We start from the raw sequence: 99,000 nt of genomic DNA on the forward strand, positions 1-99,000 counted from the left end.
TCCGCCCGAGCCGGCGGTGATCAGCGTGGTGTTCCTGCCCGACGCCGCCCCGGTGCTGCCGGTCGAGGAGCGGATCGCCCCCGAGGTCTCGCCCGAGGCCGCCGAGGCGCCGCGCCAGGCCGAGCCGGCGCCGCCGCTGGAACGCCGACCGCCGCCCGAGCCGCTGCCGCCGCAGCCCGAGCCGGAGCCGCCGCCGCCGGTGCCCGGCGACGCACCCGCGCTGCCCGCCGCCTCGCCGGCACCGCCGCGCGAGGCCGCGGACGCGCCCGGCCCGCCGTCGCAGGCGGCCGCGCCGCCGAGCCAGTCCGGGCCGCCGGCGCCGACCCTGGCCGGTCGCCCCGACCCGGCGTGGGAGGCGCGGGTGATGGCGCGCCTGGCCGAGTTCCGCCACTACCCCACCGCGTCGCGCGCGCGCGGCGAGGAAGGGATCGCCGTGGTGCGCGCGCGGCTCGACCGCAGCGGCCGCGTGCTGTCGGCAGAACTGGAGCGCTCGTCGGGCTCGCGGCGCCTGGATGCCGCCGCGGTGGAGACCTTCCACCGCGCCTCGCCGCTGCCGCCGGTGCCCGCGCACCTGCCCGACGAGGTGGTGCTGTCGATCCCGGTGGAGTTCTTCGTGCGCTGATAGGCCCTACCGGGTCGCGCCGCCGCCGTGCAGCGCGTCGTGGCCCTCGATGCGGTAGCGCTGCCAGAAGCGATCGGCGATCTGCGCGGCGCGGGCGTCGGCCTCGGCCTTGAGCGCGGGGTTGCCCAGCTCGGCGGTGGTCTCGCCGAACAGTGCCAGCCAGCGCTCGAAGCGCGCCGCGGTCAGCCCCGGCAGCGCCATGTGTCGCGGCATCGGCGCGCCGCTGAAGCGGCGCGTGCCCAGCAGCATCGTCGACCAGAAATCGACCAGCTGCGCCAGGTGCGCGTCCCAGTCGTCGACGTGGCGCTCGAACATCGGGCCGAGGTCCGGGTCGCGGCGCACGCGCGCATAGAAGCGGTGCACCAGCGCGACGATCTCCTCCTCGCTGCAGCAGGGCTCGGGAACGGACGGGGGCGTGGCGGACATGGGCGGACCTCGTGGCGTGGGGCGGGCGATGGGGTCACCAGCCCAGGTGGAACATCGCCTTGGCCAGCAGTACGATGCCGGCCATGTGGCAGAACAGGCTGAGATGGATGCGGCGGAACGTGCCGGCCACCAGCCGGCCCCGCCCGCGCAGCCGCATCGCGAACAGGAAATGGCCGAGCACGCTCAGCGCCAGCGCGATCTTGATCGTCAGCAGCAGCCCGAAGCTGCCGGCCAGCGGGTGCGCCAGCGCGTCGCGGTAGCGCCAGGCCATGCCGGCGCCGCTGGCATAGAGTACCGCCACCACCCAGGGCATCAGCTGCCGCGCGCGCCGGCCGATGCCGATCTCGACCGCGCGCATGGCACGCGCGGGGACGTGGCGGCGCACGCGCTCCAGCACCAGGACCTCGAAGAACACCGTGCCCACGAACACGAAGGCCGCGAATAGGTGGGCGATCAGCAGCAGCGCGTAGGCGCTCATGGCCGGTGCGTGCCGGCGGCGGCGCGGGGGAGCGGGGGCGCGGCGGGGCTCATGCGGCGATGATCGCCGCGCGCCGCCGCGGCACCCATGACCTGGATCAAGCCCCGCGCGCGGTGAACCGTGCCTGGGCCGCCGCCCGGCGGCCTGCCGGCGCGGCGGCGCGCGCCGTTAGAATGCGTCGTTTCCCCCCAGGAGCGGATGGTATGTGCGGAATCGTGGGCGCGATCGCCGGTCGCGACGTGGTGCCGGTCCTCGTCGAGGGCCTGAAGCGGCTGGAGTACCGCGGCTACGATTCGGCCGGGCTGGCCGTCATCGACGACGGCGGCCAGGTGCGCCGCGTGCGCCGCACCGGCCGGGTAGCCGAGATGGAGGCCGCGGCGCGGGCCGAGGGCCTGGCCGCCACGCTGGGCATCGGCCACACCCGCTGGGCCACCCACGGCGGCGTGACCGAGCCCAACGCGCACCCGCACATCAGCCACGGCGTGGCGCTGGTGCACAACGGCATCATCGAGAACCACGAGGCGCAGCGCGAGCGGTTGACGGCGCTGGGCTACGCGTTCGAGTCGCAGACCGACACCGAGGTCATCGCCCACCTGATCCACCATCACCTCGGCCGCGGCCTGGACCTGCTGGGCGCGCTGCAGGCGACCACCCGCGAGCTGGAGGGCGCCTACGCGCTGGCGGCGATCAGCCGCGACGCGCCCGACCGCATGGTCTGCGCGCGCATGGGCTGCCCGCTGCTGATCGGCCTGGGCGAGGGCGAGAACTTCATCGCCTCCGACGTCTCGGCCATCGTGCAGGCCACGCGCCGGGTGATCTTCCTGGAGGAGGGCGACACCGCCGAGGTGACCCGCGAGGCGGTGCGGGTGTTCGACGCCGAGGGCACGCAGACCGTCCGCCGCGAGCACCTGTCCGACGTCTCCCTGGCCTCGCTCGAGCTGGGCCCGCACCGGCACTTCATGCAGAAGGAGATCCACGAGCAGCCGCGCGCGCTGGGCGACACGCTGGAGGCGATCATCGACGCCGCCGGCTTCGGGCCCGCGCTGTTCGGCGCCGAGGCCGCCGAGGTCTTCGACGGCGTGACCGGCGTGCAGATCCTGGCCTGCGGCACCAGCTACTACGCCGGCCTGGTCGCGCGCTACTGGATCGAGGCGATCGCCGACCTGCCGTGCAGCGTGGAGATCGCCAGCGAGTACCGCTACCGCCGCGCGGTGGCGAACCCGGATCACCTGGTGGTCACCATCTCCCAGTCGGGCGAGACGCTCGACACCATGGAGGCGCTGAAGTACGCCAAGTCGCTCGGCCACGCGCGCACCCTGTCGATCTGCAACGTGCCCGAGAGCGCGATCCCGCGCGCCAGCCGGCTGGTGTTCTACACCCGTGCCGGCGCCGAGATCGGGGTCGCCTCGACCAAGGCCTTCACCACCCAGCTGGTCGGCCTGTTCGCGCTGGCCGCGACCCTGGCCAAGGGCCGCGGGCGGCTGACGGCGGAGGACGAGGCGGCCTACGTCGAATCGCTGCGCCACCTGCCCGGCAGCGTGCAGCACGCGCTGAACCTGGAGCCGCAGATCGCCGGCTGGGCCGAGCGCTTCGCCTCCAGGCAGCACGCGCTGTTCCTCGGCCGCGGCGTGCACTACCCGATCGCCCTGGAAGGCGCGCTCAAGCTCAAGGAGATCTCCTACGTCCACGCCGAGGCCTACCCGGCCGGCGAGCTCAAGCACGGCCCGCTGGCCCTGGTGGACGCGGACATGCCGGTGGTGGTGATCGCGCCGAAGGACTCGCTGCTGGAGAAGGTCAAGTCCAACATGCAGGAGGTGCGCGCGCGCGGCGGCGAGCTGTTCGTGTTCACCGACGCCGACAGCCGCTTCGGCCCCTCCGAGGGCGTGCACGTGATCCGCACCCCGCGCCACGTCGGCGTGCTGAGCCCGATCGTGCACACCATCCCGGTGCAGCTGCTGGCCTACCACACCGCCCTGGCCCGCGGCACCGACGTGGACAAGCCGCGCAACCTGGCCAAGTCGGTGACGGTGGAGTAGGCGCGCGGTCACGCCCGTGTCGCAGACGGCGATACCGCGATCTGGGAAAATGCCGCGGTGAAGGACGACGCACGACATCGACGGCCGGCGGGGGCGGCGGAGGCCGCGCCGCCGTCGCTGTTCGCGGTCGTGCCGGCCGGGGTGTTCGGCCCGCTGGCCTCGGCCAACCGCGAGCACTACTGGCTGCTGCTGTACCGGCTGTTCGACGAGTTCTTCGGCCCGGACGCGCCGCTGCCGCCCAGCCACGGCCTGCCGCGCCGCGAGATCACCGCCGCGATCGAGCGCTACCTGCTGGCCGACGATCCCTGGGAGGACGAGGACGGCCAGGCGCCGGACGCCCCGCTGGGCGTGCGCGCGAACGCGATCTACGAGCGTTTCCGCAACGCCGGCTGGCTGCGCCAGGAGCGCATCGGCGCGCGCGAGATGGTGTCGATGCCGCACGCGGTCTCGCAGCTGCTGTCGACGCTGGTCGAGTTCGCCGAGCACGGGCCGACCTTCGTTTCGGCCAAGGTGCGCTCGATCGAGATGCAGCTGCGCCAGGTGGTGGACGGCGCCGCCGCCGGCGACGCCCTGGACGAGGCCGCCGACCAGGCGCGCCGGCTGCTGGTGTCGCTGGCCTCGATGAGCCTGCAGGTGCGCGACCTGATGCCGGAGCTCAGCCGCGCCGAGACCACCGCGCAGTTCGCGCGGCAATGGTTCGAGCGCTACGTCGGCCAGTTCTTCATCGGCGACTACGCCGAGCTGCACCGCGCCGACCACCCGCTGGCGCGGCGCAGCGAGATCCTGGCGATGGCCCAGCAGGTCGAGAGCGGCGACCGGCGCGAGGCGCTGCTGGCCTGGTACCGCGAGCATGCCTGCGGCGGCGACGCCGAGCGCGCCGGGCAGCGCTTCGCGCGCAGCCTGCGCCGGCTGCGCGAGCTCGACCGCATCGACGAATACCTGGGGCGGCTGGACGACGACATCCGCCAGGCCAACCGCCGCGCGCTGGCCTTCCTCGACTACCGCCTGCGCGCGCCCGACCGCCTCGACACCTTGCTGCGCCGCGCCTGCCGCGGCGTGCTGAGCGCGCCGGAGGCCGACCTGCGGCTGCCGGTGGCGCCGGGCGGGCTGATGGACGAGGCGCGGCTGCGGCCGCCGCGGCGCAAGCCGCCGCCGATCCCGCGCAGCGCCAACGCCGCGCAGGCGCCCACGCCGGAGCAGCTCGCGCGGCTGAGCCTGCTGCGGCGGATGAAGCGCGCGCGGCTGGTCACCGCCGAGGACATGGCCCGCTACGTCGGCCGCCACCTGCCCGGGGCCGGCCAGGTGGCCTCGGAGGCGCTGGCGATCGCTTCGATCGAGGACCTGCGCGCCTACCAGACCCTGCTGACCCTGGCGCTGCGCAGCCACCGCCGCGGCGGCCTGCGCCGCGAGGACCCGCTGGCGCGGCTCTTGCGCGGCTACCGCGTGGAGCTGCTCGACGCCGGCGCCCGCGACGACAACGGCTACCTGCGCGCGCCGCGCTTCGTCGTGCGCCGCCTCGCCGGAACGACCCGGAACCCCGCATGAAACGCAGCTGGAATCTCCTCAGCCAACAGTCCAACGGCCTCTACGCCGTGCAGGACTTCGAGCGCGCCGCCTACCGCCTGGTCACCGAGCAGGTGCTCTACGCCGGCGACCGCGGCAGCCGCCTGGCCTACCACCTGATCGAGGACCACTTCGACGATTTCGTCGCCGCGCTCGCGCCGCTGGGCCTGCGCCTGGAGCGCAACGCCCACTACCGCTACGTGGCGGCGCTGCCGGTGCACGGCGAGGGCACGCCGGTCACGCTGGCCGAGACGCTGCTGCTGCTGGTGCTGCGGCAGCGCTACGACGAGGCGATGCGCCAGGGGCTGGTGGAGGACGAGGGCGTGGTGACGGTCGAGTTGCCCGAGCTGCAGGAGGCCTACCAAGCGCTGGCCGGGCGTGCGATGCCGGAGGTGGGCGCGCTGCGCGAGCTGGCGCGCACGCTGCGCCGCTGGGGCGTGTGCCGGCTGGTCGAGTCCGAGCCCGACGATCCGCAGCCGTTCCACCTGCAGGTGCGCCCGGCGATCGTGGACATCGTCGGCGAGCAGTGGCTGCAGCGCCTGGACCAGCACAACCGCGACGATGCGGACCCCGATGCCGAGACCGAGACCGCGGAGGACGACCATGCAGCGGCTTGAGCGCGTGCACCTGGTGCAGTTCTTCCTGTTCGAGGCGCAGACGCTCGAGCTCGACCCCACCACCGCGATCATCGCCCCCAACGGCGCCGGCAAGAGCGCGCTGCTCGACGCGCTGCAGATCGTGCTGCTCGGCGGCGACCGCAGCCGCATCCGCTTCAACGCCCAGGCCGGCGGCAGCGCCCGCGCGCGCACCATCCGCGACTACTGCCTGGGCGTGTACCGCAGCGGCGAGGACGGCCGCAAGCGCCGCACCGCCACCACCTACATCAGCCTGGTGTTCCGCGACGAGGACAGCGGCGAGGCGCTGACCGCCGGCATCGCCCTGGGCGCCTCGGCCGACGAGCCCGAGCACCGCCAGCACGGCCTGTACCTGCTGCCGGGCGTGGCGCTCGAACTCGACGATCACCTCGAGCGCGTCGGCGGCAAGGAGCTGCCGCTGGCCTGGGCCTCGTTCCGCGAACTGGCCGCGCGCCGCTGCAAGGCGGCCGGGCAGGCGTCCGCCCTGCACACCGTGGCCGAGCGCTTCGTCAAGGATCTGCTGTTCCGGCTGCGCGCCTCGCCGTCGGCGGGCCCGGACGTCAACGCCTACCGCAAGGCCTTCCTCAACGCGCTGAACCTGCAGCGGGTCGAGGACGTGGACCTGTTCGTGCGCACGCTGGTGGCCGAGGACCGGCCCACCGACATCGCCCGCTTCCGTGCCCTGCTGGAGAGCTTCCGCCAGATCCGCGAACGCATCGAGCAGGTGCGGCAGCGGATCGAGGCGGCCGAAGGCGTGGAGCGGCAGTACGCGAAGATCTCCGCGCAGGCGGTGCGCGCGGCGTCCTACCGCGCGCTGGCGGCCGAATACGCGCGCGACCTGTACGGCGAACAGGTGGAGCGGGCCGAGGCCGGCGTGGACGCGGCGCAGGACGCGCTGGCCGCCACCCAGCGCGCGCTGGCCGAGGCGCGCGGCGAGCGCGACCTGGCCGGCGAGGCGCACCAGCGCGCGCAGGCGCAGCTGCAGGGCAGCCAGGGCTACGGCGAGCAGGCCCGCTTCGACGAACTGGCCGAGCGCGACCGCGAGCGGCTGGCGCAGTTGCGCGACGAGCTGCTGCGCGAGGTCGGCTTCGTCCGCGACCGGCTCGGCGCGATCGCCGCGCTCGGCCTGGCGACGGTGGACGCCGACGCGCTGGCCGCCGCGCGCGCGGCCTGGTCGGGCTGGCACGAGGCGCTGTCGTCGCTGGCCGGCGACGCCGAGCTGCCGTGGGCGCCGGACCGGTTCTTCGCCGAGGCGCGGGCCGCGCTGCTGGCCGCCGCGCCGCTGATCGCCGCGGTCGATGCGCACGCCCGCGAGCGCCATGCCGCCCACGAGGTCGCGCGCGACCGCCTGGAGAGCGCGCGGCGCAACCAGAAGCGGCTGGCGGCGGGGCAGGCGGAGCTCAATCCCGACGCCGTGCGGCTGATGAACTACCTGCGCGAGGAAGGCATCGACGCGCGCCCGGTCTGCGACCTGGTACGGGTGCGCGACAAGGACTGGCAGTTCGCGATCGAGGGCTACCTGCGCGGCAACGTCGAGGCGCTGCTGATCCCGGAGGCCGACGAAGAGCGCGCGGTCAAGCTGTACCGCGGGCTGGGCGGCGCGCGCGCGGTGTACGGGGTCAAGCTGGCGCTGTCCAGCCATGCCCGCGGCGGGCGCGGCGCCGAGCGCCCGGCGGCCGGCAGCGTGGCCGCGCTGCTGGAAGGCGAGGTGCCCGAGGCGCTGGCGTTCCTGCGCCGCCAGCTCGGCGAGCTGCGCTGCGTGGAGACCGAGGCCGAACTGGTCGCCAGCCGCCAGGGCCTGACCCGCGACGGCCTGCTCGCGCGCGGCGGCGGCATCGAGCGGCTGCGGCTGCCGGCGGCCGGCGACCTGAAGATCGGCGCGACCGACAACCGCGCGCGGTCGCGGGTGCTGCGCGAGGACATCGAGCTGGCCGAGCGCGCGCTGCGCGCGATCGAGCCCGAACTGCGCCGCGCCGAGGAATGCCGGCGCGGGCTGGCGCGGCTGGCGGACGCCGACGGCGTGGCGCAGGCGCTGCATGCGCGGGTGCTGGAGCACCGGCAGACCGCGCAGCGCCATCGCGCCGCGCAGGACGGCCGCGCCGCCGCGCTGGATCCGGACCTGCTGCGCCTGACCGAGCAGGTGCGCGAACTCAAGCAGCGGGCCGAGGCCTGCGGCGCGCGCGTGGAAACCCTGATCGGCGACGAGCGCGAGGCCGCCAACGCGCTGGCCGCCGCGCGCACGCTGCTGCAGGGGCTGGCCGCCCAGGAGGAGATCGTCGCCCGCCGCGCGGTGGAGGCCTTCGCCGATCCCGACGTCGATCCCAACCTGGTCGAGCGCCACCGCGAGGAACTCGACGACAAGGTCGAAGCGCTGGAGGCGCGCGCGGCGGCCTGCGAGCGCCGCGCGCAGGACGGCGACGCGCAACTGGCGCGCCTGCTGCCCGAGGCCTGGAGCGCGCTGTCGCAGTACGCGCGCGACCACGGCCTGGGCCTGGACTTCGAGCCCAGCGCCTGGCGCCCCGCGCTGGCGCTGCTGCGGCGCGAGATCGGCCAGCTGCGCGACACCGACCTGGTCCGCTACGAGGGCGAGGCCGCGGCCGCCTACGACACCGCCGTGGAGACCTTCCGCGCCGGCGTGGCCGCCGCGCTCAACGACAACTTCAACCGCCTGCGCCAGCAGATCGCCACCCTCAACCGCACCCTGCGCAGCAGCCCGCCGTTCTCCAACGACGAGCGCTACCAGTTCCACTACGAGGTGCTGCCGGAGTTCCGCGAGCTGGAGCGCTTCATCCGCCGCGCCGCCGACGCCGGCGGCGAGGATGGCCTGTTCGGCAGTGCCGGCGAGGTGCCGGCGGCGTTCCGCGAGCTGATCGAGGACGGCGCCGCCGCGCGCATCGCGGCTTCGCCGCTGGACGACTACCGGCGCTTCTTCCGCTTCGAGGTGCAGATCCGCCAGGGCGAGCGGGTGATCGGCTCGCTCAGCGAGCGCATGCGCTCGGGCTCGGGCGGCGAGCATCGCGCGCCGCTGTACGTGATCGCCGGCGCCGCGCTGGCCGCGGCCTACGGCAAGAGCGAGGCGCATCCCGGCGGCCTGGGGCTGATCCTGCTCGACGAGTTCGGCGACAAGATCGACGCCCAGAACGCGCGCGCGACCGTCGATTACCTGCGCTCGCTCGGCCTGCAACTGGTGCTGGCCGCGCCCGACACCGCGCAGGGCACGCTCAGCGGCGTGCTCGACAGCTACATCGAGCTGTTCCGCGACGGCGACCTGCTGCAGGCCGAGCGCATCGAGGTCTCGCAGGCCGCGCGCGACCTGCTGCTGAGCGACCAGTTCGACCTGCATCCGGAACTGCTGCGCGAGGAGACCGCGCGCATCGAGCGGGAGCGGGCGCCGACGTGAGCGCGGCGCGCCGCGTGCTGGAGCGGCTGCTGCGCAAGGGCGAGCGCGCCCGCGCCGCCGGCCGCGAGGCGCCGGTGTCGCTGCCGATGACGACCGCCGCCAGCGCCGGCGAGTACCTCGCCCTGCGCACGCTGGAGGAGCAGGAGACCTTCCATGCCCAGATCGCGCTGGCCGAGCGCGACGGCGCCATCGCCGTGCGCCGCGACCGCCACCGCGGCGACGGCGCGCGCCTGCTGCGCATCGCCGTGCGCGACCTCGCCGCGCTCGCGCGGCACCTGGGCGTGGAGCCGGCCCATGCGCGCGCGGACGCCGCGGCGGCCGCGCTGTCGCCGTGGATCGGACGCTTCCCGGTGCTGGCGCAGGTACTGGACGCCTGGCGGCAGGGCCGCAAGGTGCGCGGCCGCGGCCCCGAGGCGGCGCCCGAGCTGGCCGACGCCGCGCGCGCGGCCGCGGCGCTGGCGCCGGCGGCCGCCGAGCGCATCCTGCGCATGGAGAGCGCGCGCCTGTTCGGCGACAGCAAGCGCCTGGAGCGGCTGACGCCGTGGCTGGACCTGCTGCTGGCCGGCGAGCTGGCGCCGAGCGGGCTGCAGAAGGAGGCCGTCTGGGCGCAGCTCGGCCTGCGCCGCGTTCCGCTGCCGCTGCTGCTGTCGGGCTGCGGCACGGTGCGCCTGGACGACGGGTCGGAGCTGCCGCTGCCGCGCCCCTTCCTGGGCGTGCCGGTCGAGGCGGTGCGGTCGGTGCGGACGCCGGCGGCCGCCGTACTGAGCATCGAGAACCTCGCCAGCTTCCACCAGGCCGCGGCGGAACCGGACGCGCCGCGCCTGCTGCTGCTCTACACCGGCGGCATGCCTTCGCCGGCCTGGCGGGCGGTGTATGCGCGCATCCTGCGCGGGTTGGCGCCGGACGTCGCGGTGTACCACTGGGGCGACATCGATGCGGGCGGCTTCCGCATCGCCGCGCTGCTCGCGCGCACGGCGGGCGAAGCCGGCGCGGTCCTGCGCCCCTGGCGGATGTCGCCCGGCGACCTGCCCGCCGATGCGCTCGCCGCGACCGCGGCGCCGTCCGCGGCCACGCTGTCGTCCATGCTGCGCGCGGCGGAGGCCGCGGGCTGGAACGACGTGGCGCAGGCGCTGCGCCGCACGCCCCGGGTGCTGGAGCAGGAGCGGCTCGATCCCGGGCTGCCGGCGTTGCTCCGGGACCTGCCGGCGCCGGGTCGCGTCGCCGGCGCACGGCCGTGACGGAACGCGACGGCGGCCATCGCACGCGCGCTCCGTTTTTCCATTCCCCCCGCAAGCGGGGGGCATTCTGTTTTTTCCTTCCCCCGCAAGCGGGGGAAGGTGCCGAAGGCGGATGGGGGCACGCCGCAGGCGCGCAAAGCCGCCCTCATCCGGCGCTGCGCGGGAGAAGGAACGACATGGCCCCGCTCGCGGGAGAAGGAACGATGTGGTCCCGATCGCGGGAGAAGGGACCCGCACCGGGACCGGGGTCGCATCGCCGGCGTCGCGCGCGCGGCTTTCGCGGCCCGCGCGGCCTGCGCGGTGTATCGTCGCGGCAGGCTTCCTCGCGAGACATCCGCGTCCTGGCATGAGCACCTACGCCCTGGGGTCGGTCTTCCACCCGAAATCGGTCGCCGTGATCGGCGCCAGCCCGCGCGAGCGCTCGGTCGGGCGGATCGTGCTGCGCAACCTGCGCGCCGGCGGCTTCGCCGGCCGGCTGGCGGTGGTCAACCCGCGCTATCGGCAGATCGACGGCATGGTGACCGCGCCCAGCCTGAAGGCGCTGGACTGGACCCCGGAGCTGGCGGTGATCACCACGCCGGCCGCGATGGTGCCGCGGGTAGCGGCGGAGGCCGCGGCGGCCGGGGTGGCGGCCGCGATCGTGGTCACCGCCGGGCTGGGGCAGGGCGAGGGCTCGCTGTCGGTGGCGCTGGCCGCGGCGGCGCGCCCGGCCGGCCTGCGCGTGGTCGGGCCCAACTGCCTGGGGGTGATGTCGCCGCATGCGCGGCTCAACGCCAGCTTCGCCGCCCACGCCGCGCTGCCGGGGGATCTGGCCCTGGTCTCGCAGTCGGGCGCGATCGCCGTCGGCATGGTGGAGTGGGGCCTGGCGCGCTCGGTGGGCTTCTCCGCGGTGGTGTCGATGGGCGACGCGCTCGATGTCGATTTCGGCGACCTGCTCGACTACTTCGCGCTCGACCACCGCACCCGCGCGATCCTGCTCTACGTCGAATCGATCCGCGACGCGCGCAAGTTCATGTCCGCCGCGCGCGCGGCCGCGCGCGCCAAGCCGGTGGTGGTGGTGAAGTCGGGCCGGCACGCCGTGGGCGCGCGCGCCGCGGCCACCCATACCGGCGCGCTGGCCGGCGCCGATGCGGTCTACGACGCCGCCTTCCGCCGCGCCGGGCTCTTGCGGGTGGGCTCGCTGGACGAGCTGTTCGCCGCCGCCGAGACCCTGCGCCACGTGCGCGGCGCGCCCGGCCGCCGGCTCGGCGTGCTGACCAACGGCGGCGGCGTCGGCGTGCTGGCGGTCGATGCGCTGGCCGATCTCGGCGGCACCGTCGCCGCGTTGTCGCCGGAGACCGTCGCGCGCCTGGACCGCGTGCTGCCGGGCACCTGGTCGCGCGCCAACCCGGTGGACATCGTCGGCGACGCCGACGGCGCGCGCTATGCCGAGGCGTTGCAGGCGCTGCTGGAAGACCCGGGCACCGACGCGGTGCTGACCATGAACGTGCCGACCGCGCTGTCCTCGGCCTCCGAGGCCGCGCGCGCGGTGGTCGGCGTGCTGGAGAAGCGGCGGCCGCCGGCCAGCGAGAAGCCGGTGTTCGCGGTCTGGCTGGGCAAGGAGCAGGAGGCCATCGCCACGCTCGACGCCGCCGACGTGCCCACCTACGCCACCGAGTCGGAAGCCGTGCGCGGCTTCAGCTACCTGGTGCGGCATCGCGAGGCGCAGGACGCGCTGATGGAGACGCCGCCCAGCCTGCCGGAGGATTTCGCGCCCGACGTGGCCGCCGCGCAGGCGGTGATCGCCGAGGCCGTGGCGCAGGGCCAGGAATGGCTGGGCCCGCTGCAGGTCCCGCGGCTGTTCGCCGCCTACGGCATTCCGGTCACGCCGGTGGTGCATGCGCCCGATCCGGACGCCGCCGCCGAGGCCGCGCGCGGGCTGCTGGCCGACGGGCGCGCGGTGGTGGTGAAGGTGCTCTCGCCCGACATCCAGCACAAGTCCGACGTCGACGGCGTGCGCCTGAACCTGGTCAGCCAGGAATCCGTGCGCGAGGCCGCGGCCGACATCCTGAAGCGCGCGCGCGAACTGCGGCCGCAGGCGCGCCTCGACGGCGTCACCGTGCAACCGATGATCGTCAAGCCGAAGGCGCGCGAGCTGATCTGCGGCATCGCCGACGACGCCACCTTCGGCCCGGTGATCGTGTTCGGCCGCGGCGGCACCGCGGTCGAGGTCATCGACGACAAGGCGCTGGCGCTGCCGCCGCTGGACCTGCGGCTGGCCCACGAACTGATCGGGCGCACCCGCGTCTCGCGCATCCTGCGCGCCTATCGCGACGTGCCCGCGGCCGACCTCGACGCGGTGGCGCTGGTGCTGGTCAAGCTGGCGCAGCTGGCCGCCGATCTGCCGCAGGTGCGCGAGCTCGACATCAACCCGCTGCTGGCCGACCGCGACGGCGTGGTGGCGGTGGACGCGCGCGTGCGCATCGCGCCCTCGGTGCCGCTGCACAAGGGCCCCGGCCACCCGCGCTTCGCGGTGCGGCCGTATCCCAAGGAATGGGAGCGCATGGTGACGCTGGCCGACGGCAAGCGCGCCTTCGTACGCCCGGTGCGGCCCGAGGACGAGGCGATGTTCCGCGCCTTCTTCGAACGCGTCACCGCCGAGGACCTGCGCCTGCGCTTCTTCAGCGCGGTGCGCCACTTCACCCACGAGTTCATCGCACGGCTGACCCAGCTCGACTACGCGCGCGCGATCGCGCTGGTGATGATCGACCCGGACAGCGGCGAGATGCTGGGCGCGGTGCGCCTGCTCGCCGACGCCGACTACGACCGCGGCGAGTACGGCATCCTGGTGCGCTCCGACCTCAAGGGCCAGGGCATCGGCTGGCTGCTGATGCGGATCATGATCGAGTACGCGCACTGGCTGGAGCTGCGCGTGGTGGAAGGCCAGGTACTGCGCGAGAACCGCACCATGATCGGCATGTGCCGGCAGCTCGGCTTCCAGGTCGAGCCCGACCCGGACGACGCCACGCTGGTGCGGGTCACGCTGCCGGTGCAGTAGGGCTGGGGGCCAGAGGCCAGAGGCCAGAGGCCAGGGGTCGGAGGCGAGGCCAGGGGGCTGGGCTGTCTCTACGTTCCTGGTGCGAAAAGCCGCTTTCCTCCGTCTGCGGGGACCGTGCTTGTTTTTCCTTCCCCCGCAAGCGGGGACATGCTTTCTTTCCCTTCCCCCGCAAGCGGGGCCGCGCTGTTTTTCCCTTCCCCCGCTTGCGGGGGAAGGTGCCGAAGGCGGATGGGGGCGCTTTTGGACCTCCGCGGCGTACCCCACCCGCCTCAGGAATCGGCGGTGTTCTTACCTGACCCCTGGTCCCCGGCCCCTGGCCTCTGCTCCCGGGCCTCCGGCCGCTTCGCCGGCACGAACGGCGAGACCGGGTCGCTGGCCGGGAAGGTCTCCTCCAGCGCCTCGTCCTGGTTCTCGTTCTCGTGGCGCTTGCGCTGCCGTTCGTCGTGGGTCTCGCGACCGCCGCCCGGCGTGCCGTGGGCCTGCAGACCCGCATCCTCGCCGCCGGTCGCGGCGCCTGCGCCGTGCCCGGTGCGGGCCGAAACGTCGTCGCGTGGCATGAGCGTCTCCTGCGATGGGGGAGCCGGCATCCTCACGCGCGCGACGTCAGCGGCGGGTCAAGGGGCGCGGGGCGTCACCGATGAACGTCGCGCGGCCGTCGCGACGGGGGCGACGACCGCGGCGGATAATGCGGGCCGTGCGCAAGATCCTCCACATCGACATGGATGCCTTCTACGCCTCGGTTGAGCAGCGCGACGACCCGTCGCTGCGCGGGCGTCCGGTGGTGGTGGCCTGGCGCGGCCAGCGCTCGGTGGTCTGCGCGGCCTCCTACGAGGCGCGGTGCTTCGGCGTACGCTCGGCGATGCCGGCGCTGCGCGCCGAGCGGCTGTGCCCGGACGCGGTGTTCGTGCCGCCGGACTTCCCGCGCTACAAGGCGGTGTCGCGGCAGGTGCGCGCGATCTTCCACGACTACACCGACTTGGTGGAGCCGCTGTCGCTCGACGAGGCCTACCTGGACGTCACCGCGCCCAGGATCGCCTCGCCCAGCGCGACCGAGACCGCGCAGCGCATCCGCGCGCGGATCCGCGAGGAGACCGGGCTGACCGCCTCGGCCGGGGTGGCGCCCAACAAGTTCCTGGCCAAGATCGCCTCCGACTGGAACAAGCCCGACGGCCTGTTCGTGGTCAAGCCGGCCCGGGTCGATGCCTTCCTCGCCACGTTGCCGGTGGCGCGCATCCCCGGGGTGGGGCGGGTGATGCAGGCGCGGCTGCGCGAGCTTGGCGTGGAGACCGTGGCCGAGCTGCGCGCGTTGCCGCTGGAGGAACTGACGCGCCGCTTCGGCAGTTTCGGCCGGCGTCTTCACGAACGCGCCCGCGGCATCGACGAGCGGCCGGTGGAACCGGACCAGCCGGTGCAGTCGATCTCCTCCGAGGACACCTTCGCCGAGGATCTGCCGCTGGAGGCGCTGGAGCCGGCGATCCGCGCGCTGGCGGCCAAGACCTGGGCGGCGACCGCGCGCACCGAGCGCGTCGGCCGCACCGTGGTGCTGAAGCTCAAGACCGCGCAGTTCCGCATTCTCACCCGCAGCCTGACCCCGGAAACGCCGCCGCGCTCGGCCGAGGAACTGGCCGCGATCGCCTGCGCCCTGCGCGCGCGGGTGGACCTGCCGGCGTCCACCCGCTACCGGCTGGCCGGGGTCGGCCTGTCGGGTTTCCGCGACCGCGACGAACTGGCCGCGCAGCACGACCTGTTCGCGGCGCCGGCGCCGTAGGGGGTATTGGCACCCAGCGTGCGAAAGACCGTGCTTCCCCCGCAAGCGGGGAGCATCCTGATTTTCCTTCCCCCGCAAGCGGGGGAGAAGGGACGGCATGCACCCGCTTGCGGGAGAAGGAACAACGAGCACCCGCTTGCGGGAGATGGGACGAAATGCTGCCGCGTGCGCATGAGGGGGAAAGCTTCGGCGCCGCAGGCCGAATGTCGCGACACGCCCTGCGGCGTGCTCGCGCGCGGCGGCTATGCGCCGTGCGCGGTCCAGTCGAAGGCCAGGGTCTCGTTGCGGGCGAAGCGCTGCAGGTGGTTCTCGATGACCTGCTGCAGGCGCTCGCGCTGGGCGGGGTCGGCATGGCGCACCTCGATGCGCAGGCGCTCGCCCTCGACGCGGAAATCCGCGCCGCCGTCCTCGGCGAAGGGCACGTAGGCGTGGGTCTCGTCGTCGCGGCGGATCTCGAACTTGTGGCGCCAGTGGTTGACCAGGGTGCGCAGCAGGCGCGGCGCGTCGTTGGAGGCGACGAGGGCGTGGGAGGCGGTCATGGGGGGGGCTCGGCGTTGTGGACCCGCCGACCATAGCGCGTCCGGCGCGGCGCGCCACCCCCCGCGTCCGCGAAGCTGCGTTGCGGATGCGGCGCTTGCCGCGCTGGCAGCCTTGCGCGCCGAGTGCCAAGGATTTTCGCCGCGATTGCGCTAGTTTCGGGCCGTCGATCATGCCTTTCGAGAGGAGCGACGATGGAACCGATCCTGCAGGGTGCGCCGGCGGAACTGTGGCAGGCGCTGGTGCGCGACGGCTCGGCGCGCGGCGGCTGCCGCCTGGACGAGGCCAGCGAGAGCTACCTGGTGTTCGTATTGCTGCGCCACCAGCGCGACGGCCAGTTGCTGGCGCGCACCCAGGCGCTGGAATGGCTGCACGCGCAGGCGCAGACCGGCAGCGTGCGCACCGACGCCCTGCGCGACGTCGGCGACCGCTGCCTGCTGATCGCCGGGCTCTACCCGGCGCTGGCCGAGCGGCGCCGGGTGACGCTCGACTACTTCGTGGACCTGGGACGCGGCGCGTACCGTGAGGTCGCCGAAGCCAGCCGCAACGCCTACGGCGACCTGTTCGCGCAGCTCGCCGGTCGCTACCGCGAACTGGTGCAGGCCCTGCGCGCGCTGCGCGAGGCGGCCGCGGCGCGCCCGTAGCGTCGCCGCTGCGCTTCGCGCGGACGCGGGGCGGGTGCGATCATGCGCGCCCCATCGCCGTCCGGAGCGTTCCGTGTCCTTCCCCTATCCCGCGGTGCTGTTCGACCTGGACGGCACGCTCGTCGACAGCGCCTCCGATATCGCCGAGGCGGTGAACCGCCTGTTCGACGACCTGGGCGTGCCGCGCGTGCCGGAAGCCACCGTGCGCGGCTGGATCGGCGACGGCGCGCGCCAGTTGCTGGCCACCGCGCTGGCGCATGCCGGCAGCGACACGCCGGTGGACGCGGCGATGGACCGCTTCATGGTCCATTACGAGGCCTGCCTGTTGCGCGACGCGCGGCTGTATCCCGGCGTGGCCGAAACCCTCGCGGCGCTGCGCGCGCGCAGCGCGCGGCTGGGCGTGTGCACCAACAAGCCGGAGCGCTTCGTGCGACCGCTGCTGGCGGCGCTGGGGGTGTCCGACGCCATCGAGGCCTGCGTCGGCGGCGACAGCCTGCCCGAGCGCAAACCGAGCCCGCTGCCGCTGCTGCATCTGGCCGCCCGGCTCGGTCATCGGCCGGGCGAGTGCCTGATGGTCGGCGACTCGCGCACCGATTTCCTGGCCGCGCAGGCCGCCGGCATGCCGGTGGTGCTGGTCGCCTACGGCTATCCGCGCGACTTCGACCTGCGCCGGGCCGGCGCGCTGGCGGTGCTGGAGCGCTTCGACGCGCTGCTGGAACTCGGGGCCGCGCCCGTCGCCGCAGGGACCGGCGCGGGCGCCGGCCGGTAGCGCCCCGCGCGACGCCGCGCGGGGCGGGTGCCCGTCAGCGCGGCGCGTAGCGCACGGTCAGCGCGAACTCGCGGCCGGGCTGGTTGTACCAGTGCACGGTCTCGTACTCGCGATCGAACACGTTGCTCACGCGCCCCTGCAGCGTCCACGCCGGCGCCAGCGCGTACTCCAGGCGCAGGTCGGCGGTGGCATGGCCGCCCAGGCGGACGAGGTTGGCGGCGTCGTCGTAGCGGTGGCCGGCGCCGTTGACGGTCACGCCGAAGCGGAACGCGCCGAAGCCGCGGTCGAGGTCGATGCGGCCGGTGTTGCGCGCGCGGCGCGCCAGCAGCCTGTCGCGGTTGGGGCCGTCGCTGCGGTTGCGCGGGTCGACGTGGCTGAGCTGCGCCGACAGGTCCCAGCCGGCCAGCGCGATGCCGGCGGTGAGCTCGGCGCCGCGCAGGCGCGCCTCGTCCACGTTCTCCGGCCGCCAGGTCAGCGAGTCGAAGTTGATCAGATCGTCGACGTCGTTCTGGTACAGGTCCAGCGACCAGTGCCAGCCCGCGCGGGCCTGGGCGATGCCGAGGTTGAGGTTCTTGGACTCCTCGGGATCCAGAGCCGGGTTGCCGGAGAAGGGGTAGTAGAGGTCGTTGAAGCTCGGCGCGCGGAAGCCGGTGGCGTAGCTCGCGGTCAAGCGCAGGTCGTGGGCCAGGTCCATGCCCCAGCCGACGCTGCCGGTGGCGTGGCTGCCGAACTGCGCGTTGTCGTCGTTGCGCGCGCTGGCCTCGAAGCGGTGCGCGCCGAATTCGCCGCGCCAGCCGGCGAAGACGCCGAGGTTGCGGCGCGAGGTCAGGTCGTACTCGGTGCTGCCGTCGATGCGATCGTCGAGCCAGTCCACGCCCGCCACCAGCGTCTGCGCCGGGGTGAGCGCCATGTCGCCCTGCACGCTGGCCTGATCGCGGCGGGTGCGCAGGCGGGCGACGAAGTCGCCGTCGAGGAAGTCGTCGGTCTCGTCGGTGCTGCGGCCGATGCTGGCCTGCAGGCCGAAGCCCGCGGCCAGGGCGTAGGCCAGCCGGGCGCCGGCGACCTGCTGCACGGTCTCGGAATAATTGGCCCAGCTGCCGTCGTATTCGTTCTCGCCCTCAGCGCGCAGCAGGTGCGCGTCCAGGGTCCAGTCCTGGCCCAGGCGCAGGCCGCCGCGCACGCTGGCGGAGCGGTTGCGGTAGCCGTCGCGGTCGGGTTCCTCGGTGCCGCAGCCGCCGAAGGGCACGCTGGAGCCCCGGCAGGCGTCGATGCCGTCGGTGCGCTGGTAGGCGACGTCGGCGCCGAACCAGCCGCGGTCGCCGCCGCCGCCCAGGCCCGCCCCGGCCTCGCGCAGGCCGCGACTGCCGCCGCCGGCGTGCAAGCGCGGCCGCACGGGGCCGGCGTCGCGGCGGGTGAAGATCTGGATCACGCCGCCGATGGCGTCGGCGCCGTACAGGCTGGAGTGCGGCCCGCGCACGATCTCGATGCGCTCGATCTGCGCCACCGGGATGTCCTGCAGCGCCGGCAGGCCGGCGGTGGCCGAGCCGATGCGGATGCCGTCGATCAGCACCAGCACCTGGTTGGAGCCGGCGCCGCGCATGAACAGCGAGGTCTGCTTGCCGGCGCCGCCGGTGTTGGTCAGGTTGATGCCGGCGCGGCCGCGCAGCAGCTCGGGCAGGCTGGGCGCCTGGCTGCGCTCGATCTCGGCGCGGTCGATGACCTGGGCCGGCGAGATGCTGTCGGCCAGCGCGATGGGGGTGCGGGTACCGGTGACGACGATCTCGTCCAGATCGACCGCGGCGCCGGCGGCGCGCGCGGACCACGGGGCGGACAGGGGAAGCGCGGCCGCGAGGGCCAGGACCAGGGGGCGGAACTGCATCGGAGCTCTCCATCCCGCGCGCCCACGCACGCGGTGTCGGTGGACGCCCGCGCGGGCGCGGGCTTGCGAGGGATTCGCAGCGGCGATCGGGCGCGGAAAGGAGGACCAAGGCGCACGGGCGGCCGGCCGGCATCGCCCACGCAGCCTCGACGCCCACCGCGTCGCAACCGCCCGGGCACGAGGCCCGGCTCCAGGCCGGTCTCCGGACTCGCGGGCGGGCCGGTCGGGACGACCGGCCCCGGCGCCGCGCCTTCCCATGGCCCGCTCGCGCGGAGACCACAGTGGCGGAGGCGGCGCCTCGGCTCGCTTACCGTTGCGGGGGCAGTGCCGGGCTGGCGGCGGGGTGTCCCCGCGGCGTCACCGGCTTCCCGTTTCAACCCGGGCTGGCCGGGTCACCTGAAGCGCGGCGATTGTACGCGCTGGCGGGCGGCGGGGCGATTGACCCGGCCCGACGCCGCCTCGATACTCGCCGCGTCGCCCGGCACGGGCGCGTTGCGCGCGGCGCAGGGGGGGCGGGCATGAGCCGGGAGGACATCGTCGCGATCGCCTCGCGACTGTTCGCGGTCTTCCTGGCGCTCGGCGTGGTCCGCCATCTCGGCACCCTGATCATGACGGCGCGCACCCACGACATGTTCGGCTACTGGGCCGCGGTGCTGGCGCTGCCGCCGCTGCTGGCCGCGGTGCTGCTGTGGCGCTACCCGCTCGCGGTGGCCCGGAAGCTGCTGCCGGTCATGAAGGCGCCCGCCGCGCCGCTGGATGCGCGCTCGCAGACGGCGCTGGAGCTGGCGCTGACCGCGATCGGCGTCTGGCTGCTGGCGCAGGGGCTGGTCGCGGCCAGCTACTGGGCGACCTTCCTGCTGCATCCGGGCGAAGCCCTGCGGGCGCATCCGCCGCTCGGGCCCTCGCAGCGCGCCGACATCGTGGCCACGCTCGTGGAGCTAGCGCTGGGCGCGTGGCTGGTGGCCGGCAGCCGCGGGCTGGGACGCGCGCTGCGGAGGTTGCGGGGGCGGCCGGAGGCGCCCGCGAGCGAGCCGTAGGCGCGCCGCGCTTCGCGCGCGGCTCCGCGGCCGGCGCTACTCGCGCCCGGGGGCGTCGGAATCCGGTTCGCCGGACGCGGGCGCGTCGTCGTCCTCGCGCATGTGGTGGGTCGTGGTCACCGGCGCGGCGGCGGGACGGCGCGGATCGGGCAGCAGCGCGATCGCGGCCTCGGCCTCGGCCACCAGTTGCTGGCGGCGCGCTTCCGGCACGTCCTGCCAGTGGCAGTCGAGCAGCGCGCCTTCCAGCGCGTAAAGCAGGTTGAAGCTGGGCCGGAAGCCGGCCCGGCGCACGCGCATGTAGGCATCGACCGGCCCCGCGCGCCGCAGGTCGTCCAGGGTGCGCAGGCCGACCTGGCGCAGCCAGGCGGCGGACTTGGGGCCGACGTTGCGCAGCTTGGCCGCGCTCACCGCAGCGACGCCACGTAGATCCCGGCGAGCGCTTCCAGGCCGGCCTGGTCCTCGGCGTCGAAGCGCGCCGGGCGCGGACTGTCCAGGTCGAATACGCCGATCAGCCGCTCGCCGTCCAGCAGCGGCACCACCAGTTCGGAGTGCGACGCGGCATCGCAGGCGATGTGATCGGCGACGGCGTGCACGTCGTCCACGCGCTGGGTGCTGCGGGTGCGCGCCGCGGCGCCGCAGACGCCGCGGTCGAGCGGGATGCGCACGCACGCCGGCAGGCCCTGGAACGGCCCGACCACCAGCTCGCGGCCGTCGTAGAAATAGAAGCCCACCCAGTTGAGGTCGGGCAGCGCATGGGTGACCAGCGCGCAGAGGTTGGCGGCGTTGGCCACGCGGTCGCGCTCGCCGGCCAGCAGCGCGCGCGCCTGCCCGGCCAGCTGCGCGTACTGCTCGGGCTTGCTGCCGTTCAATGGTTGGGAAGCGAACATGGCCGGGAGTGTAGCAATCGTGCCGCGCGCCCGTGCGCGGCATCCCGCGATCGCGGAGAATCGCGCCATGAGCGCCCGCAGCCTGTTCGTGACCGGCACCGATACCGGCGTCGGCAAGACCCATGCCTCGACCGCGCTGCTGCACGCGCTGCGCGCGCGCGGCCTGCGCGCGACCGGGATGAAGCCGGTGGCCAGCGGCTGCGCGCGCGGCGCCGGTGGTTGGCGCAACGACGACGCCCTGGCGCTGCGGGCGGCGAGCGATCCGGTGCCGCCCTACGAGGACGTCAATCCCTATCCGCTGCCGGAGCCGACCGCGCCGCAGCTCGCCGCCCGCGCGGCGGGCGTGGCGGTGGCGCTGGAGGCGCTGACGGCCGCCCATGCGCGCCTGGCCGCGCAGTGCGACGTGGTGGTGGTGGAGGGCGCCGGCGGCTGGCTGGCCCCGCTGGCCGACGGGCTGGAGCATGCCGACCTGGCGCGGGCGCTGGATGCCGAGGTGCTGCTGGTCGTGGGCCTGCGGCTGGGCTGCCTGAACCATGCGCGGCTCAGCGCCCGCGCCATCGTCGCCGACGGGGCCCGGCTGGCCGGCTGGATCGGCAATACCGTGGACCCCGGTTTCGCCGGCCAGGCCGGCTACCTGGATCTCGTCGCCGACGCCTTGCCGGCCCCTTGCTGGGGCGTGCTGCCGCACCGGCCGGGGCCGGATGCGCGCGAGGCGGCCGCGGCCCTGCGCCTGCCGGCGGCCTGGGCGCGGCGGTAGCCGTTGCCCGGGCGCACCGGTGCCGATCGGCAGTCGTCCCGTCCGGCGTCCTGAGATAGCCTGCGCGGACAGTGGCGATTTTCGTCTCGCGGCTGCTAGAATGCCTTCCTGTACTGATTGGTATAGCAATTAGAAGGCGCCGCCAAGGCGCCCCGTCCCCACGCCCTCCACGGAGCCGTCCCCCATGTCGATGCGCCCGCGCCTGATCGCGCTTGCCGCCTGTGTTCTCGTGCTCTCCGCCTGCGGCGGCGGCGAGGAGCCGCCGGCCCCTCCGCCGCCCGAAGTCGGCGTGGTCGCCGTGCAACCGTCCGTGGTGCCGCTGGAGAAGGACCTGGTGGGCCGGCTGGCGCCGTACCGCAGCTCCGACGTGCGCGCGCGCGTGCCGGGGGTGCTGCAGAAGCGCATGTACCAGGAGGGCAGCGACGTCAACGAAGGCGACGTCCTGTTCCTGATCGACCCGGCGCCGCTGCAGGCGGAGCTGGGCGCCGCGCAGGCCGCGCTGGCGCAGGCGCAGGCCAACGCCGCCAACGCCCGCGCCGCCGCCGAGCGCGCCCGCCGCCTGGCCCCTGACAACTTCATCTCGCGCTCCGACCTGGACGACGCGCTGGCCGCCGAGCGCAGCGCCAACGCGGCGGTGCAGTCGGCGGAGTCGGCGGTGCAGTCGGCGCGGATCAACCTCGGCTATGCCACCGTGCGCTCGCCGATCTCCGGCCGCGCCGGCAAGCAGCAGGTGACCGAGGGCGCGCTGGTCGGGCAGGGCGACGTGACCCTGCTGACCACGGTCGACCAGATCGATCCGCTGTACGTGAACTTCTCGCTGAGCCTGCGCGAGCTCGAGGACCTGCGCGGGCGCCACCTGGAGACCGCCGGCCCCACCAAGGTCGAGGTGATCCTGCAGGATGGCACGATCTACGAGCACGCCGGCGAGATCGATTTCTCCGGCGACGTGGTCGATCCGCAGACCGGTGCGGTGTCGCTGCGCGCCACGGTGCCCAATCCCGACAGGCGCCTGCTGCCCGGCGCCTACGTCACCCTCAAGGCGACGATGGGCCGCCAGGAAGGCTTGTACCTGGTGCCGCAGCCGGCGCTGCTGCGCGATGCCGCCGGCGCCTACGTGCTGGTGGTCGGCCAGGACGGCATGGTCGCGCGCAAGAACGTCACCGTCGACCGCGCCCAGGGCGGCGAGTGGGTGATCAGCGCCGGCCTCGCCGCCGGCGACCAGGTGATCGTGTCCGGCCTGCAGAAGGCGGCGCCGGAGGCCCCCGCCAAGGCGGTGCCGTGGAATCCGAACGCCCCCGCGCAGGGGCAGGCGCCCGAGGCCGGGGCGGGGCAGGGCGCGGCCGCGCCCGCCGCCGGGGCCGAGGGCGCGCCAAGCGAGGGCGCCGCCGCGCCGGCGGCGCCCGCCGCCGAAGCTCCCGCCGCGCCGCAGGGGGCCGCCCCGCAGCAGGGCGAGGTGCCCGCGAATCCGCAGGACTGATCCCCCATGCCCAAGTTCTTCATCAACCACCCGGTCTTCGCCTGGGTCGTCTCGATCCTGATCTCGCTCTCGGGCGTGATCGCGCTGCTCAACATGGGCGTCGAGTCGTATCCCTCGGTCGCGCCGCCGCAGGTCACCGTGTCCGCGACCTACCCGGGCGCCGATGCGCAGACCACCGAGCAGGCGGTCACCCAGATCATCGAGCAGCAGCTGACCGGCATCGACAACCTGCTCTACTTCAACTCGACCTCCAGCGCCAACGGCCGGGCCAGCATCACCCTGACCTTCGAGACCGGCACCGATGCCGACATCGCGCAGGTGCAGGTGCAGAACAAGGTGTCGCTGGCCACCCCGCGCCTGCCCAGCGAGGTGGTGCAGCAGGGCGTGGTGGTCGAGAAGGCGGCCGCGGGCTTCCTGATGGTCGTCGCGCTGCGTTCCAACAACCCGGCCATCGACCGCGATGCGCTCAACAACTACATCGGCGCCAACCTGATCGAGCAGATCTCGCGCCTGCCGGGCGTGGGCAGCACCCAGCAGTTCGGCAGCGAGTACGCCATGAACATCTGGCTCGATGCCGACCGGCTGCAGGGCTACGGCCTGTCGGCGACCGAGGCGCTGGCCGCGGTGCGGGGCCAGAACGTGCAGTTCGCCGCCGGCGCGCTCGGCGCCGATCCCGCGCCGGAGGGCCAGGGGTTCACCGCCTCGGTCTCGGCCGAGGGGCGCTTCAGCACGCCCGAGGAATTCGAGAACATCATCCTGCGCGCCGACAGCGACGGCACCGTGGTGCGCCTGGGCGACGTCGCCCGGGTGGAGGCCGGTGCCGGCGGCTTCGGCTTCGACGCCCGCTTCGACGGCCAGCCCACCGGCGCCTTCGCGGTGCAGCTGCAGCCGGGCGCCAACGCGCTGACGGTGGCCGAGGCGATCAGCTCGCGCATGGACGAGCTGTCGGCCAGCTTCCCCGAGGGCGTGGAGTGGTTCTCGCCCTACGACAGCACCACCTTCGTGACCATCTCGATCCAGGAGGTCGTCAAGACCCTGATCGAGGCGGTGCTGCTGGTGTTCCTGGTGATGCTGCTGTTCCTGCAGAACCTGCGCGCCACGGTCATCCCCACCCTGGTCATCCCGGTGGCGCTGCTGGGCACCTTCCTCGGCCTGTGGATGCTGGGCTTCACCATCAACCAGCTGACGCTGTTCGCGATGGTGCTGTCGATCGGCATCGTGGTCGACGACGCGATCGTGGTGATCGAGAACGTCGAGCGCATCATGGCGGAGGAACACCTGCCGCCGCGCGAGGCCACGATCAAGGCCATGGGCCAGATCACCGGCGCGGTGGTCGCGATCACGGTCGTGCTGGCGGCGGTGTTCATCCCCAGCGCGCTGCAGGGCGGCGCCTCGGGCGAGATCTACAAGCAGTTCGCGCTGACCATCGCCATCTCGATGGGCTTCTCGGCGTTCCTCGCGCTGGGCTTCACCCCGGCGCTGTGCGCCACCTTCCTCAAGCAGCACGCGCCGCCTGGGGAAAAGAAGGAGAACGTGGTCTTCCGCGTCTTCAACAAGTACTACGAGAAGACCAACGGCGTGTACGTCGGCCACATCCGTTCGGCCATCCGCCACACGCCGATCTGGATGGTGGTGTTCCTGGTGGCGGTGGTGCTGACGGCGTTCCTGTACATGCGCCTGCCGAGCAGCTTCGTGCCCGAGGAGGACCAGGGCTACGCGCTGGCGATCGTGCAGTTGCCGCCGGGGGCGTCGCTGCAGCGCACGCAGTCGGTGTTCGAGGAGGTCCGCGGCGCGCTCAGCCAGATCGAGGGCTACGAGAGCATGCTGCAGGTGGCCGGCTTCAGCTTCGTCGGCCAGGGCGAGAACGTCGGCATGGCCTTCATCAAGCTCAAGGACTGGGGCGACCGCGAAGGCACCGTGACCGACTTCATCGCCGCGGCCAACGGCGCGGTGTACGGCATCCGCGACGCGCAGATCTTCGTGGTCAACCTGCCGACCATCCAGGGCCTGGGCGAGTTCGGCGGCTTCGACATGTACCTGCAGGACCGCTCCGGCGCGGGCCGCGAGGCGCTGCAGCAGGCGCGCAACCAGCTGCTGGGCGTGGCCGCGCAGCGGCAGGACATCGTGCAGGGCGTGCGCCCGAACACGCTGGAGGACGCGCCGCAGGTGAAGCTGGAAGTCGACCGCGTGCAGGCGCAGGCGATGGGGCTGTCGGTGTCGGACATCTACGGCGCCATCCAGCTGATGCTGGCGCCGGTGTACGTCAACGACTACTTCGCCGACGGCCGCATCCGCCGCGTCAACATGCGCGCCGACGCGCCGTTCCGCACCGATCCGACCTCGCTCGAGCGCTTCTACACGCCCTCCAGCCAGCTCGACGCCGATGGCGGCCGGCTGATGATCCCGCTGTCGAACGTGGTGCGTTCGGAGTGGACGACCGCGCCGCCGGCGCTGACCCGCTACAACGGCTACGCCGCGGTCAACATCGTCGGACAGGCGGCGCCGGGCCGCGCCTCGGGCGAGGCGATGAGCGCGATGGAGGACATCGTCGTCAACGAACTGCCCGACGGCTTCGGCTACGACTGGTCGGGCCTGTCCTACCAGGAGATCATCGCCGGCAACACCGCCACGCTGCTGCTGGTGCTGTCGGTGGTGGTGGTGTTCCTCTGCCTGGCGGCGCTGTACGAGAGCTGGTCGATCCCGGTGGCGGTGCTGCTGATCGTGCCGCTGGGCATCCTGGGCGCGGTGGCGTTCACCATGCTGCGCGGCGGGCTGTCGAACGACATCTTCTTCAAGATCGGCATGGTGACGGTGATCGGCCTGGCGGCGAAGAACGCGATCCTGATCGTGGAGTTCGCGGTGCTGCAGCTGGTCGAGGGCAAGAAGCTGGCCGAGGCGGTGGTGGAGGGCGCCAGGCTGCGCTTCCGCCCGATCCTGATGACGTCCTTCGCCTTCATCATGGGCGTCACCCCGATGGCGCTGTCCTCGGGTGCGGGCGCCAACGCCCGCCACGCGCTGGCCACCGGCGTGATCGGCGGCATGCTGTTCGCGACCTTCCTCGGCTTGCTGTTCATCCCGGTGTTCTTCGTCGCGGTGCGCCGGGTGCTCGGCGACAAGCTCGACGAGCCGTCGCGCGCGGTGCAGGAGCAGCACCACGTCGATCCGGCCAGCCCGGCCTGATCGCGGGGCCGTCGCGCGCTCCTGCGGGAGCGCGCGGCCGGCGTCGCGGAAACCGGCACGAAAAAGCCCGGCCTTTCGGCCGGGCTTTTTCGTGTGCGCGCCGCAACGCCGCAGCGGCGTTGCGGGGCCGGCGCCGCGATCAGGCCTTGCCGGCGCGGGCCGCCTGCTTGACGGTCCGCTCGGCGGCGGCGGTGGCCTGCGCGGTGGCGGACTCGAACTGGCCCTTGGCGATCTGGCCGATGGCCTCGTGGGTCTTCAGGGTGCGGGCCAGGGTCTCCTGGCTGGCGCCGATGGCGCGCTCGACGTTCTCGCGCGCGACCTGCACGCCCTTGGGCCACAGGGTCTTGAGGCCTTCCGGGTCGCGCACGGCGGTCAGCTCGCCCAGGTAGGCGAAGGTAGCGCTGGCGTTCTGCTCCAGCGTGCTGAGGCCCAGGCCGAAGATCTTCTCGAAGTTCTCCAGCGCCAGCTGGTTCACCTGCGCCGCGGTCTCCGCGAACTGGCGGGTGGTGGCGTTGAACTGCTCGTTGATGGACATGACGACATCCTGCTAGGTCCGGCAGGGATTGCCGGTTTGTGCAGTGCAGCATAGAGGGGGCGATGTTGCATTGCAACAAAGCCCGGGCCCGCCGATGGCCGGCGTTAATCCTTGAGAATCAATCGTTTGCCCGCGGGTCTCCCTGAATGGGAGGCCCGGGCGCCCGGCGAACGCGCCGCGGCTCAGCCGCGATAGCGGCAGCCGGAGGTGCAGGTCTCGTGCACGACCACCTCGCTCAGCGCCGGCAGGGCGGGCTTGAGGCGCTCCCAGATCCAGATCGCCAGGCGCTCGCTGGTCGGGTTCTCCAGCCCCTCGATCTCGTTGAGGTAGTGGTGGTCCAGCCGTTCGTAGAGCGGCCGGAACGCGGCCTTGAGATCGGCGAAGTCCATCACCCAGCCGGTCTCCGGCCCGGGTTCGCCGCTGACGTGCAGCTCGATGCGGAACGAGTGGCCGTGCAGCCGCGCGCACTTGTGGCCCTCCGGCACGTTGGGCAGGCGGTGCGCCGCCTCGAGGGTGAAGACCTTGAAGATGTCCATGCGTCGGCCGGAGGAACGCGAGGGGGAAGCGCGGGGGCGCAAGGATAGCGCAGGCGCCGGCCGCGCCCGCCGGGCGCGGGACCCCGGCGCGGTAGAATCGCGGGTTTCCAGCGGTCCGCCCGTGCCCGCGCGTCGGCGGCGCCTCCGCCGGCCGACCTCCAGCCATCGCCAGAGCCCATGAACGCAGACCACCGCAAGCCGCTGCCCGGAACCCCGCTCCACTACTACGACGCCCGCGAGGCGGTCGAGGCGATCGCGCCGGGGGCCTGGGCGGGCCTGCCCTACACCGCGCGCGTGCACGCGGAGAACCTGGTGCGCTGCGCCGAGCCGGCGCGCCTGCGCGACTACCTCGGCCAGCTGATCGAGCGCCGGCGCGACCTGGACTTCCCCTGGTTCCCGGTGCGCGTGGTCTGCCACGACATCCTCGGCCAGACCGCGCTGGTCGACCTGGCCGGGCTGCGCGATGCGATCGCCGAGCAGGGCGGCGACCCGGCGCAGGTCAACCCGGTGGTGCCGGTACAGCTGATCGTGGACCACTCGCTGGCGGTGGAGTGCGGCGGGTACGACCCGCAGGCATTCGAGAAGAACCGCGCCATCGAGGACCGCCGCAACGCCGACCGCTTCCACTTCATCGATTGGTGCCGCAAGGCGTTCCGCAACGTGGAAGTGATCCCGCCGGGCAACGGGATCATGCACCAGATCAACCTGGAGAAGATGTCGCCGGTGGTCTACGTGCGCGACGGCGTCGCCTTCCCGGACACCTGCGTGGGCACCGACAGCCACACCCCGCACGTGGACGCGCTGGGCGTGATCGCCATCGGCGTCGGCGGGCTGGAGGCGGAGAACGTCATGCTCGGCCGCGCCTCGTGGATGCGGCTGCCCGACATCGTCGGCGTGGAGCTGACCGGCCGGCCCGGGCCCGGCATCACAGCCACCGACGTGGTGCTGGCGCTGACCGAGTTCCTGCGCGCCCAGCGCGTGGTGGGGGCCTACCTCGAGTTCTTCGGCGAGGGCGCCGCGGCGCTGACCATTGGCGACCGCGCCACCATCTCCAACATGTGCCCCGAGTACGGCGCCACCGCGGCGCTGTTCTACATCGACGGCCAGACCCTGGACTACCTGCGCCTGACCGGCCGCGAGGAACAGCAGGTGCGGCTGGTGGAGACCTACGCGAGGACCGCCGGCCTGTGGGCCGACGACCTCGCCGGCGCGCGCTACGAGCGCGTGCTCGCCTTCGACCTGTCCTCGGTCGAGCGCAACATGGCCGGGCCCTCCAACCCGCATCGGCGCCTGCCCACCTCGGCGCTGGCCGAGCGCGGCATCGCCACCGGCCTGGACCGGGCGCGGGCGCAGGAGGCCGAGGGCCTGCTGCCCGACGGCGCGGTGATCATCGCCGCGATCACCAGCTGCACCAACACCTCCAACCCGCGCAACGTGATCGCCGCCGGCCTGCTGGCACGCAACGCCAACGCGCGCGGGCTGGTCCGCAAGCCCTGGGTGAAGACCTCGCTGGCGCCGGGCTCCAAGGCCGTGCAGCTGTACCTGGAAGCCTCCGGCCTGCTGCCGGAGCTGGAGCGGCTGGGCTTCGGCATCGTCGCCTTCGCCTGCACCACCTGCAACGGCATGAGCGGCGCGCTGGACCCGGCGATCCAGCAGGAGATCGTCGAGCGCGACCTGTACGCCACCGCCGTGCTGTCGGGCAACCGCAACTTCGATGGCCGCATCCACCCTTACGCGAAGCAGGCGTTCCTGGCCTCGCCGCCGCTGGTGATCGCCTACGCCATCGCCGGCACGATCCGCTTCGACATCGAGAAGGACGCGCTGGGCACCGACGCCGACGGCCGGCCGGTCAACCTCAGGGATCTCTGGCCGACGGACGAGGAAATCGACGCCGTGGTCCGCGCCAGCGTGAAGCCGGAGCAGTTCCGCCAGGTCTACGGCCCGATGTTCGCGCTGCAGCCCGACGACGGCGCGCGCGTCGGCCCGCTGTACGACTGGCGGCCGCAGAGCACCTACATCCGCCGCCCGCCGTACTGGGAGGGCGCGCTGGCCGGCGCGCGCACGCTGACCGGCATGCGCCCGCTGGCGGTGCTGGGCGACAACATCACCACCGACCACCTCTCGCCCTCCAACGCGATCCTGCCCGACAGCGCCGCCGGCGAGTACCTGGCGAGGATGGGCGTGCCGGAGGAGGACTTCAATTCCTACGCCACCCACCGCGGCGACCACCTGACCGCGCAGCGCGCCACCTTCGCCAACCCGAAGCTGGTCAACGAGATGGCGGTGATCGACGGGGAAGTGAAGCAGGGCTCGCTGGCGCGGCTGGAACCGGAAGGGCGGGTGATGCGCATGTGGGAGGTCATCGAGACCTACATGGCCCGCCGCCAGCCGCTGATCGTCGTGGCCGGCGCCGACTACGGCCAGGGCTCCTCGCGCGACTGGGCGGCCAAGGGCGTGCGCCTGGCGGGCGTGGAGGCCATCGTGGCCGAGGGCTTCGAGCGCATCCACCGCACCAACCTGATCGGCATGGGCGTGCTGCCGCTGGAGTTCCAGCCCGGCACCGACCGCAAGACGCTGGGCATCGACGGCACCGAGACCTTCGACGTCCTCGGCGAGCGCACCCCGCGCGCCACCCTGACCCTGGCGATCCATCGCCGCGACGGCACCACGGTGGAGGTGCCGGTGACCTGCCGGCTCGACACCGCCGAGGAGGTCTCGATCTACGAGGCCGGCGGCGTGCTGCAGCGCTTCGCGCAGGACTTCCTCGAAGCCGGGAACCGGCAGCCGGAGCCCGGCATCCGCAGCGGCGCCGGGGGCTGATCCGCCGCCGGCAACCACGCACAAGGTCGAACATCCATGTCGTCATCTCCCCAGCCCCACGCGCCGCAACTGCGGATCCCCGCGACCTACATGCGCGGCGGCACCTCCAAGGGCGTGTTCTTCCGGCTCGACGACCTGCCCGAGCGCGCCCGCGCGCCCGGACAGGCGCGCGACGCGCTGCTGATGCGGGTGATCGGCAGCCCCGATCCCTACGGCAAGCAGATCGACGGCATGGGCGGCGCCACCTCCTCGACCAGCAAGGCGGTGATCGTGGCCCGCAGCGACCGCCCGGACCACGACATCGACTACCTGTTCGGGCAGGTCGCCATCGGCGAGCCCTTCGTCGACTGGAGCGGCAACTGCGGCAACCTCTCCGCCGCGGTCGGCCCGTTCGCGATCTCCGCCGGCCTGATCGACCCGGCGAGGGTGCCGCGCGACGGCGTCTGCACGGTGCGCATCTGGCAGGCCAACATCGGCAAGACCATCGTCGCCCACGTGCCGATGGCCGGCGGCCAGGTGCAGGAGACCGGCGACTTCGAGCTCGACGGCGTGACCTTCGCCGCCGCCGAGATCCGGCTGGAATTCCTCGATCCCGCCGAGGCCGGGGAGGGCGGGGCGATGTTCCCCACCGGTCGGGTGGTGGACGCGCTGGAGGTGCCGGGCGTGGGCACCCTGCGCGCGACGCTGATCGACGCCGGCATCCCGACGATCTTCCTCGACGCCGCCGAACTCGGCTACACCGGCAGCGAGCTGCAGGAGGCGATCAACGCCGATCCGCAGGCGCTGGCGCGCTTCGAGTCGATCCGCGCGCACGGCGCGGTGCGCATGGGCCTGATCGCCGACGTCGCCGAGGCCGCCGCCCGCCAGCACACCCCCAAGGTCGCCTTCGTCGCCCCGCCGGCAGCCTACGTCGCCTCCAGCGGCAAGCGCATCGAGGCCGCCGACATCGACCTGCGCGTGCGCGCGCTGTCGATGGGCAAGCTGCACCACGCGATGATGGGCACCGCCGCGGTCGCCATCGCCGCCGCCGCCGCCGTGCCCGGCACCGTGGTCAACCAGGCCGCCGGCGGCGGCGCCCGCACCGAGGTGCGCTTCGGCCACCCCTCCGGCACCCTGCGCGTCGGCGCCGAGGCGGTGCAGGCGGACGGGCGCTGGAGCGTGGCCCGCGCGATCATGAGCCGCAGCGCGCGGGTGCTGATGGACGGCGCGGTGCGGGTACCGGCCGACGCGTTCTGAGCGCCGCGCCTAAGCCTGTCGATCTCACAACGGGAATCGGGTCGGGCATGTTGCGCCCGACGTTGTCTGGGGCGCCCTCATGCGACAGCGATCCGGCGGCAAGCGCGCAATAGCGACCACGTTGCGCTGTTCGTCGCAGACGACGAAGCAGCGGGAGGCGCCTTCCTGATGGTTCTTGCGGGTGCGCTCAATCAGCCAGCGCGTGAGTTCGGGCGACGTGCAGCGGAAGTCCTCCAGCCGGAGCGTGTCGTCAAGCCGGCCGGGAGGCCTGATCGCCAGCGGTCAACGCTCCCACGGCGCCGGCGGGCTCAGCAGCCGGCGCAGCGCCTCGGGCTCGGCCAGGGGCTTCGACCCGTGCGTTGAATCGTTGCATCGCCGCGCGGCTGACCGCGAAGTGGGTCTGGTCGGCCAGCACCTCGCGCGCCTTCTCGCAGGAGGCGTCGAGGATGAACTCGGTACGGTTCTTGCCCGACACCTTCGCCGCACGGTCGATCAACGCCTGCTTGTCGGCAGGCGCCCGGAAGTTGATGGTCTTGGCGGCGGCGGTGGGCATGGCGCGTTCCTGTGGCTGTGCACACAACGTATATACGGCCGGCGGGGCAGGCAGGGCCGCGTCACGGCACATCGGGCTCTGGTTCATCGTGAGGCCCTCGAGGCCTGCCGGCCGGCGAGCGGGCGTCGCCGTGAGCTGGATCGGGACAGCGACGGCCAAAGGCAACGTCGCGCTCAGGTCAGTCGCCGGATCGCGAGTCGCGTCTCGGCGGCGATGGCGTACTCGAAGACCCGGCTCGACTGGAGCCGCAGCCGTGCGCCTGCTCCAGATGGCCGCGCTTGGCGACCCGCTGCAGCAGCGGATGCTCCGAAACGCCTGATTCCTTAGGGGTTTCCCGGACCTACCCGGGCTGCGCCGGATGTCCTCGGATTCCCGATTCTGGTGGCTATGGGTGGACTCGAACCACCGACCCCAGCATTATGAGTGCTGTGCTCTAACCGGCTGAGCTACATAGCCATCGGTCGTCCGGCCGCGAAGCGGCGCGGAGAACCCGGAATTCTCCACGCCAGGACCGCCGCCGTCAATCGCCGGTCATGCGCTTGTCGCCTCGCGCAGGGCGTGGCAGAGTCGGACGCAGTGCAATCTGGAGTCCGCATCGTGATCGATCCGGACGGCTATCGACCGAACGTCGGCATCGTGCTGATGCATCCCGACGGCCGGGTCTTCTGGGCCCGGCGCGTGCGCCGCGACGGCTGGCAGTTCCCGCAAGGGGGCATGAACACCGACGAGACGCCGCTGGAGGCCATGTACCGCGAGCTGCGCGAGGAGACCGGGCTGCTGCCCGGCCACGTGTCGGTGCTGGGGGCGACCCCGGGCTGGCTGCGCTATCGCCTGCCGCAACGCGCGGTGCGCCGCAACGAACGCCTGGTCTGCATCGGCCAGAAGCAGGTCTGGTTCCTGCTGCAGTTCACCGGGCGGGAGAGCGACCTGCGCCTGGATGCCAGCGACAAGCCCGAGTTCGACCACTGGCGCTGGGTGGACTTCTGGTATCCGCTCGAGCACGTGGTGACCTTCAAGCGCGGCGTGTACGTCAGCGCGCTGCGCCATCTGGCGCCCTTCGCCCGGCAGGTCGCCGGGGTGCAGGCGGTGCCGCACCTGCAGTTCCCCGCCCGCCATGCGCCGCGGCGCAGCCCGCGGCCGCGCGCGCGCGCCGGGCAGGGCGCCGGGGCGGTGCGCGAAGCCGCGGGCGCCGCGGAAGGCGCGGATGGATGTCGTTCTCGGCAGGAAATTGACAATCATTCTCGACTGTGGCGCAATGGCGGCCGGACCCGTCCCTAGAGTTTCGCGCCCGTGTACGTCTGCATCTGCAACGGGGTCACCGACCGCGACATCGCCGCCGCCGCCGCCGCGGGCTGCGCCGGCGTCCACGAACTGACGATGCGCACCGGCTGCGGCGCCACCTGCGGCAGTTGCGTGGACATGGCCGCCGACCTGCTCGCCCAGGCCCACGGCCGTCGCGAGTCCGAGGTCGTCGCGCTGTCCGACATCGCCTGCGCCGCCTGAGGCCGTTGCCGCCCGACGCTGGTGCCGGGCGCGCCGATGCGTACGATTCGCGTTCCGTCATGCCGCGTCGCGGCTCGCTAGAGTAGGCGCCGTTTCCGCTACACGGAGCCGGCCATGCAAGGCGACGCCCAGGTCATCCAGTACCTCAACAAGGCGCTCTACAACGAGCTGACCGCGATCAACCAGTACTTCCTGCACGCCAAGATGCTCAAGCATTGGGGCCTGCACGAGCTGGCCAAGCACGAGTACGAGGAATCGATCGACGAGATGAAGCACGCGGACAAGCTGTCCGAGCGCATCCTGTTCCTCGAGGGCCTGCCGAACTTCCAGCACCTGGGCAAGCTGCGCATCGGCGAGACCCCGCGCGAGATGCTGGAGTGCGACCTGGCGCTGGAGCTGGAGGGCATCCCGCTGCTGCGCGAGGCGATCGACCACTGCGAGCGCGTGCAGGACTACGTCAGCCGCAAACTGCTGGCCGACATCCTCGAGAACGAGGAGGAGCACGTGGACTGGCTGGAGACCCAGCTCGACCTGATCGAGCGGGTGGGCGAGCAGAACTACCTGCAGGACAAGATGGACGACTGATCGTCCGCGCCCGCCGCAAGACCTGCGCCGGCGCTACGCCGGCGTGGGGCTGCCCGAGCGCAGCTGCGCTCGGGCGCGCTCGAATTCGTTGGCGATCATCGCCACCGCGACCGTCGGCCGCTCCAGATGCCCCTGGCGCGCCCCGGCTTCCACCCGCCGCGCGGCGGCCGACAGCCGCAGCGCGCCCAGGTTGGCGCTGGAGGATTTCAGCGAGTGCGCGGTGTCGCGCAGCGCCTGGTAATCGGGTTCCGCGGCCGCGGCTTGCAGCCGCGCGATCAGCCGCGGCGTGTCCTCGAGGAACAGGTCCACCAGGCGGTCGACCTCGTCGCCCAGCATGGCGCGCAGCTCGCCGATGATCTCGGGGTCGATGACCGGCGGCAGGTCGGCGGCCTGCGGCGGAACGGGCTCGGGCTCGGGCATGGGCGGGGTCTCGTCGGCGGGCGTGGAGGCGGCCCCGGCGGCGGGCGCCGATGCGATCGCCTCCTCCGGGGGATCGGCAGGAGCGCAATCGCCGGCGGCGGGCGCAGCCGGCCCGGCGGCGGGCGGCGCCGCGGTCTCGAGCGCGGCGAACTCGCCGAGCCCGGCGCCCGGGTCCACCTGCGCGTCCTCCGGCGCCGGGCTCCACCAGCGCTGCAGGCAGCGCTCCAGCTGGCTGCGGGTGACCGGCTTGGGCAGGTAGTCGTCCATGCCGGCGTCGAGGCAGCGCTGGCGATCGCCGGCCATCGCGTTGGCGGTCATGGCGACGATCGGCAGACGGCGGCCGTCGCCGCGTGCGGCCTCGTCCTCGCGCCAGCGGCGCGTGGCGGTGTAGCCGTCCATGACCGGCATCTGGCAGTCCATCAGCACCACGTCGTAGCGCGCGGCGGCCATGCGCTCCAGCGCGGATTCGCCGTTGCCGGCGGTGTCGCAGGTGATGCCGAGCATGGCGAGCAGGCGCTGGCCGACCATCAGGTTGACCGGGTTGTCTTCGACCAGCAGCACGTGCGGCGTGCGCGCCGGCACCGGTGGCGGCGCCGGCGCGTCCGCGGCGGCCGCCGGCGCGGGGGCGGGCGGCAGGACGGCCGGCGCGGGCGGCGGATCGGCCGCACCCTGGTCGAGGGCGTCCTCCACGTAGGGCGCGTCGGGCTCGGCGGTGCCGATCAGGGCCGCGCGCAGGTCGGCCTCGGGCGCCTGCCGGCTCAGCAGGGCGACGCTGCTGCGGATTTCCTCCGGCACCGGCTCGTCGCCGTACAGCCCGACCAGCTTCAGCTCGCCGTAGACGGCGGTGCGCGCGAGGTTGCGCGACAGGGCGAGGGCGGTGTGGCGCATGCCGGCCAGGTCCGCCAGCACCAGCGAATAGGCCCAGGGCGCGCCCTGGGCGGCCGCCGCGCGCAGCCGGTTCAGGGCTTCCTGGGTGGTCTCCACCGAGGTCACCCGCAGCCCCCAGTTGGGCAGCAGCGTGGACAGCCGCAGGCGCAGCCGCGGGTCGGCGCTGAGCAGCAGCAGGCGCTGGCCGTCGCCGTCGGGCTCGTGCGCGGGCAGGTCGCCCCGCACCTTGAGCAGCGGCAGCTCGAACCAGAAGGTGGAGCCCTGCCCGGGCGCGCTCTCCACGCCGATGCGCCCGTCCATCAGCTCGACGATGCGCTTGGAGATGGCCAGGCCGAGTCCGGTGCCGCCGTAGAGCCGGGTGGTGGAGGCGTCGGCCTGGCTGAAGGCCTGGAACAGGCGGGCCTGGCCGGCCGGCGAGATGCCGATGCCGGTATCGCGCACCTCGAAGCGCAACTGGTGCTGCGCGGTGCTCTCGCCGATGCGGCGCACGCTCACCGTCACGCCGCCGCGCTCGGTGAACTTGACCGCGTTGCTGATCAGATTGCCCAGCACCTGGCGCAGGCGCACCGGATCGCCGCGCACCGGCAGGCGCACGCCGGGGTCGATCTGCAGCTGCATGCGCAGGCCCTTGCCCTGCGCAAGGCGGTCCATCAGCTGGATCACCCCCTCAAGCAGCTCGCGCAGGTTGAAGCTGGTGATCTCCAGCTCCAGGCGGTCGGCCTCCAGCTTGGAGTAGTCGAGGATGTCGTCGACGATGCGCAGCATCTGCTGCGAGGAGTCGTAGGCGGTGCGCACCAGGTCGGCGTGCGCGGGGGCCAGGCCGGCGTGCATCAGCAGGTCGAGCATCGGCACGATGCCGTTGAGCGGCGTGCGGATCTCGTGGCTCATGGTGGCCAGGAACTCGCCCTTGGCCATCACCGCCGATTCAGCCGCCTGCTTGGCCTGGCGCAGTTCCGCCTCCAGCTGGGCGTGGCGGGCCAGCTGCGCCTCGAGCTCGGCGCGCTCGGCGTCGCGATCGCGGGCCAGCGCCTCGGCCTCGGTCAAGGCGCGCTCGCGCTGCCGCACCAGGTACAGCACCGCGGCGATCGCGAACACCGCCAGCAGCGCCAGCACCAGCGCGATGCCCTGCCAGGGCCCGGCCAGACCGAGCAGGTCGAGCAACTGCATCGCCGCCGCTCCCGACGCCGCGCCCAGCGCCAGCCAGCGCAGCATGGGCAGGGCGGAGCGGGCGGGGGCGGACATGCTCACAGCACCGCGTTCTGGAAATCGAACTCCAGGCCGCTGCCGGCCTGGTGCACCAGGTTGCCCTGGATGAAGTCGATCCCGCTCATCCACAGCGTCGCCGCGGCCTGCGGATTCTCGACCTGCTGGCCGATCACCAGCAGGCCCTGGCGATGCGCGCGGTCGATCGCCTCGCGCATCTCGTCGCGCACGGCCTGCTCGGCGACGCCGGCGGAGTAGTACGCCGCCAGCCGCACGTAGCTCAGCGGCAACTGGGCGAGCAGCGAGTCGGCTTCCCCGTTGGTCCGGTAGCCCGACAGGCACAGCTGGACGCCGGCCGGCTGCACGGCGGCGCCGAACTCCTGCAGCGATACGGCGTGCACCAGCGCATCGTCCTGGCGCACGTCGACGACCAGGTCGGCGCCGTCGAGGCCGTACGCGCCGAGCCCGTCGAGCAGGCGCGCGGCGTGGCCGTCGCGGCCCAGGCTGCGCGGCGACTGCGAGACGAACAGCCGCACCCGCCGGCCGAGGCGGCGCTGCCGGTCGAGCATGTCCAGCGCGAGGTCGAGCACGCGGCGGTCGATCTCGTGCAGCAGGCCTGCGTCCTCGGCCACCGGCAGCACTTCGCCGGCCGGCAGCAGCTGGCCCTGGTCGTCGCGCAAGCGCAGCAGGGTCTGGAACTGCGCGTCCTGGCCGCCGGAGACCGCCACGATCGGCTGGTAGGCCAGCTCCAGCCGGTCCTCGGCGACGGCGCGCGCGACCAGGTCGGCGAGGCCGGCGTCGGCCGCGTCCGCGGCCGGCGGCGGGGTGTAGACCGCGATGCCCAGCGGGTCGAGCCGGGCATCGCGCAACGCGCGTTCGGCGGCCGCCAGCGCGCTGCCGGCATCGTCGAAGGCGCCGGGCAGCGGCAGCGCGCCCACCCGCGCGCGCACGCGCAGCGTCTCGTTGCCGGCCTGGACGGGATCGCGGGCCAGTCCGTCGCGCAGCGCGCGGGCGTCGTCGAGCGGATCGGCCGGCGCCTCCTGGGCCAGGACCAGGAAGGTGATGTCGTTGAGGCGGGCGCAGGCGCGCGCGCCGCACAGCTCGGCGACCCGCCTGGAGGCTGCGCGCAGCAGCACGTCCAGTCCCGCGTAGCCGATGCGGTCGCGCAGCGCGACCACGCCTTCGATCTCGAGCAGGAACAGCGCGCCCGGGCGGCGCGCGGACACCGTCTCGGCCAGGCGCAGCAGCATGGGCTCGCGGGCGAGCAGGCCGGCCGCCGGCGCCGCGGCGGCGGGGGCGGGGGCCTGGCGATGCGCGGCGCGGGCGCGGCGGATGCGGTTGTCCACCGCGGCCAGCAGGTGCCGCGGGCGCACCGGCTTGCTGAGGAAGTCGTCGGCACCGATCTCCAGCACCTCGAACTGCCGCTCCGGGTCCGGGTCGCCGGTCAGGAACACGATCGGGACCTGCGAGAACGCGCCGTGGCGGCGGATCATCATGGTCAGCTCGACGCCGTCCAGCGACGGCATGTGCAGGTCCATCAGCACCAGATCGGGGCGGAAGCCCTCCAGGGTCTGCATCGCGAGGTCCGGGTCGGCCACCACCTGGGTCTGCATCCCGGCGCCGGCGAGGATGCTCTCGGCGAACAGCGCCTGGCTGGGATCGTCCTCGACGATCATCACCCGGAACGGCGGCTCGGCGGCGTCGTCGGCGGGCGCCCGCGACGAGGCCGCGGCGGCGATCTCGGCGCGGGCGCGGCCGGCCTCGTCGTCGTCGGTGGCGGCCACCGGCGGCGGCGCGTCGGCGGCCCAGCGGCGCCAGTAATGCGCCGGCGGAAACTCCGCGCGCAGGATGTCGTCTGCGGTCCCCATCGTTCGACTCTGCCCCGATCCCGTACTGCAGGCAACTCGCCCGCCCGACCGGCACCGCGGATTCGGCGCCGCGGCGGAGTATGCCGGAGCCGGCGCCGAGGGTCCGTGCGCGGGCGCCCGTTCGCGCCCCTGGCTCAGCCCGAGGCGTCGGGCCGCGCCCGGCGGCCGCGCCCGGACAGCTTGCGCCACAGCCACCACAGCGCCCCGGCGCCCAGCGCGGCCAGGCTTAGCACCACGGCCAGCGCCAGCCAGGGGTGGGTGAAGGCCAGCGCTAGCGCGCCGACCGCGACTGCGTCCTCGCCGACCGACGCGGTCCAGTTGCTCAGCGGCTCCGGCGACAGGTTGAGCAGGGCCCGCGACCCGCTCTTGAGGACGTGGCTGGTCAAGGCCACGCCGGCGCCGGTGGCGAGCATGCCGGCGCCCAGTTCGCCGTCCGGCGACAGCGCGGCGGCGGCGAGGAACGCGCCGGCCGGCACCCGCGCCAGCGTCTGCAGCAGGTCCCAGCCCGAATCGACCCCGGGGATCTTGTCGGCGAAGAACTCCACCGCCGCCAGCACGGCGGACACGCCCAGCACCCAGGGCGACTGCGTCGCCTCCAGCGCCGGCGGCAGATCGACCCAGCCCATCGCGCCGGCCAGGCCCAGGCCGAACACGGTCAGGTAGGCGCGGATGCCGGCCAGCCAGGCCAGTAGGACCCCGATCGCGAACAGGTGTGCCTCGGACATGGCGCTCTCCGGCCAGGGCGTGCGCGCCGGAGTATACGCAGGCGCCGTCGGAGCCCGCCTGCACGCTTCACCGGCTTGAACGTCGCCCGACCCGCCGTCGCCGGGGTTTCTTGACCCGTTCACGGACGCTCGCTATACCGGACCGATGAACGACAGCCTCCCTCCGCGGCAGGAGCCCGCCGTTCCCCCCGTCGCCGCCGATCCCGCCCGAGCCGCCGCGGCCGGGGCGGAGCCGCCGCCCGCGGACGCGGCCGCGCGCACGCCGTGGCCGCTGGTGCTGATCGCGGTCGTGGCGCTCAGCCTGCTGTTCGGCGCCTGGGGCCTGTGGACGGTGCTCTCGTCCGCCGGCGCCGGCGCGGACCCGGGCGAGCGCCTGGCCCAGCTCGAGCAGGAAGTCACCACCCTGGCCCGCTCCGACCAGATCAGCCGCGAGGCGAACCTGCAGTTGCAGGGTGCGCTGGCCGAGCGCGACGAGGAGATCGCCGGCCTGCGCGCGGACCTGGCCTTCTACGAACGCTTCGTCGGCGCCACCGCGCAGCGGCGCGGGCTGACCGTGCACGAGCTGAAGCTCGCGCCCGGCGGTGGCCAGGTCTGGCACGCGACCGCCACCCTCACCCAGAACCTCAACCGCGGCGAGCCCAGCGAAGGCGAACTGCGCCTGCTGGTGGAGGGCACCCTGGACGGGCGGCTGCAGCAACTGGACTGGAACGCCCTGCGCCAGCGCGAGGACGCGCCGCCGCTGCCGTACTCCTTCAAGTACTTCCAGCAGGTGGAGGGCGACATCGTGCTGCCGGCCGGGTTCACCCCCACGCGCATCACCGCCCGCCTGCAGCCGCGCGGCGGATCGCCGGTAGAACAGTCGTTCGCCTGGAGCGATGCGACAGGGCGTTCCGCGCCGGATGCTTGAAGCGGCGCGGCGCGCCCCCCATCCTGTGCGCCATGGAACCGATGCCGCTCCCGCAAGCGCCCGACTATCAGCAGCTTTCGCGCCCGCTCGACTTCACCGCCGCGGCCGCGGCCAAGGTGCGCGAGCTGATCCACGGCGAGGGCAATCCGGCGCTCAAGCTGCGCGTGTACATCCAGGGCGGCGGCTGCTCGGGCTTCCAGTACGGCTTCGAGTTCGACGAGGACCGGGCCGAGGACGACCTGGCGATCGAGACCGACGGGGTCACCCTGCTGGTGGACCCGCTGAGCCTGCAGTACCTGATGGGCGCCTCGGTGGACTACGTGGAGAGCCTGCACGGCGCCCAGTTCACCATCCGCAACCCGAACGCCAAGACCACCTGCGGCTGCGGCAGCAGCTTCGCGGTCTGAGCGGCGCCGCCCGGCGCGGGCGACACGCCGCCGAACGCTTCAGCGCCTACACTCCGGTTCCCGCGCTTCGCGCGCGCGCCGATCCGGACCGATGACTGGCACCGCGCCCTCCGCCGATTCCGCTCCCCCGTACGCCTTCGTGGCGGCCCCCCTCGACCGTGCCGAGCACCTGCGATCGCGGCCCGAGGCGCTGGCGCGCCTGTGGCGCGATGCCCGCTGCATCGTCGTGGATGCCGAGGGGCAGGCGCTGACGGATGCGCGCGGCGAGGCCTGGGCGCCCGCGTCCGGCGAGCGGCCCGCGCTCGACGCGGCCGATCCGGTGTTCCTGGGCGTGGACGCGGCGGCGCGCGGCTGGTTCGCGCTGGCGGCCGAGGTCCTGCCGGTCGGCGCCGACGCGCCGCGCATCGACCTGCGCACCGCCGCCGCGCAGTGGCCGGCGCTGGAGGCCACCGCCTTCGCCCAGGCCCGCGCGGTGCTGCACTGGCGCCGCCGCCACCGCCACTGCGGCGCCTGCGGCGCGCCGCTGCGCTACGCCCGCGCCGGCTGGCTGGGCCAATGCCCGGCCTGCGGGGTGGAGCACTACCCGCGCACCGATCCTGCGGTGATCGTGGCGGTCTCCGACGGCGAGCGCTTGCTGCTGGGGCGGCAGGCCGGCTGGCCGCCGCGGCGCTGGTCGGTGCTGGCCGGCTTCGTCGAGCCGGGCGAGACGCTGGAGCAGACCATCGCCCGCGAGGTCTGGGAGGAATCGGGGGTGCGGGTGCGCCACGCGCGCTACCTGGGCTCGCAGCCGTGGCCGTTTCCGTCCTCGCTGATGCTGGGCTTCGAGGCCCTGGCCGAGCCGGACCCGCCGCAGGTCAACGACGACGAACTCGAGGACGCGCGCTGGTTCGACCGCGACGAGATCGGCCACGCACTGGCCGGCACCGGCGGCGACGACGGCATCCTGCTGTCGCCGCGGATCTCGATCTCGCGCTGGCTGATCGCGCACTGGTACCGCCACGGCGCGTTCTCGCCATAGGCGGGCGTCGAGCGGAGGCGCTGGGCTGCATCGACATTCAGCGCGCGAAAGAGGCCTTCCCTTCCCCCGCAAGCGGGGGAAGGTGCCGAAGGCGGATGGGGGCACGCCGCAGGCCCCGCTTGTGGGAGAAGGGACGGCTTCGGCGCTGTCGATACGCCCTAGGCCGCGTCGCCGCGCAGCGCGCGTACCTGCGCCTCCAGCGAGGCCGCGGTGGCTTCGGTGCCGGGCACCGGCGCGGCGGCGAGCACCTCGACCGGGGCGCGGAAGCGGCGCGGCATGCGCATGCGGCGCAGGCGCGAGTCGTGGCGGCTCCACATGCTGGTCCACATGTTGCGCAGCGCCATCGGCACCACCGGCACCGGGCGGCGGGCGAGGATGCGCTCCACGCCGCTGCGGAACGGCGCGATCTCGCCGTCGGCGGTGAGCCGGCCCTCGGGGAAGATGCAGACCAGCTCGCCCTCGGCCAGCGCTGCGTCGATGGCGTCGAACGCGCGCCGCATCAGCTCCGGGTCTTCCTTCTCCGGCGCGATCGGGATCGCCTTGGCGGTGCGGAAGATCCAGCGCAGCACCGGGATGTCGAAGATGCGGTGGTACATCACGAAGCGCACCGGCCGCGGGATGCTGGCCGACAGGATCAGCGCGTCCATGTAGCTGACGTGGTTGCACACCAGCAGCGCCGGTCCCTCGTCGGGCACGTGCGCCTCGATGCCGTGCAGCCGCAGCCGGTACAGCGCGCGCACCAGCAGCCAGCTGAGGAAGCGCATCAGGAACTCGGGCACGATGGCGAAGATCCAGATCGCGACCAGCGTGTTGGCGATGGCCAGGGCCAGGAACAGCTCGGGGATGCTCCAGCCCAGCAGGCGCTGGGTGGCGATGCCCACCAGCGCGGCGGTGACGATGAACACCGAGTTCTGGATGTTCATGCCGGCGATGACGCGCGCCAGTTCGTGCTTGGGCGTGCGGCTCTGGATCAGCGCGAACAGCGGCACCACGAAGAAGCCGGTGAACAGGCCGATGCCGGTGAGGTCGAACATGATCCGCGCGCTGCCGGGCTGGCGCACGAACTCCAGGACGCCCAGGCCCGCGGCCAGCGCGTCGCCGGGGCGGGCGAAGTAGAGGTCCAGCAGGAAGGCGCTGACGCCGAACGCGCCGAACGGCACCAGGCCGATCTCCACCGTGCGCGCGGACAGCTTCTCGCACAGCAGCGAGCCCACGCCCACGCCGACCGAGAACAGCGCCAGGGCGAAGATGTAGAGCGCCTGCGCGCCGCCCAGGTGCAGCTCGGCGTAGGTCGGCAGCTGCGCGGTGAGCACGGTGCCGATGAACCAGAACCACGACACGCCCAGGATGGCGTTGCGCACCGCGAGCTGGCGGCGCGCGAGCCGGAACACCGCCACCGATTCCGGGAACGGGTTCCAGCGCACCTTCAGCTCGGGCGCGCCGGCGCCGACCTTCGGGATCATGCGCGCGGCGACATTGCCGGCCACCGCCAGCGCGATGACCGAGAACGCCGCAGCCTCCGGCCCGTGCTCGCCTGCGACCTGGAAGATCAGGCCGCCGTAGATCATGCCGACCAGGATCGACAGCGAGGTGCCCATCTCGACCAGGCCGTTGCCGCCGGTCAGTTCCTCGGGCTTGAGCACCGAGGGCAGGATGGAGTACTTGACCGGCCCGAACAGGGTCGCCTGCACGCCCATCGCGAACAGCGCCACCAGCAGCACCGGCAGGTTCTCGGTCGCGAAGCCGACCGCAGCCACCAGCATGATGCCGATCTCCATCGCGGTGGTGACCACGATCAGGCGCTGCTTTTCCATCCGCTCGGCGATCTGCCCGGCCAGGCCCGAGAACAGGAAGTAGGGCAGGATGAACAGCGCCGGCGCGAGGTTGGTGTAGAGCGTGCGCTGCGCGCTGTCGATGCCGAGGAAGAACAGCAGGCCGATGATGGCCTGGCGGTAGACGTTGTCGTTGAAGGCGCCCAGCGCCTGCACGGCGAAATAGGGCAGGAAGCGCCGCTGGCGCAACAGGGCGAACTGGGTGTGGCCGGCCATGCGGGCTCCTGTGCGGATGCGCGGAGCCTAGCAGGCGGGCCCGCCAGCGCTCAAAGGCCGCTGGGGTTCAGGCTTCGCGCAGGCGCATGTCGGCGCGGGAGAACGCGAAGACGCGGCTGCGCAGCAGCGGCGCGACCGCCTCCGGCCGCTCGTACAGGCGCTGCCGGCAGGTCTCCTCCGGCAGTTCGAGCAAGCGCGCCTCGGCGTGGTCGCCGTCCAGCCGGACCAGGCCCACGCCGTGGCGGCGGGTCTGCGCGTAGCGCACCGCCGGGTTGCCGCCGGCGATCAGCGCGTCGAGCGCGGCGGCCAGGCGCCGCGTGGCGTCCTGCTGCGGGCCGTCGCCCTGGGCGCTGTGCGCGATGATGGCGCCGAGCGTCTGCGAGGACACCGCCGGCACGGTGAACTCCACCGTGGCGTCGCTGTGCTGGGTGGCGAAGCCGGCGTGGATGTCGCCCGACAGCAGGATCGTGCCGCCGGCGGGATCGAAGGCCTCGGCGAGCAGGCGCCGGCGCTCGGCGGGGAAGCCGTCCCAGTGGTCGAGATTGAGATAGACGCGGTGCCGCATCGGCTCCGGCGCCCGCACCTCGGGATGCGCGAGGTCGAGCACCAGCGAGGTGAACGAGACCGAGCTGGCGACGACCTTGAAGCGCGCGTCGCTGTCGCGCAGGCGGCCGGCCAGCCAGTCGCGCTGGGCGGGATCGTAGGGCGATTCGGGGCCGTCGAGCGCGCGCAGGGCAGCGAACAGGTCGAAGCTCTCCTGCACCACGATGTAGCGCGCGCCGAGATCGGCGAAGGAGCGGGTCTTGCCCAGCGCCAGCCAGGGCAGGCCGAGCGGCAGCCCGTCGGGCGCGGGCGCCTCCAGCCTGGCCCCGGCCGGCGCGGCCGCGTTCCAGGCGTCCAGCAGCCGCGCCAGTACCGGCAGCGCGATCGGGCCGGCGGCGAGCGCGTCGGCGCGCGCCGCGGCCCGCGCCGGGTCGAGGCCGGCCTCGGCGCCCTCGCGCAGCAGCGCGGCCCGCACCGCCGGGCGCAGCGGCGCCCGCGCCGGCTCGGCGAGGTCCACGTAGGGCATCAGCGCGGGCCGGACCTGCGCCGGGTCCAGGCCCAGGCGCGGCAGCCGCGCCTGCAGCGCGTTCGCGTCGTAGGCCAGCGCGCCCGGGAACGCGTCCTCGGGAATGGCGTGGTCGGGGCGCGCGCTGCGGTAGTCGGTCAGCAGCAGGTCCAGCGCCTTGCCGAAGCGCAGCCCGCGCCACAGTTGCACGTGCGGGAACAGGCGCTCGCGTCCGACCGGCAGCAGGCCCTGGCCGCCGGCGCCGGCGGCGTCGGCCAGTTCGAGATCGACCGGCATGTACTCGAAGTAGGCCTGCTCGGCGTTGCGGCGGCGCTCGCGGTCGCGCTCGTCGCGCAGGCCGTCGCGGTAGGTGGCCACGTCCTGCCAGCAGTCGTCGGAGAACTCGTGGTCGTCCCAGATCGCCACCAGCGGCGCGCGTTCCAGCAGCGCCTGCAGCACCGGGTCGCCGCGGACGCTGCGGTGCAGCTGGCGATAGTTGTCCAGGCTGTGCGCGGCGTAGTAGCGCTGGCCGCCGCGCTCCAGCGCGATCGCGCCCTCGAGGTCGTCGAAGGCGATCGCGCGCTCGCCGCCCTGCTCCTGGAACTGCGGGTCGCCGGCGGTCTCGTAGATGAAGTCGCCCAGGTGCAGGACGAAGTCCAGGTCCTCGTCGAGCAGCGGCAGCAGGGTGTTGTACCAGCGGCCGCCGTAGTCCTGGCAGCTCATGAAGGCGAAGCGCACCGGTACGTCGGCGTCGGGCGCCGGCGCGGTGCGGGTGCGCCCCACCGGCGAGGACACCGTGCCGTCGCGCGGGTCGTCGAGCAGGAAGCGGTAGCGGTAGCCGGTGCCCGGCGCCAGGCCCTCCACGCGCACCTTCAGGCAGCCGTCGCTGCCTTCGGGCACCGGCAATTCGCGGTCCACGCGCAGGCGGGCGAAGCCGGCGTCCTCGGCGACCTGCAGGCGCACGCGGCGCGCCGGCGCCGCCAGCCGCGTCCATAGCAGCACGCGGTCCGGGCGCGGATCGCCGGAGGCCACCGATTGCGGGAAGTGCGCGCGCGAGACCGTGGGCGCCGCGCCTGCGCGCAGCGGCGGCAGCAGCGGTGCGGCGGCCGCGACGACCAGGGCCTGGAGGAAGCGGCGGCGATCGGGCGAGTGCATCGTGTCCGGCTCCTGGCGTGCGGCGAAGCAGGCACGCTAGGCCGCCCAGATGACCGTTTCTTGTCCGCCGCGCGCGTCCGCGTCACGGTCATCGCGCTGTCACCGCGGCATCACCCGCGCGCAATCGCCGCCGCCGAGGCTGTTCCTTTCGCTCCCGGAGGGAACCCTCGCCATGCCTTGCCGCGTCCATCCGCTCGTGCCGGCGCTGCTCGCCGGTCTCGCCGTCCTGGCGGCCGCGCCGCGCGCCGCGGCCCAGGTGACGGCCTCGCCGCAGCAGCTGGACACCATCGTGGTGACCGCGCAGAAGCGCGAGCAGCAGGTGCACGACGTGCCGATCGCGATCAGCGCGTACTCGGGCGAGTTCCTCGACGACCTCGGCATCGACGGCTTCGAGCAGCTCGGCCATTACGTGCCGGGCCTGCAGACCCAGGTGCAGAGCCCGAACAATCCCGGCTTCGTGATCCGCGGCATCACCTCCGACAGCGGCGACGCCACCAGCGAGCCGCGCGTGTCGGTGTTCCAGGACGGCGTGTCGATCAGCCGCTCGCGCGGCTCGGTGGTGGAGCTGTTCGACATGGAGCGCGTGGAGGTGCTGCGCGGCCCGCAGGGCACGCTGTTCGGCCGCGGCGCGCAGATCGGCGCGATCCACCTGATCCAGAACAAGGCGCGCAACGCCTCCGAGGGCGGATTCCGCTTCGGCTTCGGCAACCAAGACGAGACCTACCTCACCGGCCACGCCAACGCGCCGCTGGTCGACGATCGCCTGTACGGCCGCTTCGCGGTGTTCCACCAGCGCCGCGACGGCAGCGTGGACAACCTCTCCGGCGGCGCGCTCAACGGCCGCGATACCCAGGCCTTCCGCGGCGCGCTGCGGCTGGACCTGGGCGAGACCGGCGGCCTCGACCTGATCCTCAACCACCAGCAGGACACGCCGCCGGGCACCGCCTTCCGCAGCGGCGTGATCCCCACCCGGCAGGGCCGCACCGACTTCTGGGACGCGCCGGCCGATCTCAACCGCGGCCGCGCGCTGGGCCTGGACCGCACCGTCGACAGCGCGACCCTGCTGGGCGAATTCCGCCTCAACGACGACTGGAGCCTGTCCACCATCACCGGCTGGCGCCGCTTCGATTCCACCGAGGAGTTCGACGCCGACGGCTCCCAGGCCGACCTGCTGGAGTTCGCCGAGATCGCGCGCGGGCGGCAGTTCAGCCAGGAAGTGCGCTTCCAGTACGACGCCGGCGGCCGTTTCCGCGGCTTCGCCGGCGCCAGCCTGTTCGACGAATCCGGCGCGCAGCGGGTGCCCTTCGCCACCGACGAGCGCAGCCTCTACGCGCTGCTGTCGCCGCGGTTGTCGGCCGCGGTCGGCGGGCTGCTGCCGGTGGTGCCGCTGCTCAATCCCGACGGCACGCCCAACACCGGCCTGGCGGCGGTGCCGATCCATCCGGCGCTGCAGCAGATGCTCGGGCTGCCGGCGCTGCTGCCGCTCAAGCCGGTCCACACCGAGGAATACGCCAACCACGGCGACGTGCAGGCGCTGGAGGTGTTCGCCGACGGCACCTGGTCGATGACCGACCGCTTCGACCTCACCCTCGGCCTGCGCTACACCCGCGAGAAGGTCGAGTCCGGCTACGAGGCGCTCCACCACGGCACCCCGAGCGTGCTGGGCCTGTTCCTGCCGTCGTTCCCGGACAGCGTGGCGTTCCCCAACGCGCTGTTCCCGGTCACCGACGGCCGCCTGACCGCCTCGGACACCTTCTCGTCCGCGGTCGGGCGCGCGGTGGCCAACTACCGCTTCACCCCGGATCTCAACGGCTACGCCAGCGTCTCGCGCGGGCGCCGCCCGGACCTGCTGCAGTACAACGACGGCGCGATGGAGCAGGTGCCCGCCGAGATCGTGTGGAGCTACGAGCTGGGCCTGAAGGGCACGGCCGCCGGCGGCCGCTTCGTCTACGACCTGGCGGCCTACTACTACGACTACAGCAACTTCCAGGCCCAGGTCGCCAATCCGCCGGGGACGCTTCCGCTGTTCGTGACCACCAACGGCGGCAACGCCCACGCGACCGGCTTCGAGGCCTCGCTGATGCAGCGCTTCGGCGAGCGGCTGACCGGCTTCCTCAACTACGGCTGGATCGATGCGTCCTTCAACGCCGTGGACGACGACGGCAAGCCGCAGGCGCTGGCCGGCAACCGTTTCCGGCTGACGCCCGAACACACCGTGGCCCTGGGCCTGGACTGGCGCAGCCCGGTGGGCGGCGGCCACGAGCTGTACGTGCGGCCGAACTACAGCTGGCGCTCGAAGGTGTACTTCGAGGACGACAACGCGCCGGGCATCGCCCAGGACGCGTATGGTCTGCTGAACCTCAACGTGGGCGTGCGGCTGGCCAACGGCTGGGACGTGCAGGCCTACGCCCACAATCTCGCCGACGAGGAGTACCTGATCGATGCGGGCAACACCGGCATGCAGTTCGGCATTCCCACCTACGTCCCCGGTTCGCCGCGGCTGTACGGCGTGCGGTTCGCCCGCGACTTCTGACCACGCGTTCGCGATCCTGCTGAGCATCGCCGCCGGGGTCCTGGCCGCGGCGATGGCGCTGCCCGCCGCCGCCGCGGGACCGGAGGCGCGGCTGGCGCCCGGCGTGCGCGAGGCGATCCGCGCCTCCGCGCGCGGCCCGGCGGTGATCGCGCATCGCGGCGCCAGCGCGCGCTTGCCCGAGCACACCCTGGCCGCCTACGAACGCGCGATCGCCGACGGCGCCGACTTCGTCGAGCCGGACCTGGTGATGACCCGCGACGGCGTGCTGGTGGCGCGCCACGAGAACGAGATCGGCGAGACCACCGACGTCGCCGCGCATCCCGAGTTCGCCGCGCGCCGCACCGTGCGCCGCGTGGACGATGCCGAGGTCGAGGGCTGGTTCGTCGAGGATTTCACCCTGGAGGAACTGCGCCGGCTGCGCGCGCGCGAACGCCTGCCCGAGTTGCGCGGCACCGCGCACGACGGCCGCTATCCGGTGCCCACCTTCGACGAGATCGTCGCGGCGGTGGCCGCGGCGTCGGAGCGCAGCGGCCGGACGATCGGCATCGTCCCGGAGATCAAGCACTCCAGCCATTTCCACGCCCGCGGGCTCGATCCCGAGGCGGCGCTGATGGCGTCGCTGCGGGCGCACGATTACACCCGCAGCGCCCCGGTCGGCGTGCAGTCGTTCGAGATCGGCAACCTGCGGCGCCTGCGCGCGCTGCTCGACGAGGCGGGCCTGCGCAACGTGTTCCTGGCGCAGTTGATCGGCGCCCCGGAGGCCTCGCCGCACGACCGCGTGCTGGCCGGCGCGCCGCGGCCCTACCTGCAGATGCTCACGCCCGAGGGCCTGGCCAAGATCGCCGGCTACGCCGACGTGCTCGCGCCGCACCTGCGCTACGTGCTGCCGGTCGACGACGCCGGCGCGCTGGCGGCGCCGACGCCGCTGGTGGCGGCCGCGCACGCGGCCGGACTGGCGGTGCACGTGTGGACGCTGCGCCCCGAGGACCCGTTCCTGCCGCCGGCGCTGCGATGCGGGGGCGCCGCGCCGCGCTGCGAGGCCGGCGCCCGCGCCGAGGCCCGGGCCTTCGCCGAGGCCGGCGTCGACGCGCTGTTCGGCGACGATCCCGGGCTGCTGCGCGAGGCGCTGCGGCCGCCGCCGGCCGATTGACCGCCCGCGCCGGCACCGGGGCGCGCGCAACGGCCGGCCTATTCGGTCGGCTCGGTCGCGACCGCGCGCATGGCGAGGTAGCGGCGTTCCAGTTCCTGGCGGATCTCGCGACGCTGCCGGCCCTGCTCGAAACGCCGCCGCTCCTCGGCGGTGCGCGGCTCTCGGGGCGGGACCGGCGTCGGCCGGCCCTGTTCGTCCACCGCGACCATGGTGAAGAAGCAGCTGTTGGTATGCCGCACCGCGCGGGCGCGGATGTCCTCGGTGACCACCTTGATCCCGACCTCCATCGAGGTGCGCCCGGTGTAGTTGACCGAGGCGAGGAAGGTGACCAGCTCGCCGACGTGGACCGGCTCGCGGAAGGTCACCTGGTCCACCGACAGGGTGACCACGTAGCGGCCGGCGTAGCGGCTGGCGCACGCGTAGGCCACCTCGTCGAGCGTCTTGAGCAGGGTGCCGCCGTGGACGTTGCCGGAGAAGTTGGCCATGTCGGGCGTCATCAGCAGCGACATGGTGAGCTGGGCGTTGCCTGGGATCATGGCGTGGCGACCGGTTCGGGCGGGGAGGGCGCGCGCAGGAAATCGACGAATGCGCGCAGCTTCGGCGGCAGGTGCTCGCGGGCGGGATAGTAGACGTAGAGCCCCTCGAACGGCGGCGTGTAGTCCTGCAGCAGCCGCACCAGCCGGCCGGCGGCGAGGTCCTCCTCGACCTCCAGCAGCAGCGGCTGCGCCAGCGCCAGCCCGGCCAGCGCCGCCTCCCGGGCCAGCGCGCCGTTGTTGACGATCAGCCGCCCGCTCACCTCGACGCCGATGTCGCGCCCGTCCTGGGTGAACTCCCAGGGGTGGATGCGCCCGCTGCCCATGCGGCGGAAGCGCACGCACTCCAGCCCGGCGAGCGCCTGCGGCGTGCGCGGCGCCGGGTGCCGCGCCAGCCAGTCCGGCGAGGCGACCACGGCCAGTTCCTGCGGCGGCCCGATCGGCAGCGCCACCATGTCGCGCGCCAGGCATTCGCCCAGCCGGATGCCGGCATCGAAGCCGCCGCCGACCAGGTCGGCCAGGCCGTCGTCGGCGTACAGCTCCAGCGCGATCCGCGGGTAGCGCGCCTGGAACGCCGCCAGCCGCGGCAGCACCAGCCGTGTCGCCACGGCCTGGGCGAGATTGATGCGCAGCAGGCCGCTGGGCGTGCCGCGCGCGGAATCGAGGTCGTCGAAGGCGTCTTCGATCTGCGCCAGCCCCGGCAGCACGCGGTCGAGGAAGCGTGCGCCGTGCTCGGTCAACGCCACGCGCCGGGTGGTGCGGTTGAGCAGGCGCACGCCCAGTTCGCGCTCGAGCGCGCGCACCGTCTGCGACAGCGCCGACGGCGAGACGCCGAGTTCGGCCGCGGCGCGGGTGAAGCTGCCGTGGTGGGCGACGCGGGCGAATGCCGCCACGGCGCCCAGGGGGCGGGTGTCCATGCTGCGGGGCGGGCGCGGCCCGTCGGCTGGGGTGGGTTTCGCAGCATAGCGAACCGGCGCCGGTCGCCGCTGCGACCTCCCGACGCCGCGTTCGCGCCCGGGATTGTGCAGCACGGCTTCAGACGCGATGTCGGATCCGGGGATTTTTCGCGACGGGCCAGGGCCCTAGAGTGGCGCCTTCGCCGGATGAAGAGGACGAAGGCCGCCCCGGACGCCGACCCGCCCCCTGTCCCCTCCGTCCCCGCGCCGGCCGGGTGTCGCATCGTCGCCCTCGACCGCCGCGCGCCGCGTTCCTCCGCGCGCCATGCGCGTATCCCCCGTTCCGTTCTTTCCCCCAAGGAGACATGCACGATGCAGACCCGTACCCTCGGCCGCAACGGCCCCCAGGTTTCCGCCCTCGGCCTCGGCTGCATGGGCATGAGCGCCTTCTACGGCGGCCGCGAGAGCGACGCCGAATCGATCGCGGTGATCCACCACGCGCTGGACGCCGGCGTGAACTTCCTCGACACCGCCGACATGTACGGCCCGCACACCAACGAGGTGCTGGTCGGCCGCGCGATCGCCGGCCGCCGCGACGAGGTGTTCCTGGCCACCAAGTTCGGCATCCGGCTCGATCCGGACGATCCGCACGCGCGCGGCGTCGACGGCCGGCCGGAGTACGTCGCCGCCGCCTGCGAGGCCAGCCTGCGGCGGCTGGACGTGGAGACCATCGACCTCTACTACCAGCACCGGGTCGATCCGCAGGTGCCGATCGAGGACACCGTGGGCGCGATGGCGCGGCTGGTGGAGCAGGGCAAGGTGCGCCATCTCGGCCTGTCGGAAGCCTCCGCCGAGACCCTGCGCCGCGCCCACGCCGTGCATCCCATCACCGCGCTGCAGAGCGAATACTCGCTGTGGTCGCGCGATCCCGAAACCGACGGCACCCTCGACGCCTGCCGCGAGCTCGGCATCGGCTTCGTGCCGTACTCGCCGCTCGGCCGCGGGTTCCTGACCGGCGCGATCCGCAGCCCCGACGACTTCGAGCCCGACGACTACCGCCGCCACTCGCCGCGTTTCCAGGGCGAGAACTTCGCCCGCAACCTCGCCCTGGTCGAGCAGGTGCGGGCCCTCGCGCAGGACCGCGGCGTCGCCCCCGGCCAGCTCGCGCTGGCGTGGGTGCTGGCGCAGGGCGAGGACCTGGTGCCGATCCCCGGCACCAAGCGCATCCGCTACCTCGACGAGAACCTCGGCGCGCTCGACGTCCGGCTGACCCGCGACGAGCTCGACCGCATCGACGCGATCTTCCCGCCCGACGCCGCCGCCGGCACCCGCTACACCCGCGAGCAGATGGGCATGGTGAACCGCTGACCCGGTCGGGGCTCAGCCCCGCTCGCGCCCGATCGCACGCCAGCCGATGTCGCGGCGGTGGAACTCGCCGGGCCAGGAAATGCCGGCGACCGCGGCGTAGGCGCGGCGCTGGGCGTCGGCCACGCTGTCGCCCAGCGCGCACACGCACAGCACGCGGCCGCCGGCGGTGACCACCTGGCCGCCTTCGAGGCGGGTGCCGGCGTGGAAGACCCGGGTGCGGTCCGGCTCGGGCACGTCCCAGGTGTTGATGGCATCGCCCAGCCGCGGCCGGGCCGGGTAGCCCTCGGCGGCCATCACCACCCCCAGCGAGGGGCGCGGGTCCCACTGCGCCTCCACCTCGTGCAGGCGGCCGTCGATCGCCGCGTCCACCAGGTCGGCTAGGTCCGACTGCAGGCGCAGCATGATCGGCTGCGTCTCCGGGTCGCCGAAGCGGACGTTGAACTCGATCACCTTCGGCGCGCCGCTGCGGTCGATCATCAGCCCGGCGTAGAGGAAGCCCGTGAACGGAATGCCGTCGGCGGCCATGCCGGCCACGGTGGGCTCGATCACCTCGCGCAGGATGCGCTCGTGCACCTCGGGGGTGACCACGGGGGCCGGCGAGTAGGCGCCCATGCCGCCGGTGTTGGGGCCGGTGTCGCCGTCGCCCACGCGCTTGTGGTCCTGGCTGGTGGCCATCGGCAGCGCGGTGCGGCCATCGACCATGGCGATGAAGCTGGCTTCCTCGCCGTCCAGGAACTCCTCGATCACCACCCGCGCGCCGGCGGCGCCGAAGGCGTGGTCGGCCAGCATGTCGCGGATGGCGGCCTCGGCCTCGGCCAGGGTGGCGGCGACGATCACGCCCTTGCCCGCGGCCAGGCCGTCGGCCTTGATCACGATCGGCGCGCCGCGCTGGCGCACGTACTGCAGCGCCTCGTCGGCCCGGGTGTGCACCGCGTAGTGCGCGGTGGGGATGCCGTGGCGGGCCAGGAAGTCCTTGGCGAAGGCCTTGCTGCCTTCCAGCTGCGCGGCCGCGGCGCTCGGGCCGAAGATGCGCAGGCCGACCGCGCGGAAGCGGTCCACCACGCCGGCCACCAGCGGCGCCTCGGGGCCGACCACGGTGAACGCCACGCCCTCGCGGCGCGCCAGCGCCAGCAGGCCGTCGAGATCGGCGGCGTCCACGGACGCGTTGCGGCAGCCGGACTCGCTGGCGGTGCCGGCGTTGCCGGGCGCGACGATCACCTCGTCCACCCGCGGCGACTGCGCCAGCTTCCAGGCCAGCGCGTGCTCGCGGCCGCCGGAACCGATGACCAATACTTTCATAGCGAGATCTCCGAAGGGGGCTGGGAGCGCCAGGCCGGGGCCCGTAGTGTGTGCAGCGAACTTCGGGAAGGATGCCGGCGCAGCCGGGATCAATGCCGGAAGTGGCGCACGCCGGTGAACACCATCGCGATGCCGTGCTCGTCGGCGGCGGCGATCACCTCGGCGTCGCGCATCGAGCCGCCGGGCTGGATCACCGCCTGGATGCCGGCCTCGGCGGCGGCGTCGATGCCGTCGCGGAACGGGAAGAAGGCGTCGCTGGCCATCACCGAGCCTTCCACGCGCAGGTGCGCGTCGGCGGCCTTGATCCCGGCGATGCGCGCCGAATAGACGCGGCTCATCTGCCCGGCGCCGACGCCGATGGTGCGCTGGTCCTTGGCGTAGACGATGGCGTTGGACTTGACGTACTTGGCCACCTTCCACGCGAACAGCAGGTCGGCGATCTGCGCCTCGTCGGGCGCGCGCGCGGTGACCACCTTCAGCTCGTCGCGGCCGACCGTGCGCGCGTCGGGGGTCTGCAGCAGCAGGCCGGAGCCGACGCGCCGGCTGTCGATGCCGTAGGCGCCGTCGCCGGCCGGGATGCGCAGCACGCGCACGTTGGCCTTCTTCTTCGCGCAGGCGAGCGCCTCGGGCGCGTAGTCCGGGGCGATCAGTACCTCGACGAACTGGCGGTCGAGGATCGCCTGCGCGGTGGCGCCGTCGAGGGGGCGGTTGAAGGCGATGATGCCGCCGAAGGCGCTGGTCGGGTCGGTGGCGTAGGCCAGCTCGTAGGCATCGCCGCAGGCCACGCCCACCGCCACGCCGCAGGGGTTGGCGTGCTTGACGATGACGCAGGCCGGCGCGTCGAACTGGCGCACGCATTCCCAGGCCGCGTCGGCGTCGGCGATGTTGTTGAACGAGAGTTCCTTGCCCTGCAACTGGGCGAAGGTCGCCAGCGTGCCGGGGGTCGGGTACAGGTCGCGATAGAACGCCGCGGCCTGGTGCGGGTTCTCGCCGTAGCGCAGGTCCATGACCTTCACGAAGGTCGAGTTCATCTGCGCCGGGAAGCGCGCGCGCTCGGGCACGTCGGCCGAAGGATCGGCGACGGCCGACAGGTAGTTGCCGATCGCCGCATCGTACTGGGCGACGCGGTTGAACGCGGCCACCGACAGCGCGAAACGCGTGGCCGCCGACAGCTTGCCGCCGTTCGCCGCCAGCTCCTCGAGCAGTCCGGCGTACTGCGCCGGCGAGGTCGCCACCGCGACGCGGGCGAAGTTCTTCGCCGCCGAGCGCAGCATCGCCGGGCCGCCGATGTCGATGTTCTCCACCGCCTCGGCGAGGGTGCAGTCGGCGCGCGCGGTGACGTCCTCGAACGGATAGAGGTTGAGCACCAGCAGGTCGATCGGTGCGATGCCGTGCTCGGCCATCACTGCGTCGTCCACGCCGGCGCGGCCGAGCAGGCCGCCGTGCACGACCGGGTGCAGGGTCTTGACCCGGCCGTCCATCATTTCCGGGAAGCCGGTGGCCTCGGCGACGTCGGTCACCGCCAGCCCGGCCTCGCGGATCGCCCGCGCGGTGCCGCCGGTGGACAGCAGCTCGACGCCGTGCGCGGCCAGCGCGCGGGCGAGGTCGACCAGGCCGGTCTTGTCGGAAACGGAAAGCAGCGCCCGGCGCACGGGCAGGAGATCGGCGGACATCGGCAGACGCGGGCAGCGGGCGGGGCCGTATTGTAGCGGCGCGTCCGCCGAGGCACGGAATCGCGCGCGGCCGACGCCGCGCGCACGCCTACTCGGGCGCGGTCAGCCCGTAGTCGCGCAGCTTCTTGCGCAGGGTGGCGCGGTGGATGCCCAGCATCGCCGCGGCGCGGCTCTGGTTGCCCTCGCAGTGGTTGAGCACTTCCACGAACAGCGGGATCTCGAGCTCGCGCAGCGCGACCTCGTACAGGTTGCTGGCGCCGCTGCCGTTGAGATCGCCGATGTAGCGGCGCACCGAATTGGCGACGTGGTCGCGCAGCGGCGTGCGCTGGCTGGCGCGCGTAGGCGGATCGGAGCGTTCGGCGGCGTTCAAGGTCCTTCCCGCGGAGACATGACGGCGGCCCGGCGCCGGGTCGCCACCGCCTCCCCGGCGTGCGGACCCGTGACGGGGGGAGCGAGTCTAGCGCGCGGCCCGACGCAGTCCAAGCGCGTGCGGACCCCAGGAACGTCGGGGGGCGCGGCGTTCGCGCTGCGCGCCGGCCGGCGTCAGCCGAAGTCGAAGTTGAATGCGACCGCGTGCGGCGACGGCTCCACGATGTCGAAACCGACGCGGGCGCTCTGGCCCGGCGCCAGGGTGTCGGGCGCACCGGCCGGACGGTATTCCTCCGGCGCGAACCAGCGCGCGGCCAGCGGCCGGCCCTCGGCATCGGACAGGGTGAGCGACAGCATCGGCCAGGCCTGCGCGCGCGCGGCGTCGTTGCGCAGCGTGGCGGCCACCCGCAACTGCCCGGGGCGATCGGGGTGCGGGCGCACGTCGCGCTGCAGCAGCGCGATGGCGCCGGGCTCGCGCCAGGCCGGCAACGTGCAGCGGGCGACCGTGCAGGCCGCCGCGACCCACGGCCGCCAGGCCGGGTCCGCGGCCAGCCGCGCACGGTCGGCCAGCAGCAACTGCGTGCCGAGCGCGAGCAGCAGCAGCGGGATCGCGATCGCCATCGCCAGCCGCTCGCGCGGCGCCGCGGGCGCGGTGCCGCCGCGCGGCCGCAGGAAGCTCGGCGCGGACCGTGCGGGCGTCGGCGCGGCGACAGGGCGCGGCGATGGGGGAGGCACGGGGCCGGGGGGCGGCGGCGTCGCGGCGTTTCCCGCCGCGTGCGCGCCTGCGGCAGGCGGCGCGGGCGCGGGGCGAGGCGCCTGCGCGTCCGTGGCCTTCGCCGCCGGGGCGGGGGCGAGGATGGGGCGCGGCGTCGCGGTCGGCTGCGGTGCCGGCGCCTCGGCCGTGGCCGGCCGGGCGCGCAGCGGCACGAAGCGCGGCCCGGGCGCGCCGGGCGAGGCGATGGGGGGCGCCGGCGCGGGCGTCTCCGGCGGCGATCGCGCCGGCGGCGCGCTCCCGGCGGCGGGCGCCGCCGCGCGCAGCGCGTGGCTGCAGTACGGGCAGCGCTCCGGCGGCAGGTCGGTGACCAGGTCGGTGGCGACCAGGGCGCTGCAGCCCGGGCAGTTGACGAACATCGCGCGATCCCCCTGCGGCGCGGCCGGCGGCGGAAGCTCGCGATCTCCGCGAGGCGCCCGGCGGCGCGAGGACGCTATTCAATCACGCCGGCGCACGCCCTCGATGCGAACCCAGTCACCTTCGTGGGCGACGGCCAGCGCCTCGAACCAGGGCCGGTAGCGTCGCAGCAGTTCCTCCTGCTGGCCGTCCAGGATGCCGGACAGCGCCAGCCGCCCGCCGGGCGCCACGCGCGCGGCGATCGTCTCGGCCAGCGCATCGAGGGCGGCGGCGAGGATGTTGGCCACCACCACCGGGTAGGCGCCGGCGGGCGCCTCCGCGGGCAGCGAGACCGTCAGCCGCTCGCCGACGGCGTTGCGCGCGGCGTTGTCCAGGCTCGCCGCCAGCGCCTGCGGATCGTTGTCGATGCCCAGCGCGCGCGACGCGCCGAGCTTCAGCGCCGCCAGCGCCAGGATGCCGCTGCCGCAGCCGTAGTCGAGCACCGCGCGGTCCTGCAGTTCGCCGCGCGCGGCCAGGCCGTCCAGCCACTGCAGGCACAGCGCGGTGGTCGGGTGGGTGCCGGAGCCGAACGCGAGGCCGGGGTCGAGCCGCACCACCGCGGCCTCGGCGCTGTCGGCGCCCTCGGGCAGCTCGCAGTTCCAGGGCACGATCCAGGTGCGCTCGCCGAAACGCAGCGGCGCGTACTGGTCCATCCAGGCGCGCGCCCAGTCCTGGTCCTCGACCTTGCGGAACGCGGCGCGGCTCCAGTCCAGCGCCGGGTCGAACGCGTCCAGCGAGGCCAGCAGCAGCAGCGGGTCGGCGTCGTGCGGGAACAGGGCATTGAGCACCAGCGTCCGCCACAGCGGCGTCTCGCCGACCCCGGGCTCCAGGATCGCGCGTTCGTGGCCGCTGTCGGCGTCGGCATCCAGCAGGGTGACCGCCAGCGCGCCGACGTCCTCGAGCGCGCGCTCGTAGCGCGGCTGTTCGTCCTCGGTGCAGGTCAGGGAGAGCTCGAGATAGGGCATGGGGCGCGGTCCGGCGGCGGGGCCGGCATCTTGGGCCCGGCCCGGGCCGGGGTAAAGGGCGCCGACGGCCGCGCGATGGCGTACCATGCCGCGCGAGGGCCCGGCGCGCGGCGCGCGCGGGGCGAGCGAGGAGGCGAGGACGATGCGCGGCGGAACGTGCTGATGGGCGGCATCGCGCTCAAGGGCGGCCGCGCATCCGATGCAGGCATGACCGGCATGGTACGGATCGCGGCGGTGGCGGTGCTGGCCCTGGCGGGCGCGGCCGTCTGGCTGCGCGTGCAGGCCCTGGGCGATACCGGCGCGGCGCGCCTGGCCCCGGCGCCCGTGGCGGCGGTCGCCGAGGCGCCTGCGGCGACCGCGTCGCCGGCCCCGCCCGCCACGGCGGCCGCGGCGCCGGACGCGCCCGGCGAGGTCGCGGCGCGCCGCCGGCTGGCGATGCCGGCCGCCGGCCGTTCCGAGGCGCTGCGGCAGGCCTTCGAGCGCGATCCCGATCTGCACGCGCTCTCGCGCGTCCTGGCGCCGGCGGCGCAGGCCGGCGATCCGGAGGCGCTGTGGACGCTCAGCCGCATCCACGACTACTGCGCGGGCTTCGCCGCCTCGCCGGCCGGCTATGCGCGCGACAGCGCGCTGCTGGACGGGCTCGGCGTGCCGGGGGCCACCGCCATGTCGCGCTCGCGCGGCCGCGTCGCCCAGCGTTGCCAGGGGTTCGCGGCGACCGATGCGATCACCGTCTCGAGCATCCTGCGCCAGCGCCAGGCGGCCGCCGAGGCCGGGCATCTCGCCGCCGAGGCCAGCCTGCTGGCGATGGGCGCGCCGCTGGAGGACAGCCCGGCCTACCGGCGCGACCTGGCCCGGCGCGTGCGCGATTCGGGCGATCCGGATGCGATCTCGGCGCTGTCGTCGGGCATGGGCGTGGCCGCCAGCGGCGACCGCGCCTACGACGGCCTGGTCGCGGGCACCCAGTTCGCGGAGCTGGCCTGGCGGATCGCCGGCTGCCGCGCCGGGCTCGATTGCGGCCCGGACAGCGCGCTGATGACGACGTACTGCGCCGACGGCGGCATCTGTTCGCAGGATCCGGCGCAGGATTTCGAGAGTTTCGTGTACGACGCCGCCGTTCCGCGGCAGGGGGCGGAGGTGGTCGGGCGCATGGTCGACGCGCTGTTGCAGGGCGGGTCGGAGAGGACGGAGCGATGAGGCAGACAGGCAGCAGGTGGCCGCGCAAGCTGCGGCGGGTGTTCTGGATCGGGGCGTTCGCCGTGTACTCGGTGACCGCGGCCGGGGTGATGATCGACGCGATCAGCGACAACTACCGCGAGCTGTCGCAGGTGGCGCAGACCACGGTGGACTCGCCCGACGAGATCCGCCGGCTGGGCGCGGCGCAGATCGCCGCGGTCTATCGCGCGCAGAGCGGCGCGCCGTTCGCCACCCTGCCGCCGGGCAGCACCTTCAAGGTGATCTGGCCCGACGGCTCCAGCGAGTACGTGATGGTGGTCAGCCAGGCCTCCAGCACCGGCATCCGCCCGATCCCCGGCACGCAGCGCCCGGCGCCCGACGACGTCCCGCCCTCCGGCCAGCTGCAGCTGCTGCCGGTGTCCGCCGAGCCGGCGCGCGGAGCGCCGCAACAGCAGCAACCGCGGTAGCGCGCCGGCGCCCGGCGCGCGCTGCCGTCAGCCGATCGCCAGCGGCTTCTCGCGGCGCTCGGCCAGGCGCTTCTCCAGGTAGTGGATGTTCTGGCCGCCGGTCTGGAAGCCCTTGTCGCGCATGATCCGCGCCTGCAGCGGGATGTTGGTCCTGATGCCGTCGATCACCATCTCCGACAGCGCCACCCGCATCCGGCAGATCGCCTGCTCGCGGTCGGCGCCGTGCACGATCAGCTTGCCGATCATCGAGTCGTAGTTCGACGGCACCCGGTAGCCCTCGTAGACGTGCGAATCGACCCGCACGCCGGGGCCGCCCGGGGCGTGGAAGTGCTGGATCAGTCCGGGCGAGGGCAGGAAGGTCTCCGGGTCCTCGGCGTTGATGCGGCACTCGATCGCATGCCCGCGCAGCACCACGTCCTCCTGCCGGATCGACAGCTTCTGCCCGGCGGCGATCAGCAGCTGCTCGCGGATCAGGTCGATGCCGGTGACCATCTCGGTGACCGGGTGCTCGACCTGGATGCGGGTGTTCATCTCGATGAAATAGAAGCGCCCGTTCTCGTACAGGAACTCGAAGGTGCCGGCGCCGCGATAGCCGATGCGCAGGCAGGCCTCCACGCAGACCTGGCCGATCTGCGCGCGCTGTTCCGGGGTGATCCCCGGCGCCGGCGCTTCCTCCACCACCTTCTGGTGGCGGCGCTGCATCGAGCAGTCGCGCTCGCCCAGGTGGATCGCGTTGCCCTGGCCGTCGGCCAGCACCTGGATCTCCACGTGGCGCGGGTTCTCCAGGAACTTCTCCATGTAGACCATGTCGTTGCCGAACGCGGCCTTGGCCTCCTGCTTGGTGGTGGCGATGGCGTTGGCCAGCGCCGCCTCGGTCTGCACCACGCGCATGCCGCGCCCGCCGCCGCCGCCGGCGGCCTTGACGATGACCGGGTAGCCGATCTCGCGGGCGATCTTGACGTTGGTCGCCGCGTCGTCGCCGAGCGGGCCGCCGGAGCCGGGCACGCAGGGCACCCCGGCCTCCTTCATCGCACGGATCGCCTCGACCTTGTCGCCCATCAGGCGGATGGTCTCGGCCTTGGGGCCGATGAAGACGAAGCCCGACTGCTCCACGCGCTCGGCGAAATCGGCGTTCTCGGACAGGAAACCGTAGCCGGGGTGGATGGCCTGCGCATCGGTGACCTCGGCCGCGGCGATGATCGCCGGCATGTCGAGGTAGCTGCGGTTGGACGGCGGCGGGCCGATGCAGACCGACTCGTCGGCCATGGCCACGTGCTTGAGGTTGCGGTCGACGGTGGAATGCACCGCCACCGTGCGGATGCCCAGCGCATGGCAGGCCCGCAGGATGCGCAGGGCGATTTCGCCACGGTTGGCGATGACGACTTTGTCAAGCATGAAGGACGATTCCGGAGTGGTGTGTTGGTGGCCAGGGGCCGGGGGTCAGAGGCCAGAGGTCAGAGAAAAGCGGCAGTTGCTGCGCTTTGCTTTTCCCTGGCCCCTGGTCCCCGACCCCTGGCCCCTAGTCCTCAGCCAATCACGAACAAGGGTTGATCGAACTCCACCGGCTGCCCGTTCTCGCACAGGATCGCGAGCACGGTGCCGGCGGCGTCGGCCTCGATCGGGTTGAACATCTTCATCGCCTCGATGATGCCCAGGGTGTCGCCGACCTTGACCGTCTGGCCGACGGAGACGAAGGCGGGCTTGTCCGGGGCGGGGGAGGCGTAGAAGGTGCCGACCATCGGCGAGAGCACGACGTGGCCGTCGGGGATCGCGGGGCCGGCGGGCTCGGCGGTGCGGCCGCCGGTGGCGGCCTCGACCGGCGAGCTCATCGGCATCACCGGCTCGGCCGCGCGCGCGGGCGGGGCCGCGGCGGGCGCCGGGGCGTAGGCGATCGCGCCGACCGGGTTGCGCGACAGGCGGACGGATTCCTCGCCCTCCTTGATCTCGATCTCGGAAAGGTTGGACTCCTCGAGCAAGTCGATGAGCTTCTTGATTTTGCGGAGATCCATGGCGGCCTCTGGGCGTGGACGTTGAGAGGGATGCGGCAGGCGCGCGCGGCGGCGCGGGCTCAAGGCGCGGGCGCGTCCAGCCGCCGCAGCGCCGCGTCGAGCGCGTAGCGGTAGCTGTCGGCGCCGAAGCCGCAGACCACGCCGACGGCGTGGTCGCTGAAGTAGCTGTGGCGGCGGAAGGGCTCGCGGGCGTGCGGGTTGGACAGGTGGATCTCGATGAACGGGATCGCGACCGCGGCCAGCGCATCGCGCAGCGCCACCGAGGTGTGGGTGAACGCGGCGGGATTGATGAGGATGAAGGCGGTGCCGTCCTCGCGCGCGGCCTGCACGCGTTCCACCAGCACGTGCTCGGCATTGGCCTGCAGGCTGTCCAGCCGGTGCCCCGCGGCCTCCGCGGTGCGCCGCAGGCCGGCGTCGATCTCGGCCAGCGTGGCGCGGCCGTAGATCTCCGGCTCGCGGCTGCCGAGCAGGTTCAGGTTGGGGCCGTGGAGCAGCAGCAGGCGGGCCATGCGGGAGGTCGGACGAGCGAGGCGCGCAGTCTGCTGCATGCGGCTATTGCTGTCCAGTTCGCCGAACTTGGGCGAAGTTGGTCGGTGGTTCCCAGTCGCCCGCGTATGGTGGGGCGGGTGCGCCGTTACCGGGCGCCCGCCCAGGCGTCGATCTCGCCGGCGGCGAACGGGCCGATACGGGCCTTGAGCATGCGGCCGTCGGCGGAAATCAGCACCGAGTAGGGCAGCACCCCGCGCGGGTTGCCCAGGCGCACCCCGGCGTCGGCCGGGCCGGCCGCGTCGAGCGCGATCGGGTAGCTCACCGGGACCCGCGCCAGGAACGCGCGCACGGCCTCGGCGTCGTCGAGCGCGATGCCGAGCACCTGGGTGCCGCCGGGGCCCTGTTCGCGGGCGTAGCGGTCCAGTTCCGGCATTTCCTCGATGCACGGCGCGCACCAGCTCGCCCACAGGTTGACCAGCAGCGGGCGGCCGCCCAGCTCGCCGGGCACCGCCACCGACGCGCCGTCGAGTCCCGCCACCGTGAAGGCGGGCACCGGCGCGCCGCGGCGGGCCGTCGCCACGCCCTCGGGGGCGGCCGGGGCGGCGGCGCGCATCGCGTCCTGGGCCAGGCGCTGGCCGGTCTCGGTGCCCAGCAGCGGGCCGGGGCCGCGGGTCAGCAGGCTGGCGCCGAGACCGAGCAGGCCGGCGCCGATCGCGACCGCGACCACCACCCAGGCCTTCACTGCGCCGCCCGCCGCAGCGCGGCCTCCACCGTGGCTTCGGTCAGCACCGTCGGCAGGATCTCGGCCTGCCCGCTGCGCGAGTACACGACGTACAGCGGCACGCCGACCGCGCGGTGGGCTTCCAGGAACGCGGTGATCTCGGGATCGGTGTGGGTCCAGTCGCCCACCAGGTATTCGGCGCCGGCGGCCTCCAGCGCGGCGCGGAAGGCCGCGCCCGCCAGCACCCGGCGCTCGTTGGCCTTGCAGGTCACGCACCAGTCGGCGGTCATGTTGACGAAGACCGGGGTGCCGGCCTCGCGCAGCGCCTGCAACCGCTGCGCGGAGTAGGGCTGCGCGCCGCCGGTCGCCGGCGCCGCGGCCGGCGCCGGCGGCGCCAGGCGACCGACCGCCAGCACCGGCCACAGCGAGGCCAGCGCCAGCGCCAGCGCCAGCGCGCGGCCGAGGCGCCCGCCGGTCCAGCGGCGGCGCTCGTGCCACCACAGTGCCAGGGCGAACACCGCCAGCCCCGCGATCGCCAGCGCCATCGCGTCCACCCCGCGCTGGCGCCCCAGCACCCACAGCAGCCAGGCCACGGTGAGGTACATCGGGAAGGCCATCGCCTGCTTCAGCGTCTCCATCCAGGCGCCGGGGCGCGGCAGCCGCTCGCCCAGCGCCGGGACGAAGCCGATCAGCAGGAACGGCAGCGCCAGGCCCAGGCCCAGGGCGACGAACACGCCCAGCGCGGCGGCGGTGGAGCTGGCGAAGGCGAACGCCAGCGCGCCGCCCATGAACGGCGCGATGCAGGGGCTGGCGACCACGCAGGCCAGCACGCCGGTGAAGAAGTCCCCGGCCGGGCCCGAGCGCGCGCCGAGCGAGCCGCCGATGCCGCCGACCGCACCGCCCAGGGTGTAGACGCCCGACAGCGCCAGCCCGACCGCGAACACCAGGTAGGCCAGGGCGGCGACGAACCACGGCTGCTGCAGCTGGAAGCCCCAGCCCAGCGCCTGCCCGGTCGCGCGCAGCGCCACCGCCAGCAGGCCGACCGCGGCGAACGCCGTCACCACGCCGGCGGTGTACCAGACGGCGTGCCGGCGCGCGCTGGCGCGGCTGCCGCCGCTCTGCGCCAGCCCGACCACCTTCAGCGACAGGATCGGCAGCACGCAGGGCATCAGGTTGAGCAGCACGCCGCCCAGCAGCGCCAGCAGCAGCGCGCCGGCCAGGGTGCCGGCGCCGGCCGCGGCGGCGGGCGCGGCCGGCGGCAGGCTGCGCCCGGCGTTGCCGGCCGAGGCGTCGGGCGCGGCGGCGGCGGCCGCCCCCGCGGGCGGCGCGGCCGCCGCCTGCGACGTGTCGGGCGTGGTGGCCGGCGCCGCGTCGTCCCCGGGCCGGTCCGGCAGCGCCGGCGCGGGCGGGGTCGCCGCGGCGGCGGCCCGGGCCTCGGCCGCCTGCGCGGCGGCCGGGCGGGTGCCGGCCGGGACGGCGACCTCGACGCTGCGCGTCATCGGCGGATAGCAGATGCCGTCGGTCTGGCAGCCCTGGAAGGTCGCGGTCAGGGTCAGCGTGCCGGCATCGCCGTGGCTGCGGCGCAGCGGCAGCGGCACGTCGATGCGGTCGAAGTAGACCACCACGTCGCCGAAGTGTTCGTCGTGATGGTCGCTGCCCGGCGGCCAGTCCGGGGCGCCGGCGGCGAAGCCGTCGCCGCGCACCTGGAAGCTGCTGCGGTCGCGGTAGAGGTAGTAGCCGGGCGCCGGGGTGAAGCGCAGCAGCAGGCGGTCGCCGCCGTCGGCGATCGCCTCGAAGCCGAACGCCTGCTCCGGCGGCAGCGGCGCGCCCTGCGCCCCCAGCGGGCCGGCGGTACCGCCGCCGCCGGAGAGCGCGCGCCCGAGCGCGGCCAGGCCGTCGCGGCCGCCGGCGCCGGCGGCCGCCGGCAGGGCGACGCTCACCTCGCGGGTCTGCGGCGGGTAGCAGATGCCGGCGTCCGCGCAGCCCTGATAGCGCACCCGCACGACCACCCGGTCCGTGCCGGCGGCCGCCGCGCCCGGCAGCGCCATCCGCACGCGGCCGCGATAGGTCTCGACCTCGCCGAAGAACTCGTCGACGTGGCGCGCGCCGTCGGGCAGGCGCAGGCCGTCGGCGGGAAAGCCCGGGCCTTCGGCGCCCATGCGGTGGCGGTAGAGGTAGTAGCCCTCGGCGATGGTCCAGTCCAGCTCGATGCGCTCGCGCGTCGGCGCGGTGGCGCGCAGCGCGAAGGCCTCCTCGACCGGCAGCAGGTCGTCGAAATCGACCGCCGCCTGCGCGCCGGCGGCGGCCAGCAGCGCGGTCGCGGCCAGCAGGCGCGTCGCCCAGCGCCGCAGGCGCATCAGTCCGCCGCCTCCGGCGCGGTCTCGCGGGCGATCCAGTCGAGGTAGGCGGGCAGGCCGTCGGCGGCGTCGCAGGCGATCAGCTCGGGCACCTCGTAGGGATGCAGCGCGAGGAGCCGGTCGCGCAGGGCGGGCAGCCGCGCCCGCGTGGTCTTGATCAGCAACTGCACCTCCTCGGCGCGCGTCACCCGCCCGTCCCAGCGGTAGACGGACGCGATCCCCGGCAACAGGCTGACGCAGGCCGCCAGCCGCTCGGCGACCAGGCGCTCGGCGAGGCGACCGGCCGTTTCGGCGTCGGGGCAGGTGGACAGGCAGAGGAGGGCGGACAACGGTGCGGGAGACGGCGGCATGGGGACGGCATAGGGTAGCCCAGCGCCGTGGCGGCGGCGCGCGCCGCGCCCGCGCCGCCGTGCCCGGCAGGCCCTACACTGTGCGCCCCCGGTCTTCCCCCGCACGCACCATGTCCCAGTCCCGTTCCCTCGCGCTGGCGGCCGCGTTCGCCGCCGCCGCGCTCAGCCTGCCCGCCGCCGCGCAGTCGCAGTTCGAAGTCAGCGCCGGCCCCTCCTGGACCCGCGACAACGAGGTCACCCCCGTGGTCGCCGCCGCCTGGTTGCCGGAATTCCGGCGGCTGGACAACGCGGTGCTGCGCTGGGAGCTCGGCGCGATCCACGTACGCGGTCGCGACGACACCGCCTACGACCTCGAGGACGACGTCACCGTCGGCCATGCCGGCCTGCGCTACGAGCGCACCGACAACGGCCTGACCCTGGGCTTCGGCGTCGGCGTGCAGACCGGCCATACCGATGCGCTGTCGGGCGACCCGCAGTTCGTCAGCACCGCGGGCTGGCGCTGGAACCGCTTCTCGCTGCTGGCCCGCCACATCTCCAACGCCAGCATCCACCAGCCCAACGACGGCGAGACCATGGTGGTCGCCGCCTGGCGCTTCTGATCGCCCCGCCGCCCCGGCGGCAGGCCGGGGCGGTCGTTCGCACGATCTTCCTCCCGACCCCTTGAAAGGCGTCCGGGCGTGCCCATCTCCCGGGCATCCCGGCCTGCCGGGTCTTGCCGTCCGCGGCCTTGGCACTCTCCATGGGCGAGTGCTAACATCGCCGCCAATCTTCAACCCGATCAATCACTTAAAGAGGATTGAAATGAGCAACATCAAGCCGCTCTACGACCGCGTGGTCATCAAGCGTACCGAGGAGGAGAAGGTGTCCGCCGGTGGCATCGTGATCCCGGATTCGGCCACCGAGAAGCCGATCAGGGGCGAGGTCGTGGCCGTGGGCGAGGGCAAGACGCTCGACAACGGCAGCGTGCGCGCACCGAAGGTGAAGGCCGGGGACCAGGTCCTGTTCGGCAAGTACAGCGGCACCGAGGTCAAGCTCGACGGCGTCGAGTACCTGGTGGTGAAGGAAGACGACATCTTCGCGATCCTCAACTGACGTCGGGGCGAGACCCGGGACTCGAGCGACGGGAGTTCGCCAAGCGCCTCGCGCCGAACGCCCGCCCGCTTCCGGTCCCGCTCCTCCGCTTCGACCCATCCCCTATTCCCCAATCACGAATTCCGGAGTTCAACAATGGCTGCCAAGGAAATCCGTTTCGGTGAGGACGCGCGCGCGAAGATGGTGCGCGGCGTCAACGTGCTCGCCAATGCCGTCAAGGCCACCCTCGGCCCGAAGGGCCGCAACGTCGTGCTCGAGAAGAGCTTCGGCGCCCCGACGATCACCAAGGACGGCGTGTCCGTCGCCAAGGAGATCGAGCTGTCCGACAAGTTCGAGAACATGGGCGCGCAGATGGTGAAGGAGGTCGCGTCCAAGACCTCCGACAACGCCGGCGACGGCACCACCACCGCCACCGTGCTGGCCCAGGCGCTGATCCGCGAGGGCTCCAAGGCGGTCGCCGCCGGCATGAACCCGATGGACCTCAAGCGCGGCATCGACCAGGCCGTCAAGGCCGCGGTGGAAGAGCTGAAGAAGATCAGCAAGCCCACCGCCGACGACAAGGCCATCGCCCAGGTCGGCACGATCTCGGCCAACAGCGACGAGTCGATCGGCAACATCATCGCCGACGCGATGAAGAAGGTCGGCAAGGAAGGCGTGATCACGGTCGAGGAAGGCTCGGGCCTGGAGAACGAGCTGGACGTGGTCGAGGGCATGCAGTTCGACCGCGGCTACCTGTCGCCGTACTTCATCAACAACCAGCAGAGCATGAGCGCCGAGCTGGATGATCCCTTCATCCTGCTGCACGACAAGAAGATCTCCAACGTGCGCGACCTGCTGCCCGTCCTCGAGGGCGTGGCCAAGGCCGGCAAGCCGCTGCTGATCGTCGCCGAGGAAGTCGAGGGCGAGGCGCTGGCCACGCTGGTGGTCAACACCATCCGCGGCATCGTCAAGGTCTGCGCGGTCAAGGCCCCGGGCTTCGGCGACCGCCGCAAGGCGATGCTGGAGGACATGGCCGTGCTGACCGGCGGCACCGTGATCTCCGAGGAAGTGGGCCTGACCCTCGAGAAGGCCACGATCAACGATCTCGGCCGCGCCAAGAAGGTGCAGGTCTCCAAGGAGAACACCACCATCATCGACGGCGCCGGCGACACCTCGGCGATCGAGGCGCGCATCAAGCAGATCAAGGCGCAGATCGAGGAGACCTCCTCCGACTACGACCGCGAGAAGCTGCAGGAGCGCGTGGCCAAGCTGGCCGGCGGCGTGGCGGTGATCAAGGTCGGCGCCGCGACCGAGGTCGAGATGAAGGAGAAGAAGGCCCGCGTCGAGGACGCGCTGCACGCCACGCGCGCGGCGGTCGAGGAAGGCGTGGTCCCGGGCGGCGGCGTCGCGCTGATCCGCGCCAAGGCCGCCATCGAGGGCCTGAAGGGCGCCAACGAGGACCAGACCCACGGCATCCAGATCGCCCTGCGCGCGATGGAAGCCCCGCTGCGCGAGATCGTCACCAACGCCGGCGAGGAACCCTCGGTCATCGTCAACAAGGTGAAGGACGGCAAGGGCAACTTCGGCTACAACGCCGCCAACGGCGAGTTCGGCGACATGGTCGAGTTCGGCATCCTGGACCCGACCAAGGTCACCCGGACCGCGCTGCAGAACGCGGCCTCGATCGCCGGCCTGATGATCACCACCGAGGCGATGGTGGCCGAGCTGCCGAAGAAGGAAGAGCCCGCTGCGCCGGGCGCCGGCATGGGCGGCATGGGCGGCATGGATTTCTGATCCCCCGCCCTGCGGCAAGCCAGACCACGAAGCCCGGCCCAGTGCCGGGCTTCGTGCTTCCGGAAGGCCGGGCGCAGCGCCGATCCAGGCGTCGCGCCGACTCCTCGGGCCGTCGCGGAAGCCTCGATGCGAAGCGACAAGGCAGGGGGCGGCCGGCGATACTGCGCGACGGGCCCGGCACCTGGTTCGCACGAGCGCATCGCCGCCGGGTTCGGGCGGATGCGCCAGATGTCGTGCGATCCCGGGCGAGAACCTGACGCCAGGGCGAGCCTGCCGCAGCGAGGGCGAGGACGTGCTTGAAGAACTGCTCAGATCGATTGACCGAAGCATGACGATCGGCGAACTGAGAACGCTGGTGTCCCTGGCGCTCTTTGCGATCGTCGCGGCGCATCTGGTGGTTCTCCCGGGCTTGTTCCGAAGCCACAGGCAGTCGGCCTTCGTGTTCTTGCTGATCTCTTCTGCTGGCTTGCTGGGGATATGCGGCGTGCTGTTCCTGTACCCGCAATGGTTCTTCCGTGCCGTGCTGGCCTATGCCCTGTTGTTCTCCGGGTGCGGTTTCTGGGTCGCGGGCAAAACGGCGCGTCCTTGCGGGACGGTGTTTCGCTTCTCGATCGCCTCCTTCGGCATGCTGCTCGTTCCTGTTCTTGCCTACGCGGGTTCGAAGATGGTGAGCTGACCGATGGCACGTCGCGCTCGAGCTGCCACGGCCAGCCCGACCTGGTCCCGGTCCTCCCCCTGACCCCTGGCCTCCGCTCCCGACCCCCGCATTGGACAGGTCGTGCATGCCGCTGGCGCTGCGCCATGCGCTTGCGTGGGTGCGGTGGGCGGTCCGGCGCGGACGGCGGGCGTAAGATGAAGCGGTCGCGATCCACGTGAGCCCATCGATGTCGCCTGTCGCGCTACGCGAGGCCTCCCAGCGGGACGGCGCAGGCTGCCCGCACCTCCCGCCCGGCCGGCCCCGTTGCCGGACGGCGCGCGCTCGACGCGAAGCCGCTCCCGGGAAGGCCGGGGGCGCCGCCGGGGCGCGCTAGCCTTGGCGGTCGCCGATCCCGCAGACGCGCGCTGGCGACGGGTGCGTGCGCTGTTCGAGGCGGTCTGCGACCGCCCGCCCGAGCAATGGACCGCCGCGCTCGCGCAGCTCGGGATCGACCCCGCCGAGCGCGACGAGGCGCTGGCGCTGCTCCGCGCGCAGACCGCCGAGCTGGGGCGGCTGCGCGCCTCGCTCCGTTCCGTCGCCCTGGACGCCGAGCAGCCCCAGGCCTGGGTCGGCCGAACGCTCGGGCCCTGGCGGCTGCAGGAGCTGATCGGCAGCGGCGGCATGGCCGCGGTGTTCCTCGCCGAGCGGGTGGACAGCCTCTACCGGCGCAAGGTCGCCCTGAAGGTGCTGCGCCGGCCCTACGATCCATCGCTCGCCGCGCGCCTGGCGGGCGAGCGGCAGATCCTCGCCGATCTCCGCGGCGCCGGCATCGCGCGGCTCTACGAGGCCGGCGTCTCGGAGAGCGGGCAGCATTACCTGGTCATGGAGCATGTCGAGGGCGAGCCGCTCGACGCGTTCGTGCGCGGCCTCGGGCTCGAGGATCGCCTGCGGCTGTTCGTGCGGATCTGCCGGGTGGTGCAGACCGCGCACGCGCAATCGGTCGTGCATTGCGATCTCAAGCCCGCCAACGTGCTGGTGGACGACGAGGGCGCGCCCGTGCTGCTGGATTTCGGGATCGCGCGGCTGGTGGGCGCGGACACCGTTTCGGCCGCCGATCGCTACGCCACGCCGGCCTACGCCAGTCCCGAGCTGGTGGCCGGCCGCGCGGTGGGCGTGGCCGCCGACGTCTTCAGTCTCGGCGTGATGCTGGCCGAACTGATCGCCGATCGCGCCCTGCGGAGGACGCTGGACGACGCGCAGGCGCCGATACCGCGACCCAGCCGGTGGGCCGGGCCGGCCTGCCGCTGGCGGCGCCGGCTGGCCGGCGACCTCGATGCGATCGCCGCACGCGCCTGCGAAGTCGATCCGGTCGCGCGATACGCGTCGGTCGAGGCCCTGGCCGACGACGTCGAACGCTTCCTGGGCCGGTATCCCGTCCTCGCCCGCCGGCCGTCGCGGCTGCGAATCCTCGGGCTGGGGGCGCGGCGGCACTGGCAGGCGATCGCCATCGGCGCGATCGCGTCCGGCCTCGGCGCGCTCTTCGTCGTCCAGTTGATCCAGGCGCGTGCGGCGGCGGATACCAGCGCGGCCGTGGCGACCCAGGTCAGCGACTTCCTGGTCGCCGCCTTCGAGGCCGCCGATCCGCGCGAGCGCGGACTGCGCCCGGAGCTGACCGCCCGCGAGGTGCTGGACCGCAGCGCGGCGCGCGTGGAGGCGGAACTGGCGATGGCGCCCGACGTGCGCGCGCGGTTGCAGGTCGCGCTCGGGCGCGCGTACCAGAACCTGGGGTTGCCGCGCGTGGCATGGCGGCACCTGCAGGCGGGGGCGGACGGCCTGCGCGCGGCCGGCGCCGTGTCCGAAACGGCGGAAGCGGACGTGCTGCTGGCGCTGCAGGCGGCCAAGGAGGGCCGCTACGACGAGGCCCTGGCGCGGCTGGAAGGCGTGTCGGCATCGCTGAAGCCCCGCTTCGGCGCCGCGTCGCCGCTGCTGCGCTTGCGCATCCTGCACGCGCAGGCGGTCGCGGAGGTCGGCGCGCGCTGCGAGCGCGGGGCGGAGGCGCGCCTGCTGGCGGCGCTCGGCGAACGCCCCGACGACCCGGCGTGGCGGCGGCAGGCGGTCGCGGCGCTGCGCGACCTGGGCGCGATCCACGGCAGCCACGAGCGGCTCGAGGTGTCGGAAAGGATGCTGCGCGCGGCGCTCGCCGCGGCGCTCGAGGCGTATGGCGATACCAGCGTCGAGTACCAGCAGGTGCTGGGCGCGCTCTCGCGCACGCTCTACGTACAGGGCCGCGTGGACGAATCGGTCGCGCTCGCCGAGCGCAACCTGGCGCTCACCGCGCGGCTGTTCGGCGCGCAGAGCACCTTCACCGCCGATGCGGAGTCGCGGCTCGCGGGGCTCTACCTGGATCTGGGCCGCTACGACGATTCGGCCCGCCATTTCGACAGGAGCCTGCGCATCAGCGCGGTCGTCGACGGCGAGACCAGCCGCGCCTATGCGGGCAAGCTGTTCGGGATGGGCATCATGGAAGAAGCGCGCGGCAGCGTGGCGCGAGCGGAGGCGCTGTACCGGCAGGCGCTGGCGTTGTACCGGGAGCACATGGGCCGCGACCACGAGACGACTCAGGAAGTGGAGATGGTGCTGGCCCGCCTGCTGATGCGCGTCGGCCGCGTCGAGGCCGCGCGCGAACCGCTGCGCCGGATCGCGGATTTGCGCCGGCGTACCCTGCCGGAAGGCGCGCCGGAGTTGCGCTCGATCGAGCTGAGCGAGCTGGAATGGCTGATCCGTGCCGGGCGTTACGACGAAGCCGAGGCCGCGCTGGCGAGGCTGGAGGCGGTGCGCGACAGCCTGTCGCCCGGGATGGTGCTGCGGTGGGAGATGCAGGCGGCCCGGCTCGCGCAGCGTCGCGGCCAGTGGCCGCGGGCGGTCGCCGCCTGGCAGGCGGTCGTCGCGACGTTTTCCCGGCTCTACGGTGCGGACTCGACCGCCACGGCGAAATGGCGGATCCCGTTGGCCGAGTGCCTCGTCGAGCTGGGGCGGCACGAGGAGGCGGCGGAGGAACTGCACCGGGCGCGGCCCCGGCTCGCGGCGCTGGCGCCGGAGGCGGCGCTGCGGGTCCGTGCCGGAGAGGTGGCATCCCGACTGGCGGCCGCCGGCGGCGATCGGCCGGCGCCGTCCCCGGAGCGGGACGGCTGAGCAGAGCCGGGGCGGCCGCCGCGCGCGAAGCGCGCCCGCGCTTGAACCCGCCGTCGCGGGCGCCTAGGCTGCGCCGATGCCTACTTCCCTGGTCGTCGTCGACGATTTCCTCGGTCCGAGCGATGCGCAGCGCCTGCGCGAAGCCGGCTTGCGCCTGACCTACCCGCCGCAGCAGGGCGCCTTCCCGGGCCGCAATTCCGTGGAGCGGGTGAAGATCCCGCAGCTGGACGAGGCGGTGTCGCGGATCGTCGGCGAGCCGCTGCGCGCGATCGATCCGCCGCAGTCGCACTGCAAGTTCCGCATCACCCTCGCCCAGGACGTGGGCCGCGCGCGGGTCCACATCGACCAGGGCGCGCAGTGGTCGGGCATCCTCTACCTGAGCCGCCCCGAGGACTGCCGAGGCGGCACCGAGTTCTTCCGCCACCTGCCCACCGGCACCGAGCAGGCGCCGATCACCCAGGCGGGCATCGAGGCGCTCGGCTTCCGCACCGGCGCGGAACTGCACCGCGCCATCGTCGAACAGGACAGCAACGACGCGTCCAAGTGGGAGATGACCATGCGCGTGCCGATGCGCTTCAATCGCCTGGTGCTGCTGCGGCCGTGGCTGTGGCACACCGCCGGCGAGGCGTTCGGCGACACGCTGGAGAACGGCCGCTTCGTGTACCTGATGTTCTTCGAGTCCGCGCGCTGAGCGCGGCGCCGTCGCGGCCCGTTTCACGGGCGCGTCGGCGCGCGGCGCCTAAGCTGGCGCCCGCCGGGCGCGCCGCCGGCCCGACGAGGAACCGGATGCCATGAACCAACCCGAATCAGACGAGTCGGCGCCCGGCCGGCGCGGCCAGGGTGTGCGATCGCACGCGGCCGATGCGTTCGTCGCGGTGCGCGCGTGGGGGCGGCGGCGCCGCCGCGGGCTGCGCGCCTGCGCATGGACGCTGGCCGCGCTGTGGGGACTCTACCTGCTCGCGGCCAACGTCTTCCTCAACACCGAGGTCGGCGAGCGCGTCGTCAACCGCAAGCCGGAGCGCTTCCACGCCGAATGGCGCTGGGCGGCGAGCCTGTATCCCGGTCACGTCCACGTGCGCGACGTGCGCATGCGCGGGCGCTCGCGGGCGACCGGCTGGGAGGCCGAGGCCACCCGCGCGACCGGCCGCATCCAGGTGCTGCCGCTGCTGCGGCGGCAGGTCCGCATCGGCACCGTGCGCGCCGAGGATGTGGCGCTGGCCACCGACCGGTCCCGCCGCAGCGAGGAGGACGCGGCGCCGCCCGCGGCCGGCGCCGCGCCGCGGCGCTCGCCGTGGCGCCTGCGCATGGACGAGATCAGGACCGGCACGCTGCGCGGCCTGCGGTTCGACGATTGGCGTTTCGAGGGCGGCGGCGAGGCCGCGTTCGGCTTTTCCAAGGTGTTCGGCGGCGGTGCGCTGGAGATCTTCCCGTCCCGCCTGGACATGCCGCGCGCCTCGGTGCGGTACGGCGAACTGCGCGTGTTCGGGAACGGGCCGCTCCGCTTCGATCTGGCGCTGCCGCCGCACCGGCCGCAGGAGGCGCCGGGCCGGCGCAAGCTCGGCATCGCCGACGCGCGCCTGCAAGCGCACGGCGAGGTGCCGGGGCTGGCGCTGGTCGAAGGCGAGGACGGGCGCATCGGCTGGCGCATGGACGCCGAGCCGGGCCGGCTGGATGCCGACCTGGCCCTGGTCCGCGGCGAACTGCAGCCCGGCGGCAGCGTGCGCCTGCAGACGCGCCTGTCCACCGCCGGCGACGACGCCGCGCCGGCGCAGCGGCCGCTGCGGGTGGACGCGGAGATCGCCGAGGGCGGAGTGGAGGTGCGGGCGCGGATGCCGCGCCAGGCCGATCGCCCGGGTTTCGTCGAGGCGCGGCTGCGCAGCGCGCAGCGCCGGCTGGACGCCGAATCCGCGCTCGACTGGGTGCGCACGCTGTCCGGTCGCGTCGCGCTGGCCTGGCGGTTCGGCTCGCTGCGCTGGATCAACCCGCTGCTGCCGGCCGAGGGCTGGCTGCGCCTGCAGGGCGTGGCCGACGTCGAGGCCGACCTGCAGCTCGAGGCCGGGCGGCTGGCGCCGGGCAGCACCGCGCGCATCCGCGATGCCGAGTTGCGCGCGCAGGTGTTCGACAGCGTGTTCTCCGGCCAGGCCCGGGTGGACGCGCGGGTGGAGGGTGACGATGCGGCGCGGCGCACGCGGGTGGAGATCCTCGCCGAGCGCTTCGCCGTGGCCGCGCTGCGCGAACCGGACGCGCAGTACCTGCGCGGGCGCGACCTGCGGCTGGACCTGGAGGCCGACGGCGATCTGGCCGCGTTCCGCCGCAGCCTGCAGGCGCACCTGCGTTTCCAGGATGCGCAGATCCCCGACCTGCGCGTCTACAACCGCTATCTGCCCGGCGACAGCCTGCGCCTGCTGTCGGGCTCCGGCACCCTCGGCGGCGACCTGCGCATCGACCCGCAGGGCGAGGTGGTGCGGGGCGACATCGATCTGCGCGGGCGCGGGGCCGGCATCCGCGTCGGCGCCTCGGAGCTGCACGGCAACCTCTCGGTGGCCGGTGCGATGCGGCGGGAGCGCGAGGGCCGGCGCGACTACCGCCTGCAGCCGCTGCGCCTGCAACTGCGCCAGGTGCGCCTGGCCGGCGCCGACGACGCGCCCTGGTGGGCGGACGTGGATCTCTCGGGCGCGCGGCTGACCTGGCGCGAGCCGTTCGCGGTCGACAGCGACGTGCGCCTGCGGATGAAGGACGCGAGCCTGTTGTTGTCGCTGTTCGCCGAGCGCACCGCGTTCCCGCGCTGGATCGGCCGCATCGTCGATGCCGGGGAGGTCGAGGCCACCGCGCGCACCCGCGTGCGCGGCGGCGAGCTGATCGTGGACGGGCTGGAGGCGCGCAACGACCGCGTGGACCTGCAGGCGCGGCTGCGCGTGGCCGACGGCACGCCGCAGGGCGACCTGTACGCGCGCTGGGGCGTGCTGGGCGTCGGCGCCGAGCTGCAGGGCGGCGAGCGCCGGCTGCACACGCTCGGCGCCCGCGAGTGGTACCGCGCGCGCCCGCCGCTGCTGCCGCGCTGAGCGGGGGCGTCGCGCCGCGCGCCTACGCGGACGCGCCGGCGCCGGCGCGTCGCCGCGCGAAGCGCGCGCGCAGCCGCGCCAGGGCCAGGAACGCGGCGGGCGTGGTGTAGAGCGTCAGCCACTGGCTGACCAGCAGGCCGCCGACGATGGCGATGCCCAGCGGGCGGCGCATCTCCCAGCCTTCGCCGGTGGCCAGCATCAGCGGCAGGATGCCGAGCAGGGCGGCGATGCTGGTCATCAGGATCGGGCGGAAGCGCAGGCTGGCCGCCTCCAGGATCGCGGCCTCCGGCGTCAGCGCGCGCTCGCGCTGCGCGGCCAGGGCGAAATCCACCATCAGGATGGTGTTCTTCATCACCACCCCGACCAGCAGGAACAGGCCCAGCAGCGAGATCAGGTCGAGCTCGTTGCCGAACAGCAGCAGCGCCAGCAGCGCGCCGATGCCGGCCGAGGGCAGGATCGACAGGATCGCCAGCGGCAGCACGAAGCTCTCGTACAGCACGCCCAGCACCAGGTACACCGCCAGCACCGCGCCCAGGATCAGCCACAGCTGGCGCTCGCGCATCTCCTGCAGGCTGCCGGCCTCGTCGCCGAGCTTGGCGATCACCTCGGTGGGCAGCATGATCCGCGCCATCGCCGCATCGATCGCCTCGACTGCCTCGCCCAGGCTCACCCCCGGCGCCAGCGCGAAGCTGACGTCGGTGGCGACGAACTGCTCGCGGTGCCGGATCCGGTCCGGGGCCATGCCGTAGGACCAGGTCGCGAACGCCGACAGCGGCACCCGGCGGCCGTCGGCGCCGATCGCGTGGACCTGCTCCAGGGTGTCCGGGGTCTGGGTGTAGCGCGGGTCCAGCTCCATCACCACCCGGTACTGGTTGAGGCTGTCGTAGAGGGTGGCGACCTGGCGCTGGCTGAAGGCGTTGTTGAGCACCGTCGCGATGGTGCGCATGTCCACGCCGTAGCGGGCGGCGGCGTCGCGGTCGATGTCGAGCACGACCTGGCGCATGCCCTCGTCGCCGCTGGAATCCACGTCGGTCAGCTGCGGCAGCGCGGCCAGCGCGTCGCGCACCCGCGGGGTCCACTCGCGCAGCGGGGCGATGTCGCCGGACAGCAGCTGCAGGTCGTAGTTGCCCTCGTTGTTGCCGCCGCCGCCGCCGATGCGGATGTCCTGGTCCACCCACAGGCCGATGCGCCCGCCCGGGATCTTCGGCTCGCTGGCGCGCAGGCGGTCGATGACCTCGCGGCTGGAGACGCCGCGTTCGGCCAGCGGCTTCATCTGGATCATGATGAAGCCGTTGTTGACCCCGGTGTCGCCGCCGATGTAGCCGGAGATGTGCTCGATCGCGGGATCGGACATCAGCAGCTCGCGGTAGGCCGCGATCTTGGGCTGCATGACCTGGAACGAGAGGCCGTCGTCGCCGCGGGCGAAGCCGCGCAACTGGCCGGTGTCCTGCTGCGGCACGGTGCCCTTGGGCACCTGGCCGAACAGCCAGACGTTGAGCGCGATGGTGCCAGCCAGCGCCAGCAGCGCCAGCGGCACGTGGCGCACGGTGCGGCCCAGGGTGCGCAGGTAGGCGCCGCGCAGGCCCTCGAACGCCAGCCCGCCCAGGCGCTGCCAGGGCCCGACCACGCGGTCGGGGTCCTTGCGCCCGAGCAGGCGCGCGCACAGCGTCGGGGTCAGGCTCAGCGAGACCAGCAGCGAGACCGCCATCGCCGCCACCAGGGTCAGCGAGAACTCGCGGAACAGCCGCTCGACGAAGTCGTCCAGGAACAGGATCGACACGAACACCACCGCCAGCGCCAGGTTCATCGACAGCAGCGTGGTGCCGACCTCGCCGGCGCCGCGCATCGCCGCCCGCCACGGCGGCAGCCCCGCCTCGAGGTGGCGGGCGATGTTCTCCAGCACCACGATGGCGTCGTCCACCACCAGCACCGCCGCCACGATCAGCGCCATCAGCGACATGGTGTTGAGCGAGAACCCGGCCAGCCAGACGATCGCCAGCGCTCCCAGCAGCGAGACCGGGATCGCCAGTGTGGGCACCAGCGCCGCGCGCCAGCTGCCCAGGAAGGCCAGCACCACCAGCACCACCAGCGCGACCGCCAGCAGCAGGGTGTGCTCGGCCTCGCGCAGGGTGGCGCGGATCACCGGCGAGCGGTCCATCACCACCGCCATGTCCACGTCCGGCGGCAGCAGCGCGCGCAGCTGCGCCATCTGCGCGTGGATCGCGTCCACGGTCTCGATGATGTTGGCGCCGGGCTGGCGGCTGACGATCAGCAGCACCGCGTCGCGGTCGTTGTGGAAGCCGGCGGCGTAGCGGTTCTCGGTGCCCTCGGCGACCTGGGCCACGTCGCGCAGGTGGACCGGGCGGCCGTCGCGCCAGGCCACGATCAGGTCGCGGTATTCCTGCACCGCGCGCAGCTGCAGCTCGGCGCCCACCTGCCACTGGCGCTCGCCGGCGACCACCTGGCCCAGCGGCCGCAGCGCGTTGGCGTTGCGGATCGCCCCGGCGACCTCGTCCAGCGCGATGCCGTACTGGTTCAGCGCGTTCGGGTTCAGCGACACCCGCACCGCCGGCAGCGAGGCGCCGCCGGCCTGTACCTGGCCCACGCCCGGGATCTGCGCGATCTTCTGCGCGATCACCGTCGAGGCCACGTCGTAGACCTCGCCCGGCGACAGCCGATCCGAGCTCAGCGCCAGGCTCATGATCGGCGCCTGCGAGGGATTGATCTTGCGGAACTGCGGCAGACCCGGCATGCCGGCCGGCAACTGCGCCTGCGCGGCGTTGAGCGCGGCCTGCACCTCGCGCGCGGCCTCGTCGACGTTGCGGTCCAGCGAGAACTGCAGGTCGATGCGGGTGGTGCCCTGGCCGCTGCTGGAGGTGATGCGGGTGATGCCGGGGATGGTGCCCAGCGCGCGCTCCAGCGGCGTGGCCACGGTCGCGGCCATCGACTCGGGGCTGGCGCCGGGCAGGCTGGCGCTGACCTGGATCGCCGGGTAGTCCACCTGCGGCAGCGGCGCCACCGGCAGCATGCGGTAGGCCAGCATGCCGGCCAGCACCACCGCCACCGCCAGCAGCACCGTCGCCACCGGCCGCTCGATGAAGGCCCGCGACAGGTTGACCCGCGCGCTGTCCGCCGGTGCGTCCATCAGCGTGCGGGCGCCTGCGCGTCGGCGGCCGCCGCGCGGGCGCGGCGGCGGGTGAGGCGGTCGAAGAACAGGTAGATCACCGGCGTGGTGAACAGGGTCAGCACCTGGCTCACCAGCAGGCCGCCGACCATCACCAGGCCCAGCGGCTGGCGCAGCTCGGCGCCCGAGCCGCTGGCCAGCATCATCGGGATCGCCGCGAACAGCGCCGCCAGCGTGGTCATCAGGATCGGCCGGAAGCGCAGCAGCGCGGCGCGGTGGATCGCATCGCGCGGGGCCATGCCGCGCTCGCGCTCGGCCTCCAGGGCGAAGTCCACCATCATGATGCCGTTCTTCTTGACCAGCCCGATCAGCAGGATGATGCCGATCACCGCGATCAGGTCCAGGCTGCGCCCGGCCAGCAGCAGCGCGGCCAGCGCGCCGACGGTGGCCGAGGGCAGGGTGGACAGGATCGTGACCGGGTGGATGAAGCTCTCGTAGAGCACGCCGAGCACGATGTACATCACCAGCACCGCGGCCAGGATCAGCCACAGCGTGCTGGAGAGCGAGTTGCGGAATGCCTGCGCCGCGCCCTGCAGGCGCAGCTCGATCGCCGCGGGCAGGCCCACCGCGGCGCGCGCGGCCTCGATCTGCGCGACCGCCTCGCCCAGCGAGGCGCCGGGCGCGAGGTTGAACGACACCGTCGCCGCCGGGAACTGGCCGATGTGGCTGACCAGCAGGGGCGCGGTGCGCGTCTCGACCCGGGCGATGCCCGACAGCGGCGTCTGCCGGCCGTCGGCGGTGGCGACGTGGATGCGCCCGATCGCCTCCGGGCCTTCCTGGAAGCGGGTGCCGGCCTCCAGCACCACCCGGTACTGGTTGGCGTGGGTGAAGATGGTCGAGACCTGGCGCTGGCCGAAGGCGTCGTACAGCGCGTCGGCGATCGCCGAGACCGGGATCCCCAGCCGCGCGGCGGCGTCGCGGTCGATGTCGATCCAGGCCTGCAGGCCGCGATCCTGCTGGTCGCCGGCGACGTCGGCCAGCGCGCCCGTGCCGCGCAGGTGCTCGATCATCCGCGGCGTCCACTCGGCCAGCGCGGCGGCGTCGGGGCCGGTCAGCGCGAGCTGGTACTGGCCGCGGCTGACCCGGTCCTCGATCGACAGCTCCTGCACCGGCTGCAGGTACAGCGCCACGCCCTCCACCTGCGCGGCGCGCCGCTGCAGGCGGGCGATGATCGCCGGCGCGCCGGCCTCGCGCTCGGCGTGCGGGGCGAGTTCGATCAGGAAGCGGCCGGTGTTGAGGGTGGCGTTGCTGCCGTCCACGCCGATGAACGACGACAGCGAGACCACGTCCGGGTCCTCCAGGATCGCCGCGGCCAGCGCCTGCTGGCGCCGCGCCATCGCATCGAACGAGACCGTGGCCGGCGCCTCGCTGATGCCCTGGATCAGGCCGGCGTCCTGCGAAGGGAAGAAACCCTTGGGCACCGCGAGGTACAGCAGCGCGGTCAGCGCCAGCGTGGCCACGGTGACCCCCAGCATCAGCGGCTGCCGCGCCAGCGTCCAGCGCAGCGCGCGGTCGTAGCCGGCGACCACGCGGTCGAAGATGTCGCCCTCGGCGCCGGCCGCGTGCGTCGCGCGGGCGTCTTCGGCGGCGCCCGGCTCCGCGATGGCATGGCCGCGCCCGGCCTTGAGGAAGCGCGCGCACAGCATCGGCGTGAGCGTCAGCGAGACCACCAGCGAGATGCCGATGGCCACCGCCAGGGTGATGGCGAACTCGTGGAACAGCCGGCCGACCACGTCGCCCATGAACAGCAGCGGGATCAGCACCGCGATCAGCGACACCGTCAGCGAGATCAGGGTGAAGCCGATCTGCCGGGCGCCGTCGAGCGCGGCCTGCAGCCGCGACTTGCCCGCCTCCAGGTGGCGGGCGACGTTCTCCAGCATCACGATCGCGTCGTCGACCACGAAGCCGGTGGCGATGGTCAGCGCCATCAGCGTGAGGTTGTTGAGCGAGAACCCGGCCAGCAGCATGAAGCCGAAGGTCGCCACCAGCGACAGCGGCACCGCCAGGCTGGGAATGATCGTGGCCGGGATCGTGCGCAGGAACACGAACGTCACCAGCACCACCAGCACGATCGCCAGCACCAGCTCGTGCTGCACGCCGCGGATCGAGGCGCGGATCGACTCGGTGCGGTCGCTGAGCACCGCCACCTGGACCGCCTCGGGCAGGGTCGCGCGCAGCTGCGGCAGCAGCGCGTGGACGGCGTCCACGACCTCGATGACGTTGGCGCCGGGCTGGCGCTGGATGTTGACCAGGATCGCCGGCACCTCGCCCGACCAGGCCGCCAGGTGGCGGTTCTCCGGGCCCTGCGCCACCTCGGCCACGTCGCCCAGCCGCAGCGGCGCGCCGTCGCGCCAGGCCACGATCAGCGCGCGGTACTCCTCGGCCGAGCGCATCTGGTCGTTGGCGTCGAGCATGATCGCCCGGGTCGGCCCGTCGAAGCTGCCCTTGGGCATGTTGACGTTGGCCGCGGCGATCGCCGCGCGGATGTCGGCCATGCCGATGCCGGCGGCCGCCAGCGCGTTCGGGTTGGCCTCGATGCGCACCGCCGGGCGCTGGCCGCCGGCCAGGCTCACCAGGCCCACCCCGGGCAGCTGCGACAGGCGCTGGGCCATGCGCGTGTCCACCAGGTCGTAGACCTCGGGCAGGGCCATCGTGGCCGAGGTCACCGCGAGCGTCAGGATCGGGGTGTCGGCCGGGTTGACCTTGCGGTAGACCGGCGGCATCGGCAGGTCGTCGGGCAGGAAGCTGTCGGCGGCGTTGATCGCCGCCTGCACTTCCTGCTCGGCCACGCCCAGGTCCACGTCGAGCGAGAACTGCAGGGTAATGACCGAGGCGCCGCCGGAACTGCTCGACGCCATCTGGTTGAGCCCCGGGATCTGCCCGAGCCGGCGCTCCAGCGGCGCGGTCACCGCGCTGGTGGTCACCGTCGGGCTGGCGCCCGGGTAGAAGGTCAGCACCTGGATGATCGGGTAGTCCACCTGCGGCAGCGCCGCCACCGGCAGCAGGCGGTAGGCGAACAGGCCCGACAGCAGCAGCGCCAGCATCAGCAGCGTGGTCGCCACCGGGCGCAGGATGAAGGGGCGCGAGAGGTTCATGCGGCAGGACCGCTCATGGCGCCGGCGCGTCGTCGGCATCCGCCGGCGCGTCGGTCTGCACCACCTCCACCTTCGCGCCCTCGCGCAGGCGGTCCAGGCCCTCCAGCACCACGCGCTCGCCCGGCTGCAGGCCCTCCAGCACCGCCACCCGGCCGCCGCTGGAGGCGCCCAGCCGCACCGGCCGCACGCGCGCGGTGTCGTCGTCGTCGATCGCGTACACGTAGGTGCCCTGGCTGCCGAACTGCACCGCCGCGTCGGGGATGGTCAGCGCCTCGTCGTCGGCCAGCTGCAGGCGCACGTTGACCGACTGGTTCGGAAACAGCGTGTCGTCCTCGTTGGCGAACAGCGCGCGCAGGCGCAGGGTGCCGGTGGCGGTGTCGATGCGGTTGTCGATGCTGGCCAGGGTGCCGGTGGCCAGCCGCCGGCGCTCCTCGCGGTCCCACGCTTCCACCGGCAGTTGCCGATCGCGCCGTACCGCCGCGGTCAGCTCCGGCAGCGCGGTCTCCGGGATCGAGAACAGCACGCTGATCGGCCGCGTCTGCGCGATGCTGACCAGGCCCTCGGCGTCGCTGCTGCGGACCAGGTTGCCCACGTCCACCGTGCGCAGGCCGACGCGGCCGGCCACCGGCGCGACGATGCGGGTATAGCGCAGCTGCAGCCGCGCCTCGTCGACCGCGGCCTGGTCGATCTCGCGCCGGGCCTCGAACTGGCGCACCTGCGCCTCCAGGTTGGCCACGTCCTGCGCGGACACGTAGGCGTCGCGCGCCAGGTCGCGGAAGCGCTGCAGCTGGATGCGGGCGTTCTCCAGCTCGGCGAGGTGCTGCTTCTGCTGGCCCTCGGCCTGGGCCAGCCGGATCCGGAACGGCGCCGGGTCGATCTCGGCCAGCAGGTCGCCGGCCTCCACCGCCTGCCCTTCCTCGAACGCGATCCGCAGCAGCTCGCCGTCCACCCGCGAGCGCACCGTCACCGACTGCAGCGGCGTCGCCGTGCCCAGCGCCTTGAGCTGCACCGCCAGCGGCTCGCGCACCGCCGGCGCCACGCGCACCGGCGTGGGCGGGCGCTCGCCGCCGGGGCCGAAGCCGGGGCCGCCCGGCCCGGCCGCGGGCGTCTCGCCGTCGCCGCTGCAGCCGCGCCAGAGCAGGACGCCGGCCACCACGACGGCGGCGACGATCAGGAGGGGCTTGGTCTTGGAGGCGGTCATCGGCAGATCCGTCGGCGCGCGGCCCGTGGCGCCGGCCGCGGGAGCGCGGCCGGGGCGGGCGGGGCCGCGTCGGTACTGGGGGGCGGAGCGGGGCGCGCGCAACGCGCGCGGGCGACATGGTACAGGCCGCACGCGGGCGCCACCGGCGCCAGAAGTCATGCCCGCCGCCGGTCTCCGGCCGCGCCCGCGGCGACCGTTGCGGCGCGGGCGCTATAGTCGCCTGCCCGCCGCACGGACCGATCGCGTTGACCCACCTGATTGCCCTCGCCGCCGGCGGCACCGGCGGCCACCTGTTCCCGGCCGAGGCGCTGGCGCGCGAGCTGGTCGCGCGCGGCCACGGCGCGGTGATCTACACCGACGCGCGCGGCGCGGCCTACGCCCACGCGCTCGACGGCCTGCCGCACGTGGTGCTGCCCGCGCGCAGCCTGGCCGGCGGACTGGCCGGCAAGGCCGCCGCCGCCGGCACCATCCTGCGCGCGGCCTGGCGCGCGCGCGGCGACCTGCGCCGCCGCGGCGCCGCGGCGCTAGTCGGCTTCGGCGGCTATCCCAGCTTCGCCCCGGCGCTGGCCGCCAAGGCCTGCGGCCTGCCGCTGCTGCTGCACGAGCAGGGCGCGCGGCTGAGCCTGGCCAACCGCCAGCTGCTGCGCTTCGCCGACGCGGTGGCGGTTTCGTTCCCGGACACCGCCGGCCTGGACGGCGCGGCCGCGCGGGTGGTCGAGACCGGCAACCCGGTCCGCCGCGCCATCCTCGAGGCGCGCGCGCCGTATCCCGCGCTCGACGCGCAGACCCCGCTGCACCTGCTGGTGGTGGGCGGCAGCCAGAGCGCGGCGGTGTTCGGCCGCGTGCTGCCGCCGGCGCTGCTGGCGCTGCCGCAGCCGCTGCGGCGCCGGCTGCGGGTCGGGCTGCAATACCGCGGCGAGGACGCCGCCGAGTGCCAGGCGCGGCTGCGCGAGGCCGGCATCGACGCCGAGGTGCGGCCGTTCTTCGAGGACATGGGCGCGCGCCTGCGCGCGGCGCACCTGGTCGTGACCCGCGCCGGCGCGACCACCATCGCCGACCTGCTGGCGGTCGGGCGGCCGGCGATCCTGGTGCCGATCCCGCAGGGCGGCTCGCGCGACGAGCAGCGCCGCAACGCCGAGACCCTGGCCGCCGCCGGCGCCGGCTGGTGCCTGCCGGAGCCGGAGCTGGACGCGCCCGCGCTCGCCGCGCGGCTCGAGGCGCTGTTCGCCGATCCCGGGGCGTTGCCGCGCGCGGCCGCGGCCGCCGCCGCGCTGGGCCGCCCGCAGGCGGCCGCGCTGCTGGCCGACGCGGTGGAGCGGCTGCTGCCGCGCGCCGGCTGAGCGCGGCCGGTTGACGGCGGGCGCGCGCCGCGGAACCCTGCGCGGCGACGGCCCGCCCCGCAGGCCGCGGGGAGGGAGCGCCCTGGCAACGCAAGCGCACGATGTCGTCATCGTCGGCGGCGGCCACAACGGCCTGGTCTGCGCGGCCTACCTGGCCGCGGCCGGGCTGGACGTGCGCGTGCTGGAGCGCCGCGCCATCGTCGGCGGCGCCGCGGTCACCGAGGAATTCCATCCCGGCTTCCGCAACTCCACCTGCAGCTACACCGTCGGCCTGCTCGATCCGGCGGTGATCCGCGACCTGCGCCTGGCCGAGCACGGCCTGCGCGTGGTGCAGCGCCCGTTCGCCAATTTCCTGCCGCTGCCCGACGGCGACGCGTTCCGGCTCGGCGGCGCGCACACCGCGGCCGAGCTCGCGCGGCGCTCGCCGCGCGACCTCGAGCGCCTGCCCGCCTACGCCGCCATGCTCGCGCGCGCGGTCGCGGTGCTGCGGCGGCTGATGCACCGCACCCCGCCCAACCCGGGCGAGGCGATGACGCTGTCCGACTGGCTCGCCTCCTGGGAGGTGGCGCGCGCGCTGCGCGGGCTGGACCTGGCGGCGCGGCGCGATCTGCTCGAATTGCTCACCCGTTCCGCCGGCGACCTGCTCGACGCCTGGTTCGAGTGCGAACCGCTGAAGGCCGCGCTCGGCTGGGATGCCATCGTCGGCAACTTCGCCAGCCCCTACGCGGCGGGCTCGGCCTACGTGCTGCTGCACCACGTCTTCGGCGAGGTCGACGGCAAGCCCGGCGCCTGGGGGCACGCCATCGGCGGCATGGGCGCGATCACCCAGGCGATGGCGCGCGAGTGCCAGGCGCGCGGCGTGCGCATCGACATCCGCGCCGAGGTCGCGCAACTGCGCGTGGATGGCGGCCGCGTACGCGGCGCGGTCCTGGCCGACGGCCGCGAGGTGCTCGCCCGGCGCGCGGTGATCGCCAACGTCAACCCGAAGCTGCTCTACCAGCGATTGCTGCCGCGCGATGCGCTCGACGACGACACCGCGCGGCGCATCGACGCCTACCGCTGCGGCTCCGGCACCTTCCGCATGAACGTGGCGCTGTCGGAACTGCCGGATTTCGCCTGCGCGCCCGGCACGCGCCTGCAGCCGCACCACCAGAGCGGGATCCTGATCGGCCCTTCGCTGGCCTACTTCGAGCGCGCCTGGTTCGATGCGCGCTCCAAGGCGCACAACCCCGGCTGGGCGCGCGAGCCGGTGGTGGAGCTGGTGATCGCTTCTGCCCTCGACGACGGCCTGGCGCCGCCCGGCGCGCACGTGGCCAGCCTGTTCTGCCAGCACGTGCATCCGCAGGTGGCCGGCGGCTGGGACGCGCACCGCGAGACCGTCGCGCAGCTGATGATCGACACCGTCGACCGCGTGGCGCCGAACTTCCGCCGCAGCGTGATCGCGCATTCGGCGCTGTCGCCGCTGGACCTGGAGCGCGAGTTCGGCCTGGTCGGCGGCGACATCTTCCACGGCGCCCTTGGCCTGGACCAGTTGTTCAGCGCCCGGCCGCTGCTGGGGCAGGCCGATTACCGCGGTGCCATCGCCGGGCTGTACCTGTGCGGATCGGGCACCCACCCCGGCGGCGGCGTGACCGGCATCCCGGGCCGCAACGCCGCGCGCGAAGTCCTGCGCGACCTGCGCAGGCGGCCGCGACCGTCGCCGCCATGAGCGGTTTCGCGCATTCGCACGCGGCTGGCACCCATCGGCGGCGCCGCGCGCCACGCGTCCATCGCCGGGCACGAACGGCGCGATGGCAGCGGGTAATCGGTTACAACCGCATCGTGGCGCCAACCATACGCAGGTGTCTGTTTTCATTGCTTTTTGTACCCGCGGGTTTCGTTTTGCACTGCAGCGTGCATCGCCGCTGACACTTCGTTCACGATGGCTCCGCACCCGACGTGGGGGAGGGAGCAGAAGCCCGCAACCGGATTCCGGTCGCGGGCTTTTTTTGCTTTCGCTTCCGATCGCGGGACGCCGCAGCCGGCTTTCCGCCGGTCGGCGCGTGCCGCCGCTGCGCGACGTCCTGTTCGCTCCCGGTCGAGGCCGCCTGCCTAGACCCGGCGCGCGCCTTCGGGCCGAGCGTCATGACGGCAAGGTGTCGGCGACTGCCCGACGGCACGCGCCTGCGCGCGGGACCGGGAGCCGGCAACGCGGACGGATCGAGCGACGATCGGAGGCGGGGCGTTCGATGCCGTCCGGATCATCCGGCCTGAAATATGATTGCGCGACGATCAACGATGCAGCGAGGGCGCCGTGGCCCGTCCCGATCTCAACCTGCTCCTGGCCCTGGACGCCCTGCTGGAGGAAGGCAGCGTCGTCGGCGCCGCCAGACGGATGCACCTGAGTCCTCCGGCGATGAGCCGTACGCTGGGCCGCATCCGGGAGGCGCTGGGGGATCCGGTCTTCGTCCAGGTCGGTCGCAGGCTCGTGCCCACGCCCAGGGCGCTGGCGTTGCGAGAGCGCGTGCACCTGGCGGTCGAGCAAGCCGCGCGGGTGTTCGAATCCGGCGCCGAGATCGACCTCAAATCGCTGGAGCGGCGTTTCAACGTTCGCGCGACCGACGAGTTCGTGAGCATCCACCTGGGCCATCTGCTGGGTGCGATGGCCACCGAGATGCCGCGCGCGATGCTGCGCTTCTCGCCGGAGGAAGACGACGTCGACGAGGAGGCGTTGCGCAGCGGGCGCATCGATCTGTTCATCAGCGCCTCGCGCAAGCTGGGGCCCGAGATCCGCGTGCAGTCGCTTTTCACCACGACGTTCGTGGGGGTCGCCCGGGCGCGTCATCCGATCTTCGAGGACGAGATCACGCCTGAACGCCTCGTCCGCTGGGAGCACATCAGCGTGTCGCGGCGGGGGAAGGCGGTCGGGCCGGTGGATGCGGCACTGGAAGCGCAAGGGCTGCGCCGGCATGTCGCCCTGGTCGTGCCCAGCCCCTATACGGCGCTGTTCGCGCTGCAGGATTCGGACCTGCTGCTGCCGCTGCCCAGGCATCTGGCCCGCAGCGCGCTCGCCGCGGGCCTCGGCATCCGCCTGTTCGAACTGCCGACGCCACTGGAGACCGTGCTGCTGACGCAGGCCTGGCACCCTCGCCTGGACGAGGATCCGGCCCATCGCTGGTTGCGCGACACCATCCATGCCCTCTGCAGCCAGGACGAGGCGCCGGTGCCGGGCGGGCGCAGGGCCGAGCGGCCGCGCGCGGGACGAGTGCGTTGAGCGCATCCTTCGAGCTGCAATAAATTCACTTTTCGGAACGATCGGCCCTTCCTACAGTGATGCGATTCATCGCTGCGGAAGGGGTCTCTCGTTGCATTGCGCGAACGCGCCTTCGGCCTCTCCGGCCATCCCGCCCCACCGGCGTGCCCAGTTGCGGGAACGGCTCGCGCGCGGGCTGCTGCGGCTCGACCTGACCACGCCGCGCGCGACCTACGCGATGCGTTCGATCCTGGCCGCGTGCCTAGCGCTGGTGGTCGCCTATCTGCTGGACCTGCACGCCCCCTATGCGGCGGCCTCCAGCGTGCTGCTGGTCATCAACCCGGTACAGGGCGCGGTGATCGGCAAGGGCGTGTGGCGGGTGCTGGGCACCCTGGCCGGCATGCTGGCGGCGTTCGTCCTGCTGAGCGCCTTCGGGCAGATGCCCGGGTTGTTCCTGATCGGCTTCGGCGCATGGCTGGGCCTCTGCGTGGCGGGCATGACCCTGCTGCGGCATTTCAGGGCCTACGGCGCCACGCTCGCGGGCTACACGGTGGGACTGGCGGCCTATGGCGCCATGGAGCATCCGGAGCTCGCCTTCGACCAGGTGATGGGGCGCGGTGCGTGCGTGCTGATCGGCGTGGTGTGTCTGGCGGTGGTGTCGGCGCTGTTCAGCGCCCGCAGCGTGCGCAGCCGCCTGGCCGCGCAGCTCGCTCGCCTGGCGGCCGCCACCGCCGGCGTCCTTTCGACGCACCCTCAGGCCCTCCAAGGCAGCGGCGTGCCGGGCGGCCGCCCCCTGGACGCAGGCCGGCGCAAGCTGATCGTCGAGACGTACGGCGTGGACGACCTGCTGGCGCTGGGCAGAGCCGAGTCGGCCGACCTGGCGCATCGCGCCGGCGCGGTGCGGCAAACGATGGTGGCGCTGTTTTCCGCGCTGGTCGGCGGAACGCCGCCCATGCGCGAACACAGCGCCAGCCTCGACGCGCTGAAGTCGCTGCAGACCGACTGGGAGCGGACCTGGCGGCAGGCCGAGCGTGTCCTGTCGCAGGCGCCCGATGCCCGCGGCGCGGCGCGCGCCGCCCGGATCCTGGCCGGCCTGCGTGCGCGGCTGGCGTCGATGCTCGCCAACGCGCGGCTCGACGACGCGTCCGAGCATGCCGCGCTGACGATCGCGGGCGATCGCCTGGTCGAGCAGCTCGACGACTACCTCGACGCCCTCGACGCCCTCGGCCGCTTCCATCGGACCAGGCCCGCCGCGGCGCGCGTGTCCGTGCCGTTCCACCGCGACGCTTCGGCGGCGATCCGCAACGGCGCGCGCGCCATGCTGACCGTGGCGATGGGCGGTGCGTTCTGGATCGCCACCGGCTGGACGCACGGCAACATGATGCTGGCCGGGCTGGCGGCGGCCTGCGCGCTGCTGTCCACCGCGCCGAATCCCGCGCTCGGCGCCATCGAGTTCATCAAGGGCACGGTGGCCGCGGCGGCCATGGCCTTGCTGTGCACCTTCGTGGTGTTGCCGCACGTGGTGGGATTGCCGCTGCTGCTGGTGGTCCTGGGCCTGTTCTGGCTGCCCGGCGTCTGCGCCACCACGGTGCCCCGGCACGCCCTGGCCGGCGTCGCCTACCTGGTGGCCTTCACGACGCTGGCGGCGGCGGACAACCCGATGCGCTACGACTTCGCGACGTTCCTCAACGCCGCCGCGGCCTGGATCCTGGCGACGTGCTTCGCGCTGCTGGGGTTCAGGATCGTGCTGCCGCGCGACCCGGCGCGCGACGTCGCGCGCCTGCGCCGGCGCATCCGCGACGAGGCGCTGGCGACCTTGCGCGGCGAGCACGCCGATGCGAAGGCGTGGCAATGGCGCCAGCAGCATCGCATCGCGCAGCTCGGTGCGTTGCTCGGGAATCAGCCGCAGGCGATGGATCGCGCCATCGCCCGGGCGCTGGCGGACCTGCACCTGGGGCGGGAGGTCCTGGGCCTGCGACGCCGGCTGCGGCAGTCGCCGGTCGACGCCGCGTGGCCCCGCGTGCTGGAGACGGCGCTGCACCGCATGCGCCGGCGCGCCGGCGATCCCGCGCGAGCCGCACGCCACGCCCGTCGCGCCGCGAGCGCCTTGCGGCGCCTGCCGCCAGGGTCGGGCGCCGCGCGGGCCGAAGCGCAACGGCTGGCGGCCGTGCTGCTGGACATCGCCGCGCTGCTGGAGGACCACGCCGACGACGGTCCGCACGCCCCGGGAGCCCACGCCCATGCTCGCTGAGTGTTCGTTGGCCGGCATCTACCTGCCGCCGTTCTTCGTCTACGCCTGCACGGCGCTGCCGATCTACCTGGGCATCCGCTTCGCGCTGGCGCGCAGCGGGCTGCTGCGCTGGGTCTGGCATCCGGGCCTGTTCGAGTTCGCCGTTTCCGTTTGCCTCGTCTCGCTGTTGGTGCTCTATGTCTGAACGCATGTTCCAAGCCAAGCAATGGTTGCGGGTCGGGCTCACCGTCTCGCTGGTCGTCGCCGCCGCCATCCTGGTCGTCGCGCTCTGGCGCGCCTACGTCGTCGCGCCCTGGACCCGCGATGGCCGCGTCAGCGCGCAGATCGTGCGCATCGCGCCCGAGGTGTCCGGCACCGTCGTCGAGGTCGCGGTCGCGGACGATCAGTACGTCGAGCGCGGCGAGATCCTGTACCGCATCGACAGCGCCCGCTTCGCGCTGGCGTTGGCCCATGCCGAAGCGCAACGGGCGGCCGCGGAAGCGTCGTTGCGGCAGAAGACCGGGGAGGCGCGGCGGCGCCGGGGCATGGAGGGCCTCGTGGCCGCCGAGGACATCCAGCGCGCGCGCCAGGCGGTGGCCATCGCCCGGGCCGAGCTGCGCAGCGCGCAGGTCGCCGTGGACCGGGCGAAGCTGGACCTCGCGCGGACCGTGCTGCGCGCGCCGACCGACGGCTACGTCACGCGCCTGCGCTTGAACGATGGCGACTACGCCGTGGCGGGTCAGCCGAACATCGCCTTGATCGACGCCGACAGCTTCTGGATCACCGGCTACTTCGAGGAAACCAAGCTGCGCGGCATCCGGCCCGGCGCCGCGGCGCGGATCCGCCTGATGGGTTTCGACGAGGTGGTGCCCGGCCGGGTGGCGAGCATCGGGCGCGGCATCGCCGATGCCAATCAGCAGGCCGATGCGCAGGGCCTGCCGAGCGTGGCGCCCACCTTCAGCTGGGTGCGGCTGGCGCAACGCATTCCCGTGCGCGTCGAGTTCGAGCGCGTCCCGCGCGATGCGGTGCTGGTGGCCGGTATGACCGGCAGCATCGAGGTCGCCCCACCGGGCGGCGAACCGGCGGCCCGGGGCCGGCTCGTCTCGCTGCTGCACCGCTGGTTGTGAGGCGCGGCATGCGCGCATCGTGCTCCCATGCCTGCCCGCGCCGGCACGCGGCGCTGGCGGCCTGCCTGCTGGCGGGCCTGTCCGGCTGCGCGACGGTGGGCCCCGATTACCGCGCGCCGGCGCTGGACGCGCCGGCGAACTGGATCGAGGCCGACGCCACCCGGCCCGGCGGCGATCGCGACGACCTGCGCGCATGGTGGCGCGCCTTCCAGGATCCGCTGCTCGACAGGCTGGTCGATCGGGCCTTGGCGCATCACCAGGACCTGGACATCGCCCTGGCGCGCCTGCGGCAGGCGCGCGCCGTGCGGATACAGGTCGCCTCGGCCGCCATGCCCGAGCTGTCGATCGGCGCTGCCGGCGAAGCCGCGCGCGGCAGCGATGCGCTCGACTCGCCGCCCGGCGGCCGCGCCAGGGCCTGGCACCTGGGGTTGGATGCCAGCTGGGAGCTGGACCTGTTCGGCCGCACCCGCCGGGCGGTCGAGGCCGCCGACGCGGGCATCCAGGCGCTGGTCGAGGATCATCGTGCGCTGCAAGCGAGCCTGGTGGCCGAGCTGGTGTCGGATTACGTCGGGCTGCGCGCCGCGCAGCTGCGCCTGGCGATCGCGCGCGAGAACGTCGGCACGCTCGTCGACGCCGAGCGCTTGGCCGAGCGCGCGTACCGCAGCGGCCTGGGCACGCTGGCCGACGTCATGCAGGCGCGCGCCGAGCGCGAAACGGCGCAGGCGCAGCCGCCGTTGCTGGAAGCGGACATCGCACGCCTCGGCCATGCCATCGGCATCCTGACGGGCGGGTTCCCGGGCGACTGGCGCGCCGCCCTGAGCGCGCCGGCGCCGCGCTTGCCCCGGCCCGCCGGCCTGCCGCTCTGGCTGCCCTCGGACGTCATACGTTCGCGCCCCGACCTGCGGGCGGACGAACGACGCCTGGCCGCCGCCACCGCGCGGATCGGCGTCGCGCAGGCCGGACGGTTTCCCGCGTTCCGGATCCCGCTGGGCATCGGCACCGCGGCCAGCGCCATCCACGATCTGTTCTCGGGCGCCGGCCTGGCGTGGTCGGCGGCGATACAGGGCAGCCGGTCCGTCTACGATGCGGGCCGGGCGCGCGCGGGGGTGGCTGCGGCGCAGGCCGATGCCGACGCAGCGCGAAGCGTGTACGAGCGCGACGTGCGCGCCGCGCTTGGCGACGTGGAGGACGCATTGACGGCATGGACCACCGAGCGCCAGCGGCAGGTTTCATTGCGGGAGGCCGCGGCCGACAGCCAGCGCGCCCTGGAGCAGGCGACCCGGCGCTATGCCGCTGGATTGAGCGCCTACCTGCCGGTACTCGTCGCGCAGCGCGCCCTCCACCAGGCGCGCGACGCGCTGGCGCTCAGCGAGCTGGCGGAGCTGCAGGGCGTCGTCGCCTTGTACAAGTCCCTGGGCGCCGGCTGGACGGACGCGGCGCCGGAGCCCGCGACCGCGGGATCGGAGGCGCCCGAAACCACGGCGACGCGATGCACCGGCGCCGCCGGGCGATCGGCATGGCCGGCGTGCGGCCGGGCGGGCGCGCCCGTGCCGGCGCGGTAGGGGCGCCGGCGCGGCGATGCGATAATCGCCCGGCGAGCGCCGCGCCGCGGCGACGGTAGGACAACCCAGTGAGCGAGATCCTGATTCCCGTCTCGGCGGGCGAACTGGCCGACAAGATCACCATCCTGGAGATCAAGGCCGAGCGCCTGGACGATCCCGGCAAGCTGGCGCACGTGCGCACCGAGCTCGAAGGGCTGCGGCCGCTGTGGGCGCCGCTGGAAGCCGCGCAGGCGGAGCTGGCCGCGCGCAAGGCCGAGCTGAAGGCGGTCAACGCGCGCATGTGGGACATCCAGGACGGCCTGCGCGAATGCGAGCGCGCGCAGGACTTCGGCGACGGCTTCGTGCGGCTGGCGCGCGCGGTGGCGACCACCAACGGCGAGCGCGTGGCGCTGAAGAACGCGATCAACCGCCTGGCCGGGTCGAGCTTCGTCGAGGAGAAGGCCTACAAGGCGCAGGACGGCGGCGCCGGATAGGCCTGCGGCCCGCCGCGCCGCGGCTTGCCCGGCGGGATGCCACAATCGCGGCGATGGACACCGCCTCCCCGCCAGCGCCGCCGCCGGGCGACGCCGCGCTCGATGCCCTGGCCGCGCGCGCGATCGAGCGCCTGCGCCATGCCGCCGGCGAGCGGGCGATCCCGTTCGACGACCCCGTCTTCGCCGCACGGCTGGCGCGGGTGGCCTGGGCCAGCGACTTCGCCATCGACACCTTCGAGCGCCAGCCGGCGCTGCTGGCGGCGCTGGCGCGCGACGACGGCGCCGCGCCCTGGCCCGAGCCGGATCTGTCGCAGGGCGGCCGCGAGGACTGGGCGCGCGCGCTGCGGCGCTGGCGCGCCGCCGTCTCCGCGCGGCTGGTCTGGCGCGACGTGCTCGGCCTGGACGACGTCGACGCCACGCTCGCCGGCGCGACGGCGCTGGCCGAGCGCTGCCTGCAACTGGCGCACGACGCGCTGGAGGCGGAGTTCGTCGCCCGCCACGGCGCATTGCGCGATGCCGATGGCGGCGTCGTGCGGCTGGTGGTGTTCGCGCTGGGCAAGCTGGGCGGCGGCGAGCTCAATTTCAGTTCCGACGTCGATCTCGTCTACGCCTATCCCCGCGAGGGCGAGAGCGACGGGCCGCGCCCGCTCGCCGCCGAGACCTGGTGCGTGCGCCTCGGCCAGGCGCTGGCGAAGCTGCTCGACGAGACCACGGCCGACGGCTTCTGCCACCGCGTCGACCTGCGCCTGCGGCCGTTCGGCAATGCCGGGCGGCTGGCGCTGAGCTTTCCGGCGATGGAGCTGTACTTCCAGCGCGAGGGCCGCGACTGGGAGCGCTACGCCTGGCAGAAGGCGCGGCCGGTGGCCGGCGACCTCGCCGCCGGCGAGGCCTTCCTGGCCGAGCTGCGGCCGTTCGTGTACCGCCGCTACCTGGATTTCGGCGCGCTCGATGGCCTGCGAGCGATGAAGGCGGCGATCAGCGCCGAGGTTGCGCGGCGCGAGCTGGAGGACGACGTCAAGCGCGGCCCCGGCGGTATCCGCGAGATCGAGTTCTTCGCCCAGGCCCTGCAGCTGATCCACGGCGGCCGCGAACCGGCGCTGCGCGAGCGCCGCCTGCAGCCGGCGCTGCGCGCGCTGGCCCGGGCGCGGCACGTGCCGCAGGCGACCGCCGACGGGCTGCTCGCGGCCTACCGCTGGCTGCGCCGGCTGGAGAACCGGCTGCAGATGCTGCGCGATGCGCAGGTGCACGCGCTGCCGGCCGAGGCGACCGACCGCCTGCGCATCGCCGCGGGTCTCGGCACCGATTGGCCGACGCTGGCCGAAACGCTGGCACGGCACCGCGCGACGGTCTCGGCGGCGTTCGGCTCGCTGCTCGGACGCGAACGCGCGCTCGCCGCCGGCGACGAGGGACTAGCCGGCTACTGGCGCGGCCTGCCCGAGGGCGGCGACGCCGCGCCGCTGGAAGCCGCCGGCTTCGGCGAGGCGCAGGCGGTCGATGCCGCGCTGCGCGACTTCGCCCGTTCGCCCGGCGTGCGCGAGCTGCCGGACATCGCCCGCGCCCGGCTGGAGCGGGTGATGCCGGTGCTGCTGCAGGCCAGCGCCCCCGCCGACCGGCCGCTGATGGCGATCCGCCGGCTGCTGGCGCTGCTGCACAACATCCTGCGCCGTTCCAGCTACCTGGCGCTGCTCGACGAACGCCCCGCGGCGCTGGCGCGGCTGGTCGATCTGGTGACCCGCAGCGCCTTCCTCGCCGAGCGCGTGGCCGCGCACCCGCTGCTGCTCGACGAACTGCTCGACGTGCGCGCGGAAGGCCCGCTGCCCGACCGCGACGCGCTGCGCCAGGCGTGCGTGGCGGCGCTGCGCCGCGACGACCTGGAGGACGCGCTCTACGCCCTCAACGAGGTGCGGCAGACGCTGAGCTTCCGCATCGCGCTGGCCACGCTCGACCGCCGCCAGTCGGCGCAGGACAGCGCCCGCCAGCTGGCCTGGCTGGCCGATGGCGTGGTGGAGGCGGTGCTGGCGCTCGCGCGCCGCAGCCTGGTCGAGGCGCACGGCGGGATCGCGGGCGCCCGCTTCGCGGTGCTGGGCTACGGCAGCCTCGGCGGCGAGGAACTGGGCGTGGGCTCCGACCTCGACCTGGTGTTCCTGTACGACGCGCCGGAAGACGCCCAGTCCGACGGCGCGCGCCCGCTCGATCCGATCCGCTGGCACGCGCGGCTGGCGCAGAAGATCGTCGCCCTGCTGGGCACGGTGACCGGCGCGGGGCGACTCTACGAGGTGGACATCCGCCTGCGCCCCGACGGCGCCAGCGGCCTGCTGGTGTCCTCGCTGGCGCGCTACGCCGAATACCAGCGCGAGCGCGCCTGGACCTGGGAGCACCAGGCGCTGGTGCGCGCGCGCGGCGTGGCCGGCGATGCCGGCCTGCTGGCCGATTTCGAGGCGGTACGCGCCGAGGCCCTGGCGCGCCCGCGCGAGGCGGACGCGCTGCGCGAGGACGTGGCCTCGATGCGCCGCCGCATGCGCGCCGAACTCGACCGCAGCGGCGAGGACCGGTTCGACCTCAAGCAGGGCGAGGGCGGTCTGGTGGACCTGGAGTTCCTGCTGCAGTACCTGGTGCTGCGCGAATCGCACGCGCGCCCGGCGCTGCTGGCGCCGCGCGCGACGCCGGCGCTGCTGGCCGCCGCGCGCGACGAGAGCCTGCTCGACGCGGAGGCCGCCGCCGCGCTGCTCGACGCCCACGCCACCCTGCTCGCACTGGGCCTGGCGCAGACCCTGGACCGGCGGCCGCGGCTGGTCGCCGACAGCGCCCCGCTGCAGCGGGCCCGCGCCGCCATCCGCGCCGCGGCCGCGACCGTGGGCCTGGCCGTCGATGGCCAGGCGGCCGAGCGGCCCGCGTCGCCCTGACGCGGAGCGGCGCGCCATCCAGGGCCGGTCTTCAGGCCCTGGGGCGTATCGACATTCGACCCGCAGCGCCGAAGCAATCCCATCTCCCGCAAGCGGGCGCATGCCGCTCCTTCTCCCGCAAGCGGGTTCATGCCGTCCCTTCTCCCGCTCGGCACCTTCCCCCGCTTGCGGGGGAAGGAAAATCAGGATGGTCCCCGCTTGCGGGGGAAGGGAAAAACGCAGCGCTCCCCGCTTGCGGGGGAAGGAAAAACGGAGCGCTCCCCCCGCTTGCGGCGAAAGGCAAGCGCGTTCGCACGCTGCATGCCGATACGGCCCGGGAGGACGAACAGCGCATCGGCGCATGAGCGCCGATGTCGCCGGCGGCGGGTCAGCGCAGCGCCAGCCGCTCGCGCACCAGCGCGGCGATGCGCGCGGTCTCGCGCAGCGGTTCGGCCTCGAAGGGCGCCAGCGCGTCGTCCACCGGGCGCACGCGGCCGCGCGCGAGCAACGCATCCAGGAAGCGGCGCGGGCGGCCCCCGAGCCGCTCCGGCTCGAACACGAACACCGGTGCGCGCGTGGCGCAGGCTTCCGAAAGCATGTTCACCGAGTCGGGCGTGCAGACGATGCGGTCGGCCCAGGCGAGCAGGCCGGGGTAGGGGTTGCGGCCGTCGGCCTCGCCGGTCCAGCGCAGGCCGGGCGCGCCGGCGGGCAGCGCGCGCAGCGCCGCCGCGAGCGCGGCCGGGGTGCGCCGCGAGGCGGTCGCCAGCAGGCTGCCGCCCTCGCGCGCCACCGTCCGGGCCAGCCGTGCGAGCAGGCGCGCGAACGCGTCGGCATCGAGCCGATAGTGGCGGCTGGGACCGCCGACCAGCAGCGCGGTGCGCGGGCCGGGCAGCGCGCCGAGCGCCGGGAAGGCCTCGCGCGCGGCCCGCAGCCAGGCGTCGTCCACCGGATGCAGGCTGCCCAGCGGCGCCAGCACGTTGGCGCCGGCGAGGCCGTCGTGTTCGGGGGCGATCACCAGGTCCCAGTGCCGCGGGTCGATGCGCGGATCGAGGATCTGCACGCTGCGCGCGCCGGTCGCGCCGGCCAGCCGCGTGGCCAGCGCGGCCTGACGGCCGCAGCCGATCGCCAGCAGCGGCGGCGCCGCCAGCGCCTGCGCGAAGTCCGGGCCGAACGCGCCCCGGCTGCCCGGCAGCCGCCGCGGCGCGCACCAGCGCCAGGGCGCGCGCGCGCGCAGCGTCCAGGCCCGCATCGTGCCCGCGGCCAGCGCTTCGCCCAGCGCCGCGGCCTGGCGGACGTTGCCGGCATGGCCGTCGCTCAGCGTCCACACCGTGCACGCGAGGTCGTGCGCATCGCCGGGCCGAGCATGTTCCAAGGGCGTGACCTTCCGTTCCGGGCGCCGCGGCTGCGGCTTCACCGCGGGAACTCTACACTTGCCCTCCCGTTCACGCCGCGGCCCGCCCGCAAGGATCCTCTTCGATGGCCATCCTCGACGACACCGCGCTCGACCAGCTGTTCCGCACCGCGCGCACCTACAACCGCTTCTCCGGCGAGATCGACGACGCCACCCTGCACCGGCTCTACGAGCTGCTGAAGTGGGGGCCGACCAGCGCCAACCAGTCGCCGGCGCGCTTCGTGTTCGTGCGCTCGGCCGAGGCGAAGAAGAAGCTGGAGCCGGCGCTGGACGAGGGCAACCGCGCCAAGACCATGAGCGCGCCGGTGGTGGCCATCGTCGGCTACGACGAGGACTTCCACGAAAAGCTGCCCTACCTGTTCCCGCACACCGACGCCAAGAGCTGGTTCGACGGCCCGCGCGAGGGCCGTCACGACCACGCCTTCCGCAACGGCACCCTGCAGGGCGCCTACCTGATCCTGGCCGCGCGCGCGCTCGGCCTGGACACCGGTCCGATGACCGGCTTCGATGCCGCCAAGGTCGATGCGGCCTTCTTCGCCGGCACCGCGATCCGCTCCAACTTCCTCGTCAACCTCGGCAAGGGCGATCCGGCCAGCATCTTCGACCGTTCCCCGCGCCTGTCCTTCGACGAAGCCTGCCGCATCCTCTGACCCGTCCGCCCCACGCAAGAAGGAGCTTCCCATGCAGACCGCAATCCTCAAGCGCCGCGCGCTCGCCAGCCTGCTGGCGCTGGCCGCCGGCGCCGCCTTCGCCGCCCCGGTAACCTACGAGATCGACCCGGCCCACACCGACGTGATCGCGCAGTGGAGCCACTTCGGCTTCTCGAACCCGATCGCCCACTTCGGCGAGGTGGACGGGCGCATCGTCTACGACCCGGAGAACGTATCCGCCTCCAGCGTCGAGGTGACGTTGCCGATGTCGGGCCTGAACTCGCACGTGCCCAAGTTCGACGAGCACCTCAAGAGCGCCGACTTCTTCGACGCCGAGCGCTACCCGCAGGCGACCTTCAAGTCCACCGCCGTCGAGGCCGCCGGCGAGGGCCGCCTGCGCGTTGCCGGCGACCTGACGATCAAGGACCAGACCCGCCCCGTGGTGCTGGACGTCGTGCTCAACAAGGTCGGCGCGCACCCGATGACGCAGCGGCCGACGATCGGCTTCGACGCCACCACCACCCTCAAGCGCACCGACTTCGGGCTGGGCCTGTACGCGCCGAACGTCAGCGACGAGGTGCAACTGCGCATCACCACCGAGGCCAGCGCGCCCGCCGCGGAATAGGCTGTCCCCGCGTCGCCGCCGACGCCCCCGCTCGCGGGGGCGTCGCGCTGTCCGGCCTTCGCATTGCCCACGTTCCGCAGGAGTCCCGCATGCCTCTCTACCGCCCCGGCGCCGGCCGCGGCCGCCTGTCCCACGACGGCGTGGCCGCCGTCCACAGTTTCTCCGCCGGCGGGTTCGTCGATCGCGCCTGGATGGGCTTCGGCGCGTTGCGGGTGCTGGCCGAGGAAACCTTCGCGCCAGGCGCCGCGCCGCCGGCGCAGCGGCGCGCCAACATGCGCCTCCTGACCTGGGTGCGCTGCGGCGCGCTGGCCTGGTCGGATGGCGACGGCGAGGCCGGCGAGCTTTACGGCGGCGGCGTGCAACTGCTCGATGCCGGCCGCGGCACCGAGCAGGTCGAGCGCAACCTGTCCGACGAGCACCCCGTCGAACTGCTGCGGCTGTGGCTGCAGCCGCCCGCGCTCAACACCCCGCCGCGGCGGATCGCCGGCAGCGCCGATCCGGCGGCGCGGCCCGGATGCTGGTGCCCGCTGCTGGACGACGAGGCCCTGGCGCCCGCGCGGGCGAGCGCCGCGCGCGTCGCGCCCGGCGAGGCGATCGAACTGCGCCTGGCGCCCGGGCGCTGGACCTGGCTGCACGTATTGCACGGCCGCAGCGCGCTCGGCGCGCAGGCGCTGGCCGCCGGCGATGCCGTCGGCTGGACCGACGAACCCGGCGTCCACATGCTGGCCGCCCTCGACGGGCCGCTGGAACTGCTGCGGATCGAAGTGCCGGCACCCGTCTAGGGCCCGTTGGGCGCCCAGGTGTGCCCTCTGCCGCAAAGCAGGGTCATCCCGATCCCTTCTCCCGCAAGCGGGGCCGGATGAGGGCCGCTTTACACGCCTGCGGCG

General features: G+C 73.8%; 77 protein-coding genes, 1 tRNA gene, 1 pseudogene and 1 riboswitch (1 of these 80 cut by a window edge). Of the genes and pseudogenes, 46 read left to right on the top strand and 33 right to left on the bottom strand.

Going from position 1 to position 99,000, the window contains the following annotated elements:
- Window positions 1–622, top strand: the 3' portion of a protein-coding gene (locus Z164_RS23060) for an energy transducer TonB family protein (protein ID WP_024889129.1). Its footprint begins 137 nt before the window's first position; only the last 622 of its 759 coding nucleotides appear in the window; its start codon lies beyond the left edge, outside the window; its stop codon occupies window positions 620–622.
- A 6-nt stretch (window positions 623–628) separates the two neighbouring features.
- Here Z164_RS23060 and Z164_RS0102315 read toward each other — a convergent pair whose 3' ends face one another.
- The gene (locus tag Z164_RS0102315; RefSeq protein WP_024889130.1) at window positions 629–1,048 is read right to left on the bottom strand and encodes a group III truncated hemoglobin; all 420 of its coding nucleotides are present in this window, start codon (window positions 1,046–1,048) and stop codon (window positions 629–631) included.
- A gap of 34 nt (window positions 1,049–1,082) precedes the next feature.
- Window positions 1,083–1,526 carry a CopD family copper resistance protein gene (locus Z164_RS0102320; RefSeq protein ID WP_024889131.1) on the bottom strand — a complete coding sequence of 148 codons (444 nt, stop codon included), beginning with the start codon at window positions 1,524–1,526 and terminating at the stop codon, window positions 1,083–1,085.
- Between the two features lie 203 nt (window positions 1,527–1,729).
- Between Z164_RS0102320 and glmS the strand changes: the two genes are divergently transcribed.
- The 6 genes from glmS to Z164_RS0102350 all read left to right on the top strand — a co-directional run bounded on the left by glmS (window position 1,730) and on the right by Z164_RS0102350 (window position 13,435).
- The gene (gene glmS / locus Z164_RS0102325; protein WP_024889132.1) at window positions 1,730–3,562 is read left to right on the top strand and encodes a glutamine--fructose-6-phosphate transaminase (isomerizing); all 1,833 of its coding nucleotides are present in this window, start codon (window positions 1,730–1,732) and stop codon (window positions 3,560–3,562) included.
- Window positions 3,563–3,619: 57 nt separating this feature from the next.
- Window positions 3,620–5,107: a Wadjet anti-phage system protein JetA family protein gene (locus Z164_RS0102330; RefSeq protein WP_024889133.1), complete on the top strand. Its 1,488-nt coding sequence runs from the start codon at window positions 3,620–3,622 to the stop codon at window positions 5,105–5,107.
- On the top strand, window positions 5,104–5,742 hold the full coding sequence (locus Z164_RS0102335; RefSeq protein WP_024889134.1) for a DUF4194 domain-containing protein: 639 nt from the start codon (window positions 5,104–5,106) through the stop codon (window positions 5,740–5,742). The genes Z164_RS0102330 and Z164_RS0102335 overlap by 4 nt, the downstream gene beginning before the upstream one ends.
- Window positions 5,729–9,160, top strand: coding sequence for an SbcC/MukB-like Walker B domain-containing protein (locus tag Z164_RS0102340; RefSeq protein ID WP_024889135.1), 3,432 nt, complete (start codon window positions 5,729–5,731; stop codon window positions 9,158–9,160). The genes Z164_RS0102335 and Z164_RS0102340 overlap by 14 nt, the downstream gene beginning before the upstream one ends.
- Window positions 9,157–10,398 (top strand): Wadjet anti-phage system protein JetD domain-containing protein, encoded by a 1,242-nt coding sequence (locus tag Z164_RS0102345; RefSeq protein ID WP_024889136.1) that lies wholly within the window; start codon window positions 9,157–9,159, stop codon window positions 10,396–10,398. The genes Z164_RS0102340 and Z164_RS0102345 overlap by 4 nt, the downstream gene beginning before the upstream one ends.
- Window positions 10,399–10,744: 346 nt before the next feature.
- Window positions 10,745–13,435, top strand: coding sequence for a bifunctional acetate--CoA ligase family protein/GNAT family N-acetyltransferase (locus Z164_RS0102350; RefSeq protein WP_024889137.1), 2,691 nt, complete (start codon window positions 10,745–10,747; stop codon window positions 13,433–13,435).
- A 269-nt stretch (window positions 13,436–13,704) separates the two neighbouring features.
- Here the strand turns inward: Z164_RS0102350 and Z164_RS21255 are convergent, their stop codons facing one another.
- Window positions 13,705–13,992: a hypothetical protein gene (locus Z164_RS21255; RefSeq protein WP_024889138.1), complete on the bottom strand. Its 288-nt coding sequence runs from the start codon at window positions 13,990–13,992 to the stop codon at window positions 13,705–13,707.
- A gap of 137 nt (window positions 13,993–14,129) precedes the next feature.
- Here Z164_RS21255 and dinB point away from each other — a divergent pair, with 137 nt between their 5' ends.
- Window positions 14,130–15,203: a DNA polymerase IV gene (gene dinB, locus Z164_RS0102360; protein WP_024889139.1), complete on the top strand. Its 1,074-nt coding sequence runs from the start codon at window positions 14,130–14,132 to the stop codon at window positions 15,201–15,203.
- A 242-nt stretch (window positions 15,204–15,445) separates the two neighbouring features.
- On the opposite strand, the gene Z164_RS0102365 is transcribed toward dinB, so the two are convergent.
- Entirely contained in the window at window positions 15,446–15,742 is a 297-nt protein-coding gene (locus Z164_RS0102365) for a DUF2218 domain-containing protein (RefSeq protein ID WP_024889140.1), read from the bottom strand.
- Between the two features lie 192 nt (window positions 15,743–15,934).
- Here Z164_RS0102365 and Z164_RS0102370 point away from each other — a divergent pair, with 192 nt between their 5' ends.
- The gene (locus Z164_RS0102370) at window positions 15,935–16,384 is read left to right on the top strand and encodes a hypothetical protein (protein ID WP_024889141.1); all 450 of its coding nucleotides are present in this window, start codon (window positions 15,935–15,937) and stop codon (window positions 16,382–16,384) included.
- 73 nt (window positions 16,385–16,457) lie between these two features.
- The gene (gene gph, locus Z164_RS0102375) at window positions 16,458–17,153 is read left to right on the top strand and encodes a phosphoglycolate phosphatase (protein ID WP_024889142.1); all 696 of its coding nucleotides are present in this window, start codon (window positions 16,458–16,460) and stop codon (window positions 17,151–17,153) included.
- Window positions 17,154–17,187: 34 nt separating this feature from the next.
- Here gph and btuB read toward each other — a convergent pair whose 3' ends face one another.
- A complete protein-coding gene (btuB, locus tag Z164_RS0102380) occupies window positions 17,188–19,032 on the bottom strand; it encodes a TonB-dependent vitamin B12 receptor (protein ID WP_024889143.1) in 1,845 nt (614 codons plus the stop codon).
- A 176-nt stretch (window positions 19,033–19,208) separates the two neighbouring features.
- Window positions 19,209–19,447, bottom strand: a riboswitch (cobalamin riboswitch).
- A 103-nt stretch (window positions 19,448–19,550) separates the two neighbouring features.
- Between btuB and Z164_RS0102385 the strand changes: the two genes are divergently transcribed.
- Window positions 19,551–20,069: a hypothetical protein gene (locus Z164_RS0102385; protein WP_024889144.1), complete on the top strand. Its 519-nt coding sequence runs from the start codon at window positions 19,551–19,553 to the stop codon at window positions 20,067–20,069.
- Window positions 20,070–20,105: 36 nt separating this feature from the next.
- Here the strand turns inward: Z164_RS0102385 and Z164_RS0102390 are convergent, their stop codons facing one another.
- Window positions 20,106–20,477 carry a TfoX/Sxy family protein gene (locus Z164_RS0102390; RefSeq protein ID WP_024889145.1) on the bottom strand — a complete coding sequence of 124 codons (372 nt, stop codon included), beginning with the start codon at window positions 20,475–20,477 and terminating at the stop codon, window positions 20,106–20,108.
- Complete coding sequence (locus Z164_RS0102395) at window positions 20,474–20,956, bottom strand: GAF domain-containing protein (RefSeq protein WP_024889146.1); 483 nt, start codon at window positions 20,954–20,956, stop codon at window positions 20,474–20,476. Before Z164_RS0102395 ends, Z164_RS0102390 begins: the two co-directional genes overlap by 4 nt.
- A gap of 67 nt (window positions 20,957–21,023) precedes the next feature.
- On the opposite strand from Z164_RS0102395, the gene bioD reads away from it, so the two are divergent.
- From bioD to Z164_RS0102410, 3 genes are all read left to right on the top strand, one after another.
- On the top strand, window positions 21,024–21,713 hold the full coding sequence (gene bioD / locus Z164_RS0102400; protein WP_024889147.1) for a dethiobiotin synthase: 690 nt from the start codon (window positions 21,024–21,026) through the stop codon (window positions 21,711–21,713).
- Between the two features lie 184 nt (window positions 21,714–21,897).
- Window positions 21,898–23,190 carry an efflux RND transporter periplasmic adaptor subunit gene (locus Z164_RS0102405; RefSeq protein ID WP_024889148.1) on the top strand — a complete coding sequence of 431 codons (1,293 nt, stop codon included), beginning with the start codon at window positions 21,898–21,900 and terminating at the stop codon, window positions 23,188–23,190.
- Between the two features lie 6 nt (window positions 23,191–23,196).
- On the top strand, window positions 23,197–26,370 hold the full coding sequence (locus tag Z164_RS0102410) for a multidrug efflux RND transporter permease subunit (RefSeq protein WP_024889149.1): 3,174 nt from the start codon (window positions 23,197–23,199) through the stop codon (window positions 26,368–26,370).
- A gap of 139 nt (window positions 26,371–26,509) precedes the next feature.
- Here the strand turns inward: Z164_RS0102410 and Z164_RS0102415 are convergent, their stop codons facing one another.
- Both Z164_RS0102415 and queD read right to left on the bottom strand, forming a co-directional pair.
- Window positions 26,510–26,905 (bottom strand): phasin family protein, encoded by a 396-nt coding sequence (locus Z164_RS0102415; protein ID WP_043689013.1) that lies wholly within the window; start codon window positions 26,903–26,905, stop codon window positions 26,510–26,512.
- Between the two features lie 182 nt (window positions 26,906–27,087).
- Window positions 27,088–27,441 (bottom strand): 6-carboxytetrahydropterin synthase QueD, encoded by a 354-nt coding sequence (queD, locus tag Z164_RS0102420; RefSeq protein WP_024889151.1) that lies wholly within the window; start codon window positions 27,439–27,441, stop codon window positions 27,088–27,090.
- 177 nt (window positions 27,442–27,618) lie between these two features.
- On the opposite strand from queD, the gene acnD reads away from it, so the two are divergent.
- Entirely contained in the window at window positions 27,619–30,261 is a 2,643-nt protein-coding gene (acnD, locus tag Z164_RS0102425) for a Fe/S-dependent 2-methylisocitrate dehydratase AcnD (protein ID WP_024889152.1), read from the top strand.
- Window positions 30,262–30,297: 36 nt separating this feature from the next.
- On the top strand, window positions 30,298–31,497 hold the full coding sequence (gene prpF, locus Z164_RS0102430; protein ID WP_043689016.1) for a 2-methylaconitate cis-trans isomerase PrpF: 1,200 nt from the start codon (window positions 30,298–30,300) through the stop codon (window positions 31,495–31,497).
- A gap of 250 nt (window positions 31,498–31,747) precedes the next feature.
- Here the strand turns inward: prpF and Z164_RS19845 are convergent, their stop codons facing one another.
- Together Z164_RS19845 and Z164_RS0102440 are read right to left on the bottom strand one after the other, a co-directional pair.
- Window positions 31,748–32,050, bottom strand: a complete 303-nt coding sequence (locus Z164_RS19845; protein ID WP_052338334.1) for a type II toxin-antitoxin system TacA family antitoxin — start codon at window positions 32,048–32,050, stop codon at window positions 31,748–31,750.
- 379 nt (window positions 32,051–32,429) lie between these two features.
- A tRNA-Met gene (locus tag Z164_RS0102440) sits at window positions 32,430–32,506 on the bottom strand.
- A gap of 141 nt (window positions 32,507–32,647) precedes the next feature.
- Between Z164_RS0102440 and Z164_RS19850 the strand changes: the two are divergent.
- The 3 genes and pseudogenes from Z164_RS19850 to bfr form a co-directional block, all read left to right on the top strand.
- A pseudogene (locus tag Z164_RS19850) lies at window positions 32,648–33,226 on the top strand (RNA pyrophosphohydrolase); the annotation flags it as partial.
- 114 nt (window positions 33,227–33,340) lie between these two features.
- Complete coding sequence (locus Z164_RS0102450) at window positions 33,341–33,553, top strand: (2Fe-2S)-binding protein (protein ID WP_024889155.1); 213 nt, start codon at window positions 33,341–33,343, stop codon at window positions 33,551–33,553.
- 114 nt (window positions 33,554–33,667) lie between these two features.
- A complete protein-coding gene (gene bfr / locus Z164_RS0102455) occupies window positions 33,668–34,138 on the top strand; it encodes a bacterioferritin (protein ID WP_024889156.1) in 471 nt (156 codons plus the stop codon).
- A 33-nt stretch (window positions 34,139–34,171) separates the two neighbouring features.
- Here the strand turns inward: bfr and Z164_RS0102460 are convergent, their stop codons facing one another.
- From Z164_RS0102460 to Z164_RS0102470, 3 genes are all read right to left on the bottom strand, one after another.
- Window positions 34,172–36,688 (bottom strand): hybrid sensor histidine kinase/response regulator, encoded by a 2,517-nt coding sequence (locus Z164_RS0102460; protein ID WP_425477201.1) that lies wholly within the window; start codon window positions 36,686–36,688, stop codon window positions 34,172–34,174.
- 2 nt (window positions 36,689–36,690) lie between these two features.
- A complete protein-coding gene (locus Z164_RS0102465; RefSeq protein ID WP_024889158.1) occupies window positions 36,691–38,517 on the bottom strand; it encodes an EAL domain-containing protein in 1,827 nt (608 codons plus the stop codon).
- Window positions 38,518–38,651: 134 nt separating this feature from the next.
- Window positions 38,652–39,242 carry a DUF4126 domain-containing protein gene (locus tag Z164_RS0102470; RefSeq protein WP_024889159.1) on the bottom strand — a complete coding sequence of 197 codons (591 nt, stop codon included), beginning with the start codon at window positions 39,240–39,242 and terminating at the stop codon, window positions 38,652–38,654.
- Window positions 39,243–39,387: 145 nt separating this feature from the next.
- Between Z164_RS0102470 and Z164_RS19855 the strand changes: the two genes are divergently transcribed.
- From Z164_RS19855 to nudC, 3 genes are all read left to right on the top strand, one after another.
- Window positions 39,388–40,149, top strand: coding sequence for a DUF6776 family protein (locus tag Z164_RS19855; RefSeq protein ID WP_024889160.1), 762 nt, complete (start codon window positions 39,388–39,390; stop codon window positions 40,147–40,149).
- Between the two features lie 32 nt (window positions 40,150–40,181).
- Entirely contained in the window at window positions 40,182–40,556 is a 375-nt protein-coding gene (gene erpA / locus Z164_RS0102480) for an iron-sulfur cluster insertion protein ErpA (protein WP_024889161.1), read from the top strand.
- A 91-nt stretch (window positions 40,557–40,647) separates the two neighbouring features.
- On the top strand, window positions 40,648–41,574 hold the full coding sequence (nudC, locus tag Z164_RS0102485; protein ID WP_024889162.1) for an NAD(+) diphosphatase: 927 nt from the start codon (window positions 40,648–40,650) through the stop codon (window positions 41,572–41,574).
- A gap of 158 nt (window positions 41,575–41,732) precedes the next feature.
- Here the strand turns inward: nudC and Z164_RS0102490 are convergent, their stop codons facing one another.
- Window positions 41,733–43,622 (bottom strand): MFS transporter, encoded by a 1,890-nt coding sequence (locus Z164_RS0102490; RefSeq protein ID WP_024889163.1) that lies wholly within the window; start codon window positions 43,620–43,622, stop codon window positions 41,733–41,735.
- A 67-nt stretch (window positions 43,623–43,689) separates the two neighbouring features.
- On the bottom strand, window positions 43,690–45,825 hold the full coding sequence (locus Z164_RS0102495; protein ID WP_024889164.1) for an alkaline phosphatase D family protein: 2,136 nt from the start codon (window positions 45,823–45,825) through the stop codon (window positions 43,690–43,692).
- 172 nt (window positions 45,826–45,997) lie between these two features.
- Between Z164_RS0102495 and Z164_RS0102500 the strand changes: the two genes are divergently transcribed.
- Together Z164_RS0102500 and Z164_RS0102505 are read left to right on the top strand one after the other, a co-directional pair.
- A complete protein-coding gene (locus Z164_RS0102500; RefSeq protein WP_024889165.1) occupies window positions 45,998–48,358 on the top strand; it encodes a TonB-dependent receptor in 2,361 nt (786 codons plus the stop codon).
- Between the two features lie 52 nt (window positions 48,359–48,410).
- The gene (locus tag Z164_RS0102505) at window positions 48,411–49,508 is read left to right on the top strand and encodes a glycerophosphodiester phosphodiesterase family protein (protein WP_024889166.1); all 1,098 of its coding nucleotides are present in this window, start codon (window positions 48,411–48,413) and stop codon (window positions 49,506–49,508) included.
- 38 nt (window positions 49,509–49,546) lie between these two features.
- Here the strand turns inward: Z164_RS0102505 and Z164_RS0102510 are convergent, their stop codons facing one another.
- Both Z164_RS0102510 and Z164_RS0102515 read right to left on the bottom strand, forming a co-directional pair.
- On the bottom strand, window positions 49,547–50,044 hold the full coding sequence (locus Z164_RS0102510; RefSeq protein WP_024889167.1) for an acyl-CoA thioesterase: 498 nt from the start codon (window positions 50,042–50,044) through the stop codon (window positions 49,547–49,549).
- The gene (locus Z164_RS0102515; protein ID WP_024889168.1) at window positions 50,041–50,958 is read right to left on the bottom strand and encodes a LysR family transcriptional regulator; all 918 of its coding nucleotides are present in this window, start codon (window positions 50,956–50,958) and stop codon (window positions 50,041–50,043) included. Before Z164_RS0102515 ends, Z164_RS0102510 begins: the two co-directional genes overlap by 4 nt.
- 351 nt (window positions 50,959–51,309) lie before the next feature.
- On the opposite strand from Z164_RS0102515, the gene Z164_RS0102520 reads away from it, so the two are divergent.
- A complete protein-coding gene (locus Z164_RS0102520) occupies window positions 51,310–52,305 on the top strand; it encodes an aldo/keto reductase (RefSeq protein WP_024889169.1) in 996 nt (331 codons plus the stop codon).
- 12 nt (window positions 52,306–52,317) lie between these two features.
- Here Z164_RS0102520 and purD read toward each other — a convergent pair whose 3' ends face one another.
- The 5 genes from purD to prmA form a co-directional block, all read right to left on the bottom strand.
- Window positions 52,318–53,604, bottom strand: coding sequence for a phosphoribosylamine--glycine ligase (gene purD, locus Z164_RS0102525; protein WP_024889170.1), 1,287 nt, complete (start codon window positions 53,602–53,604; stop codon window positions 52,318–52,320).
- Window positions 53,605–53,693: 89 nt separating this feature from the next.
- Entirely contained in the window at window positions 53,694–55,277 is a 1,584-nt protein-coding gene (gene purH, locus Z164_RS0102530) for a bifunctional phosphoribosylaminoimidazolecarboxamide formyltransferase/IMP cyclohydrolase (protein ID WP_024889171.1), read from the bottom strand.
- 88 nt (window positions 55,278–55,365) lie between these two features.
- Window positions 55,366–55,647: a DNA-binding transcriptional regulator Fis gene (gene fis, locus Z164_RS0102535; RefSeq protein WP_024889172.1), complete on the bottom strand. Its 282-nt coding sequence runs from the start codon at window positions 55,645–55,647 to the stop codon at window positions 55,366–55,368.
- Window positions 55,648–55,820: 173 nt separating this feature from the next.
- Window positions 55,821–56,777, bottom strand: a complete 957-nt coding sequence (locus Z164_RS21645) for a DUF3426 domain-containing protein (RefSeq protein ID WP_024889173.1) — start codon at window positions 56,775–56,777, stop codon at window positions 55,821–55,823.
- A 78-nt stretch (window positions 56,778–56,855) separates the two neighbouring features.
- Entirely contained in the window at window positions 56,856–57,779 is a 924-nt protein-coding gene (prmA, locus tag Z164_RS0102545) for a 50S ribosomal protein L11 methyltransferase (RefSeq protein ID WP_024889174.1), read from the bottom strand.
- A gap of 207 nt (window positions 57,780–57,986) precedes the next feature.
- Here prmA and Z164_RS0102550 point away from each other — a divergent pair, with 207 nt between their 5' ends.
- A complete protein-coding gene (locus Z164_RS0102550; protein ID WP_152540841.1) occupies window positions 57,987–58,973 on the top strand; it encodes a hypothetical protein in 987 nt (328 codons plus the stop codon).
- A complete protein-coding gene (locus tag Z164_RS19865; RefSeq protein WP_024889176.1) occupies window positions 58,970–59,419 on the top strand; it encodes a hypothetical protein in 450 nt (149 codons plus the stop codon). Before Z164_RS0102550 ends, Z164_RS19865 begins: the two co-directional genes overlap by 4 nt.
- Before the next feature lie 27 nt (window positions 59,420–59,446).
- Here the strand turns inward: Z164_RS19865 and accC are convergent, their stop codons facing one another.
- From accC to cutA, 6 genes are all read right to left on the bottom strand, one after another.
- On the bottom strand, window positions 59,447–60,814 hold the full coding sequence (accC, locus tag Z164_RS0102560) for an acetyl-CoA carboxylase biotin carboxylase subunit (protein WP_024889177.1): 1,368 nt from the start codon (window positions 60,812–60,814) through the stop codon (window positions 59,447–59,449).
- A gap of 131 nt (window positions 60,815–60,945) precedes the next feature.
- A complete protein-coding gene (accB, locus tag Z164_RS0102565) occupies window positions 60,946–61,428 on the bottom strand; it encodes an acetyl-CoA carboxylase biotin carboxyl carrier protein (protein WP_024889178.1) in 483 nt (160 codons plus the stop codon).
- A gap of 59 nt (window positions 61,429–61,487) precedes the next feature.
- Window positions 61,488–61,937: a type II 3-dehydroquinate dehydratase gene (aroQ, locus tag Z164_RS0102570; protein WP_024889179.1), complete on the bottom strand. Its 450-nt coding sequence runs from the start codon at window positions 61,935–61,937 to the stop codon at window positions 61,488–61,490.
- Between the two features lie 125 nt (window positions 61,938–62,062).
- On the bottom strand, window positions 62,063–62,659 hold the full coding sequence (locus Z164_RS0102575) for a TlpA family protein disulfide reductase (protein ID WP_024889180.1): 597 nt from the start codon (window positions 62,657–62,659) through the stop codon (window positions 62,063–62,065).
- A complete protein-coding gene (locus Z164_RS0102580) occupies window positions 62,656–64,995 on the bottom strand; it encodes a protein-disulfide reductase DsbD family protein (RefSeq protein WP_024889181.1) in 2,340 nt (779 codons plus the stop codon). Before Z164_RS0102580 ends, Z164_RS0102575 begins: the two co-directional genes overlap by 4 nt.
- Window positions 64,995–65,345 carry a divalent-cation tolerance protein CutA gene (gene cutA, locus Z164_RS0102585; protein WP_043689019.1) on the bottom strand — a complete coding sequence of 117 codons (351 nt, stop codon included), beginning with the start codon at window positions 65,343–65,345 and terminating at the stop codon, window positions 64,995–64,997. The genes Z164_RS0102580 and cutA overlap by 1 nt, the downstream gene beginning before the upstream one ends.
- Before the next feature lie 110 nt (window positions 65,346–65,455).
- Between cutA and Z164_RS21260 the strand changes: the two genes are divergently transcribed.
- From Z164_RS21260 to Z164_RS0102620, 7 genes are all read left to right on the top strand, one after another.
- Complete coding sequence (locus tag Z164_RS21260) at window positions 65,456–65,944, top strand: acyloxyacyl hydrolase (RefSeq protein ID WP_024889183.1); 489 nt, start codon at window positions 65,456–65,458, stop codon at window positions 65,942–65,944.
- 202 nt (window positions 65,945–66,146) lie between these two features.
- Window positions 66,147–66,437: a co-chaperone GroES gene (gene groES / locus Z164_RS0102595; protein ID WP_024889184.1), complete on the top strand. Its 291-nt coding sequence runs from the start codon at window positions 66,147–66,149 to the stop codon at window positions 66,435–66,437.
- A 135-nt stretch (window positions 66,438–66,572) separates the two neighbouring features.
- The gene (groL, locus tag Z164_RS0102600; RefSeq protein ID WP_024889185.1) at window positions 66,573–68,210 is read left to right on the top strand and encodes a chaperonin GroEL; all 1,638 of its coding nucleotides are present in this window, start codon (window positions 66,573–66,575) and stop codon (window positions 68,208–68,210) included.
- 328 nt (window positions 68,211–68,538) lie between these two features.
- Complete coding sequence (locus Z164_RS0102605; protein WP_024889186.1) at window positions 68,539–68,886, top strand: hypothetical protein; 348 nt, start codon at window positions 68,539–68,541, stop codon at window positions 68,884–68,886.
- 357 nt (window positions 68,887–69,243) lie between these two features.
- Window positions 69,244–72,039, top strand: coding sequence for a serine/threonine-protein kinase (locus tag Z164_RS0102610; RefSeq protein WP_024889187.1), 2,796 nt, complete (start codon window positions 69,244–69,246; stop codon window positions 72,037–72,039).
- Window positions 72,040–72,115: 76 nt separating this feature from the next.
- Window positions 72,116–72,730: a DUF6445 family protein gene (locus Z164_RS0102615; RefSeq protein WP_024889188.1), complete on the top strand. Its 615-nt coding sequence runs from the start codon at window positions 72,116–72,118 to the stop codon at window positions 72,728–72,730.
- A gap of 100 nt (window positions 72,731–72,830) precedes the next feature.
- A complete protein-coding gene (locus Z164_RS0102620) occupies window positions 72,831–75,101 on the top strand; it encodes a hypothetical protein (protein ID WP_024889189.1) in 2,271 nt (756 codons plus the stop codon).
- 22 nt (window positions 75,102–75,123) lie between these two features.
- Here the strand turns inward: Z164_RS0102620 and Z164_RS0102625 are convergent, their stop codons facing one another.
- Genes Z164_RS0102625 through Z164_RS0102635 form a run of 3 tightly spaced genes read right to left on the bottom strand, consistent with a single transcriptional unit; the run spans window position 75,124 to window position 82,581 of the window.
- The gene (locus tag Z164_RS0102625; protein WP_024889190.1) at window positions 75,124–78,246 is read right to left on the bottom strand and encodes an efflux RND transporter permease subunit; all 3,123 of its coding nucleotides are present in this window, start codon (window positions 78,244–78,246) and stop codon (window positions 75,124–75,126) included.
- Window positions 78,246–81,380, bottom strand: a complete 3,135-nt coding sequence (locus Z164_RS0102630; RefSeq protein ID WP_024889191.1) for a multidrug efflux RND transporter permease subunit — start codon at window positions 81,378–81,380, stop codon at window positions 78,246–78,248. The genes Z164_RS0102625 and Z164_RS0102630 overlap by 1 nt, the downstream gene beginning before the upstream one ends.
- Before the next feature lie 13 nt (window positions 81,381–81,393).
- Window positions 81,394–82,581: an MdtA/MuxA family multidrug efflux RND transporter periplasmic adaptor subunit gene (locus Z164_RS0102635; protein ID WP_024889192.1), complete on the bottom strand. Its 1,188-nt coding sequence runs from the start codon at window positions 82,579–82,581 to the stop codon at window positions 81,394–81,396.
- Between the two features lie 245 nt (window positions 82,582–82,826).
- On the opposite strand from Z164_RS0102635, the gene Z164_RS0102640 reads away from it, so the two are divergent.
- The 9 genes from Z164_RS0102640 to glnE all read left to right on the top strand — a co-directional run bounded on the left by Z164_RS0102640 (window position 82,827) and on the right by glnE (window position 95,448).
- A complete protein-coding gene (locus Z164_RS0102640; protein WP_052338335.1) occupies window positions 82,827–83,921 on the top strand; it encodes a UDP-N-acetylglucosamine--N-acetylmuramyl-(pentapeptide) pyrophosphoryl-undecaprenol N-acetylglucosamine transferase in 1,095 nt (364 codons plus the stop codon).
- 82 nt (window positions 83,922–84,003) lie between these two features.
- Window positions 84,004–85,629 (top strand): phytoene desaturase family protein, encoded by a 1,626-nt coding sequence (locus Z164_RS0102645; protein WP_024889194.1) that lies wholly within the window; start codon window positions 84,004–84,006, stop codon window positions 85,627–85,629.
- A 552-nt stretch (window positions 85,630–86,181) separates the two neighbouring features.
- Window positions 86,182–87,174, top strand: a complete 993-nt coding sequence (locus Z164_RS0102650; RefSeq protein WP_321166279.1) for a LysR family transcriptional regulator — start codon at window positions 86,182–86,184, stop codon at window positions 87,172–87,174.
- A 151-nt stretch (window positions 87,175–87,325) separates the two neighbouring features.
- Window positions 87,326–89,404 carry an FUSC family protein gene (locus tag Z164_RS0102655; protein WP_024889196.1) on the top strand — a complete coding sequence of 693 codons (2,079 nt, stop codon included), beginning with the start codon at window positions 87,326–87,328 and terminating at the stop codon, window positions 89,402–89,404.
- Window positions 89,394–89,588 (top strand): DUF1656 domain-containing protein, encoded by a 195-nt coding sequence (locus Z164_RS0102660; protein ID WP_024889197.1) that lies wholly within the window; start codon window positions 89,394–89,396, stop codon window positions 89,586–89,588. The genes Z164_RS0102655 and Z164_RS0102660 overlap by 11 nt, the downstream gene beginning before the upstream one ends.
- 4 nt (window positions 89,589–89,592) lie before the next feature.
- Window positions 89,593–90,510, top strand: a complete 918-nt coding sequence (locus Z164_RS0102665; RefSeq protein ID WP_024889198.1) for an efflux RND transporter periplasmic adaptor subunit — start codon at window positions 89,593–89,595, stop codon at window positions 90,508–90,510.
- 8 nt (window positions 90,511–90,518) lie between these two features.
- Window positions 90,519–92,072, top strand: a complete 1,554-nt coding sequence (locus Z164_RS0102670; protein ID WP_024889199.1) for an efflux transporter outer membrane subunit — start codon at window positions 90,519–90,521, stop codon at window positions 92,070–92,072.
- Window positions 92,073–92,140: 68 nt separating this feature from the next.
- Window positions 92,141–92,545, top strand: a complete 405-nt coding sequence (locus Z164_RS0102675; protein WP_024889200.1) for a DUF6165 family protein — start codon at window positions 92,141–92,143, stop codon at window positions 92,543–92,545.
- Between the two features lie 53 nt (window positions 92,546–92,598).
- Window positions 92,599–95,448 carry a bifunctional [glutamate--ammonia ligase]-adenylyl-L-tyrosine phosphorylase/[glutamate--ammonia-ligase] adenylyltransferase gene (glnE, locus tag Z164_RS0102680; protein WP_024889201.1) on the top strand — a complete coding sequence of 950 codons (2,850 nt, stop codon included), beginning with the start codon at window positions 92,599–92,601 and terminating at the stop codon, window positions 95,446–95,448.
- A 367-nt stretch (window positions 95,449–95,815) separates the two neighbouring features.
- Here the strand turns inward: glnE and Z164_RS0102685 are convergent, their stop codons facing one another.
- The gene (locus tag Z164_RS0102685; RefSeq protein ID WP_024889202.1) at window positions 95,816–96,799 is read right to left on the bottom strand and encodes a mitochondrial fission ELM1 family protein; all 984 of its coding nucleotides are present in this window, start codon (window positions 96,797–96,799) and stop codon (window positions 95,816–95,818) included.
- A 104-nt stretch (window positions 96,800–96,903) separates the two neighbouring features.
- Here Z164_RS0102685 and Z164_RS0102690 point away from each other — a divergent pair, with 104 nt between their 5' ends.
- From Z164_RS0102690 to Z164_RS0102700, 3 genes are all read left to right on the top strand, one after another.
- Window positions 96,904–97,488 (top strand): malonic semialdehyde reductase, encoded by a 585-nt coding sequence (locus Z164_RS0102690; protein ID WP_024889203.1) that lies wholly within the window; start codon window positions 96,904–96,906, stop codon window positions 97,486–97,488.
- Between the two features lie 31 nt (window positions 97,489–97,519).
- Entirely contained in the window at window positions 97,520–98,113 is a 594-nt protein-coding gene (locus Z164_RS0102695) for a YceI family protein (RefSeq protein WP_024889204.1), read from the top strand.
- An 89-nt stretch (window positions 98,114–98,202) separates the two neighbouring features.
- Complete coding sequence (locus Z164_RS0102700; protein ID WP_024889205.1) at window positions 98,203–98,895, top strand: pirin family protein; 693 nt, start codon at window positions 98,203–98,205, stop codon at window positions 98,893–98,895.
- Window positions 98,896–99,000: the final 105 nt, after the last annotated feature.

Source organism: Luteimonas huabeiensis HB2, from assembly GCF_000559025.1.
GTDB lineage: Bacteria > Pseudomonadota > Gammaproteobacteria > Xanthomonadales > Xanthomonadaceae > Luteimonas > Luteimonas huabeiensis.

Coding starts and splice junctions, on each gene's coding strand:
- Z164_RS0102315 (WP_024889130.1), bottom strand. CDS start 1,048: ATGTCCGCCACGCCCCCGTCCGTTCCCGAGCCCTGCTGCAGCGAGGAG.
- Z164_RS0102320 (WP_024889131.1), bottom strand. CDS start 1,526: ATGAGCGCCTACGCGCTGCTGCTGATCGCCCACCTATTCGCGGCCTTC.
- glmS (WP_024889132.1), top strand. CDS start 1,730: ATGTGCGGAATCGTGGGCGCGATCGCCGGTCGCGACGTGGTGCCGGTC.
- Z164_RS0102335 (WP_024889134.1), top strand. CDS start 5,104: ATGAAACGCAGCTGGAATCTCCTCAGCCAACAGTCCAACGGCCTCTAC.
- Z164_RS0102340 (WP_024889135.1), top strand. CDS start 5,729: ATGCAGCGGCTTGAGCGCGTGCACCTGGTGCAGTTCTTCCTGTTCGAG.
- Z164_RS0102350 (WP_024889137.1), top strand. CDS start 10,745: ATGAGCACCTACGCCCTGGGGTCGGTCTTCCACCCGAAATCGGTCGCC.
- Z164_RS21255 (WP_024889138.1), bottom strand. CDS start 13,992: ATGCCACGCGACGACGTTTCGGCCCGCACCGGGCACGGCGCAGGCGCC.
- Z164_RS0102365 (WP_024889140.1), bottom strand. CDS start 15,742: ATGACCGCCTCCCACGCCCTCGTCGCCTCCAACGACGCGCCGCGCCTG.
- Z164_RS0102370 (WP_024889141.1), top strand. CDS start 15,935: ATGGAACCGATCCTGCAGGGTGCGCCGGCGGAACTGTGGCAGGCGCTG.
- btuB (WP_024889143.1), bottom strand. CDS start 19,032: ATGCAGTTCCGCCCCCTGGTCCTGGCCCTCGCGGCCGCGCTTCCCCTG.
- Z164_RS0102385 (WP_024889144.1), top strand. CDS start 19,551: ATGAGCCGGGAGGACATCGTCGCGATCGCCTCGCGACTGTTCGCGGTC.
- Z164_RS0102395 (WP_024889146.1), bottom strand. CDS start 20,956: ATGTTCGCTTCCCAACCATTGAACGGCAGCAAGCCCGAGCAGTACGCG.
- bioD (WP_024889147.1), top strand. CDS start 21,024: ATGAGCGCCCGCAGCCTGTTCGTGACCGGCACCGATACCGGCGTCGGC.
- Z164_RS0102405 (WP_024889148.1), top strand. CDS start 21,898: ATGTCGATGCGCCCGCGCCTGATCGCGCTTGCCGCCTGTGTTCTCGTG.
- Z164_RS0102410 (WP_024889149.1), top strand. CDS start 23,197: ATGCCCAAGTTCTTCATCAACCACCCGGTCTTCGCCTGGGTCGTCTCG.
- Z164_RS0102415 (WP_043689013.1), bottom strand. CDS start 26,905: ATGTCCATCAACGAGCAGTTCAACGCCACCACCCGCCAGTTCGCGGAG.
- queD (WP_024889151.1), bottom strand. CDS start 27,441: ATGGACATCTTCAAGGTCTTCACCCTCGAGGCGGCGCACCGCCTGCCC.
- acnD (WP_024889152.1), top strand. CDS start 27,619: ATGAACGCAGACCACCGCAAGCCGCTGCCCGGAACCCCGCTCCACTAC.
- prpF (WP_043689016.1), top strand. CDS start 30,298: ATGTCGTCATCTCCCCAGCCCCACGCGCCGCAACTGCGGATCCCCGCG.
- Z164_RS19845 (WP_052338334.1), bottom strand. CDS start 32,050: ATGCCCACCGCCGCCGCCAAGACCATCAACTTCCGGGCGCCTGCCGAC.
- bfr (WP_024889156.1), top strand. CDS start 33,668: ATGCAAGGCGACGCCCAGGTCATCCAGTACCTCAACAAGGCGCTCTAC.
- Z164_RS0102460 (WP_425477201.1), bottom strand. CDS start 36,688: ATGTCCGCCCCCGCCCGCTCCGCCCTGCCCATGCTGCGCTGGCTGGCG.
- Z164_RS0102465 (WP_024889158.1), bottom strand. CDS start 38,517: ATGGGGACCGCAGACGACATCCTGCGCGCGGAGTTTCCGCCGGCGCAT.
- Z164_RS0102470 (WP_024889159.1), bottom strand. CDS start 39,242: ATGTCCGAGGCACACCTGTTCGCGATCGGGGTCCTACTGGCCTGGCTG.
- Z164_RS19855 (WP_024889160.1), top strand. CDS start 39,388: ATGAACGACAGCCTCCCTCCGCGGCAGGAGCCCGCCGTTCCCCCCGTC.
- erpA (WP_024889161.1), top strand. CDS start 40,182: ATGGAACCGATGCCGCTCCCGCAAGCGCCCGACTATCAGCAGCTTTCG.
- nudC (WP_024889162.1), top strand. CDS start 40,648: ATGACTGGCACCGCGCCCTCCGCCGATTCCGCTCCCCCGTACGCCTTC.
- Z164_RS0102490 (WP_024889163.1), bottom strand. CDS start 43,622: ATGGCCGGCCACACCCAGTTCGCCCTGTTGCGCCAGCGGCGCTTCCTG.
- Z164_RS0102495 (WP_024889164.1), bottom strand. CDS start 45,825: ATGCACTCGCCCGATCGCCGCCGCTTCCTCCAGGCCCTGGTCGTCGCG.
- Z164_RS0102500 (WP_024889165.1), top strand. CDS start 45,998: ATGCCTTGCCGCGTCCATCCGCTCGTGCCGGCGCTGCTCGCCGGTCTC.
- Z164_RS0102505 (WP_024889166.1), top strand. CDS start 48,411: ATGGCGCTGCCCGCCGCCGCCGCGGGACCGGAGGCGCGGCTGGCGCCC.
- Z164_RS0102510 (WP_024889167.1), bottom strand. CDS start 50,044: ATGATCCCAGGCAACGCCCAGCTCACCATGTCGCTGCTGATGACGCCC.
- Z164_RS0102515 (WP_024889168.1), bottom strand. CDS start 50,958: ATGGACACCCGCCCCCTGGGCGCCGTGGCGGCATTCGCCCGCGTCGCC.
- Z164_RS0102520 (WP_024889169.1), top strand. CDS start 51,310: ATGCAGACCCGTACCCTCGGCCGCAACGGCCCCCAGGTTTCCGCCCTC.
- purD (WP_024889170.1), bottom strand. CDS start 53,604: ATGAAAGTATTGGTCATCGGTTCCGGCGGCCGCGAGCACGCGCTGGCC.
- purH (WP_024889171.1), bottom strand. CDS start 55,277: ATGTCCGCCGATCTCCTGCCCGTGCGCCGGGCGCTGCTTTCCGTTTCC.
- Z164_RS21645 (WP_024889173.1), bottom strand. CDS start 56,777: ATGTTCGTCAACTGCCCGGGCTGCAGCGCCCTGGTCGCCACCGACCTG.
- prmA (WP_024889174.1), bottom strand. CDS start 57,779: ATGCCCTATCTCGAGCTCTCCCTGACCTGCACCGAGGACGAACAGCCG.
- Z164_RS0102550 (WP_152540841.1), top strand. CDS start 57,987: ATGACCGGCATGGTACGGATCGCGGCGGTGGCGGTGCTGGCCCTGGCG.
- Z164_RS19865 (WP_024889176.1), top strand. CDS start 58,970: ATGAGGCAGACAGGCAGCAGGTGGCCGCGCAAGCTGCGGCGGGTGTTC.
- accC (WP_024889177.1), bottom strand. CDS start 60,814: ATGCTTGACAAAGTCGTCATCGCCAACCGTGGCGAAATCGCCCTGCGC.
- accB (WP_024889178.1), bottom strand. CDS start 61,428: ATGGATCTCCGCAAAATCAAGAAGCTCATCGACTTGCTCGAGGAGTCC.
- aroQ (WP_024889179.1), bottom strand. CDS start 61,937: ATGGCCCGCCTGCTGCTGCTCCACGGCCCCAACCTGAACCTGCTCGGC.
- Z164_RS0102580 (WP_024889181.1), bottom strand. CDS start 64,995: ATGCGCCTGCGGCGCTGGGCGACGCGCCTGCTGGCCGCGACCGCGCTG.
- cutA (WP_043689019.1), bottom strand. CDS start 65,345: ATGCCGCCGTCTCCCGCACCGTTGTCCGCCCTCCTCTGCCTGTCCACC.
- Z164_RS21260 (WP_024889183.1), top strand. CDS start 65,456: ATGTCCCAGTCCCGTTCCCTCGCGCTGGCGGCCGCGTTCGCCGCCGCC.
- groES (WP_024889184.1), top strand. CDS start 66,147: ATGAGCAACATCAAGCCGCTCTACGACCGCGTGGTCATCAAGCGTACC.
- groL (WP_024889185.1), top strand. CDS start 66,573: ATGGCTGCCAAGGAAATCCGTTTCGGTGAGGACGCGCGCGCGAAGATG.
- Z164_RS0102605 (WP_024889186.1), top strand. CDS start 68,539: ATGACGATCGGCGAACTGAGAACGCTGGTGTCCCTGGCGCTCTTTGCG.
- Z164_RS0102615 (WP_024889188.1), top strand. CDS start 72,116: ATGCCTACTTCCCTGGTCGTCGTCGACGATTTCCTCGGTCCGAGCGAT.
- Z164_RS0102620 (WP_024889189.1), top strand. CDS start 72,831: ATGAACCAACCCGAATCAGACGAGTCGGCGCCCGGCCGGCGCGGCCAG.
- Z164_RS0102625 (WP_024889190.1), bottom strand. CDS start 78,246: ATGGACGCACCGGCGGACAGCGCGCGGGTCAACCTGTCGCGGGCCTTC.
- Z164_RS0102630 (WP_024889191.1), bottom strand. CDS start 81,380: ATGAACCTCTCGCGCCCCTTCATCCTGCGCCCGGTGGCGACCACGCTG.
- Z164_RS0102635 (WP_024889192.1), bottom strand. CDS start 82,581: ATGACCGCCTCCAAGACCAAGCCCCTCCTGATCGTCGCCGCCGTCGTG.
- Z164_RS0102660 (WP_024889197.1), top strand. CDS start 89,394: ATGCTCGCTGAGTGTTCGTTGGCCGGCATCTACCTGCCGCCGTTCTTC.
- Z164_RS0102665 (WP_024889198.1), top strand. CDS start 89,593: ATGTTCCAAGCCAAGCAATGGTTGCGGGTCGGGCTCACCGTCTCGCTG.
- Z164_RS0102670 (WP_024889199.1), top strand. CDS start 90,519: ATGCGCGCATCGTGCTCCCATGCCTGCCCGCGCCGGCACGCGGCGCTG.
- glnE (WP_024889201.1), top strand. CDS start 92,599: ATGGACACCGCCTCCCCGCCAGCGCCGCCGCCGGGCGACGCCGCGCTC.
- Z164_RS0102690 (WP_024889203.1), top strand. CDS start 96,904: ATGGCCATCCTCGACGACACCGCGCTCGACCAGCTGTTCCGCACCGCG.
- Z164_RS0102695 (WP_024889204.1), top strand. CDS start 97,520: ATGCAGACCGCAATCCTCAAGCGCCGCGCGCTCGCCAGCCTGCTGGCG.
- Z164_RS0102700 (WP_024889205.1), top strand. CDS start 98,203: ATGCCTCTCTACCGCCCCGGCGCCGGCCGCGGCCGCCTGTCCCACGAC.